This window comes from Micromonospora sp. CA-244673 (genome assembly GCF_050948395.1).
Lineage (GTDB): Bacteria > Actinomycetota > Actinomycetes > Mycobacteriales > Micromonosporaceae > Micromonospora.
In genome coordinates this window covers 3,625,014-3,739,504 of record NZ_CP192019.1, presented here as the reverse complement: position 1 = coordinate 3,739,504, position 114,491 = coordinate 3,625,014, and the positions used below count along the sequence as shown (strand labels likewise).

At 73.4% G+C, this 114,491-nt stretch carries 102 protein-coding genes (2 of these 102 cut by a window edge); 47 read left to right on the top strand and 55 right to left on the bottom strand.

Translation table 11 applies throughout. The features are described 5' to 3' along the window. Positions 1–86, top strand: partial view of a pyridoxamine 5'-phosphate oxidase family protein gene (locus tag ACQP12_RS17365; RefSeq protein WP_433280139.1) — the final stretch only. 505 nt of this gene lie to the left of the window's left edge; the window shows 86 of its 591 coding nt (coding positions 506–591); the start codon falls outside the window, past its left edge; it ends in the stop codon at positions 84–86. Positions 87–98: 12 nt separating this feature from the next. On the opposite strand, the gene ACQP12_RS17360 is transcribed toward ACQP12_RS17365, so the two are convergent. After that, positions 99–1,580, bottom strand: a complete 1,482-nt coding sequence (locus ACQP12_RS17360; RefSeq protein WP_433280137.1) for a peptide MFS transporter — start codon at positions 1,578–1,580, stop codon at positions 99–101. 220 nt (positions 1,581–1,800) lie between these two features. Between ACQP12_RS17360 and ACQP12_RS17355 the strand changes: the two genes are divergently transcribed. Further along, positions 1,801–2,142 (top strand): RNA polymerase-binding protein RbpA, encoded by a 342-nt coding sequence (locus ACQP12_RS17355; RefSeq protein ID WP_046564157.1) that lies wholly within the window; start codon positions 1,801–1,803, stop codon positions 2,140–2,142. 66 nt (positions 2,143–2,208) lie between these two features. Here ACQP12_RS17355 and ACQP12_RS17350 read toward each other — a convergent pair whose 3' ends face one another. From ACQP12_RS17350 to ACQP12_RS17320, 7 genes are all read right to left on the bottom strand, one after another. Beyond that, positions 2,209–2,724: an FxsA family protein gene (locus ACQP12_RS17350; protein WP_357946653.1), complete on the bottom strand. Its 516-nt coding sequence runs from the start codon at positions 2,722–2,724 to the stop codon at positions 2,209–2,211. Positions 2,725–2,778: 54 nt separating this feature from the next. Next, the gene (locus ACQP12_RS17345) at positions 2,779–3,543 is read right to left on the bottom strand and encodes a polyprenol monophosphomannose synthase (RefSeq protein WP_433289315.1); all 765 of its coding nucleotides are present in this window, start codon (positions 3,541–3,543) and stop codon (positions 2,779–2,781) included. A 48-nt stretch (positions 3,544–3,591) separates the two neighbouring features. Beyond that, positions 3,592–5,187, bottom strand: coding sequence for an apolipoprotein N-acyltransferase (gene lnt, locus ACQP12_RS17340; protein ID WP_433289313.1), 1,596 nt, complete (start codon positions 5,185–5,187; stop codon positions 3,592–3,594). Positions 5,188–5,265: 78 nt separating this feature from the next. Then, entirely contained in the window at positions 5,266–5,664 is a 399-nt protein-coding gene (locus ACQP12_RS17335; RefSeq protein WP_433280135.1) for a hypothetical protein, read from the bottom strand. After that, positions 5,661–5,969 carry a hypothetical protein gene (locus ACQP12_RS17330; protein WP_433280133.1) on the bottom strand — a complete coding sequence of 103 codons (309 nt, stop codon included), beginning with the start codon at positions 5,967–5,969 and terminating at the stop codon, positions 5,661–5,663. The genes ACQP12_RS17335 and ACQP12_RS17330 overlap by 4 nt, the downstream gene beginning before the upstream one ends. A 462-nt stretch (positions 5,970–6,431) precedes the next feature. After that, entirely contained in the window at positions 6,432–6,845 is a 414-nt protein-coding gene (locus ACQP12_RS17325; protein WP_433280131.1) for a (R)-mandelonitrile lyase, read from the bottom strand. A gap of 27 nt (positions 6,846–6,872) precedes the next feature. Further along, positions 6,873–7,895: a zinc-dependent alcohol dehydrogenase family protein gene (locus ACQP12_RS17320; protein ID WP_433280129.1), complete on the bottom strand. Its 1,023-nt coding sequence runs from the start codon at positions 7,893–7,895 to the stop codon at positions 6,873–6,875. 196 nt (positions 7,896–8,091) lie between these two features. On the opposite strand from ACQP12_RS17320, the gene ACQP12_RS17315 reads away from it, so the two are divergent. Then, entirely contained in the window at positions 8,092–8,985 is an 894-nt protein-coding gene (locus ACQP12_RS17315; RefSeq protein ID WP_433280127.1) for a helix-turn-helix domain-containing protein, read from the top strand. Positions 8,986–9,191: 206 nt separating this feature from the next. Here ACQP12_RS17315 and ACQP12_RS17310 read toward each other — a convergent pair whose 3' ends face one another. The 6 genes from ACQP12_RS17310 to ACQP12_RS17285 are packed head-to-tail and all read right to left on the bottom strand — an operon-like array spanning position 9,192 to position 15,965. After that, positions 9,192–10,526 (bottom strand): glutamate mutase L, encoded by a 1,335-nt coding sequence (locus ACQP12_RS17310; RefSeq protein WP_433280125.1) that lies wholly within the window; start codon positions 10,524–10,526, stop codon positions 9,192–9,194. Between the two features lie 58 nt (positions 10,527–10,584). Continuing rightward, positions 10,585–10,977: a hotdog domain-containing protein gene (locus ACQP12_RS17305; protein ID WP_357946665.1), complete on the bottom strand. Its 393-nt coding sequence runs from the start codon at positions 10,975–10,977 to the stop codon at positions 10,585–10,587. Then, positions 10,974–11,726: an OAM dimerization domain-containing protein gene (locus ACQP12_RS17300; RefSeq protein ID WP_357946798.1), complete on the bottom strand. Its 753-nt coding sequence runs from the start codon at positions 11,724–11,726 to the stop codon at positions 10,974–10,976. The genes ACQP12_RS17305 and ACQP12_RS17300 overlap by 4 nt, the downstream gene beginning before the upstream one ends. Before the next feature lie 53 nt (positions 11,727–11,779). Continuing rightward, positions 11,780–13,339: a lysine 5,6-aminomutase subunit alpha gene (locus ACQP12_RS17295; protein WP_433280123.1), complete on the bottom strand. Its 1,560-nt coding sequence runs from the start codon at positions 13,337–13,339 to the stop codon at positions 11,780–11,782. Further along, a complete protein-coding gene (locus tag ACQP12_RS17290; RefSeq protein WP_433280122.1) occupies positions 13,336–14,910 on the bottom strand; it encodes an amidohydrolase in 1,575 nt (524 codons plus the stop codon). Before ACQP12_RS17290 ends, ACQP12_RS17295 begins: the two co-directional genes overlap by 4 nt. Before the next feature lie 5 nt (positions 14,911–14,915). Further along, on the bottom strand, positions 14,916–15,965 hold the full coding sequence (locus tag ACQP12_RS17285; protein ID WP_433289311.1) for a zinc-binding alcohol dehydrogenase: 1,050 nt from the start codon (positions 15,963–15,965) through the stop codon (positions 14,916–14,918). Positions 15,966–16,120: 155 nt separating this feature from the next. On the opposite strand from ACQP12_RS17285, the gene ACQP12_RS17280 reads away from it, so the two are divergent. Next, positions 16,121–17,527 carry a KamA family radical SAM protein gene (locus ACQP12_RS17280; RefSeq protein WP_433280120.1) on the top strand — a complete coding sequence of 469 codons (1,407 nt, stop codon included), beginning with the start codon at positions 16,121–16,123 and terminating at the stop codon, positions 17,525–17,527. 54 nt (positions 17,528–17,581) lie between these two features. Here the strand turns inward: ACQP12_RS17280 and ACQP12_RS17275 are convergent, their stop codons facing one another. Continuing rightward, on the bottom strand, positions 17,582–18,355 hold the full coding sequence (locus ACQP12_RS17275) for a helix-turn-helix domain-containing protein (RefSeq protein ID WP_433280118.1): 774 nt from the start codon (positions 18,353–18,355) through the stop codon (positions 17,582–17,584). A gap of 230 nt (positions 18,356–18,585) precedes the next feature. On the opposite strand from ACQP12_RS17275, the gene ACQP12_RS17270 reads away from it, so the two are divergent. From ACQP12_RS17270 to ACQP12_RS17260, 3 genes are read left to right on the top strand one after another with little or no spacing between them, the layout of a single operon-like run. Then, positions 18,586–19,254: a DUF4097 family beta strand repeat-containing protein gene (locus tag ACQP12_RS17270; RefSeq protein ID WP_433280116.1), complete on the top strand. Its 669-nt coding sequence runs from the start codon at positions 18,586–18,588 to the stop codon at positions 19,252–19,254. A gap of 12 nt (positions 19,255–19,266) precedes the next feature. Then, the gene (locus ACQP12_RS17265; RefSeq protein WP_433280114.1) at positions 19,267–20,229 is read left to right on the top strand and encodes an ATP-binding cassette domain-containing protein; all 963 of its coding nucleotides are present in this window, start codon (positions 19,267–19,269) and stop codon (positions 20,227–20,229) included. Continuing rightward, positions 20,226–21,017, top strand: coding sequence for an ABC transporter permease (locus ACQP12_RS17260; protein ID WP_433280112.1), 792 nt, complete (start codon positions 20,226–20,228; stop codon positions 21,015–21,017). The genes ACQP12_RS17265 and ACQP12_RS17260 overlap by 4 nt, the downstream gene beginning before the upstream one ends. Before the next feature lie 57 nt (positions 21,018–21,074). Here the strand turns inward: ACQP12_RS17260 and ACQP12_RS17255 are convergent, their stop codons facing one another. Next, positions 21,075–21,269: a CsbD family protein gene (locus ACQP12_RS17255; protein ID WP_262284140.1), complete on the bottom strand. Its 195-nt coding sequence runs from the start codon at positions 21,267–21,269 to the stop codon at positions 21,075–21,077. A gap of 154 nt (positions 21,270–21,423) precedes the next feature. Between ACQP12_RS17255 and ACQP12_RS17250 the strand changes: the two genes are divergently transcribed. After that, complete coding sequence (locus ACQP12_RS17250) at positions 21,424–22,035, top strand: histidine phosphatase family protein (RefSeq protein ID WP_433280111.1); 612 nt, start codon at positions 21,424–21,426, stop codon at positions 22,033–22,035. A gap of 133 nt (positions 22,036–22,168) precedes the next feature. Here ACQP12_RS17250 and ACQP12_RS17245 read toward each other — a convergent pair whose 3' ends face one another. The 7 genes from ACQP12_RS17245 to ACQP12_RS17215 form a co-directional block, all read right to left on the bottom strand. Continuing rightward, the gene (locus ACQP12_RS17245; RefSeq protein ID WP_433280109.1) at positions 22,169–23,878 is read right to left on the bottom strand and encodes a CDP-glycerol glycerophosphotransferase family protein; all 1,710 of its coding nucleotides are present in this window, start codon (positions 23,876–23,878) and stop codon (positions 22,169–22,171) included. 272 nt (positions 23,879–24,150) lie between these two features. Beyond that, a complete protein-coding gene (locus ACQP12_RS17240; protein ID WP_357946692.1) occupies positions 24,151–24,660 on the bottom strand; it encodes an Lrp/AsnC family transcriptional regulator in 510 nt (169 codons plus the stop codon). Between the two features lie 90 nt (positions 24,661–24,750). After that, positions 24,751–25,893 carry an acyl-CoA dehydrogenase family protein gene (locus ACQP12_RS17235; protein ID WP_433280107.1) on the bottom strand — a complete coding sequence of 381 codons (1,143 nt, stop codon included), beginning with the start codon at positions 25,891–25,893 and terminating at the stop codon, positions 24,751–24,753. Continuing rightward, positions 25,890–27,005 (bottom strand): M24 family metallopeptidase, encoded by a 1,116-nt coding sequence (locus ACQP12_RS17230; RefSeq protein WP_433289309.1) that lies wholly within the window; start codon positions 27,003–27,005, stop codon positions 25,890–25,892. The genes ACQP12_RS17235 and ACQP12_RS17230 overlap by 4 nt, the downstream gene beginning before the upstream one ends. Positions 27,006–27,008: 3 nt before the next feature. Beyond that, on the bottom strand, positions 27,009–28,133 hold the full coding sequence (locus ACQP12_RS17225) for an FUSC family protein (RefSeq protein ID WP_357946698.1): 1,125 nt from the start codon (positions 28,131–28,133) through the stop codon (positions 27,009–27,011). A gap of 101 nt (positions 28,134–28,234) precedes the next feature. Next, entirely contained in the window at positions 28,235–29,071 is an 837-nt protein-coding gene (locus ACQP12_RS17220) for a siderophore-interacting protein (RefSeq protein ID WP_433280105.1), read from the bottom strand. After that, positions 29,068–30,105: an ABC transporter substrate-binding protein gene (locus ACQP12_RS17215; RefSeq protein WP_433280104.1), complete on the bottom strand. Its 1,038-nt coding sequence runs from the start codon at positions 30,103–30,105 to the stop codon at positions 29,068–29,070. Before ACQP12_RS17215 ends, ACQP12_RS17220 begins: the two co-directional genes overlap by 4 nt. Positions 30,106–30,300: 195 nt before the next feature. Here ACQP12_RS17215 and ACQP12_RS17210 point away from each other — a divergent pair, with 195 nt between their 5' ends. The 3 genes from ACQP12_RS17210 to ACQP12_RS17200 are packed head-to-tail and all read left to right on the top strand — an operon-like array spanning position 30,301 to position 33,154. Beyond that, positions 30,301–31,251, top strand: a complete 951-nt coding sequence (locus ACQP12_RS17210) for a FecCD family ABC transporter permease (protein WP_433280102.1) — start codon at positions 30,301–30,303, stop codon at positions 31,249–31,251. After that, the gene (locus ACQP12_RS17205; RefSeq protein ID WP_433280100.1) at positions 31,248–32,273 is read left to right on the top strand and encodes a FecCD family ABC transporter permease; all 1,026 of its coding nucleotides are present in this window, start codon (positions 31,248–31,250) and stop codon (positions 32,271–32,273) included. The genes ACQP12_RS17210 and ACQP12_RS17205 overlap by 4 nt, the downstream gene beginning before the upstream one ends. A 26-nt stretch (positions 32,274–32,299) precedes the next feature. Then, complete coding sequence (locus ACQP12_RS17200; protein ID WP_433289307.1) at positions 32,300–33,154, top strand: ABC transporter ATP-binding protein; 855 nt, start codon at positions 32,300–32,302, stop codon at positions 33,152–33,154. 60 nt (positions 33,155–33,214) lie between these two features. On the opposite strand, the gene qcrB is transcribed toward ACQP12_RS17200, so the two are convergent. Genes qcrB through ACQP12_RS17150 form a run of 10 tightly spaced genes read right to left on the bottom strand, consistent with a single transcriptional unit; the run spans position 33,215 to position 41,888 of the window. Then, positions 33,215–34,978 carry a cytochrome bc1 complex cytochrome b subunit gene (gene qcrB, locus ACQP12_RS17195; protein WP_433280098.1) on the bottom strand — a complete coding sequence of 588 codons (1,764 nt, stop codon included), beginning with the start codon at positions 34,976–34,978 and terminating at the stop codon, positions 33,215–33,217. Further along, positions 34,975–35,838, bottom strand: a complete 864-nt coding sequence (locus tag ACQP12_RS17190) for a Rieske 2Fe-2S domain-containing protein (protein WP_433280096.1) — start codon at positions 35,836–35,838, stop codon at positions 34,975–34,977. The genes qcrB and ACQP12_RS17190 overlap by 4 nt, the downstream gene beginning before the upstream one ends. Continuing rightward, positions 35,835–36,620, bottom strand: coding sequence for a cytochrome bc1 complex diheme cytochrome c subunit (gene qcrC / locus ACQP12_RS17185; RefSeq protein ID WP_433280094.1), 786 nt, complete (start codon positions 36,618–36,620; stop codon positions 35,835–35,837). The genes ACQP12_RS17190 and qcrC overlap by 4 nt, the downstream gene beginning before the upstream one ends. A gap of 3 nt (positions 36,621–36,623) precedes the next feature. Then, positions 36,624–37,010: a c-type cytochrome gene (locus ACQP12_RS17180; protein WP_433280092.1), complete on the bottom strand. Its 387-nt coding sequence runs from the start codon at positions 37,008–37,010 to the stop codon at positions 36,624–36,626. Then, positions 37,007–37,648 carry a cytochrome c oxidase assembly protein gene (locus ACQP12_RS17175; protein ID WP_433280090.1) on the bottom strand — a complete coding sequence of 214 codons (642 nt, stop codon included), beginning with the start codon at positions 37,646–37,648 and terminating at the stop codon, positions 37,007–37,009. Before ACQP12_RS17175 ends, ACQP12_RS17180 begins: the two co-directional genes overlap by 4 nt. Then, entirely contained in the window at positions 37,576–37,911 is a 336-nt protein-coding gene (locus ACQP12_RS17170; RefSeq protein ID WP_433280088.1) for a hypothetical protein, read from the bottom strand. The genes ACQP12_RS17175 and ACQP12_RS17170 overlap by 73 nt, the downstream gene beginning before the upstream one ends. Continuing rightward, positions 37,899–38,300: a hypothetical protein gene (locus tag ACQP12_RS17165; RefSeq protein ID WP_357946724.1), complete on the bottom strand. Its 402-nt coding sequence runs from the start codon at positions 38,298–38,300 to the stop codon at positions 37,899–37,901. The genes ACQP12_RS17170 and ACQP12_RS17165 overlap by 13 nt, the downstream gene beginning before the upstream one ends. After that, positions 38,300–38,926: a cytochrome c oxidase subunit 3 gene (locus ACQP12_RS17160; RefSeq protein ID WP_357946726.1), complete on the bottom strand. Its 627-nt coding sequence runs from the start codon at positions 38,924–38,926 to the stop codon at positions 38,300–38,302. Before ACQP12_RS17160 ends, ACQP12_RS17165 begins: the two co-directional genes overlap by 1 nt. Beyond that, positions 38,923–40,851, bottom strand: coding sequence for a cytochrome c oxidase subunit I (gene ctaD / locus ACQP12_RS17155; protein ID WP_433280086.1), 1,929 nt, complete (start codon positions 40,849–40,851; stop codon positions 38,923–38,925). Before ctaD ends, ACQP12_RS17160 begins: the two co-directional genes overlap by 4 nt. 8 nt (positions 40,852–40,859) lie before the next feature. Next, complete coding sequence (locus ACQP12_RS17150; RefSeq protein WP_433280085.1) at positions 40,860–41,888, bottom strand: cytochrome c oxidase subunit II; 1,029 nt, start codon at positions 41,886–41,888, stop codon at positions 40,860–40,862. A gap of 153 nt (positions 41,889–42,041) precedes the next feature. Between ACQP12_RS17150 and ccsA the strand changes: the two genes are divergently transcribed. The 5 genes from ccsA to ACQP12_RS17125 are packed head-to-tail and all read left to right on the top strand — an operon-like array spanning position 42,042 to position 46,563. Next, complete coding sequence (gene ccsA / locus ACQP12_RS17145; RefSeq protein ID WP_433280083.1) at positions 42,042–42,785, top strand: cytochrome c biogenesis protein CcsA; 744 nt, start codon at positions 42,042–42,044, stop codon at positions 42,783–42,785. Next, the gene (locus tag ACQP12_RS17140; protein WP_433280081.1) at positions 42,782–43,192 is read left to right on the top strand and encodes a cytochrome c maturation protein CcmE; all 411 of its coding nucleotides are present in this window, start codon (positions 42,782–42,784) and stop codon (positions 43,190–43,192) included. The genes ccsA and ACQP12_RS17140 overlap by 4 nt, the downstream gene beginning before the upstream one ends. After that, positions 43,182–45,119, top strand: coding sequence for a heme lyase CcmF/NrfE family subunit (locus ACQP12_RS17135; RefSeq protein ID WP_433280080.1), 1,938 nt, complete (start codon positions 43,182–43,184; stop codon positions 45,117–45,119). Before ACQP12_RS17140 ends, ACQP12_RS17135 begins: the two co-directional genes overlap by 11 nt. Beyond that, positions 45,116–45,664, top strand: a complete 549-nt coding sequence (locus ACQP12_RS17130) for a TlpA family protein disulfide reductase (RefSeq protein ID WP_433280078.1) — start codon at positions 45,116–45,118, stop codon at positions 45,662–45,664. The genes ACQP12_RS17135 and ACQP12_RS17130 overlap by 4 nt, the downstream gene beginning before the upstream one ends. Next, positions 45,661–46,563, top strand: coding sequence for a cytochrome c-type biogenesis protein CcmH (locus ACQP12_RS17125; protein ID WP_433280076.1), 903 nt, complete (start codon positions 45,661–45,663; stop codon positions 46,561–46,563). Before ACQP12_RS17130 ends, ACQP12_RS17125 begins: the two co-directional genes overlap by 4 nt. A gap of 33 nt (positions 46,564–46,596) precedes the next feature. On the opposite strand, the gene ACQP12_RS17120 is transcribed toward ACQP12_RS17125, so the two are convergent. After that, positions 46,597–48,255 (bottom strand): FAD-binding dehydrogenase, encoded by a 1,659-nt coding sequence (locus tag ACQP12_RS17120; protein ID WP_433280074.1) that lies wholly within the window; start codon positions 48,253–48,255, stop codon positions 46,597–46,599. A 96-nt stretch (positions 48,256–48,351) separates the two neighbouring features. Here ACQP12_RS17120 and ACQP12_RS17115 point away from each other — a divergent pair, with 96 nt between their 5' ends. The 16 genes from ACQP12_RS17115 to ACQP12_RS17040 all read left to right on the top strand — a co-directional run bounded on the left by ACQP12_RS17115 (position 48,352) and on the right by ACQP12_RS17040 (position 69,796). Next, on the top strand, positions 48,352–49,539 hold the full coding sequence (locus ACQP12_RS17115; RefSeq protein WP_433280072.1) for a PucR family transcriptional regulator: 1,188 nt from the start codon (positions 48,352–48,354) through the stop codon (positions 49,537–49,539). A gap of 146 nt (positions 49,540–49,685) precedes the next feature. Beyond that, on the top strand, positions 49,686–50,156 hold the full coding sequence (locus tag ACQP12_RS17110) for a hypothetical protein (RefSeq protein WP_357946811.1): 471 nt from the start codon (positions 49,686–49,688) through the stop codon (positions 50,154–50,156). Next, the gene (locus tag ACQP12_RS17105) at positions 50,156–51,553 is read left to right on the top strand and encodes a hypothetical protein (RefSeq protein ID WP_433280070.1); all 1,398 of its coding nucleotides are present in this window, start codon (positions 50,156–50,158) and stop codon (positions 51,551–51,553) included. The genes ACQP12_RS17110 and ACQP12_RS17105 overlap by 1 nt, the downstream gene beginning before the upstream one ends. Further along, on the top strand, positions 51,550–52,875 hold the full coding sequence (locus tag ACQP12_RS17100; protein WP_433280068.1) for a VWA domain-containing protein: 1,326 nt from the start codon (positions 51,550–51,552) through the stop codon (positions 52,873–52,875). The genes ACQP12_RS17105 and ACQP12_RS17100 overlap by 4 nt, the downstream gene beginning before the upstream one ends. Before the next feature lie 13 nt (positions 52,876–52,888). Beyond that, positions 52,889–54,001, top strand: coding sequence for an ATP-binding protein (locus ACQP12_RS17095; RefSeq protein WP_357946754.1), 1,113 nt, complete (start codon positions 52,889–52,891; stop codon positions 53,999–54,001). After that, positions 53,998–56,853 (top strand): DUF5682 family protein, encoded by a 2,856-nt coding sequence (locus ACQP12_RS17090; protein WP_433280066.1) that lies wholly within the window; start codon positions 53,998–54,000, stop codon positions 56,851–56,853. Before ACQP12_RS17095 ends, ACQP12_RS17090 begins: the two co-directional genes overlap by 4 nt. 261 nt (positions 56,854–57,114) lie before the next feature. Continuing rightward, positions 57,115–57,495, top strand: coding sequence for a YccF domain-containing protein (locus tag ACQP12_RS17085; protein WP_357946759.1), 381 nt, complete (start codon positions 57,115–57,117; stop codon positions 57,493–57,495). A gap of 482 nt (positions 57,496–57,977) precedes the next feature. After that, entirely contained in the window at positions 57,978–58,709 is a 732-nt protein-coding gene (locus ACQP12_RS17080; protein ID WP_433289305.1) for an FkbM family methyltransferase, read from the top strand. A 481-nt stretch (positions 58,710–59,190) separates the two neighbouring features. Then, positions 59,191–60,192, top strand: coding sequence for a LacI family DNA-binding transcriptional regulator (locus ACQP12_RS17075; RefSeq protein WP_433280064.1), 1,002 nt, complete (start codon positions 59,191–59,193; stop codon positions 60,190–60,192). Positions 60,193–60,313: 121 nt separating this feature from the next. After that, a complete protein-coding gene (locus ACQP12_RS17070) occupies positions 60,314–61,990 on the top strand; it encodes an ABC transporter substrate-binding protein (RefSeq protein ID WP_433280062.1) in 1,677 nt (558 codons plus the stop codon). A gap of 76 nt (positions 61,991–62,066) precedes the next feature. Beyond that, positions 62,067–63,227: an ABC transporter ATP-binding protein gene (locus ACQP12_RS17065; protein ID WP_357946767.1), complete on the top strand. Its 1,161-nt coding sequence runs from the start codon at positions 62,067–62,069 to the stop codon at positions 63,225–63,227. Next, positions 63,224–64,201 carry an ABC transporter permease gene (locus tag ACQP12_RS17060; protein ID WP_433280060.1) on the top strand — a complete coding sequence of 326 codons (978 nt, stop codon included), beginning with the start codon at positions 63,224–63,226 and terminating at the stop codon, positions 64,199–64,201. Before ACQP12_RS17065 ends, ACQP12_RS17060 begins: the two co-directional genes overlap by 4 nt. A gap of 3 nt (positions 64,202–64,204) precedes the next feature. Then, positions 64,205–65,242 (top strand): ABC transporter permease, encoded by a 1,038-nt coding sequence (locus ACQP12_RS17055; protein ID WP_433280058.1) that lies wholly within the window; start codon positions 64,205–64,207, stop codon positions 65,240–65,242. After that, positions 65,239–66,237 carry an ABC transporter ATP-binding protein gene (locus ACQP12_RS17050; protein WP_433280056.1) on the top strand — a complete coding sequence of 333 codons (999 nt, stop codon included), beginning with the start codon at positions 65,239–65,241 and terminating at the stop codon, positions 66,235–66,237. Before ACQP12_RS17055 ends, ACQP12_RS17050 begins: the two co-directional genes overlap by 4 nt. Before the next feature lie 46 nt (positions 66,238–66,283). Beyond that, complete coding sequence (locus tag ACQP12_RS17045; protein ID WP_433280054.1) at positions 66,284–67,747, top strand: GH1 family beta-glucosidase; 1,464 nt, start codon at positions 66,284–66,286, stop codon at positions 67,745–67,747. Positions 67,748–67,900: 153 nt separating this feature from the next. Then, a complete protein-coding gene (locus ACQP12_RS17040; RefSeq protein WP_433280052.1) occupies positions 67,901–69,796 on the top strand; it encodes a ricin-type beta-trefoil lectin domain protein in 1,896 nt (631 codons plus the stop codon). A 43-nt stretch (positions 69,797–69,839) separates the two neighbouring features. On the opposite strand, the gene ACQP12_RS17035 is transcribed toward ACQP12_RS17040, so the two are convergent. After that, positions 69,840–71,072, bottom strand: coding sequence for an ROK family transcriptional regulator (locus ACQP12_RS17035; protein WP_433280050.1), 1,233 nt, complete (start codon positions 71,070–71,072; stop codon positions 69,840–69,842). Between the two features lie 164 nt (positions 71,073–71,236). Here ACQP12_RS17035 and ACQP12_RS17030 point away from each other — a divergent pair, with 164 nt between their 5' ends. Together ACQP12_RS17030 and ACQP12_RS17025 are read left to right on the top strand one after the other, a co-directional pair. Then, entirely contained in the window at positions 71,237–72,595 is a 1,359-nt protein-coding gene (locus ACQP12_RS17030) for a glycosyl hydrolase family 18 protein (RefSeq protein WP_433280048.1), read from the top strand. 116 nt (positions 72,596–72,711) lie between these two features. Then, positions 72,712–73,212 (top strand): hypothetical protein, encoded by a 501-nt coding sequence (locus ACQP12_RS17025; RefSeq protein ID WP_433280046.1) that lies wholly within the window; start codon positions 72,712–72,714, stop codon positions 73,210–73,212. A 65-nt stretch (positions 73,213–73,277) separates the two neighbouring features. On the opposite strand, the gene ACQP12_RS17020 is transcribed toward ACQP12_RS17025, so the two are convergent. From ACQP12_RS17020 to ACQP12_RS17010, 3 genes are all read right to left on the bottom strand, one after another. Then, a complete protein-coding gene (locus tag ACQP12_RS17020) occupies positions 73,278–75,074 on the bottom strand; it encodes a glycoside hydrolase family 15 protein (protein WP_433280044.1) in 1,797 nt (598 codons plus the stop codon). A gap of 61 nt (positions 75,075–75,135) precedes the next feature. Beyond that, entirely contained in the window at positions 75,136–75,591 is a 456-nt protein-coding gene (locus ACQP12_RS17015) for a hypothetical protein (RefSeq protein ID WP_357950813.1), read from the bottom strand. A gap of 270 nt (positions 75,592–75,861) precedes the next feature. Continuing rightward, positions 75,862–76,614 (bottom strand): TioE family transcriptional regulator, encoded by a 753-nt coding sequence (locus ACQP12_RS17010; RefSeq protein WP_433280042.1) that lies wholly within the window; start codon positions 76,612–76,614, stop codon positions 75,862–75,864. 58 nt (positions 76,615–76,672) lie between these two features. Here ACQP12_RS17010 and ACQP12_RS17005 point away from each other — a divergent pair, with 58 nt between their 5' ends. Then, complete coding sequence (locus tag ACQP12_RS17005) at positions 76,673–77,902, top strand: erythromycin esterase family protein (protein WP_433280040.1); 1,230 nt, start codon at positions 76,673–76,675, stop codon at positions 77,900–77,902. Between the two features lie 78 nt (positions 77,903–77,980). Here ACQP12_RS17005 and ACQP12_RS17000 read toward each other — a convergent pair whose 3' ends face one another. The 4 genes from ACQP12_RS17000 to ACQP12_RS16985 form a co-directional block, all read right to left on the bottom strand. Further along, a complete protein-coding gene (locus ACQP12_RS17000) occupies positions 77,981–78,814 on the bottom strand; it encodes an ABC transporter permease (RefSeq protein WP_433280038.1) in 834 nt (277 codons plus the stop codon). Further along, entirely contained in the window at positions 78,814–79,770 is a 957-nt protein-coding gene (locus ACQP12_RS16995; RefSeq protein ID WP_433280036.1) for an ATP-binding cassette domain-containing protein, read from the bottom strand. Before ACQP12_RS16995 ends, ACQP12_RS17000 begins: the two co-directional genes overlap by 1 nt. A 28-nt stretch (positions 79,771–79,798) precedes the next feature. Then, the gene (locus ACQP12_RS16990; protein WP_433280034.1) at positions 79,799–80,644 is read right to left on the bottom strand and encodes a DUF4097 family beta strand repeat-containing protein; all 846 of its coding nucleotides are present in this window, start codon (positions 80,642–80,644) and stop codon (positions 79,799–79,801) included. A gap of 76 nt (positions 80,645–80,720) precedes the next feature. Beyond that, positions 80,721–81,254, bottom strand: coding sequence for a YlcI/YnfO family protein (locus tag ACQP12_RS16985; RefSeq protein WP_357950798.1), 534 nt, complete (start codon positions 81,252–81,254; stop codon positions 80,721–80,723). Between the two features lie 177 nt (positions 81,255–81,431). Here ACQP12_RS16985 and ACQP12_RS16980 point away from each other — a divergent pair, with 177 nt between their 5' ends. Then, positions 81,432–83,279 (top strand): glycoside hydrolase family 15 protein, encoded by a 1,848-nt coding sequence (locus ACQP12_RS16980; protein ID WP_433280032.1) that lies wholly within the window; start codon positions 81,432–81,434, stop codon positions 83,277–83,279. Positions 83,280–83,287: 8 nt separating this feature from the next. Here the strand turns inward: ACQP12_RS16980 and ACQP12_RS16975 are convergent, their stop codons facing one another. The 4 genes from ACQP12_RS16975 to ACQP12_RS16960 form a co-directional block, all read right to left on the bottom strand. Further along, positions 83,288–84,664, bottom strand: coding sequence for a pyridoxal phosphate-dependent decarboxylase family protein (locus ACQP12_RS16975; RefSeq protein ID WP_433280030.1), 1,377 nt, complete (start codon positions 84,662–84,664; stop codon positions 83,288–83,290). Between the two features lie 88 nt (positions 84,665–84,752). Next, entirely contained in the window at positions 84,753–85,754 is a 1,002-nt protein-coding gene (locus ACQP12_RS16970) for a glycoside hydrolase family 11 protein (protein ID WP_433280028.1), read from the bottom strand. Positions 85,755–86,029: 275 nt separating this feature from the next. Beyond that, a complete protein-coding gene (locus tag ACQP12_RS16965) occupies positions 86,030–86,995 on the bottom strand; it encodes an acetylxylan esterase (protein WP_433280026.1) in 966 nt (321 codons plus the stop codon). An 88-nt stretch (positions 86,996–87,083) separates the two neighbouring features. Continuing rightward, positions 87,084–88,118 carry an acetylxylan esterase gene (locus ACQP12_RS16960; RefSeq protein ID WP_433280024.1) on the bottom strand — a complete coding sequence of 345 codons (1,035 nt, stop codon included), beginning with the start codon at positions 88,116–88,118 and terminating at the stop codon, positions 87,084–87,086. 315 nt (positions 88,119–88,433) lie between these two features. Between ACQP12_RS16960 and ACQP12_RS16955 the strand changes: the two genes are divergently transcribed. From ACQP12_RS16955 to ACQP12_RS16925, 7 genes are read left to right on the top strand one after another with little or no spacing between them, the layout of a single operon-like run. Further along, complete coding sequence (locus ACQP12_RS16955) at positions 88,434–89,465, top strand: ABC transporter permease (RefSeq protein ID WP_433280022.1); 1,032 nt, start codon at positions 88,434–88,436, stop codon at positions 89,463–89,465. Further along, positions 89,462–90,391: a carbohydrate ABC transporter permease gene (locus ACQP12_RS16950; protein ID WP_433280020.1), complete on the top strand. Its 930-nt coding sequence runs from the start codon at positions 89,462–89,464 to the stop codon at positions 90,389–90,391. The genes ACQP12_RS16955 and ACQP12_RS16950 overlap by 4 nt, the downstream gene beginning before the upstream one ends. A 49-nt stretch (positions 90,392–90,440) precedes the next feature. Further along, entirely contained in the window at positions 90,441–92,078 is a 1,638-nt protein-coding gene (locus ACQP12_RS16945) for an ABC transporter substrate-binding protein (RefSeq protein ID WP_433280018.1), read from the top strand. 32 nt (positions 92,079–92,110) lie between these two features. Then, a complete protein-coding gene (locus tag ACQP12_RS16940; RefSeq protein WP_433280016.1) occupies positions 92,111–93,643 on the top strand; it encodes a GH39 family glycosyl hydrolase in 1,533 nt (510 codons plus the stop codon). Beyond that, on the top strand, positions 93,640–94,329 hold the full coding sequence (locus ACQP12_RS16935; RefSeq protein ID WP_433280014.1) for a DUF624 domain-containing protein: 690 nt from the start codon (positions 93,640–93,642) through the stop codon (positions 94,327–94,329). Before ACQP12_RS16940 ends, ACQP12_RS16935 begins: the two co-directional genes overlap by 4 nt. Further along, positions 94,326–96,359, top strand: coding sequence for a beta-galactosidase (locus ACQP12_RS16930; RefSeq protein WP_433280012.1), 2,034 nt, complete (start codon positions 94,326–94,328; stop codon positions 96,357–96,359). The genes ACQP12_RS16935 and ACQP12_RS16930 overlap by 4 nt, the downstream gene beginning before the upstream one ends. Continuing rightward, the gene (locus ACQP12_RS16925) at positions 96,346–98,481 is read left to right on the top strand and encodes an alpha-glucuronidase (RefSeq protein ID WP_433280010.1); all 2,136 of its coding nucleotides are present in this window, start codon (positions 96,346–96,348) and stop codon (positions 98,479–98,481) included. Before ACQP12_RS16930 ends, ACQP12_RS16925 begins: the two co-directional genes overlap by 14 nt. 50 nt (positions 98,482–98,531) lie before the next feature. Here ACQP12_RS16925 and ACQP12_RS16920 read toward each other — a convergent pair whose 3' ends face one another. Genes ACQP12_RS16920 through ACQP12_RS16905 form a run of 4 tightly spaced genes read right to left on the bottom strand, consistent with a single transcriptional unit; the run spans position 98,532 to position 104,022 of the window. Further along, entirely contained in the window at positions 98,532–100,856 is a 2,325-nt protein-coding gene (locus tag ACQP12_RS16920) for a beta-glucosidase family protein (protein ID WP_433280008.1), read from the bottom strand. A 39-nt stretch (positions 100,857–100,895) separates the two neighbouring features. Beyond that, complete coding sequence (locus ACQP12_RS16915; RefSeq protein WP_357950831.1) at positions 100,896–101,762, bottom strand: carbohydrate ABC transporter permease; 867 nt, start codon at positions 101,760–101,762, stop codon at positions 100,896–100,898. Next, positions 101,759–102,757, bottom strand: a complete 999-nt coding sequence (locus ACQP12_RS16910) for a carbohydrate ABC transporter permease (RefSeq protein WP_357950759.1) — start codon at positions 102,755–102,757, stop codon at positions 101,759–101,761. The genes ACQP12_RS16915 and ACQP12_RS16910 overlap by 4 nt, the downstream gene beginning before the upstream one ends. Further along, on the bottom strand, positions 102,754–104,022 hold the full coding sequence (locus ACQP12_RS16905; protein WP_433280006.1) for an extracellular solute-binding protein: 1,269 nt from the start codon (positions 104,020–104,022) through the stop codon (positions 102,754–102,756). Before ACQP12_RS16905 ends, ACQP12_RS16910 begins: the two co-directional genes overlap by 4 nt. 205 nt (positions 104,023–104,227) lie before the next feature. Between ACQP12_RS16905 and ACQP12_RS16900 the strand changes: the two genes are divergently transcribed. Further along, complete coding sequence (locus tag ACQP12_RS16900) at positions 104,228–105,208, top strand: LacI family DNA-binding transcriptional regulator (RefSeq protein ID WP_433289303.1); 981 nt, start codon at positions 104,228–104,230, stop codon at positions 105,206–105,208. A gap of 57 nt (positions 105,209–105,265) precedes the next feature. On the opposite strand, the gene ACQP12_RS16895 is transcribed toward ACQP12_RS16900, so the two are convergent. After that, positions 105,266–106,285, bottom strand: a complete 1,020-nt coding sequence (locus ACQP12_RS16895) for a LacI family DNA-binding transcriptional regulator (protein ID WP_433280004.1) — start codon at positions 106,283–106,285, stop codon at positions 105,266–105,268. A gap of 354 nt (positions 106,286–106,639) precedes the next feature. Here ACQP12_RS16895 and ACQP12_RS16890 point away from each other — a divergent pair, with 354 nt between their 5' ends. Then, positions 106,640–107,833 carry an endo-1,4-beta-xylanase gene (locus ACQP12_RS16890; protein ID WP_433280002.1) on the top strand — a complete coding sequence of 398 codons (1,194 nt, stop codon included), beginning with the start codon at positions 106,640–106,642 and terminating at the stop codon, positions 107,831–107,833. Between the two features lie 61 nt (positions 107,834–107,894). Here the strand turns inward: ACQP12_RS16890 and ACQP12_RS16885 are convergent, their stop codons facing one another. Next, the gene (locus ACQP12_RS16885) at positions 107,895–108,356 is read right to left on the bottom strand and encodes a YdeI/OmpD-associated family protein (RefSeq protein ID WP_433280000.1); all 462 of its coding nucleotides are present in this window, start codon (positions 108,354–108,356) and stop codon (positions 107,895–107,897) included. Between the two features lie 79 nt (positions 108,357–108,435). On the opposite strand from ACQP12_RS16885, the gene ACQP12_RS16880 reads away from it, so the two are divergent. Beyond that, a complete protein-coding gene (locus ACQP12_RS16880; protein ID WP_433279998.1) occupies positions 108,436–110,025 on the top strand; it encodes an FAD-binding oxidoreductase in 1,590 nt (529 codons plus the stop codon). A 263-nt stretch (positions 110,026–110,288) separates the two neighbouring features. Here ACQP12_RS16880 and ACQP12_RS16875 read toward each other — a convergent pair whose 3' ends face one another. Next, on the bottom strand, positions 110,289–111,209 hold the full coding sequence (locus tag ACQP12_RS16875) for an AraC family transcriptional regulator (RefSeq protein WP_433279996.1): 921 nt from the start codon (positions 111,207–111,209) through the stop codon (positions 110,289–110,291). An 84-nt stretch (positions 111,210–111,293) separates the two neighbouring features. Here ACQP12_RS16875 and ACQP12_RS16870 point away from each other — a divergent pair, with 84 nt between their 5' ends. Further along, positions 111,294–112,268: an SDR family NAD(P)-dependent oxidoreductase gene (locus ACQP12_RS16870; RefSeq protein WP_433279994.1), complete on the top strand. Its 975-nt coding sequence runs from the start codon at positions 111,294–111,296 to the stop codon at positions 112,266–112,268. 89 nt (positions 112,269–112,357) lie between these two features. Here the strand turns inward: ACQP12_RS16870 and araA are convergent, their stop codons facing one another. Both araA and yjfF read right to left on the bottom strand, forming a co-directional pair. Next, positions 112,358–113,860 carry an L-arabinose isomerase gene (gene araA, locus ACQP12_RS16865; RefSeq protein ID WP_433279992.1) on the bottom strand — a complete coding sequence of 501 codons (1,503 nt, stop codon included), beginning with the start codon at positions 113,858–113,860 and terminating at the stop codon, positions 112,358–112,360. A 26-nt stretch (positions 113,861–113,886) separates the two neighbouring features. Then, positions 113,887–114,491, bottom strand: the 3' portion of a protein-coding gene (yjfF, locus tag ACQP12_RS16860; RefSeq protein ID WP_433279990.1) for a galactofuranose ABC transporter, permease protein YjfF. 385 nt of this gene lie beyond the right edge of the window; 605 of the gene's 990 nt are visible here — the last part of the coding sequence; its start codon lies off the right edge, out of view; it ends in the stop codon at positions 113,887–113,889.

The following is a 114,491-nucleotide window of genomic DNA, read 5'->3' as shown; positions in this document are numbered from 1 at the left end:
ACTTCGCCGGCAAGGAGCACGTGGCGACAAGCATCGACGGGCTGCCGGGCCTGCCGCTGCCGCTGCCGCCGACCCCGGCCCAGTGACGTCCGGGCCCGTCAGTGGATGCCGGCCATCAGCTGCCGGATCTGCCGGGTGAACATCACGGCGGCGAGCCCGAGCACCACCGAGGCCAGGCCGAAGGTCAGGAAGTACGTCGGCTCGGACCAGCTCTCGGCGAGCCGGGCGACCTGACCGCCGATCGCGTCGCCCACGGCGGTGGCGAGGAACCACAGGCCCAGCATCTGGCTGGCGTACTTGACCGGGGCCAGCTTCGTGGTGGCCGACAGGCCCACCGGGCTCAGCGCCAGCTCGCCGGCGACCTGGATGGCGTACACCGCGACCAGCCACCACGGGGAGACCAGGTCGCCGCCGACGGCGGCCTGCGCGGCGGCGGCCATCAGCACGAACGACAGGCCGTTGAGCACCAGGCCGACGGCGAACTTCGTCGGCGTGGACACCCGGTGCCCGAGTTTCAGCCACAGCGCGGCGGCCAGCGGCGCCCCGATGATGATCAGGATCGGGTTCACCGACTGCAGCCAGGACGCCGGGAAGGTGAAGCCGCCCACGTTCCGGTCGGTCTGGTCCTCGGCGAAGATGTTCAGCACCGACCCGGCCTGGTCGTAGATCAGCCAGAACGCCGCGGCGAAGACGAACAGCCACACGTACGCCTTCATCCGGCTGCGCTCGGTGCCGCTGATCTCCCGGTCGGTCAGGATCCGGGCGAAGTAGGCGATGGTGACCAGCACGGTGACGAGGGTGAGCAGGTTGACCACCGTGTCGACGGTGAACAGCCCGATCAGGGCGAGCACGGCCAGCACCACGAGCACCACCACGGCGACGACGGCGATGCGGGTCAGCGCCCGCCGCCGGTCCGCGCCGAGCAGCGGGTCGGCGGGCCGGGCGCCGGCGTCACCGAGGTTGCGCCGGCCGAGCACGTACTGGATCACCCCGAAGGTCATGCCGATGGCGGCCGCGCCGAAGCCCAGATGCCAGTTGATCTTCTCGCCGAGGAAGCCGGTGATCAGCGGGGCGATGAACGCGCCCAGGTTGATGCCCATGTAGAAGATCGAGAAGCCGGCGTCGCGGCGCGGGGAGTCCCGGTCGTAGAGGTCGCCGACCATGGTGGAGATGTTGGGTTTGAGCAGGCCGGTGCCGAGCACGATCAGCGTCATGCCGGCGAACACGCTCCACCGCGCCGGGACGGCCATCACGTAGTGCCCGGCCGCGATCACGACGCCGCCCCAGAGCACGCTGCGCCGCGCGCCGATCAGCCGGTCGGCCACCCACCCGCCGGGCAGCGCCATGAGGTAGACCATGGCGTTGTAGGTGCCGTAGACGGCGTTGGCCGTGGACTCCCCGATGCCCAGCCCCTCGTCGGCGACCGATGCGGTCAGGTAGAGCACGAGGATGGCCCGCATGCCGTAGAAGCTGAACCGCTCCCACATCTCGGTGAGGAACAGCGTGGACAACGCCCGCGGGTGGCCGAAGAAGGTCTTCCCGCCGGGCGCCCGGGCCCCGGCCGGCGCGTCACCGGTCATCGTCACCTCCGCACGCGTGGAGGCGGCTAACATCCCCGTTGACAGTCGAAACACTCCACCGATTCGGCCCGGCCGGGGACGACCCCGCCGGGCAGCTGTCATGACCGGCTACTCTTGAGGATCCCGACCCCGCGCCGGGCCCTCGGCGTGCCGGGAATGGGGCGGCGGTGACGGGCCGTTACACCTGAAGACCAGCACCACGAACGAGGGGAAGTCGATCATGGGCGAGCGTATGCTGCGCGGTAGCCGACTGGGCGCAGTCAGCTACGAATCCGACCGCAACACGGAGCTCGCGCCGCGTCAGACCCGCGAGTACCTCTGCGCGAAGGGGCACCAGTTCGAGGTGCCGTTCGCCGTCGACGCCGAGGTCCCGACGACCTGGGAGTGCAAGTTCGACGGCAGCGTCGCCCGCCTGGTCGACGGCAGCGAGCCTGAGCAGAAGAAGGCCAAGCCGCCGCGCACCCACTGGGACATGCTGCTGGAGCGGCGTTCGATCGCCGAGCTGGAGGACATCCTCGCCGAGCGGCTGCAGGAGGTCCGCACCCGCCGCGGTCGCGCCTGAGCACCCGTAACGACGCAAGCGCCCCCGGGGATCACCCCGGGGGCGCTTCGTCATGTCTGTCCGGTTTCACCGGCCGGGTTCGACGATCTCCCCCTCGATGGCGCGGCCCGGCTCGGTCACCGGCGACGGTTGCGGCGCCGGGGTGGGCTGCGGCGCGCCCCGGCGCACCCGCACCCGGCGGGGCCCGAACAGGTCACCGGCGACCATCGACGACACCCGGCGCTCGGTGGCCCGGCGCACCCCGCCGCCGGCGAGCCGCCGTACCGGCGGCACCAGCAACAGCAGCCCGACCACGCCGCTGACCAGGCCGGGCAGCGCCAGCAGCAGCGCACCCAGCAGACCCACCAGACCGTCGGTGACCTGCTGGCCCGGCGGCTGGCCGGATTCCACGGCGGCCCGGAAGCCGCGCCAGGCCCGCATGCCCTCCCGGCGCAGCAGCACCAGGCCCAGCAGCGAGGCCGCGAACACCAGCAGCACCGCGAACCCGAACCCGACGCCCCGGCCGACCAGGACGAAAACGGTCAGCTCCAGCAACGCGAGCAGCAGCAGGGCCGGTGGTACGTACTTCAGTCCTCGGCGCATCTCACCTCATCCGCCCGGGGGTCATCACGCTCTTCCAGCATGACACGCCCGCGCTCACGGCCAGCGGGCCAACGCGTCGGGGCGGCGTGCCGCCGCCCGCCGGTCCCGCAATCCCCAGGTGGTGATCCGCCACAGCGCCTCGGCCACGATCAGCGGGCTCATCTTGCTGTCGCCGTGCTCCCGCTCGGCGAACGTGATCGGCACCTCGACCATGCGTACCCCGGCGAGGTGCGCCAGCCGGGACAGCTCCACCTGGAACGCGTACCCCTGGGAGCGCACCGAGGCCAGGTCGATGGCGTCCAGCGCGGCCGCCCGGTACACCCGGTAGCCGCCGGTGGCGTCGGAGACGGGCACGCCCAGCGCGAGGCGCGCGTACAGGTTGCCGGCGCGGGACAGCAGCAGCCGCCGCAGCGGCCAGTTCAGCACCCGCGCGCCGCGGGTCCACCGGGAGCCGATCACCACGTCGGCGTCGCGGGCGGCGTCCAGCAGCGCCGGCAGGTCCTCCGGGGCGTGGGAGCCGTCGGCGTCCATCTCCACCACGGCGTCGTAGCCGCGCTCCCGGGCCCAGGCGAAACCGGCCAGGTACGCGGCCCCGAGGCCTTCCTTGCCGGGGCGGTGCAGCACCTGCACGTGCGGGTCGGCGCCGGCCAGGCCGTCGGCGATCGCGCCGGTGCCGTCGGGGCTGTTGTCGTCGGCGACCAGGACGTCCACCGCCGGCGCCGCCTCGCGTACCCGGGCGACGATCCGGTCGACGTTGTCGGCCTCGTTGTAGGTGGGAATGACCACGAGGACCCGTCCCACCCCGGGATGGCCGACCATCCGCCTGTCGGCTGCCACGCCCACCGTGTACCGCCTCCCGCCCGTCGTCTACCCCGGGTCGACCTCCCGGCGGCGGCGCAGCACCGTCGCGCCGGCCAGGGCCGCGACGGCGAGCGCCGCGAGGGCCACCTCCGGCCACACCCCCGCCGTGGTGGCCGGGGTACGCCCGTCGCCGAGCCGCATCTGCCGCACCACCACCGCGGCGGTGTTGAACCCGGTCGCACCGTCTACCCGCCCGTCCGGGGAAACGAACCCGGACACCCCGACCGTGGAGGCCATCAGGGCGGCACGACCGTGCTCGACGGCACGCAGCCGGACCATGGCCAGCTGCTGGCGGGCCTCGGCCGCGTCGAACGTGGCGTTGTTGGTCTGCACCACCAGCAGCTGCGCGCCGCCGGTGACGGTGTCCCGGACGATGCCGTCGTAGGCGACCTCGAAGCAGATCACGTCGCCGAGGACGGCGGGGCCGGTGTCCAGCACGCCGGGGGTGCTGCCGGGGACGAAGTCGGAGCGGACCCGGTCGACCTCGGAGCTGACCATCCGGGCGATCTCGCGCAGCGGCACGTACTCGGCGAACGGCACGGGGTGCCGTTTGGTGTAGAGCTGCTCCAGGTCGGCGCCGCTGCCGGGGCGCCACAGCAGGCCGGCGTTGCGGACCTGGCCCTCGCCGGGGCCGAGGAGCACGGCGCCGACCAGGATCGGCGCGCCGATGGTGTCCGCGGCCTGGGAGATCCGGTCGCCGGCGCCGGGGTAGCGCAGCGGGTCGATGTCGCTGGAGTTCTCCGGCCACACCACGAGGTCGGGGTGGCGTTGTGTGCCCGCGGCGACCTGTTCGGCCAGTTTCAGGGTGGCGTCGACGTGGTTGTTCAGCACGGCCTGCCGTTGGGCGTTGAAGTCCAGCCCGAGGCGGGGCACGTTGCCCTGGACGATGGCCACGGTGACGGTGTCGCCGCCGCCGCGTACCCCGGCCGGCACGGCGGGGCCGGCGGCGAGCACCGCGGCCAGGGCGGCGGTGAGCCCGGCCACGGGGCGCCACAGCCCGACGGGCTGGCGCCAGTCGCGCCAGGCGAGGGCGAGCAGGATCCCGCCGGCGAGGGCGACGGCGAAGGTGACCAGCGGGGCGCCGCCGAGCGCGGCCAGCCGCAGCAGCGGGGAGGTGTCCTGGCTGAACGCCAGCCGCCCCCACGGGAACCCGCCGAACGGGGTGCGGTCGCGCAGCGCCTCCTGCCCCACCCACAGCACCCCGGTGACCAGCGGCCACGCCGCGCGGTGCCGGTCGACCAGCGGGGACATCCAGGCGGTGGCGGCGCCGAGCAGCGCCAGGTAGGCGGCCTGCAGCAGGGACAGCAGCAGCCACGGCACGTAGCCGGTGTGCAGGTTGGTCCATTCCAGCAGCGGCGCGAACAGCGCCACCCCGGCGAGGAAGCCCAGCCCGGCGCCGGCGCGCAGCCGCCGCCGGTGCGCCGCGGCGGCGAGCAGCGCCACACCCGCCGGGGCCAGGGGCCACAGCCCGTACGGGGGGAAGGCGGCGAGCAGCGCCAGACCGGCCAGCAGGGCCGCCGGGACGGCCAGTTTCAGGGGCAGGGGTCGCCCGCCGGCGCCCGGGCGTGCCCCGCCGGTGGCACGCGTCTCTTCCCGGTCCAGCGTCGTCACCGGCACCTCACCACGATCACGCGCCGAAGGCTACCCGGCGGACCGGCCCGTCGGCCCGTCCGGGCCGGCTCACTCCGGCAGCCGGATGACCGGCAGGTCGTCGTCGCCGTAGCGGGCCTCGCCGGTGAGGATCGGGGCGTCGTGGTCGAGGCAGGCCAGCACGGTGGCGGCCAGGTCGACCCGCCCGGTGAAGCCCCGCCAGTACGCCAGTTCCTGCCACGAACCACCCTCGGTGGCCAGCACGGCGCAGGCGTCCAGGGCGAGCAGCCGCCGCAGCGCCGCCCGGTCCTTCGGGTCGTTGACGGCCGCGTACGCCTCGGCGGCGGCGGGCACGGGCACCCCGAAGCGCACGCCGTCGGCGATCACCTCGTGCAGGGTCTCCCCCACGTGCACCGACCCGGCCAGGTACGCCAGCAGCGCCGACCGGTCGAGCACCAGCCGCACGGGCGGCGCGTCGGGGTCGCTCACGCGGCGCTGGCCCGGCCCGCGTGGTCCTCGTCGCCGGTTGCGGTGTGCCGCACCCGTTCCCGGATCGCCTGGTAGCGCTCGGCCGGCCAGGCGACGTCGACGGCGGCGCGCGCGGCGCGCGCCCGGGCGATTCCCTCCTCGGTGACCGCGATGCCCTGGTGGGCGAGCTCGGCGTCGAGGGCTTCCCGGCGCATCAGCGCCCGCGCGGCGTGCACCAGGAAGGCGCTGGCGTTGGGTTCGCGTTCGAGGCGTTCCGCGACGTCCGGCGGGACCGAGATCGACAGTTTCCGCACCGCTCCGGTCATACCGCGCAGCATAGCCGGTAGCACCGTGCTGGTGGAGGCGGGGAAACGAAAATCGGGGCGCGGCTGATGCCGCGCCCCGATGCTCCCAGGCCCTTCCCGGCCGGTGGGGCGAGGGCGATCGGCGCCGACCTTCGGACCGACCCGACGTGGACTGGCTGCCCCCGCCTGGCCGTTGTCTACTGGCCGTGCCTCTCACCCTGCCCGTACACCGGTAACCGCGGCCGGTTCGCGCCGCCCCGCCGACCCCCGCCCGCTGGACCTGGCCGCCGCAACCTTCCGGTCGCTCGGCCAGCGGACGAAGGGACGAAGCGAACAACAGCCGCTTCCCGTGGTAGGACTCAAAGACGGTACGGCGTGGACCCCCGCCGCTGTCAACCCACCCGGGCCTGTCGTGTGTTGCGACACGGCGTGTCGCGTCGGCGCGTCTCGATGTCGCCCATGCCCGGGCGGGGTGCCGGGCCGTCAGGTGTCGCGCTGGTTGGCGGACCGGTAGTGCTCGTCGGGGACGGGTTCGAGCCAGGTGGTGGGGTCCTGCCCGCCGGGCAGCGACTCCAGCATGGCGAGGTGGCTCATGAAGGTGTCGTCGGTGGCGCCGTGCCAGTGTTCCTCGCCGGGTGGGCAGATGACGGTGTCGCCCGCGCGTACGCGCAGCACGGTGCCGTCGCGGGTGCCGACCAGCCCGACGCCCTCGGTGACGTGCAGGGTCTGGCCGACCGCGTGGGAGTGCCAGTGGGTGCGGGCGCCGGGGGTGAAGCGGACGAGGGCGACGGTCATCCGGGACGGCTCGGTGCCGTTGTACACCGGGGTCAGGTAGACGTCGCCGGTGAAGTTCCGCGCGGGCGCCTTCACGGTCGGGTTGACGGGCCGCAGTTCCATGCGCGCTCCTCGGGTCGGGTGGGTTGGTCAGGGCCGCAGCAGCGTCTTGACGGCGCGGCGCTCATCCATCGCCGTGTAACCCTCGGCGGCCTGCTCGAGGGGAAGGTCGAGGTCGAAGACCCGGCCCGGGTCGATCGTGCCGGCACCGATCAGGCGCATCAGGTCCGGCAGGAACCGGCGCACGGGTGCGGGGCCGCCGTGCAGGTGCACCAGGGACCAGAACATCTCCATGCCGGGCACCGCCACGTCGTGGGTGACGCCGACGAACCCGACGTGCCCACCGGCCCGGGCGGAGTGGATCGCCTGCATCATCGACTCCTGCGTGCCGACCGCCTCCACCACCGAGTGCGCGCCGAGCCCGCCGGTCAGGTCCTTGATCCTGGCCACGCCCTCCTCGCCCCGTTCGGTGACGATGTCGGTGGCGCCGAACTCGCGGGCGAGCTTCTGCCGTGACTCGTGCCGACTCATCGCGATGACGCGCTCGGCGCCCAGCTGCCGGGCCGCCAGGACGGCGAGCAGGCCGACCGCGCCGTCGCCGACGACCGCGACGGTCCGGCCGGGGCCGGCCTGGGCGGCGACCGCGGCGAACCAGCCGGTGCCCAGCACGTCGGACGCCGCCAGGTAGCTGGGGATCAGGTCGGCGGGCGGCACCTCGGGCGTGGCCACGAGGGTGCCGTCCGCGAGCGGTACCCGCAGGTACTGCGCCTGCGACCCGAACATGCCCATCGGCACCCGGTGCACGCAGGCGGACTGGTAGCCGTCCCGGCAGATCTCGCAGGTGTTGTCGGAGGCCCAGAACGAGCCGACCACGAACTGCCCCGGCTTGACGGTCCTCACCTCCGCGCCGACCTCTTCGACGATGCCGACGTACTCGTGGCCCATCGGCGTCGGGCCGTCCACCTTCTGGACGCCCCGGTACGGCCACAGGTCCGAGCCGCACACACACGTCGCCGACACCCGGATGACGGCGTCGGTCGGTTGTTCGATCCGCGGATCCGGGCGGTCCTGCACCCGGATGTCGCCGGGCGCGTGCATGACGACGCCACGCATGATGTTCTCCCTTGCCGATCGCTTGACGTTCACGGTGGGGCCGGCGGTGCGCCGCCTCACGGATTGCCCCGACAGCGGGTGGCTAGTCCCGCCCGGGGTCCAGGTAACTCCGTTTCCGCGCCGGCAGGGAGTGCCTGCTGAGGGGTGTACCGGCAGTACATGGCTGCCGCCGCGCACGCCGCGTACGGTCGATCGCGTGGACAACCATGACCAGGTCCGCGACTTCCTCGTCTCGCGGCGCGCCAAGATCACCCCGGAGCGGGCGGGCCTGCCGGCCGGAACCCGGCGCCGCGTGAAGGGGCTGCGCCGCAGCGAGGTCGCCGCGCTCGCCGACGTCAGCGTCGAGTACTACGCCAAGCTCGAACGCGGCCACCTCGCGGGCGTCTCCCCCGGCGTCCTCGAGGCCGTGGCCCGCGCCCTGCAGCTCGACGACGCCGAACGCGCCCACCTGCTCCACCTGGCCCAGGCCGCCGAGGGCTCCGACACCCTCGCCCGACCACGCCGGCGCGCGGGCCGGCACACCCCGCTGCACCGCAGCCTGCAGTGGACCCTGGACGCGGTGACCGCCGGCCCCGCGTACGTGAGCAACGGCCGCCTGGACCTGCTGGCCACCAACCAGCTCGCCCGCGGCTTCTTCAGCGACATCTACCCCGCCTTCGGCTCCCCGCCGCCGAACCTGGCCCGCTACCAGTTCCTCGACCCGGCGGCCCGCCGCTTCTACCCCGACTGGGAACTCATGGCCGACGTCACCGTGGACGTGCTGCGCACCGAGGCGGGCCGCGACCCCCACGACAAGGACCTCCACGACCTGGTGGGCGAGCTGTCCACCCGCAGCGACGCCTTCCGCATCCGGTGGGGCGCCCACAACGTCCGCCGGCACGGCACCGGCACCAAACGCTTCCACCACCCGGCCGTCGGGGACCTCACCCTCGCCTTCGAGACCCTCGCGATGACCGCCGAACCCGGCCTCAGCCTCGTCGTCTACACCGCCGAGCCGGGCACCGCGGCCGAGGACAACCTCCGGTTGCTGGCCTCCTGGGCCGCCTCGCGGGAGGCGGACGCCCGCGGCGAGAAGCTCGCCGCCGAATAGCCCACACCGCGGCTGGTCCTCGCCGCGGCGGCACCGGGCCCGAGGCCGCCGCCCCGCCGTCCCGGCGATGCGACCGGCGCGCCTGATCGGCGAGCTGCCCGGCGCGCTCAGTCGGAGAGCTGCCCGGCGCGCTCAGTCGGCGATGTGCCCGGCGCGCTACCGGCGAGCTGCCTCGGCGCCGTCAGCCGGAGAGGCGCCCGGCGTGGTCAGCCGGAGAGGTGTCGGCGCAGCAGGGCGGCCGCCGCGCCCGGGTGGTCGGCGGCGAGCAGCCCGCCGGCGGCCAGGACGTAGTCGACGTCGACCACGGGGCGGGCGGCCCGGGGCAGCGGCCACCCGCCGGCGTGGTCGCCGAGGACGGCGGCGAGGACCCCGGCGGCGTCGGCGGGCGCCGCGTGCCGGAGCACCCCGCCGGAGCCGACCATCAGCTTGACGTCGCGCAGGTCCCGCCCGGCGCGCTCGCCGGTGGCGGCGCCGCGGGCGTGGCGGCGCAGCGCCACCGTCGCAGCGAGCGCGGCGATGCGCCGGTCGGCGGCCCGGTCGGTGTCGTCGGCGGGCAGGAAGCCGGGGTCGGCGGCCCGCACGGCCGCCGCGGCGGCCAGGTCGTCGTCCTCGCCGGGGGCGAGGAGTCGTTCCTCGGCGGCGGCGCGGACCACGCCGGGGGCGCTCCACCGCATGCCGAGGTCCCCCTCGACGGTGCGGGCCCGCCACAGCGCGCCGGCGACCTCCTGGCTGGGGCCGCTGTCGCGCTCGTCGGGGGTGAGCACCGAGTACACGTCGGTGGTTGCGCCGCCGACGTCGACGACGGCCAGGTCCCCGCCGAGGGCGTCGGCGAGGACCTCCACGCCAGTGAGCACCGCGTCGGGGGTGGCGGCCCGCACCAGGCGGGCGAACCGGCTGCCGCGGGACAGTTTCTTGCCGCCGATGACGTGCCGCAGGAACACCTCCCGGATCGCGGCGCGGGCCGGCGCGGGGGCGAGCACCCCGATGCGGGGCAGCACGTTGTCGGCGGCGGTGACCGGCACCTTCGCCGCGGCGAGCAGGTCGTGCAGGTCGTCGCGGACGTCGGCGTTGCCGGCGAGCACCACGGGCACCCGCCAGCGCGCCCGCGCCAGCCGGGTGGCGTTGTGGGTGAGGGTGTCGGCGTCGCCGCCGTCGGTGCCGCCGACGAGCAGCACCACGTCGGGGCGGGCGGCGCGCAGCGCGGTCAACTCGGCCGCGCCGAGGCGCCCGGCGGCCACGTGCACCACGTTCGCCCCGGCGGACAGCCCGACCCGCCGGCCGGCCTGCGCGGTGACGAGGGGCTCGTAGCCGATGACGGCCAGCCGCAGGCCGCCGCCGGCCGACGAGCACACGTACCAGGGCAGGTCCCGCGCGGCGAGCCCGGCGGTGGCGGCGCCGACGGCGGCGTCCAGGCCGTGCAGCACGTCGGTGCCGACGGTGGTCGGGGCGGCCGCCGCGGCGACGAGGCGGCCGCCGTCGAGGTCGACCACCGCGGCCTTGGTGTACGTCGACCCGACGTCGGCGCAGACGGCGAGGTTCACGCAGAGCCGTCCTTCGTTCGCGACTGCGGGGCTCGCAAACCCGGCTCACTCCTCGCGCTCACGCCGCTGGGGGTACGACCACCGTGCCGGTGGCGGTGACCGCCACGATCGGCTCGGCGAGGACCTCGGCGGCCGACTCGCCCTTGTCGGGGCGGCCCCGGCACACCACGTGCGCGGCGAAGTCGATGGTGCGGCTGCGGGTGCCGACCCGGGTGACCGTGGCGATCACCTCCAGCACGTCGCCGGCCTTCATGGGGGCCTTGAACTGCACGTCGGAGTAGGAGGCGAACAGCCCCTCGTCGCCGTCGGTGCGGATGCACACCTCGGTGGCGACGTCCCCGAACAGGCCCAGCGCGTACGCCCCGTCGACGAGGTTGCCCGCGTAGTGGGCGTGGGAGTACGGCACGTACCGGCGGTGGGTGACGGTCAGGCCGACCCGGGGATCACTCATGCTCTCGCCTTCTTGTCGCTGATCAGGGCGTGGACCAGGTAGCTGGCGACCTCGCCGGGGGTGGTGCCGCGGCCGAAGATCCGGTCGACGCCCAGCTCCCCGGTCATGGTCTCGTCGAAGCGGGGGCCGCCGACGATCAGCAGGGGTCGCTTGCCGGCGGGCAGGGCCTCCCGGAACGCGGCGGACATCTCCCGGGTGTTGTGCAGGTGCGCGTCGCGTTGGGTGACGACCTGGGAGACGAGCACGGCGTCGGCCTTCTCCCGGCGGGCCGCCTCGACCAGCTCGGGGACGCTGACCTGCGCGCCCAGGTTGGTGACCTTGAGTTCGCGGTAGTACTCCAGGCCCTTCTCCCCGGCGATGCCCTTGACGTTGAGGATGGCGTCGATGCCGACGGTGTGCGCGTCGGTGCCGATGCAGGCGCCCACGACGGACAGCTTGCGCCGCAGGCGCTGCTTCACCACCGTGTTGACCTCCTTGGCCGACAGCAGCGGGTAGTCCCGTTCCACCACCTGCACCTTGTCGAGGTCCACGAGGTGGTTCACCCGGCCGTAGACGACGAAGAAGGTGAACCCGTCGCCCATCTGCTTGGCGTGCACCAGCATCGCCGGGTCCATGCCCATCTTGTTGGCCAGCTGCACGGCGGCGCCCTCGGCGCGCTTGTCGTGCGGCACCGGCAGGGTGAACGACACCTGCACCATGCCGTCGCCGGTGGTGTCCCCGTACGGCCGGACGATCTTCTTCTCCGTCATGCCGTGCTGGCCGGGCATGCCCTCACGGCCCTCGCTTCGCTCGGTGCGTTCGCTCATGCCGCCTGCTCCAGGATGTCCGTGGCCGGGTTGTAGTAGTCGGCCTCGTGTTTCGCGACGCCGTCGAGGCCCTTGCCCCGGTCCGCGGGCCGCTTCATGATCCCGAAGGTGCCCTCGGCGATGGCGGTGAGCAGCGACTGGTCACCGATGCGGTCGAGCAGGTCGACGGCCTCGCCGAGCACCCGGTGGGCGCGCTGCTGGATGAACCCGCCCGGCGCGGGCACGAAGTCCTCGTGCAGCCCGCCGGCGGCGCCCAGCACGTAGCGGACGTTCTGCAAGGCGATGTCCCGGTCGGACAGCCACGGGGTGACCACCGCCTCGGTCATCATCCCGACCAGCAGGATGCCCTGCCCGGTCATGGTGCCGACCAGGTTGAAGAACCCGTCGAGCAGGTTGCCGCGGAACACGTCGCCGGTCATGTGCTTGGTCGGCGGCATCCACTTCAGCGGCGCGTCGGGGAACAGCTCCCGGGCCAGCAGCGCGTGCGCCAGCTCCAGGCGGAACGACTCCGGCACGTCCGGGTTGATCTCGAAGGCGTGGCCCAGGCCGAGCTGCCAGTCGGCCAGCCCCGCCTCGTGCGCGAAGTACTCGTTGAGCAGCTGCGACACGGTCACCGTGTGCGCCTCGTCGACCGCGTCGGCGGTGGTGAGGTAGTTGTCCTCGCCGGTGTTGATGATGATGCCGGCGCGGGCGTGCACCTGCCGGGAGAACCGCTGGTCGACGAACGTGCGGATCGGGTTGATGTCGCGGAACAGGATCCCGTACATCGAGTCGTTGAGCATCATGTCGAGCCGTTCCAGGCCGGCCAGGGCGGCCATCTCCGGCATGCACAGGCCCGACGCGTAGTTCGTCAGCCGCACGTACCGGCCCAGCTCCCGCGACGAGGAGTCCAGGGCGGCCCGCATGAGCCGGAAGTTCTCCTGGGTGGCGTACGTGCCGGCGAAGCCCTCCCGGGTGGCGCCCTCGGGCACGTAGTCCAGCAGCGACTGCCCGGTGGAGCGGATCACCGCGATGATGTCCGCGCCGGCGCGGGCGGCGGCCTGCGCCTGCGGGATGTCCTCGTAGATGTCGCCGGTGGCCACGATCAGGTAGATCCACGGCCGCTGCTTCGGGTCCCCGTACCGCTTCACGAGGCGGTCCCGCTCGGCGCGGCGCCGGTCGATCTGCCGCACGCCCGCGGCGACCGCCTTGCGGGCGGCCCGGCGGGCGGCCGTGGCGGCCTTGCCGGTCGGCTGGGTGAACCGCACCGACCCGGCGGCGGCCTTCTGCGCCAGCAGCGTCACGTCGGCGATCTGCTCCCGCTCGAGCGCGTCGAACACCGGGGCGGCGACACCGTGGCCGAGACCGACGTCGGCGACGACCGCGTCGACGAGGCGGTTCACCCACGGGATGCCGTCGGGGTCGGCGCCGGTCACCCCGGCCAGCCGCAGCACCGCCCGCTCCACCGACACGGTGGTGTGGCTGCGCGCCAGATCCACCACCGGCTGCCCGGCGCGGCGCGCCAAGTCCCGCGCCCGCGCCACCAGCGCCGGATCCAACCCAAGCTTGCCTGTCACCTGAGAGAGCCTTCCTGATAGATCACGTCACCGCGCAGGACCGTGGCCCGGCACACCGGCAGCGGCGTCGGGTCGTCCGCGCCGCGCGCCTCCGGGTCCTCGGCCTGCAGCACCGGCAGCCCCCGCTCCACCCCGGCCGGGGTGTCCCACACCGCGAACGTCGCCGGCGCGCCGAGCGCGAGGACCCCCTCGTTGTCCAGGTGCACGGCCCGCCACCCGCCGCGGGTGTGCGCGGCGAACGCCGCCCGCACGCTCATCCGCTGGGCCGGGTTGTGGTGCGCGGCCGCGGCCCGCACCGACCCCCACGGGTCCAGCGGCGTCACCGGCGAGTCCGAACCGAACGCCAACGCCACCCCGACCCCGTGCATGGCGCCCATCGGGTTGGACTCCATGGACCGGGACAGGCCCAGCCGCGACTCGTACATCCGGCCGGCGCCGCCCCACAGCCGGTCGAACGCCGGCTGCATCGACGCCACGATGCCGTACTCCACGAACCCGGCGATCAGCCGCTTGCTCATGATCTCGGCGTGCTCGACCCGGTGCCGGGCGGCCCGCAACCGGTCCACGCCCACCTTCTGCGCGGCCTGCGCGAACCCCTCCAGCACCGTGCCGATCGCCGCGTCCCCGATCGCGTGGAAGCCGCCCTGCAGCCCGTGGGCCGCGCAGTCCAGCAGGTGGTCGCGCACCTGCTCGACGGTCACGTACCCGTGCCCGCACGCCCCCGGCTCCCCGTCCAGATACGCCGCCGACACGTGCGCGGTGCGCGACCCGAGCGCCCCGTCGGCGAACAGGTCACCGCCGGCGCCGACCGCGCCCAGTTCCCGGGCCCGCGCCGCGCCCAGCAGCTCACCCCAGTACCCGTACACCTCCGGCACCCCGGCCCCGGAGATCGCCAGCAGCCCGGTGAAGTCCTCCTCGTCGGAGATGTCCGGACCGCCGCACTCGTGCACCGCGGCGATGCCCAGCGACGCCGCGTGCTCCAGGGCCCGCCGCTGCGCCGCCACCCGCTGCGCGCGCGTGACCGACGCGAACGCGGCGGCGCGCACCACGTGGTGCGCGTCGCGGCGCAGCCAGCCCGACGGGTCGTACCCGGCGGCGGCCGCCGCGTCCGGACAGGCCGCCAGCAGCGCCGCCGACACCAGCGCCGAGTGGATCGACGCCTGCGACAGGTACACCTTGCGGCCCCCGGCCGCCCGGTCCAGCGCCGCCGCGTCGGGCAGGGCCGGCTCCGCCCAGGACGACTCGTCCCAGCCGTGCCCCAGCACCACGGCGTCGGGCGGCAGCGCGGCGGCGAACGCCGCCACGGCCTCCAGCAGCCCGGCCGCCGACCGCACCGCCGACAGGTCCAGCCCCGACAGGGCCAGCCCCGTGTCCGTGGCGTGCACGTGCGCGTCCACGAACGCCGGCGTGACCAGCGCCCCGCCCAGCTCCACCACCCGGTCGGCGGCCGGCACGTCCGCGTCGGCGCCCAGCCAGGCGATCCGCCCGTCACGCACCAGCAGCGCGGTCGCGCTCGGGTCGGCCGGACAGTGCAGCACTCCGCCGCGGTACAAGGTCGAGGGGTTCGTCATGATGCTCAGTCTGCCGCCAGGCGGGCCTCGAACAGACGACGCACCCCCGGCTCGGCGCGCAGCAGGTCCAGCGCCAGCGCGGCGTGCCCCGGCACGTACCCGTTGCCGACCAGCATGGTCACGTCCGCGGCCAGGCCCTCCGCGCCCAGCGCGGCCGCCGCGAAGCTCGTCGCCATCGAGAAGAAGATCACCGTGCCGCCGTCGGAGGTGGCGAGGACCGCCCCGTGCTCGCAGCCCGGCACGTCCACGCAGACCACCGTGACGTCCGCGGGGGCGCCCAGCGCCGTGGTCACCGCCGTGGACAGGCCGACCGGGTCGCGGGCGTCGGCCAGCGCGACCACGTCGGCCAGGCCGGCCGCTTCGAGCGCGTCGCGCTCCGCCGCCACCGGCACCACCCCGACGGTACGTCCGGCGCCGGCCCGCCGCGCCGCGGCCAGGGACAGCGAACCGCTCTTGCCGGCGCCGCCGATCACCGCCACGGTCACCGGGCGCGGGTCCTCCTCGCGGCGGCGCCGCGCCACCTGCTCGGCCACCACCCGCGCGGTCAGCGCCGGCGCCCCGCACACGTCGAGTACCGCCAGGGACAGCTCCGGGTGCAGGTCGGCGGGCAGCACCGCGGCGATCGACCGGGCGAACAGGATGGCGTAGCCGTCGCAGGGCACCTGCTCGCTGCGCCCGTCCCAGCGGGCCAGCCCGTCGAGGATCGTCAGCGGGGTCAGCGTCAGCGACACCAGGGTCGCCACGCGGTCGCCCGGGCGCAGCCCGAGCGGGGACCGCTTCCCGGTCTCCTCCACCGTGCCGATCAGCATGCCGCCGGAGCCGGTGACCGGGTTCTGCATCTTCCCCCGGGTCGAGATGATCTCCAGCACCTCGGCGCGGACCTTCTCCCCGTCGCCGCCGTGCTTCTCCGACAGCTGCCGGAAGCTCGCCGCGTCCAGGTTCAGCCGCTCGACCCGGATCCGCACCTCGTTGGCGCCGATCCGCGGATCGGCGTCCAGCCGCCACGCCGCCTGCGGCAGCACCCCCGCCGGTTCCACGACTCGGTGCAGACCCACCGGTGACGTCACGCCGACCCCCTATGTCCAGCCGCCCGAAACCCCGGCCAGGGCTCGCGTCGCGGGAAAACTTACGGCAGACTAATTTCTTCACCGGATATTTTCCAGTAGCCTTCGGGATCGTTGATCACCCGCACCACATGTCAGGAGGGGCCGTGACCCAGACCCAACCGGTTGAGACCATCCCTCAACCCCGTCACGCCCCGGTCGCCGTTCCGACCGCCGGGCAGCCGTACGAATACCGCCGCAGCCCCCTGGTCGAACCCGACTGGACCCGCTTCCCCGGCTGGCGCCACGTCACCCGGGAGCAGTGGGAGAACGCCCAGTGGCAGCGGGTCAACTGCGTCAAGAACATCAAGCAGCTGCGCACCGTCCTGGGCGACCTCGTCGACGAGACCTTCTACGCCGACCTCGAGGCCGACCAGAAGGCCCTGGCCACCATGTCGATGCTGGTGCCCCCGCAGATGCTCAACACCATGGTGCCGTTCGAGCCCATGACCACCGAGGCGTTCCTCGCCGACCCGATCCGCCGCTACATGATCCCCGTCGCCTCCGACCGGCGCACCGACTGGCCCTCACACCCCTACGCCAGCCGCGACAGCCTCCACGAGCACGACATGTGGGTCGCCGAGGGCCTCACCCACCGCTACCCCACCAAGGTTCTCGCCGAGCTGCTCTCCACCTGCCCGCAGTACTGCGGGCACTGCACCCGGATGGACCTGGTCGGCAACTCCACCCCCGCCGTCGACAAGCTCAAGCTCAGCCTCAAGCCCGTCGACCGCTACGACGCCCACATCGCCTACCTCAAGGCCCACCCCGGCGTCCGCGACGTCGTCGTCTCCGGCGGCGACGTGGCCAACGTGCCGTGGAAGAACCTCGAGTCCTACCTCATGCGGCTGCTCGAGATCGAAACCATCCGCGACATCCGCCTCGCCACCAAGGCCCTCATGGGCCTGCCGCAGCACTGGCTGCAGGGCGACGTCGTCGAAGGCCTCGAACGGGTCGCCCGCACCGCGTCCCGGCGCGGCGTCAACCTCGCCATCCACACCCACGTCAACCACCGGCAGTCGATCACCCCGCTGGTCGCCCGGGCCGCCCAGACCGCCCTCGACGTGGGCGTCCGCGACGTCCGCAACCAGGGCGTGCTCATGCGCGGCGTCAACGCCACCAGCGCCGACCTGCTCGACCTCTGCTTCGCCCTCCAGGGCGAGGCCGGCATCCTGCCGTACTACTTCTACATGTGCGACATGATCCCCAACGCCGAGCACTGGCGGGTCCCCGTCTGGCACGCCCAGCAGCTCCAGCACGACATCATGGGCTACCTGCCCGGCTACGCCACCCCGCGCATCGTCTGCGACGTCCCCTTCGTCGGCAAGCGCTGGGTGCACATGCTCACCGAGTACGACCGCGAACGCGGCATCTCCTACTGGACCAAGAACTACCGCACCTCGATCGAGTCCGCCGACCTCGAAGCGCTCAACAAGCGCTACGCCTACTACGACCCGATCGACACCCTGCCCGAGACCGGCCAGGCCTGGTGGAGCGCCCACCGCGACGACTGACCCGCACCAACCCGCCGCCCCCGTGAGCCACCCGGCCGCGGGGGCGGCGGCCGTCTACCCGCGGCCCCCGCCCTCTCCACGATCGGAACCGGGGCCTGCGGCGCCGCCCGAGATCGCCTCCGGCTTCGTGTAGAGGATCTCCCGGGCCTGCTCCGCGGCGCGGCTGATGCTCTCGGCGATGAACTCGACGAACCGGGCGATGCTCTCGAGGCGAACGGCCGCCGGGGTCCCGGGGCCGAGGATGCTCACGCCCTGCCGTGCCGTCTCCGCGAGCTGCGCGTTGGCCCGGGCGCCGGCGATCGTGCCCTGGTAGAAGACGTCGTCGTCGACCACGTAGCGCTCCCGGCGGCGTTCGTCGCGTTCCCGGCGGATGAGGCCCTGACTCTCCAGAAACGTGACCGCCTTGGACACTGACGCCGGGCTGACCTGCAACCGCTGCACGAGCTCTGACGCGGTGAGGCTGCCCGCGTCTGCGGTGTAGAGGCAGGTCAGCACCCGGGACATCATCTTGGGCAGACCCTGCTGCATGAGCAGGGTCGTGAACATCTCCTCGTACTCGCGCACGGCCCCGGCGTCGCGGCCGGGCGTCTGCGACGGGGCCTGTGGCCCTCGCGCGGGCGCCGGCCTGCGCCGGTGGGAGCGGCGCTCGGTGGCACGGTGGGCCAGGTCGGCACGGTAGGCGGTCGGACCGCCGTTGCGCATCACCTCACGTGTGACCGTCGAGGTGGGGCGGTCGAGACGCCTGGCGATCTCCGCGTAGGCGAGCCCGTCGGCCAGCCCCAGCGCGATCTGCTGGCGTTCCTGCTGGGTGAGCCTGCCTCCCGGCATCGCGATGTCCCCTCCCACGGTCGCTCGATGCCCCCCAGCATAGCGTTCACCGCTCATCCAATGCAACGATCAACATCGTGGCCGTTGCGTTAGTTCTACATCCGTTGCAACGAAAAGCAGCCCTTCACCTGCACTGACTCTGCTTTGGCGCAACAAGCTCGTTGCCTGATCTGTGAACGCAACGTAGCGTTTCCGGTGTCAGAAACAGCAGGCGCAGGAGGAGAACAACCGTGCACACCTTCGACACCCCCACCCCGATCACCGCCACCCTCGACATCCCCGCCGGCCGCATCCAGCTCATCGCCGCCGACCGGGCCGACACCACCGTCGACGTCCGCCCCGCCGACCCCTCGAAGAGCCGCGACGTCAAGGTGGCCGAGCAGACCAAGATCCGATACGACGGCGGCGTCCTGCACATCGAGGCCTCCGCCAAGAACCAGATCCTCGGAAGCTCCGGGTCCATCGAGGTCACCGTCCAGCTGCCCGCCGGCTCCCGCGTCGAGGCGAAGGCGGCCAGCGCCGACCTCCGGGCCGTCGGCCGGTTCGGCGACGTCGCCTTCCAGGGCGCACACGGCGCCATCAAGCTCGACGAGGCCGCGAGCCTCCGCCTCACCACCGCCGCCGGTGACATCACGGTCGGCCGCCTCAACGGACCCGCCGAGATCAGCACCGCGAAGGGCGACATCCGCATCACCGAGGCCGTCCGCGGCGCCGTCGTGCTGCGCACCCAGGCCGGCGACATCGCCGTCGGCGCCGCCCACGGCGTCTCCGCCACCCTCGACGCCGGCACCACCTACGGCCGGATCCACAACTCCCTCACCAACACCGAAGGCGCCGCCGCCGGCCTGACCATCCACGCCACCACCGCCCTCGGCGACATCGTCGCCCGCAGCCTCTGAGGAGCACCCAGCATGACCAACCTGGCCATCGCGGCGAACGGACTGCGCAAGTCCTACGGCGACAAGGTCGTCCTCGACGGCGTCGACCTCACCGTCCCGCAAGGAACCATCTTCGCCCTGCTCGGCCCCAACGGCGCCGGCAAGACCACCGCCGTCAAGATCCTCTCCACCCTCATCTCCCCCGACCCCGCCTCCGGCCCCACCCACGTCGGCGGCCACGACCTCGCTACCGACCCCCAGGCCGTCCGCACCGCCATCGGCGTCACCGGCCAGTTCTCCGCCGTCGACGGCCTGATCACCGGCGAGGAGAACATGCTCCTCATGGCCGACCTGCACCACCTGTCCAAGCGCGACGGCCAGCGCACCGCCACCGAACTGCTGGAACGCTTCGACCTCACCGACGCCGCGAAGAAGCCCGCCTCCACTTACTCCGGCGGCATGAAGCGCCGCCTCGACCTCGCCATGACCCTGGTCGGCAACCCGCGGATCATCTTCCTCGACGAACCGACCACCGGCCTCGACCCCCGCAGCCGCCACAACATGTGGCAGATCATCCGCGAACTCGTCGCCGACGGCGTCACCGTCTTCCTCACCACCCAGTACCTCGAGGAGGCCGACCAGCTCGCCGACCGCATCGCCGTGCTGAACGACGGGAAGATCGCCGCCGAGGGCACCGCCGCGGAACTCAAGCGCCTCATCCCCGGCGGGCACGTCCAACTGCGCTTCGAGGACCCCACGGCGTACGAGCGGGCCGCCGGCGCGCTGCGCGACACCGTCCGCGACGACCAGGCCCTCACCCTGCAGATCCCCAGCGGCGGCACCCAACGCGAGCTGCGCGCCATCCTCGACCGGCTGGACGACGCCGACGTGCACGCCGACACCCTCACCGTCCACACCCCCGACCTCGACGACGTGTTCTTCGCCCTGACCGGCGGCGCCCGCATCCCCACCCAGCCCAAGGAGGCCCTCCGATGAGCTCCCTCTCCCTCGCCGTACGCGACTCGTCCACGATGCTGCGCCGCAACCTCCTGCACGCCCGGCGCTACCCGTCCCTCACCCTCAACCTGCTGCTCACCCCGATCATGCTGCTGCTGCTCTTCGTCTACGTCTTCGGTGACACGATGAGCGCGGGCATCGGCGGCGGCGGCCCGGACCGCTCCCGGTACATCGCGTACCTCGTCCCGGGCCTCCTGCTGATGACCATCGGCAGCACCGTGATCGGCACCGCGGTGTCCGTCTCCACCGACATGACCGAGGGCATCATCGCCCGCTTCCGCACGATGGCCATCCACCGCAGCTCGGTCCTCGTCGGACACGTCGTCGGCAGCGTGCTGCAGTCGATCCTGAGCGTGGTCCTCGTGGGCGCCGTCGCCGTGGCCATCGGCTTCCGGTCCACCGGCGCCGGCGTCCTGGAGTGGGTCGCGGCGCTCGGGCTGCTCGCCCTCTTCGCCACGGCGCTCACCTGGATCGCGGTCGGCATGGGCCTGGTCAGCCCGAACGCCGAGGCCGCCAGCAACAACGCCATGCCGCTGATCCTGCTGCCCCTGCTGTCCAGCGCCTTCGTCCCGGTCGAGGCCATGCCCGGCTGGCTCCGGCCGATCGCCGAGTACCAGCCGTTCACGCCCGCCATCGAGACGCTGCGCGGTCTGCTGCTCGGCAGCGGGATCGGCCACAACGGGTGGCTCGCGGTCGCCTGGTGCCTGGGACTCGCGGTGCTCGGCTACTTCTGGTCGACGTCGAAGTTCAACCGCGACCCGAGGTAATCCCCGTAGCGCACGGCGGCGGGCCCCCGGTTATCCGGGGGCCCGCCGCCGTGCGCGTCACTTGTCGAAGGCGTCGCGGACGTTGCGTCCGGCCTCCTTGACGTTCTGCCCGGCCTGCCGCGCCCGGGCGGCGCTCTGCTCGTTGGCGCCCTCGGCCCGCAACCGCTCGTTGTCGGTGGCGTCGCCGATCCGCTCCTTGGCCGCGCCGGCCATCTCCTGGGCCCGGCTCTTGGCCTTGTCGGTGAAGCTCATCCCGCCTCCTCGGCTCGTTCGGGCTTCCGCCGGTTGCGTCCCCGGTGCCGGTCCCCCCAAACTCGTGCGCGAGCGCACACCCCGTAAGGCATCCTAGGAAGATAGGTTCCAGCGCCGGCCGGTCCGGGCGGCGGGTCCGTGGTTGACTGGGCGGGTGAGCGAGATCCTGCTGATCCGGCACGGCGAAACCACCTGGAGCGCCAGCCGCCGGCACACCTCGTACACCGACCTGGAGCTGACCCCCGACGGCGAACGCCAGTCCCGGGCGCTCGCCGTGGCACTAGCCGGCCGGCGCTTCGTCCGCGTGCTGTCCAGCCCCCGGCAACGCGCGACCAGCACCGCGCACCTGGCCGGGCTCACCGTCGACGCCACCGACCCCGACCTGGCCGAATGGAACTACGGCGCCTACGAGGGGCGCACCACCGTGGACATCCACGAGGAGAACCCCCGCTGGAACATCTGGACCGACGGCTGCCCCGACGGGGAGTCACCGGCCGAAGTCGGCGCCCGGCTCGACCGGGTGCTCGACCGGGTGGCCCCGCTGCTGGAGCACGGCAGCGTCGCGCTGGTCGGCCACGCGCACAGCCTGCGGGTGCTCGGCGCGCGCTGGATCGGCCTCCCCCCGTCCGCCGGCGGGCTGCTGCGGCTGGACACCGCCACCCTCAGCGTCCTCGGCCACGAGCACGGGCGGCGCGTCATCCTGCGCTGGAACCAGCCCGTTCCGCAGACCGGCGAGGCCGGTACCGACCGGGTGGCACGGCACTGATCTCCGGCTCGGGTCGGGCGTGGACGGCCGTGCGGGCGTACCGGGCCTGCGGGAGCGGCCGCACAAACGACCGGCTCCGGTCCAGCGTCCATGCCGAACCGGAGCCGATCGTGGGCGGCCACGCCGCGCGCCGTCAGAGGTAGCGCGAGGCCTCGTCGAGGAAGCGCTGCGCGTACCGGTCCGCCGGGATGTCCCCGAGGTAGTACTTCTTGAGGTCGCGGCGGGCGGCGGCGAGCGGGTCGGCGCCGAGGAAGTCGTCGAGGACGGCGTCGAGCCCCTGCAACCGGTCGCCGTGGGCGTCGATCACGTAGGCCGCCCGCGCGAGCGGGAACGCCTCCGGGAACCGGGCCGCCGGCACCGAGACGGCGACCATCACGAACGGCTTTTCCGAGTACAGGTAGTCGGCCACCACGCTCGACACGTCCGACACCATCGCGTCCGACGCGTTGAAGCAGTCCGCGACCGACATGGTCACCTCCGCCTCGGCGCCGAAGACGTGCGGCCGTCCGTTCGTCCGGCGGTCGTCGGCCAGCAGCGTCCGGATCCGCTCGCACTCCCGGCTCAACGCCGCGGACCGCCGGCTGTACGGATGCGGCCGGAAGACGACGCTGCACCCGCGCGCGACGAGCGCCTTCACGATGTCGTAACCGACGAGCAGCGACGAATAGTTGGAGTCGGCGTAGAAGCCGGCCCACGTCGGGGCGTACAGGACCCGGGGGCTGGCGATCGAGGCGATCGGCTCGGTGGCGATGGCGACGTTCTCCACCTGCGGGCGCCCGACGATGGTGAACATCTCCGCGGGCATGCTCACGCCGTTGGCCGCGAACCGGTCGATCGCGGCCTGGCCGGCGACGAAGTTCTTGTCGTAGATCCGGAAGATCGGGTTGTAGCTCGGCACCTTGTCGCTGTCGCCGTGGTTGAGCTGGATGTGCTTCAGGTTCGTGTACCGCAGGACGTGGTTGTTCATCGTCGCGGTGTTGACGTAGAAGGCCGCCCGCAGCGACGGGGCGATGACGTCGTCGATCTGGTTCAGCCCCATCCGCAGCACCACCGGCGCCTTGGTGAGACCCACCACCTCGTTGAAGTTGGTCTGGTTGCGCACCAGCACGAAGAACTTGCGGCCGAGGCGTTCCAGATAGGGCAACCACATCGCGAGCTGGTAGGCGGTGCCGGCGGGCGCGTTCCAGTGCACGAGGAAGACCGGCTCGTAGGCGGTCAGCGCGGCGAGCAGCTTCGTCTCACGGCTGCGCCGTGCCCGCACCCGCTTCACCGCCTGCAACCCGGTGAACAGGGTCAACCCGAGCGCCGCGGCCGCCACCACCAGCGCGATCCACCCGGAGACGTCGGTGAACGCGCAGACCAGCGCCGCGAGGACCGCGACGCCGTTGCCCAGCGCCACCCGGCCCGTGTTGGGGCTGCGGTCCGGCCGCGAGCCGTTGCCGGGCAGGTTGGCGGAGACGGGGTAGACCGCCTCGGACACGGAGGCCAGCAGCGGCTCGCTGAGGATCGCCAGGCCGGCGACGGCGACACCGACGGCCAGGACCGGATCGAGGCTGCCGTGTACGGCGCCGAGCAGGTACGCGCAGGCGAGCAGGAGGACGCGCCCCACGACGGCCGTCCCGGCGGCCGCCGCACCGCCACGCCACGTCCAGGCCAGCAGCGCGAGCGCCAGAACGGCCGGGGGAAGCGCCCAGAGGCGGGAGTCCCCCACCGCCGCGAGCAGCAGGGCGGCCAGGGCCGCCACCTCGACCGCCGAGGCGGGCAGTCGCGTCCCGGCCGCCGACGTCCGGGCCTCCGCGAGCCATCCGCTGAACCGGGACCGGCCCGGCTTGGACGCCGTCATCGCCCGATCCCCGCCGACCGGGGGCTGATCCACTGCTGCCGCCTCGCCCGACCCCGGCAATCCGCCAGGTAGTTCTGTCGCAACGCCAACTCCTTCTCCAACTGACTCACCCGCTCATCGAGCCCCCACGGCCCGGTGAACGTTGGTTCAAAGCGTAGGCGGATGGTCGCGGATCGCCCCGATCCGCCCACCGGCACACGCGCGCCGCCGCCTGCCGTCGCCCGATGACAGGCGTGCGGCCGGCGGAGGTGATCATCGCTCCCGGAGCGGGGTCAACCCCCCTGCGGACCCGCCGAACCGGCCGAGACCCCACGGAGCCGGTGCTGGTCCACCGGATCCGGGCCGACCTTCGGCGGGCGATGCTCGTAAGGGGTGGAGAGCACGACGGTCGTCCGGGTGGTGACGTTCGCGGACGTCCGGATCTCCTGCAGCACCCGCTCCAGGTCCGCCGGGCTGGCCACCCGCACCAGCAGGAGGTAGAAGTCCTCCCCGGCCACCGAGTAGCACGAGTCGATCTCGGGAAGGTGGGCCAGCCGTTCCGGGGCGTCGTCCGGCTGCGAGGGGTCGAACGGCCGGATCGCCACGAACGCGGTCAGCGGCAGCTCCAGCGCCTCGAACGACACGCGGGCCGCGTACCCCTTGATGACGCCGCGCTGCTCCAGCCGGCGGACCCGCTGGTGCACGGCCGACACCGACAGCCCCACCTTCTCGGCCAGGTCCGTGTACGACAGCCGACCGTCTCCGGTCAGCGCGGCGACGATGGCGCGGTCGATCTCCTCCACGCGGTGCAACCTACCTGGAAAAGCGCTCCCACGGTGCACCCGGCCCGCCGCCGTGACGCTGCGCGTGCCGGGTGTCGCGCACCGGTGCGATCAGCCCTTCGCCAGGGCCCGCGAGATGACCAGCCGCTGGATCTGGTTGGTGCCCTCGACGATCTGCAACACCTTCGCCTCGCGCATGTACCGCTCGACCGGGTGGTCGGCGACGTAGCCGGCGCCACCGAGCACCTGCACCGCGTCGGTGGTCACCCGCATGGCCATGTCCGTGGCGAACAGCTTCGCCTTCGCCGCCTCGATCGAGTACGGCCGGCCGGCGTCGCGCAGCCGGGCGGCGGCCAGCGTCAGGGCGCGGGCGGCGGAGATCTGGGTGGCGTGGTCGGCCAGGGCGAAGCCGAGCCCCTGGAAGTCGATGATCGACCGGCCGAACTGCTGGCGCTCCCGGGCGTAGCCGACGGCGTAGTTTAGGGCGGCCTGGGCCAGGCCGACCGCGCAGGCGGCGATGCCGAGGCGGCCCGAGTCCAGCGCCGACATGGCGATGGTGAAGCCCGCCCCCTCCCCGCCGATGAGCCGCTCGGCCGGCACCCGGGCCTCGTCGAAGGCGATCTGGGCGACCGGGGAGGCGTGCAGGCCCATGGTCCGCTCGGCGGCCTGCGGGTGGATGCCGGGGGTGTTCCGGTCGGCCAGCAGGCAGGAGATGCCCTTCGGGCCGGGGCCGCCGGTGCGGCAGAAGATGTTGTAGAAGTCGGCGACCCGGGCATGGGTGATCCACGCCTTGGTGCCGGAGACCACGTAGTCGTCGCCGTCGCGGACCGCCTTCGTGGTGAGCGCCGCCGCGTCGGAGCCGCCCTGCGGCTCGGAGAGGCAGTAGGCCCCCAGCAGCTCGCCGCCGATCATGTCAGGCAGCAGCTTGCGCTGCGCGTCGGTGCCGAACTGGGCGAGCGGGTAGCAGGACAGCGTGTGCACGCTGACCGCCTCGGCGACCGCGAGCCAGCGGCTGGCCAGGATCTCCAGCACCTGGAGGTACACCTCGTACGGCTGGGCGGCGCCGCCGTGCTCCTCGGCGTACGGCAGGCCGAGCAGGCCGGCCCGGCCCAGGGTGCGCAGCACCTCGCGGGGGAACTCGGCGCGCTCCTCGAAGCCGGCGGCCCTGGGGGCGAGCTCCCGGTCGGCGAGTTCGGTGGCGAGGTCCAGCAGGTCGTGGGCCTCGTCGGTGGGGAGGATCCGGTCGACAGTCATAGCGCGATGAGCTCCGTGGGGGTGGTGTTGAGCCGCTGCCCGCCGTCCGTCGTGCAGACGACGATGTCCTCGATCCGGGCGCCGTGCCGCCCGGCGAGGTAGATCCCGGGTTCGACCGAGAACGCCATGCCGGCCTCGATGGGCCGGGGGTTGCCGGTCACGACGTACGGCTCCTCGTGGGTGTCGAGGCCGATGCCGTGGCCGGTGCGGTGCAGGAACGCGGCGCCGTGACCGGCGGCCGTGATGATGTCCCGGGCGACCGCGTCGAGCGCCTCGGCGGTGACCCCCGGGCGGACGGCCGCCACGGCGGCGCGCTGCGCCTCGTGCAGGACGGCGTAGTAGTCGGTGAACTCGGCCGGGGCGGGACCGCCGGCGACGTAGGTGCGGGTGCAGTCGGAGCGGTAGCCGGACGGCATGGTGCCGCCGATGTCGACCACCACCGGCTCGCCCGCGCCGATCGGCCGGTCGCCGGTCTGGTGGTGCGGGCTGGCGCCGTTCGGGCCGGCGGCCACGATGACGAAGTCGACCCGGACGTGCCCGGCGGCGCGGATGGCGGCGGCGATGTCGGCGGCCACCTCGGCCTCGGTCCGGCCGGGGCGCAGCCACTCCCCCATCCGCCGGTGCACCGCGTCGATCGCGGCGCCCGCCTCGGCCAGGGCGGCCACCTCGGCGGGCGACTTGCGGATCCGCAGCTCGCGCAGCACCTCGGAGGCGAGCCGCTGGGCCGCGTCGGGCAGCGCGGCGCGCAGGGCGAGCACCTGCTCGGCCCACATCCGGTCGGCCAGCCCGACGGCGGCGGCCGGACCGGGCAGCGCGGCCCGCACCAGCGGCCACGGGTCGGTGCCGTCGGCGTGGTCGACGATCCGGTAGCCGGCGCCGGGCGCGGCCTCGGCGCCGGGGCGTTCCAGCACCGGCACGATCAGGGTGGGCTCGCCGTCGGCGGGGAGCACCAGGCAGGTGAGCCGCTCCCCCTCGTGCGCGTCGTAGCCGGTCAGGTAGCGCAGGTCGGAGCCGGGCGTGAGCAGCAGCGCGTCCAGGCCGGCGGCGGCCGTGGCGCGCTGGGCGGCGGCCAGCCGCTCGGCCGGGTACAGCTCGTCGGTTCCCACCCCCAGAGCTTAACGGTCGTTTGGGCGGCTGCGGGACCCCGGTCGCCGCTCGAACCCGCTCATCCGGTCCGCCTCGGCCTTGGTCAGGCCCGACGCCTGGAGCAGCTCGCTGACCACGATGAAGACCTGCGAGGCGACGATGGTGCCGGAGAAGCCGAGCCCGGTGGCCCGGGCCCGGCGGGCCGCCTCGGCGGCGCGCAACGCCTGGGACCGGGCGATCTCGGGGGTCCGGCCGGCCAGGAAGTCGCGGTGCAGCAGCCGCAGGGCCTGCCCGAACGTCTCGATGGCGACCGGCAGGTCGGCCGGGACCGGCTCCCGCGCGTCGAGCAGCGACACCACCCGGCGGACCATGTTGCGGCTGTTGGTGAAGGCCAGCTCCAAGTGCGTGGCGGCGTGCCCGTAGCGGCGCAGCTGGGAGCGGCGCCGCCACCGCCACGGGGACAGCGACGCCACCTCGGCGGCCGCGGCGACGATCTCGGTGGTCTCCTTCCGCTCCGCCTCGGCGGTCTGGAGGCGCTGCAACGCCGCGTCGGCCCGCCCCGGGTCGCCGGCGGAGAGGGCCTCGGCGGTGACGGTCAGCTGGTGGGCGAAGATGTCGAAGCTGGCGCCGGCGGCGCGGTGCACCACCCGGACCGGGTTCAGCGGCAGCAGGAGCAGCGCCACCACCACGGCCACCCCGCCGCCGACCAGCGCGTTGGCGGTCCGCGGCACGGCGAGGTCCGGCGCGCTGGGCTCGACGGTGCCCAGCAGGACGGCCGTGCTGCCGGCCTGCACCATCACCGCCCCGCTGCTGCGGAACACCACCGCCGCCGAGATGGCCAGCGCGACGACCAGCCCGGTCTGCACGGGCCCGTTCCCGATCACCTGGATGATCAGGTCACCGACGAGCACCCCGAGGATCACCCCGCCGAGCAGCTCGGCGGTGCGGCGTACCCGGTTGCCGATCGCCGCCGCGATGGTGCCGACCGCGGCGGCGGGCGCGAACAGCGGCTGCGGGTTGTGCAGCAGGGTGTTGGCGACGTACCAGGACAGCCCGGCCGCCAGCCCGGCCTGGAGGGCGACGATGAAGTACCGGCGCAGCCGCTCGAACGCCTCCTGCGCGTGGCGCCGGGCGGCGGCCACCACCGCGGTCACGGCGCGTCCCGCGGGTCGGGGCGCCGCCGGCGGTGCGGCGCGGGCGCGATCACGCTCCCCTCTACCCCGACGGCGCTCCGGTAGTCCCGCCGCCGGGCCGCTCAGGCGCCGGCGGCCTCGGCCCGGAGGTCCTCCTCCGACGCGCCGCGCCGCCAGTAGCCGGCGAAGGTGACCCGGCGGCGGTCCAGGCCGCGCTCGCCGACCAGGTGCCGGCGGACCGCCCGGACCATGCCGGCCTCGCCGGCGATCCACGCGTACGGGGCGGCGCCGGGCAGCCGGGCGGCGCGCACCGTGTCGGCCAGCAGGCTGCCGGCCGGCGTGGTGGCCCCCCGGACCAGCCAGGTCACCTCGGCGCGGGCGGCGCTGGGCAGCGCCTGGATGTCGCCGGCCGCAGGGACCTCGACGAAGGCCCGGACCGGGGTGCCGGCGGGCAGCCAGTCGAGGATCCCGCCGACGGCCGGCAGGGCGGTCTCGTCGGCGACCAGCAGCACCGAGTCGGCGCCGGTGGGCGGCTGGAAGCGCACGGTGCGCTCGTCGGGCACGGCCGGACCGAGCAGCAGCACCCGGTCACCGGGGCGGGCCCGGCCGGCCCAGCGGGTGGCCGGGCCGGTGTCGCCGTGCCGGACGAAGTCGATGTCCAGCTCGCCGGTCTCGGGGCGCTGCGCGCGGATCGTGTAGGAGCGCATCACGGCCCGCACGTCCGGGTCCAGGGCCCGCCACGCCGCGTACCAGTCCTCGCCGGCCTCGACCGGGACGACCGGGGTGTCCTGGCCGGGGTGCGGCAGGAAGAGCGAGACGCTCTGGTCCCGGCCGCCGCCGGCGAACCCGCCGAGGTCCTCGCCGCCGAAGGTGACCCGGACCAGGCAGTCCCCCACCGCCCGGGTGACGAGCACCCGGGCGGTGTAGAACCGGTACCGCAGGGCGACGGCGGTGGTCACGCCGTGACCTTCTTCGCGCCCCGGATGGCGGTGGCCAGGTTCTCCAGCAGCGGGGCGGCGCCGGCGTACGAGAAGCGGGGCACCGCGTCCCACGGGGTGACCTGGTTGGCCTTGACCGCGGGCAGCTGCGCCCAGGTGGGCTTGGCGGCGAGGTCCTTCGGCTGCAGGGCGGTGGGGCGGTTGTCGAGCAGGATCAGGTCGGCCGGGAACTTGCCGGTGTTCTCCCAGCTCAGCGCCTCGAAGTAGTCACCCTGCTCGAGCTTGGTCGGCACCACGATGTCGACGCCGAGTTCGACGAAGTACATGAGGTCGGTGCTGATCTTCGGGTTGGAGACGTAGAACAGGTCGGGGCTGCCGGAGGCGGCCATCACCTTGATCCCCGGGTTCGCCTTGACGGCCTGGCGCACCGCGTCGGCGGCGGCGGTGAACCGGGCCTTCGCGTCGGTGACCTTCTTCGCGGTGAGGTCGGCGCCGAGGGAGGCGGCGAGTTCGGCGTACCGCTCGATCGGCTTGGTCATCGGCACGCGGGCCGTGGTGACGGCGACGCTCGGTGCGAGGGAAAGGATCTTCGCCTTGCTCTCGTCCGGGACGTACCAGAGGGCGCCCGGGTCGTACATGTGGGTGACCAGCAGGTCGGGGCGGAGCCCGGCGTACTTCTCCAGGTTGAACTCGCCCCAGGCGTTGCCCAGGATCTCGACCTGCTCGACGTTCAGGTCGCCGGCCTGCGGCTCCTTGCTGCCGTCGGCCTTCTTCGTCTCGCCGAACACGCCGACGATCTGCTTGTCGAGTCCGAAGTCGACCAGGGCGGCGGCCACCCCGGTGAAGGCGACGATCCGGGACGGTCGGGCGGCGGCGTCGACCTTCTGCTGCCGGTCGTCGGTGAACGACCAGGGGCCGCCGGTCGGGCCGGTGCTGGTGGCGGCGTCGCCGCCGTCCTTGCCGCAGCCGGCGAGGAGGGCGCCGAGGCCGGCGGCGCCGGCGGCGGCGAGGAGGCCGCGGCGGGAGAGCCGGCGGCGGGACAGGGCATCGGGCATGGCGAAGTCTTTCGGTACGGGTCTGCGAACGACCATGGACAGCGAGGTTAGGCTAACCTAACCCACGTTCCCGTCAAGGCCCTTCCTGCCCCCTCGGAGCCCACGCTGTCCGTCATCACCCCACCCCGAAGCGGCGCCGTCACCGCCCCGGCGCCCGGCCGCCACCGGCTCCGGGCCGGCGGGCTCGCCCTCGGCGTGCTGCTGCTCGCCGCGGTGGCCGTGCTCAGCCTCGCCCTCGGCGCGAAGCCGCTCTCCCTCGCCGACGTGTGGCACGGCCTCACCGACCCGGCCTCCCCCGAGTACGCCGTCGTGCACCAGGGACGGCTGCCCCGTACCCTGCTCGGCCTCGCCGCCGGCGCGGCGCTCGGCGTCGCCGGCGCGGCCATGCAGACGCTGACCCGCAACCCCCTCGCCGACCCCGGCCTGCTCGGCATCAACGCGGGCGCGTCGGCCGCGGTGGCCACCGCCACCGTGCTGCTCGGCGTCGGCGACCTCGACCACCAGGTCTGGTACGCGCTGCTCGGCGCCGCCGCGGTCACCGTCGCCGTGCACACGATCGCCGGCGGCCGGCAGGCCACCCCGGCCCGGCTGGCCCTGGCCGGGGCGGCGCTCAACGCGGCCCTCTACTCCTACGTCAGCGCCGTCATGCTGGTCGACAGCACGTCGCTGGAGCGGATGCGGTTCTGGACCGTCGGCTCCCTAGCCGGGGCGCGCACCGACACCGTGCCGAGCCTGCTGCCGTTCGTCCTGGCCGGACTGCTGATCGCCCTGCTGGTGACCCGCCCGCTGGCCGCCCTGGCTCTCGGCGACGACTCCGCCCGGGCACTCGGCGCCCGGCCCGGCCTGGTCCGGGGCGCGGTCATCGTCGCCGTCACGCTGCTCTGCGGGGCGGCCACCGCCGCCTGCGGGCCGATCGTCTTCGTGGGGCTGCTCGCCCCGCACCTGGTGCGCGCCCTCACCGGGCCCGACCCGCGCCGGCTGCTGCCCTGGTGCGCGGTGCTCGCGCCGGTGCTGCTGCTCACCGCCGACGTGGCCGGCCGGCTGCTGGGCCGCCCCGGCGAACTCCAGGTGGGCCTGGTCACCGCCGTGCTCGGCGGGCCGCTCTTCCTGCACCTGGTGCGGCGCGGGCGGGTGGGCCGGCTGTGATCGTGCTGCGCCTTCCCGGCGGGCTGTCGCTGCGCCTGCGCCCCCGCGCCCTCGTCGTCGGCCTGGCCGGCGCGATCCTCGCCCTCGCCCTCGCCGTGCTGGCCGTCGGCGCCGGCGACTATCCGATCGCACCGGCCGACGTGCTGCGGGTGCTGGCCGGTGGGGGCAGCCCCGCCGACCGGTTCATCGTCACCGAGCTGCGGCTGCCCCGGCTCGTCACCGCCCTCGCGGTCGGGGCCGCCCTCGGCCTGGCCGGCGCGGTGTTCCAGTCGCTGACCCGCAACCCGCTGGGCAGCCCGGACGTTCTCGGGGTCACCTCCGGCGCGGCCACCGGCGCGCTGACCGTGGTCGTGGTCGGCGGCGGCAGCGCCGCGCTGGCCGGGGCGGCCGCCGCCGGCGGACTGGCCACCGGCCTGCTGCTCTACGCCCTCGCCGGCCGGCACGGCGTCGGCGGGCACCGGCTCGTGCTGGTGGGCATCGGGCTCACCGCCGTCCTCACCGGCGTCAACGGCTGGCTGCTCACCCGCGCCCCGCTGATGGACGCCGCCCGCGCCGCCCTCTGGATCACCGGCAGCCTGGACGGGCGGGGCTGGGCGAACGCCCTGCCGGTGCTCGCCGCGCTGGCGGTGCTGCTGCCCGCCGTGCTGCTCGCCCGCGCCCCCGCGCTGCGGCTGCTGGAGATGGGCGACGACTCCGCCGCCGGGCTCGGCGTGCCGGTGCGCCGGGTCCGGGGCGCCGCGCTCGGCTCGGCCGTGCTGCTGGTCTCGGTCGCCGCGGCGGCCGCCGGGCCGGTGTCCTTCCTGGCGCTGACCGCCCCGCACCTGGCCCGCCGGCTCACCCGCGCGCCCGGGCCGAACCTGCTGCCGTCGGCGGTCGTCGGCGCGGCCCTGCTGCTCGCCGCCGACCAGCTCGCCCAGCACGCGGTCGCCGGCCGGCAACTGCCCGTCGGCGTGGTGACCGGCGTGCTCGGCGGCGGCTACCTCGCCTGGCTCCTCGCCGGCGAACGCGGGAGCCGGCGATGACCGGCTCCGACGAGAAGGGAACCCGGATGCGGCCCGACACCCCCCGGCTGGTCGGCGAGGCGCTGACCCTCGGCTACGACCGGCGCACCGTCGCCGAGGACCTCACGGTCGCCGTCCCCGACGGGTCCTTCACCGTGATCATCGGGCCGAACGCGTGCGGCAAGTCGACGCTGCTGCGCGCCCTGGCCCGACTGCTGCGCCCGGCCCGGGGCACGGTGCTGCTCGACGGCGCGGACATCCACCGCCGGCCGGCCCGCCAGGTGGCCCGTACCCTCGGGCTGCTCCCGCAGTCGGCGGTGGCCCCGGACGGGCTCACGGTGGCCGAGCTGGTGTCCCGGGGCCGCTACCCGCACCAGGGCCTGCTGCGGCAGTGGTCCCGCGAGGACGAGCGGGTGGTCGACCGGGCGATGGCCGACACCGGGGTCGCGGAGCTGGCCGACCGGCCGGTCGACGAGCTGTCCGGCGGGCAGCGGCAGCGGGTCTGGATCGCCATGGCGCTGGCCCAGCAGACGCCGCTGCTGCTGCTCGACGAGCCCACCACCTACCTGGACATCGCCCACCAGGTCGAGGTGCTGGACCTCTGCGCCCGGCTGCACGAGGAGCAGGGCCGCACGCTGGTGGCGGTGCTGCACGACCTGCACCAGGCCGCCCGGTACGCCACCCACCTGGTGGCCATGCGCGACGGGCGGGTGGTCGCCGCCGGGGACCCGCGCCGGATCGTCACCACCGAGCTGGTCGAGGAGGTGTTCGGCCTGCCCTGCCGGATCATCGAGGACCCGGAGACCGGCACCCCGCTGGTCCTCCCGGCGGCCCGTCGATCCGGTACCGCCGGCGCCGACGCCGGCAGGGCCCCGGCCGGCACCGGACCGGGCGGCGGTTGACCCCCTCCGGTGCGAGAGGGAATTGCGGGACGTGCCCAGATCCTGAGCGTCAGCCGCGCCTCACGTCGGCTCGCCACCGCGCGGCGCCGCGTCCGCCTTCTCCGCCGGACCGGCGTCGTCGCCGTCGCGCTGCCGGCGGCGGTCACGCCTGCGCTCGACCAGCGCCGCGGCGAGCAACGAACCGGCGGCCGCCGCCCGTCCCCAGCGGCGCAGGGCGGCCCGGACCGGTCCGGGCGGGGGCGGTGGGGGCGGCCCCGGCACCACGACCCGGTCCACGCCCGGGTACGCCAGCCGCGCGGCCTCGACCGCCTCCTCCTCCGACACCGCGACCCGGTTGGCGGTGAGCACCAGCCGCCGGATCTCGTCGCGGTAGCGCCACCGCCACACCTCCCCCTCCGGCCACAGCTCGATCCGCTCCCCCGGCCGGTCCGGCGCGGGCGTCTCGGGTTCGTCGTCGCGGGGGGCGGGTCGGCGGGAGGGACGGCCGGCACGCCGCAGGTCGGCCCGGGTGAGGTCCCCGAGCGAGGGCGCGTCGCCACGGCGCAGCGCCCGCGCGGTCAGGAACGCGACCGCGCCGGTCAGGATCGGCAGGGCGAGCACCAGGACCCGGAAGAGGTACAGCAGGTCGTAGACCGGCACCCCGAGCAGCCGGGCCAGGAGGTCGTCGCCCGCGGCCACCACGAGCACCGCGAAGAAGGTCAGGGCGGCCACCCCGACACCGATCCGCACGGGGTGGTCCCGGGGGCGGTCGAGCAGGTGGTGCGGGCGGCGGTCGCGCGTGCGCAGGCGCTCGGCGAACGGCCAGAGGTAGAGGGCCACGAACGTCAGCCCGCCGAGCACGACGCCGGGGAAGAACGGCGCCGGCACCAGGTAGCCGCCGACGCGGAACTCCCACGGCGGGAACAGGCGCAGCGCGCCGTCGCCCCAGGCGACGTACCAGTCCGGCTGCGCCGGCGAGGTGGACTGGGCCGGCTCGAACGGCCCGTAGAGCCACACCGGGTTGATCTGGGCCAGGCCGCCGAGGGCGAACAGGACCGCCAGGACCCAGGCGAAGAGGGCGAGCGAGCGCAGGGTGTAGCTCGGCCACAGCCGGGACCCGACCACGTTGTGCTCCGTCCGGCCCGGGCCCGGGAACTGGGTGTGCTTCTGCCGCACCAGGATGCCCAGGTGCAGGGAGATGAGGGCGACGAGGACGGCCGGCACGAGCAGCACGTGGGTGACGAACATGCGCGGGATCATCGCGTCGGAGGGGAACTCGCCGCCCAGGGCCAGGGCGGCCAGCCAGGTTCCGACCAGGGGAATCGACTCCACCACCGAGGTGATGATCCGCAGGCCCAGTCCGGAGAGGAGGTCGTCGGGCATGGAGTAGCCGGTGAAGCCGTTGGCCAGGGCGAGGGTCAGCATGGTGACGCCGATCAGCCAGTTGAGTTCGCGCGGCTTCCGGAACGCCCCGGTGAAGAAGATCCGGGCCAGGTGCAGGACGATCGCGGCGACGAAGACCAGGGAGGCCCAGTGGTGGGTCTGCCGGATGAGCAGACCGGCGCGCACGTCCCAGCTCAGCCGCACCACCGAGGCGTACGCGGCCGAGGTGGTGCTGCCGTCGAGGGGGGCGTACGACCCGTGGTAGACGCGGTCGGCGGAGCTGGCGTCGAAGAAGAAGGTGAGGTAGACGCCGGTGAGGATCAGCGCCACGAACGAGTAGAGCGCGAGCTCGCCGAGCATGAAGGACCAGTGGTCCGGGAAGACCTTCGCCAGCGCCCGGCGGGTGAGCGGGGAGAGCCGGAGCCGGTCGTCCAGCGCGCGGGCCAGCCGGTTCATGATCATGGCCGACTCCAGAAACCGGCGCCGGGCGGCGCGGTGAAGTCGCCGGTGGCCCGGAGGAAGCCGTCCGGGCCGACCTCGATCGGCAGTCCCGGCAGCGGCCGCGCCGCGGGACCGGCGACCGCCCGGGCCCCGGCCAGCAGGTCGAATGACGACTGGTGGCAGGGGCAGAGCACCCGGCCGGTGCCCTTGAGGTAGAGCCGCACCGGGCAGCCGGCGTGGGTGCAGAGCATCGACCAGACGACCAGGCCGCCCAGGTGGCCGCCGGCGGGCGGGTGGGCGAAGCGCTCGGGGTCGAGGCGGACCGCGAAGGCGGGGGCGTCGCCGGCGTCGGGGTCCCCCTCGGGGAAGACCGCCACCAGCGTCTCGGCGGGCACGTCGTCCGGCCGCAGGGGCCGTCCCGTGTCGTCGACCAGCCGTACGCCGGGCCCCCACGGGGTGTCCCTGAGGGCCCGGGGCGGGCGGGCCCGGTCCCCGGGGAGCAGGGAGCGGAGCGGGAACAGCACCGCGACGCCGAGGGCGGTCAGCGCGAACCCGAGTGCCGCGAGCAGGCCGTGCCGGCGCGTCGGGCTGTCCGGCGCGGCGAACTCCGCCGCGGTCATCGCCTGCTCGGCCGGGGGCGAGGTGAAGCCCTCGTGCTCCTCGACGTACCCGCCGACGGGGACCAGCCGCCGGGCCCAGACCGCGAGCCCCACCGCCAGGCCGGCGAACGCGACCGCCAGACTCACCCCCTCCCACCGGGTGTCGCCGCCCAGCCCGTAGGTCACCGCGAAGCCGACCGCCCCGGCGGCGCTCACCAGGAACGCGCCGACGATCCGGCGACTCGCGGACTCCTCGGCGGGCGACGGGGGCGGGCGCCTCACTCCGCCGCCCTCCGGCCCAGCCAGCGCACGCCGGCCACCAGGAGTACGAGCACCGCCAGCCAGGCGAGCAGCCCCTCGGCCAGCGGGCCGAGCCGGCCGAGCGGGTTGCCGCCCGGGTCCAGCCGCTCGGTGCGCAGCCGCCGCACGTAGCTGGTCAGGTCGTCGACCTGCTGATCGGTGAGCACCTGGCCGGGGAAGGCCGGCATCAGCCCGGGCCCGACCCGGACCGCCTCGGCGACCTGGGTGGCCGAGGCGTCGTACAGCGGTGGGGCGCTCCAGCCGTTCGTGAGCACGGCCCCCGAGCCGGTAGCCCCGTGGCAGGGCGCGCAGTTGGCGGCGAAGAGGTCCCGGCCGGAGACCACGTCGCCGGGGGCGACCCGGGGGATCCGCGGGCCGCCGCCGCCGAAGCTGGCGACGTGGTCGACCAGCGCGGAGATGTCGCCGGCGGAGAGGACGGGCTCGCGGCGCCGCGCCTGGGAGACCTCGCTCCACACGGGCATCCGGCCGGTGGAGAGCTGGAAGTCCACCGCCGCCGGCCCGACGCCGACCAGGGACGGCCCCTGCTGCGACCCCTGCCCGCGTACGCCGTGGCAGCTCGCGCACTGCTGCAGGTAGAGCTGGGTGCCGCGGTCGCCGGCGGGAGTGGTGGTGGCCGGGGTCGGCGTGGGGTCGGGTGCGGGCGCGAGGGCCACCGGGCCCGCGGCGAGCGCCAGCACGGACCCGACCACGAGGGCCCGGCGCGGGTGCGAAGTGGGCAGGGTCACCGCTCGTGGTCGCCGCATCCGTCAGTCCAACGTGTAGAGGTACGCGGCGATGTCCTGCGCGTCGATCGCGCTGACGCCGAGGTTCGGCATGGCGGTGCCCGGCTCGACGGCCTGCGGGTCGGTGATCCACCGCCGCAGGTTGTCCGCGTTGTTCGGCAGTTCACCGGCGATGTACGACCGGGCGCCGAAGCGGGTCAACGGCGGGCCGACCAGCCCACCGGCCCGGTCGACGCCGGGGACGGTGTGGCAGGAGCCGCACCCGTACCGGGCGATCAGCTTCGCGCCCCGGTCCGGCCGCCCGGCGTGGGACTCGGGCGGTGGTGGTGGCGACGTCGACGCGCAGCCGGACACGGCGACGACCGGGAGCGCCGCCAGCACGGTTGCCAGCATCCAGAGTCGACGGCTCATCGCACCATCCCTTCGGTTGCGGCGCCCGTCGCCGGCGGCGCGCCGGGCCGGGCCGTGGCCAGGCGGTCGGGCCGCTCCCGCTCAAGCCGCAGCAGCCAGCCGAGGAAGACCGCCAGCGCCGCCACCAGGACCACCAGGTCCATGGGCGCCCACATGAGCAGTCCGGCGAGCTGCTGGTCGGCGAGCGGGTCGGGGCCGAGGACACGCAGGGGGTAGACCGGCTCGGGGGCGAAGGTGAGGACCGCGCCGAGCGCGGAGGCGGGCAACATGGTGCCGACCAGCAGCAGCAGCGAGACCGGCGCGGGCGTCCGGTGCCGGGCCGGGCCGAGCACCGGCGCCCACAGCAGCCAGGCCGTCGCCACCAGGCTCAGGTGCTCGGCGGCGTGCAGGACCGGGCGGTCCACCGCGGCGACGTACGGGCCCGGCAGGTGCCACAGCCACAGGGCCAGGGTCTGCGCCGCCGCGGCCAGCAGGGCGTACCCGGCCGGGCGGCGCAGCCGGCGCACCGGCGCCGCGGCCCGGAGGCGGGCCAGCAGCCGGCGCAGCGGCCGGGGCGCGGCGATGGTCAGCGGCAGCCCCGCCGCACCGGCCGCGAGCAGCGGGCCCGCCACCAGCAGGAGCAGCATGTGCTGGGCCATGTGCCCGGCGTAGGAGGACTCCGCCAGCCGGTGCACCGGCCCCTGGTCGGCGCCAGCACCACCACCAGCCCTGCGCCGAACGCCGTCACCCGCCGGCCCGCCACCACCCGGCCGCGGCCGCGGCGCGCCCACAGCTCCTGCACACCCCGGCCGTAGCCGGCCGCGAGCAGGCAGACCACGACCACGGCCAGCATCGTCAGCAGCCCGTCGGCCACGTCGCCCGCGCCGGACCCGTGGGCCCGGTAGACGGTCAGCCCTGACATGGCGGGAACACCAGCACGGCGACCCCGCCGAGCACGATGATCGTCAGGAACAGCAGGTTCGCCCAGACCCCGACCACGGCGAGCATCCGGGAGCGGTCGACGGCCCGGTCCCCGGCGCCGGCCGACGACGCCCGGGCGGTGCGCCGCCACACCAGCGTGGCCACCAGCAGCGAGCCCACGGTGACCAGGCCCGGGATCACCACCGCGAGCCACACGGCCAGCCAGAGCGGCACGGCGGAGATGCGCTCGCGGCCCGCGGCGCAGGTCAGCTCGTCCAGCGGCCAGGCCACGAGCAGGTGCGCGGCCCAGGCCACGGCCCCGCCGAGCACGCCGTACCAGAGCAGCAGCCCGCCGGCCAGGCGGGTGTGCGGACCGGGCCCGGTGGTCATCACAGCCGCGGGGAGAGGTAGATGGTGAACAGGATGGCGACCCACACCGCGTCGACGAAGTGCCAGTAGATCGCGGCGTTGCGGACGCGTTCGTGGCGGTGGGACCCGAAGCTGCCACCGCGCAGGGAGGCGGCGAGCAGCCACCCGATCATCGTCAACCCGACCAGCACGTGCAGCCCGTGGAAGCCGGTGATCAGGTAGAACAGCGAGCCGTAGACGTCGGTGGTCATGGTGAAGTGTTTGAGGTCCTCGGCGTACTCGACGGCCAGCAGGGCCAGGAAGGTCAGCCCGAGCACCAGGGTGGCGGCCAGCCCGGCGCGCAGCCGCCCGCGCCGGCCGCGCCGGATGCCGTGCTCGGCCCAGACCACGGGCAGGCTGCTGGGCACCAGCACGGCGGTCATCAGCAGCGGGAGGAGCAGTTTCGGCTTGTCGCCGCCGGGTGGCCACTGCGGACCGAACTGGAAGCGGAGATAGAAGTAGCTGCCGAGCAGGCAGGCGAAGAGGGTGGCCTCGGTGGCGACGAACAGCACCATGCCCCACCAGCCGGTCGGCCGGCCGACCGGCTCCTCCGTGGTCAGCGCCGTGAGGCCGGTGGCCGCGGCCACGACCCCGCCCCGGTCCGTCATGACGCCACCCCGAGTTCCTCGTCGGGGCGGCGCGGCGGCCAGAGCCAGGCCGCGATCGTCGCCGCCACCACCAGCACGGCGACGGCCGCGACCGGGTACGCGGCCAGCAGCATGGCGGTGAAGAAGACCAGCAGCGCGCCGGCGAGGACGAGTGGCTTGAACGACGGCTCGGGCATCGCCACCGCCCGCTCGGTGCGCGCGTCCAGCTCGCTGGTGACCAGGGTGCGCCGGCCCTCGCTGAGGACGCGGTCCGCGCTCGCGCCGGTGGTGGTCGACTCGGCGGTCCGCGCGTCCCAGGCCGGGTGCAGGCTGTGCACCCGGGGAATGACCGGGAAGTTGTACGGCTCGGGCGGCGAGGCCGTCGACCATTCCAGGCTGTCGCCCTCCCACGGGTCCGGCGGCGCCGGCCGGCCCCGCCGCACCGCGTGCACCACGCCGACGAGCACCAGCAGCAGCCCGAGCGCCAGCAGGTACGAGCCGACAGTGCTGACCAGGTTCCACCCGTCCCAGCCCGGCTCGCTGCGGTAGGTGTAGACGCGCCGCGGCATGCCGAACAGGCCGGTGAGGTGCATGGGGAAGAAGGTGACGTGCATGCCGGTGAGGGTCAGCCCGAACGCCCACCGCCCGAGCCCCTCGTGGTACATCCGGCCGGTGATCTTGGGCAGCCAGTAGTAGATGCCGGCGAGCATCGGGAAGACCGCACCGCCGATCAGCACGTAGTGGAAGTGCGCCACCACGAAGTAGGAGTCGGTGACCTGCTGGTCGAACGCGGTCACCGCGAACATCGCGCCGGTGACGCCGCCGAGGACGAAGGTCACGATGAACCCGATCACGAACAGCAGCGGCACCCGCGGCACCAGCCGGCCGAGCAGCATGGTGGCCAGCCAGGCGAAGATCTGGATGCCGGACGGGATGGTGATGACGGTGCTGGCCGCGCTGAAGAAGCTGTACGACAGCTGCGGCAGCCCGGTGGCGAACATGTGGTGCACCCAGACCCCGAACGAGATGATCGCGATCGCCACGATGGAGAGCACGATCAGCGAATAGGCGACCACCCCGCGGCGGGTGAACGCGGGCAGCACCGCGGAGACGATGCCCAGCGCGGGCAGCACGATGATGTACACGTCGGGATGTCCGAAGATCCAGAACAGGTGCTGCCAGAGCAGCACGTTCCCGCCGCCGGACGGGTCGAAGAAGTGGGTGCCGAACCGGCGGTCGAAGAAGAGCATCGCGTTGTCCGCGTTCAGCGCCGGCAGGGCGAAGACCACCATGAACGCGGTGGCCACGATCGCCCAGACGAACAGCGGCACCCGGTTGAGCGACATCCCCGGCGCCCGCAGCTTGAGCGCGGTGACGATGAAGTTGATGGCGCCCGAGGTGGTGGAGATGCCGAGGAACAGCAGCCCGAGGGCGTAGACGTCCATGTGCGGGCCCGGGTTGTGCGGCACCTGGTTCAGCGGCGCGTACGCGAACCAGCCGTTGTTGGGGGCCGCCCCGAAGGGCAGGCTGGCCCACATGAACAGGCCGGCGAAGAGGAACACCCAGTAGCCGAAGGCGTTCAGCCGGGGAAATGCCATGTCCCGGGAACCGATCATCAACGGCACGAGGAAGTTGCCGAAGCCGAAGAGCATCGGGGTGGCGAACAGGAAGATCATCGCCGTGCCGTGCATGGTGAAGAGCTGGTTGTACTCCTGCGGCGACACCACGCCGGACTCGGGCCGGGCGAGCTGGGTGCGCAGCACCAGGGCGCTGAGCCCGGCGAGGACGAAGAAGAACGCGGCGGTGACCAGGTAGCGCCGGCCGATCCTCTTGTGGTCCACGGTGGTGAACCAGGCGCGCAGCGAGCGGGGCTCGGCCCAGTGCTCGGCCAGCCGGGCCAGGTCGTCCCGGCCCACGCCGGGCGCGGTGCTGGTGGTCGAGGACATGGCGGCCCCTACTCCAGCGACCGCAGGTAGGCGATGAGGTCGGGCAGTCGGTCGGCGTCGACCGGCTGCGGGGGCATGGCGTTGCCCGGCTTGACGGTCTGCGAGTTGACGATCCAACCGCCGAGGTGCCCGGCGTCGTTGGGCACCGCGCCGGCGCCGATGCTCCACCGCGGGCCGAGGTTCGACAGATCGGGCCCCACCCGCCCCTGCGCGCCGGTGCCGCGGACCGTGTGGCAGGCGGCGCAGGTGCCCTGGACGAAGGTCTGCTGGCCGCGCCGTTCGGCCTCGGTCCGCGGCGCCCGGGCGGGGGCGTCCAACCGGGCCAGCCAGGCGTCGAAGTCGGCGCGGGGTTCGGCCACCACGAGGAACGCCATGTGGGCGTGCTGGGTGCCGCAGTACTCGGCGCACTGGCCGCGGAAGCTGCCGCCGCGCCGGGCCTCCACCCAGGTCTCCCGGGTCTCGCCGGAGATCAGGTCCATCTTCGGCATCAGCTGCGGCACCCAGAAGCTGTGCAGCACGTCGTCGGTGCGCAGGCGGACCCGGACCCGCTCCCCCACCGGGATGTGGATCTCGTTGGCGGTCGCGCCGGAGGCGCCCGCGTAGCGCACCTCCCACCACCACGTGTGGCCGGTGACCTCCACGGTGGGCGCGTCGCGGCCCGGGCCGGCGCCGAGCGCGGCGAGGTCCCGCAGGCCGACGCCGTAGACCGCCACGAGGATGACGAACGGCAGCCCGGCCCCGGCGATCGTCACGAAGCGCAACGGCTGGCCGTGACGCACCCGGGCGGCGCCGCGCCGGAACACGAGCGCCCAGGCGAGCAGCACCATGACCTCGGCGAACACCGCCATGGAGAGCCAGAACAACAGCCACCACAGGCCGCTGACCCGCGCCGCCCCGGTCCCCGCCGGGTTCAGGGCCGACGGGCTGCCGCCGGAGCAGCCGGCGAGCAGCAGCGGGCCGTACAGCAGCGGCAGCACCGATCGCGGCCGGCGCTGCCGCCGCGCCGGGCGCGAGGTGGTCTGCGCTGTCGTCTTCACCGGCAAGGACCTTAGTACCGCTTGTCGGCGTTCATACCTTTTATCCTGAACGGCGGCAGATGGCACACGCCCCGCCCTATGGTGTGTCCAGTTCCCACCTTCTCGGTCAAGCGCCTCAGGGACGCGGACAGGGAGATGATGCAAGCCTCCACCGTGGACCTCCTCACGGACACCGCCGGAGCCGCCGCGGCGCGCCGGACGATGGCCTGGGTCACCGGCGGGCTCGCCACCGCGGCCACCGTGGCCGGCGGATGGCTCGCGCCCCCCGATGAACTCCAGGGCGACGCGCAGCGCCTCATGTACCTGCACGTCCCCGCCGCCTGGGTGGCGTACGCCGCGTTCGCGGTCGTCCTCGCCGCCAGCGGGGCGTACCTGATCGGCGGTGACCTGCGCTGGGACCGGTTCGCCCGGGCGGCGGCCGAGCTCGGGGTGGTGCTCACCGCCGCCGCCATCGGCACCGGGTCCGTCTGGGGGCACCTGGTCTGGGGCACCTGGTGGGCCTGGGATCCCCGGCTGGTCAGCACCGCCCTGCTGCTGCTCGCCTACGCCGGCTACCTCGCCCTGCGCCGGACGCTCGCCGAGCGCCGGGGAGCGCGCGACGGCGGCGACCACCGGGTGGCCCGGCCCGCCGCGATCGCCGGTGTCGCCGGCTTCCTCCTCGTGCCCGTGGTGCACTTCTCCGTGGTCTGGTGGCGCTCGCTGCACCAGCAGGCGACGGTGCTGGCCCCCCACCGGCCGCCCATCGACCCCCGGATGGCCACCGCGCTGCTCCTCGCCGTGGCCGCCGCGACCCTCGCCGCGTTCTGCCTCCTGCTGCACCGGGTCCGCCACCTGGAACGCCACGTGGCCCCCGAGCCCTCCCCCGCCGCCGCGCGCACGCCGGCCGGAGTCGGATGATGCGTCGCCGGGCGGGCCGGACGGCCCTCGTCGCGGTGCTGCTCGCCGCCGGCGGACTGCTGGTCACCGGCGCGCTCCGCGACACCGTCACGTACTACCGGACGCCGGGCGAGCTGCTCGAGGATCCGGGCCTCGCGGGCCACCGGGTCCGCCTCGGCGGCGACGTCGTGCCCGGCTCGCTGCGCCACGAGGGCGAGCTCGTCGTGTTCCGCCTCGCCGAGGCGGGCCACGAGATCACCGTCGAGCAGCGCGGCGTACCCCCGGAGACCTTCCGGGAGGGAACCGGGGCGGTCGTCGAGGGCACGCTCTCGTCCGACGGCGTGTTCCGCTCAGACCACGTGGTGGTCCGGCACGGCAACGAGTACCGGCCGTCGTCCTCCCCCGCGGTTCCGGTCGATGCTGGGTGACCTCGGCACCGCCGGCCTCGCCGCGGGGCTCGCCTGCGCGACCCTCACCGCCCTGCTCTGGCTGCGCGTTGCCCTGTTCGGCGCGGACGTCCGCACCGCCCGGCGCGGCACCGCCGCCACCCTGGCCGCCGCCGCCCTGGCCTGCGCCCTGCTGGAGACGGCGCTGCTGCGGCACGACTTCAGCGTCCGGTTCGTGGCCGAGAACGGCGGCCGGCACGTCCCGCTCTACTACACCTTGACCAGCCTCTGGTCCGCCCTGGACGGCTCGCTGCTGCTGTGGCTGCTGATCCTCGGCGGGTACGCGGCGCTGCTGGCCCGGCGCGCGTACCCGCCGCGGCTGCACGCGTACGCGATGGTGGTCGTCAGCGTGGTCATGCTGTTCTTCTTCGCGCTGTCCACCTTCGCGGCGAACCCGTTCCGCGCGGTGAGCCCGGTGCCGGCCGACGGCCCCGGACCGAATCCCCTGCTCCAGCAGCACCCGGCCATGGGCGTGCACCCGCCGCTGCTCTACGCCGGCTACCTCGGTCTGGTCGTACCCTTCGCGTTCGCGCTGGCGGCGCCGCTGGCGGGACGGGACGGGCCGGGCTGGGTGCGGTTGGCGCGCCCGTGGGCGCTGGTCGCCTGGGCGGCGCTGACCGGCGGCATCGGGCTGGGCGCCTGGTGGTCGTACGCGGTGCTGGGCTGGGGCGGCTACTGGGCGTGGGACCCGGTGGAGAACGCCTCCCTGCTGCCCTGGCTGACCGCCACCGCGTTCCTGCACACCACCCTGGTCCGCGGCCGGGCCGCCTGGCACGGCGCGCTTGCCTGCGCGAGCTTCCTGCTGGTGCTGCTCGGCACCTTCCTCACCCGATCCGGGGCGGTGTCCAGCGTGCACGCCTTCACCGACTCGCCGCTGGGCCCGATGCTGCTCGGCTTCGTGCTGCTGGCGGTGGTGGTGTCGGCCGTCCTGACCGGCCGTCGAGGCACCGAGCCGACCCGACCCGGGCGGCCGCGGGCGCTGTCCCGGGCCACCCTGGTGCTGGTCCACGGCGTGCTCCTGGTGACCATCGCCGCGGTGGTGCTGATCGGCACCATCCTGCCGCTGCTCACCGCCCCGCTGACCGGGACCCGCTCGTCGGTGGGCCCCGCCTACTACCAGCGCACCGCGGTGCCCCTGGCGGTCGTGGTGCTGCTGGTGATGGGCGTGACGCCGGCCCTGCGGGTCCGCGACCGGTCGGCGGCGCTGCGGCGGCTCGTCGTCCCCGCCGCCGCCGGCCTGGGCACCGTGGCCGTCGTCGGCCTGTTCAGCCGGCCCGGCCCGGCCGCGCTCACCGCGTTCGGCGCGGCGGGGTTCGTCCTCACCGGACTGGCCGGGGACCTGGCCCACCGGCTACGCCGGCCCGGCCCGCACCGGCGGCCCGGCCGGCTCGCCGGGCTGGTCGCGCACGCCGGGCTCGCCCTGGTCGCGGTGGGCGTGGCCGGCTCGTCGGCGTACGGCCGGGACGCCGAACGGACGCTGCGGGTCGGCGAGACCCTGCGGGTGGGCGACGTCGCGGTCCGGCTGGTCGGGGTGGACCGGACCGGCGGCAGCGCAAGCATGGCCGTACAGGCCCGGCTGGCGCTCACCGCGTCGGGCCGCGCCGCGCGGACGATCACGCCGGTGCTGCGCTACCAGGCCGCCCGGGACACGACCGTCACCGTGCCCGCGATCGGCGCCGGCCCGCTGCGCGACACGTACGTCACGCTGCTCGCCGTCAGCGAGGACAGCGGCACCGCCACCGTGCGGCTCGCCGTGAACCCGCTCGTGGGCCTGATCTGGGCCGGCGGCGCCCTGACCGCCGTCGGCGGGTTGCTCGCGGCCGCCGCGCGTCCGCGGACCCGCCCGGCCGCCCGCGCCGACCGGCGGCGGCCCGCCCCGGTGGCCGCCGGATCGGGAGCCGCGACGTGAGGCGGCGCCCCGGCTGGCTGCGCGTCGGGCCGGCGACGGTCCTCGCGCTCACCGTCGCCGTCGGCGCCCTGATCGCCGTCGGCCTGCGCGCACCCGCCACGCCGGACCCCGGGGCCGCGGCGGTGGCCGGCAGACCCGCCCCGGCGCTGTCCGGCGCCACCCTGGACGGTGGCCGCTTCGCGCTGTCCGACGCTCGGGGCCAGGTGGTGCTGGTCAACGTGTTCGCCTCCTGGTGCGGGCCGTGCCGGGATGAGCTGCCGGTGCTGGTGGACGCCGAGCGCAGCTGGTCCCCGCGCGGCGTCCGGCTGGTCGGGCTGAACATCCGCGACGGCGCCGACGCGGTCCGGGCGCTGCTCGACGAGACCGGTGCGACCGGGTTGACCGTGCTGCCCGACCCCGACGGCACGCGGGCGGTCGAGTGGGGCGTGCGGGGCGTGCCGGAGACCTTCGTGGTCGGCCGGGACGGCCGGCTCGTCGACCGGCGGCAGGGGGTGGTGACCCGGCAGTGGCTGGAGCAGCGGATCGCACCGCTGCTGGCCGGATGAGGTGGCGGCGCGCCCTGGTGGCGCTCGCGCTCGTCACGCTCGCCGCGGCGGCCGGCGCGGTGCTGGCCCGCTCGGCGGGCGACCCCGGCCGGCAGGACCCGGTACGCGCGGTGTCCGCCGGGCTGCGCTGCCCGGCCTGTCAGGGCGAGTCGGTGGCGGACTCCCGGTCACCGATCGCGGCGGCGATGCGGCAGGTGGTGGCGGACCAGCTCGCCCAGGGGCGGGACGCGCCGCAGATCCGGCGGTGGTTCGTCCAGCGGTACGGCGCCGACGTGCTGACCGACCCGCCGGACCGCGGGGTCCGGCTGCTGCTCTGGGGCGTACCCGTGCTGACGCTGCTGGCCGGCGGCTACGCTGCCCGGCGGACGCTGCGGCCCGGTGCCGCCCGGACCGGTCCCGCCGCACCCCGGACGCCGGACGCTCGGACCGCACGACGGGCGTGGCGGCTGGCGTCCGTGGGCGTGGTGGCGCTCGTGGCGTCCGTCGCGATCGCCGCCGACCGGCTCGACCCGCCCGCCCGGCCGGCACCGGCCGACCCGGTCGCGGTCGCCCTCCAACTCGCCCACGACCTGGAGACCCAGGACCGGTACGACGCCGCCGCGCAGATGTACCAGGAGGCGCTGCGGGACCGGCCCGACGACGCCGTCCGGGTGCGACTCGCGTTCGCGCTGCTCCGGGCCGGCGACGGCGCCGCCGCGCAACGAACCGCCCGGGACGTGCTCGCCCGCGAGCCGGATTCCCCCGACGGCCTGCTGGTGCTGGGGCTCGCGCAGCGGAACAGCCGGTCCGCCGAGGCGGGCGACACCCTGCGGCGCTTCCTGGCCGTCGCACCGGCGCACCCGGCCGCCGCGGAGATCAGGCGGCTGCTCGGCACCGGGCCGGCACCCGCCGGGCGCTGAGGTGGCCTTGTCGACGACCGGCCGGCGTGCGGGCTACCCGACCGCCGCCGCGGCGGCCCGGCCGGCGGTGCGGCCGGAGAAGAGGCAGCCGCCGAGGAAGGTGCCCTCCAGGGCGTTGTAGCCGTGCATGCCGCCGCCGCCGAAGCCGGCGACCTCGCCGGCGGCGTACACCCCGGCCAGGGGCTCGCCGTCGGGGCGCAGCACCCGGCCGGACAGGTCGGTGTGCAGGCCGCCGAGCGTCTTGCGGGTCAGCACGTGCAGCTGCACGGCGATCAGCGGGCCGGCGGCCGGGTCGAGCAGCCGGTGCGGGGTGGCGACCCGGATGAGCCGGTCACCCCGGTAGCGGCGGGCCCCGCGGATCGCGTGCAGCTGCGCGTCCTTGCCGAACGGGTGGGCGATCTCCCGGTCCCGGGCCTCGACGAGCCGGCGCAGCGCCACGGCGTCGAGCTGCGGCCCGCCACTCTCGGCGGCCAGCTTGTTCATCCCGCCGACCAGCTCCGGCAGGTCGCCGGCGACGACGAAGTCCGCGCCGTGCCGCTTGAACGCCTCCACCGGCCCCGGCGCGCCGGGACGGACCCGCTGGAGCACCTGCCGCACGCTGCGGTTGGTCAGGTCGGGGTTCTGCTCCGAACCGGAGAGCGCGAACTCCTTCTCCAGGATCTTCTGGGTGAGCACGAACCAGCTGTAGTCGTGGCCGGTGGCCCGCAGGTGGCGCAGCGTGGCGAGGGTGTCGAAGCCGGGGAACAGCGGCGCCGGCAGCCGCTCGCCGGTCGCGTCCAGCCAGAGCGACGACGGCCCGGGCAGGATGCGGATGCCGTGCCCCGGCCAGACCGGGTCCCAGTTGCGCAGCCCCTCGGTGTAGTGCCACATCCGGTCGGGGTTGATCACCTGACCGCCGGCCGTCTCGGTGACGGCGAGCATCCGGCCGTCGACGTACGCGGGCACGCCGGTGACCATCCGCGCCGGTGGGGTGCCGAGCCGCGCCGGCCAGGCCCGCCGGACCAGGTCGTGGTCGCCGCCGATGCCGCCCGAGGTGATGATCACGGCCTGCGCCGCGTACGCGAAGTCGCCCACCACGGTCCGGGAGGTGGGTCGCCCGCGCGGGGCGTCGTCGGGGGCCAGCACCGCACCGCGTACGCCGGTGACCGCGCCGCCGCTGGTGACCAGCTCGTCGACGCGGTGCCGGAACAGCAGCCGGATCCGGCCCTCCTCGGCGGCGGCGCGCACGCGCCGGGCGAACGGCTCCACCACGCCGGGGCCGGTGCCCCAGGTGACGTGGAACCGGGGCACCGAGTTGCCGTGCCCTTGCGCCGCCGCGCCGCCCCGCTCGGCCCAGCTCACCACCGGGAAGACCCGGTGGCCGAGGCCGCGCAGCCAGGCGCGCTTCTCCCCGGCCGCGAAGTGCACGTACGCCTCGGCCCACCGACGCGGCCAGTGGTCCTCCGGGCGGTCGAAGGCGGCGCTGCCGGTCCAGTCCTGCCAGGCCAGCTCGACGGAGTCCCGGATGCCCATCCGGCGCTGCTCCGGCGAGTCGACCAGGAACAACCCGCCGAACGACCACCACGCCTGCCCTCCGAGGTTCTGCTCCGGCTCCTGGTCCAGCAGCAGCACCCGGCGGCCCGCGTCGGCGGCCTCGGCGGCGGCGACCAGGCCGGCCAGCCCGGCGCCGATCACGATCACATCGGTATCCACGGCACCGACCGTACGTAGCCGGGTGCCAAAATCCTTGGTCGGGGCGTGCGTGATCCGCCACCGGGTTTGTCACCGCGATGACAAAAGGAGCCGACGATGGCGGACACGCTGCTCGACATCGAGCCCGGCCTGGCGTACCTCGCGCCGGCGGTCGGCGAGCAGTTGCGCGGCCTGCGCGCCCCGCTGCACGGGCGGATCCTGGAGACCGTCCGCGCCGCCATGCGGGCGCAGGGCCGCTCGCTCACCGGCGGGCAGGGGCGCGGCCTGGCCCTCGGCGTGCGGACCGCGGTGGACGCCTTCGTCGACGCGGTCGCCGACCCGGGCCGGGACCTGGCCGCCACCCGGGCCGTCTTCCACGCGCTGGGCCGCACCGAATACCGGGAGGGGCACCGCGTCGACGCGCTGCGCGCCGTGCTCACCGTCGGCGGCCGGGAGATCTGGGCCTTCCTGGTCGCGCACACGACGCCCGCCGGCCCCGCCCCGGCGGACCTGTACGTGGTCGCCGGCGCGCTCTTCGGCTACGTCGACGCCCTCGCCGGCGCCGCCGCCGAGGGGTACCTGGACGAGCAGCGGGACGCCGCGCAGGACTGGGCCACCACCCGGCGGCGGCTGATCACCCTGCTCGTGCAGCCGGAGCCGCCCGCCGAGGCCGCGCTGCGCGCCGCCGCCGACGCGGCCCGCTGGCCGCTGCCCCGGACGGTCGCCGTGCTCAGCGTCGACGGCGACGACGCCGAGCACCTGGGCCACACCATCGGCGGCGGCGCCATCGCCACGGTCATCGACGACGTGGTGCGGATCGTGCTGCCCGACCCGGCCACCCCGGGACGGCTGGACCGCGCCCGCCAGGCCCTCGCCGGTCGGCGGGCGGCGCTCGGCCCGAACGTGGCGCTGAGCCGGGCCCGGCTGTCGTACCGGATCTCCGGGCGGGCCCTGGCGCTGCGCCGCGACGGGGTGCTGCCCGCCGAGCCGGTCGCCGGGGAAGAGCACCTGCTCACCCTGCTGCTGCGCTGGGAGCCGGGGCTGGCCGACCATCTCGCCGACGCCTGCCTCGCCCCGCTGGCCGGCCTGCGCCCGGCCGCCCGCCGGGCGCTGGCCGAGACCCTGCACGGCTGGCTGCGCCGGCAGGGGCAGGTGGTCGCCGTGGCCGAGGACCTGCACACCCACCCGCAGACCGTGCGTTACCGGATGCGCCGGCTGCGCGAGCTGTTCGGCGCGGACCTCGACGACCCCGACCGGCGGCTGGTGCTCCACCTCGCGCTGCGGCACCGGCTGGGCGGCCGGTGATCTGTCGTACCGATGGTTCATGATCCTCGTCGTCACAGCGGCGCGGATGCGGGCCGGCGACGGCACCCCCGCGTGCCCGGCGCCGGCCCGGCGGCGGGAGGTCGGAGATGACGGAGGCGACGGACGCCTCGTGGCGGCGACGGAGCGTGCTGCGGGTGGTGCCACCGGCGCGGCCGCGCAAGCTGGCCAAGGTGCCCTTCGTGGAGCTGGCCGACGGGCGCCTGCAGGGCGTGGTGTCCAGCGGCTCCGACGTGGAGCGGGTGTACGTGTCGTCGGTGACCGCCGGCAGCCACACGGTCAACTGCAGCACGAACAACAACCGGCCCTGCGGCGGCCTGCGCGGCAGCCTGCTCTGCAAGCACCTGCACGCGCTCGCCGACGAGGCCCTGCTCCAGTACGGCGCCGACCAGGTCACCCGCTACCTGCGGGTCGACGTGGGCGACGGGGTCGACGGCGGCGCCGAGCTGTTCGCCCGGATGGACGCCCGCCACGAGCCCACCCCGGCGGCGGTGGTGTTCAGCCGCTTCCTGCGCCACCTGGCCTACCTGGAGGTGCCGGCCAGCACCGCGCCCGTGCCGGAGCTGCACTGGTTCCCGGCGACCGCGGGGGTGCGCTGATGCTGGCCGCGCAGCTCGCCCAGCTGCGCGACGCCGCCCCCACCGGGCTGGCCGAGGCGCTCGACGTGGTGACCGGGGTGGACGACGCGCTCACCCGCGGCCTGGCCCGGGTCGGCGAGGCCGACGCCGCCGCGCTGGCCGCGCTCGCCGGGGCGGTGGCGGGCACGCCGCTCGCCGGCCGGGTGGCCGAGGCGGTCGGCGCGGCGACCGCCGGCGCGCTCACCGAGGATCACCTGGCCGCCCTGGCCGGCGCCCGGTCGGCGCTGCTCGGCGCGGCCCACGACGCCCTGCTCGACGCGCTCGACGCCGCGCTCGGCCGGCGCCGGTCACCGTGGACCGGCCCGGACGCGGGTATCCCCGAGCCGGCGGCGGCCCTGGCCGGGGCCCGGGCCTGGCTGCACGAGATCGCCCTGGCGGGCTGGCGCGGCGTCGACCACGAGCTGGTCGCCGCCAGCGCCGCCCCGGTCGAGGCGGCGCTGGCGGCGCGGGAGCTGCGCCGGCTCGCCGTGCTGCTCGACGGCTTCGCCACCGAGCTGCGCGCCTGCCTGCCGGTGGCCACCCTGCCGCAGGTGCCGGCCCGCCGGTGGGCCGACCTGTGGGCGCGGGCCGTGCTGCTCGCGCGGGGCGCGGCGGCCGGCGGCGCCGAAGCGGAGCCGGTCTCCGGCCGGCTGCTGCCGCTGGGCGTGGACGTCCACGAACACGACACGGCCGTGCAGGTGCAGCTGCACGCGCTGCTCGAACCGACCGGCGGCGGGGCGCCCCGACCGGTCCGGGTCACGGTGGCCGCCGCGAAGGTGGCGACCATCGTCGGACCGGCGGTGTGGCGGCTGCTGGAGGCGTACCCCGTACTGCTCAAGGCCCTGGCGGAACGGCGGGCCGTGACCGTCACCGACCTGCCGTTGCACGGCGGCGACCTGCGCTGGGACGACACCCGCGCCGACCTCGGCGAGCCCGCCGACCCGTTCGCCACCGCCCGGGTCCTGCTCGCCACGGCGGCCGCCGCAGCGACCCCGCCGCTGGACCGGCACCCCGCCGCGATCGCCGAACCGGTGCTCGTCGAGGGCTACACCACCCGCGACGACGGCGGTGACCTCGTCCTCGACCTCGACGGGCACCCGGTTCCGGTGACCACCGAGCGGCTGCCGGCCGCCGGCCCGCTCACCCGCGCGCTGGTCGCCGCCTCGACCGCCTGCCTCGGCCTGCTGCGCTGGGACGACGGCCGGTGGCTGCTGCAACCCCTCGCCGTGCGCGCCACCGTCAAGCGGCAGACCGTCGAGGCCCACAACGGCGACTGGGCGTGCGGCGTCACCGACGCCAAGGTCACCAAGGCCGAGGCCAGGGCGGGCGACGCCGTGGCCGTGCTGCGCGAGCGCGCGGGACGGTTGCTGCGCCGATGACCGCCGACCGCAACGACGAGAACCGCCGGCAGGTGCTCTACTGGCGGCTGCTGGCCCGCCTCTTCCACCCCGACGAGCAGCCAGGGCTGGAGTCGGCCAGCGTGGCCGTCATCGACGACCTCGGCCTGCCCGCCGCGCTGCTGGACCCCACCGTCTCCGTGGACACCGTGGTGCAGCGCTTCCCGGCGCTCGCCGCGGAACTGCGCGGCCTGCTCGCCGGCGGCGACGACGCCCCGGGCGACGCCGGGCCGTTCGCGCCCGGCGACGCCGAGGTACGCCGCGCCGCGCTGGTGTCCAAGCTCCTGCTCAACGTGTTCGCCACCGGCAACGGCGAGGTCACCGCCGGCCAGCTCGCCCGCTGGCAGGCCGACGCCGGCTGGTTCGAGCAGGCGCTCGGCGCCGAGCCCGGCGAGCTGCGCCGGCAGGGCACCGGCCTCGGCGGCACCCTCGCCGGACTGGAGGGCGACCTGGTCCGCCGGATGCACCTGCGGGAGGTGCTGGCCGACCCGGCGCTGGCCAGCCGGCTGACCCCGAGCATGTCCCTGATCGAGCAGTTGCTGCGCGACAAGGCGAACCTGTCCGGCGTGGCGCTGGCCAACGCCAAGTCGCTGATCCGCCGCTACGTCGACGAGGTCGCCGAGGTGCTGCGCACCCAGGTCGAGCAGGCCAGCGTCGGGGCGATCGACCGGTCGGTGCCGCCGAAACGGGTGTTCCGCAACCTCGACCTCGACCGCACCATCTGGCAGAACCTGACCAACTGGAGCCCGGACGACGAGCGCCTCTACGTCGACCGGCTCTATTACCGGCAGACCGCCCGACGCACCACCCCGGCCCGGCTCATCGTGGTGGTGGACCAGTCCGGCTCGATGGTCGACTCGATGGTCAACTGCACGATCCTCGCCTCGATCTTCGCCGGGCTGCCCAAGGTGGACGTGCACCTCATCGCGTACGACACCCGGGCACTGGACCTCACCCCGTGGGTGCACGACCCGTTCGAGGTGCTGCTGCGCACCAACCTCGGCGGCGGCAACGACGGGCCCGTGGCCATGGCGCTGGCCCGGCCGAAGATCGTCGAGCCGCGCAACACCGTCCTGGTGTGGATCTCGGACTTCTACGAGTTCGACCGCTCGCAACCGCTGTTCGACGCCATCGAGGCCGTGCACCGCTCCGGGGTGAAGTTCATCCCGGTCGGCTCGGTGAACAGCTCCGGCGGCCAGAGCGTCAACCCCTGGTTCCGGCAGCGACTCAAGGACCTCGGCACCCCGGTCATCTCCGGCCACATCCGCAAACTCGTCTTCGAGCTCAAGAGCTTCCTCACCTAGGAGAGCACCCCTGATGTCCGACATGCTCCGCGCCCCCGCCGAGGTCAAGTACGCCGACGAGCTCGCCTACCTGGAGTCCGTCGACACCGGCCCGAAGCCGTTCTCCTGGCGGCTCAGCCCCCGGATGGTCCGGCTGTTCGTCCTCGGTTCCGAACGCGCCGACGGCCTGGACCGGGAGATCCCGCAGAAGTGGTTCGGCGACCGCGGCCTCGTCGAACGCAGCATCGTCACCCTGGCATCGGACCGGGGCCTGCTGCTCATCGGCGACCCGGGCACCGGCAAGAGCTGGCTGGCCGAGCTGCTCGCCGCCGCGATCTGCCGCAACTCCACCCTGGTCGTGCAGGGCACCGCCGGCACCACCGAGGACCACATCAAGTACTCGTGGAACGTGTCCATGGTCATCGCCCGCGGGCAGTCCCGCGAGTCGATGATCCCCTCCCCGATCATGACGGCCATGGAGCAGGGTGTCATCGGCCGCTTCGAGGAGCTGACCCGCTCCACCAGCGACGTGCAGGACGCGCTGATCTCCATCCTCTCCGAGAAGTACGTCTCGATCCCCGAGCTGAACGACGACAACATCGTCTTCGCCAGGCCCGGCTTCTCGATCATCGCCACCGCGAACAGCCGCGACCGCGGCGTCAACGACCTCTCCTCGGCGCTCAAGCGGCGCTTCAACTTCGTCCGCATCCCCGTGGTGACCAACAAGCGCAGCGAGGCGGAGATCGTCCGCTTCCGCACCGAGGAACTGCTCCGCCGGCACCGCATCGAGCTGGACGTCCCGCCCACCCTGCTGGACATCCTCCTGCAGAGCTTCGCCGACCTGCGGGCCGCCGCCGCGGCGGCCACCAGCGACGACGAGAAGCTGGAGTCGGCGCTGTCCACCGCCGAACAGATCGGCGTCCTCGAGGACGCCATCCTGCACAGCCAGTTCTTCGGCGACCGCACCCTGCGCCCGGAGACCCTCGCCGGGTCGCTGATGGGCTCGCTGGCCCGCCGCAGCCCGGAGGACCTGGCCATCCTCAACAAGTACCTGCACGGCGTCGTCGAGCCGCGCGCCAAGCAGGACGGTGGCGAGTGGACCGGCTTCCTCGACGGCGGCCGCCAGGCGATCGCGTCACTGTCGTGACCGCACCCACCGCCCCCGGCCTGTTCGGCGCGCTGCGCGAGCAGCTCACCGACGCGGCCGCCGCCTTCGCCGGCTCCCCCGACGCGCTCGCCGGGATCCTGGCCGGCATCGTCGACGACGTCGACCGGGCCCTCGGCGAACCGCTGGAGATCTTCCCGGTCTGCCACCACTCCCCCGCCAGCGCGCTGGCCATGGTGCGCCGGCTGCGGGCCAAGCAGCCCAAGGTGATCTACCTGGAGCTGTGCGAGGACCTGCGACCGCTCCTCGGCGAACTGCGCAACTGCCGGCTCCCGGTGGCCGTGCAGGCGTTCGCCACCGAACTCGACGGCTTCCCCGCCGAGTGGAGCCCGCTCAGCGTCGTCGCCCCCATCACCGAGGCGTCGGCCGAATACCAGGCCATCGCGTACGCGCTGGAGACCCCGGGCGTCGAGCTGGTGCTGGTGGACCGGTCCACCGACCACGTCTTCCAGTGGTCCCCCCGCACCGCCGACCAGCCCCCACAGGACGGCCCGGCCGCCGACCCCGAGTCGGGCGAGGAGGCGGCGCTGCACGGCGACGCGGTCGGCGTCGAGATCGGCGACCTGCGCCCCCGCTTCGCCGAACTGGAGGCGTACCTGCTGCACCACGGCAAGGTGCGGCACTGGTCGGAGTGGTGGGACCAGTACGTCGAACGGCCCCTCGCCGACGCCGACCACGACACCTACCGGCAGGTCATGGTGCTCATCGGCAGCCTGTTCCGGCGGCTGCGCCCCGCCGACCCCGACCGGCACGACCGCGACGAGGACCGCGAGCGCTACATGTGGACCCGGATCCGGCAGCACCTCGCCGCCTCCGGCGCCGACCCCGCCGACTGCCTCCACGTCTGCGGCGCCTTCCACGCCGCCAGCCACGTCGAACAGTTCGGCCTGGACTCGACCGCCCCCGACTTCCCGATCAGCCCCCGCACCGGCACCCGCTGGCGCTACGGCCTCATCCCGTCCAGCCACTCCGCCATCGAGGCACAGTTCGGCCTGGCCCGGGGCGCGGTCTCGATCGCCGCCGCGAGCTGGACGACGGCCGTGAGCCGCTCCGGCCTCGTCCCGTACCGGCTCGACGGCCAGCGCGGCCAGAAGAAGACCCGCCGGACCCGGGGCGCCGCCACGCCGGCACCGGCCGGGCCGGCCACCGACCGGCTCACCGGGTTCCTCGCCGCGCCGCCCGCCCTCGACGAGCTGGACGAGGCCGAGCTGCGCGGCTGGTGCGTCGACATCGTCCGGCTCGCCCGCCGCAACGGCTACCTGGCCAGCACCGCCGACGCCATCGCCGTCTTCGAGACCGCGATCCTGCTGGCGAACCTGCGCAACCGGGCCCGACCCACCCCGTACGACTTCGCCGACGCCGCGGTCACCTGCATCGAGAAGGACGTGGTGCCCGGCCGGCGCGACGTCCGCCGGCTCTGCGAGATCCTGCTCGGCGGCGACCGCGTCGGCCAGGTCGGCTACGACTCCCTGCCCCCGCTGGCCCGCGACGTCCTCGACCGGCTCCGCCCGCTCGGCCTGGACCTGGAGAAACGCACCGTGCAGCGGGCACTGCTCGACCTGCGAGCCGACCCGGCGCTGGCGCCCTGCTCCGACCTGCTGTGGATGCTGCGGCACCTGCTCCCACCGGACGCGGCCCGGCCCATCATGGGCGAACGGCGCCTCGGGCACCGCTCGCTCCAGGAGAGCTGGGACCTGGCCCTCGGCCGCAACCAGCGCGCCCTCATCGAGCTGGGTTACGAGGGCGTCACCGTCGAGCAGGTGCTGGAACAGCGGCTGCGCCGCGCCGTCCGCGGCCCCGACGCGACCGCCGCCCGCGCCCTCGCCGCCGTCGAGGACGCCATCCGCCTGCTCGACAGCCCTCGCCTGGTCGACGAACTCGGCGCGCGGGCCGTGGAACTGCTCGCCGCCGAACGCACCGTCGACGACGCCCCGGACGTGCTGCGCCGCATCCGCCGGCTGCTCGCCCACCACCGCACCACCGCGCCGGCCCTGCCGGCCTGGTGCCAGGCGTTCGTGACCACCGGGTACGCGCATTACTGCACCCTGCTGCCCACCGCCTTCGTCGACGAGGCCACCGGGGTCCGCCAGGTCGGCGCCATGCTCGGCTTCCTGTTCAGCATGGAGGGCCTGGCCCTGTCGCTGGGCTGCGACCGCTCCCAGCTCGAACTGGCCGTCGCCCAGTCCCACCCGGAGACCCCGGCCAAGGTGGCGCTGCTCTGGGCGGCCCGTCACCAGCTCGGCCTGCTCCCCCTGGTCGAGTTGCGCGCCCGCTGCGCCGACCTGCTGGCCAACCCGCTGGTCGTGCCGGCGTTCCCGCAGTACCTGTCCGGCTTCGTGCACGCCCTGGAGCCGGTTCCGGGGCTGGCGCCGTTCGTGGTCGAGACCATGTCCACGGCGTTCGCCCGGCTCCCCGACCCGGTGCTGCTGCCCTGGCTGCCCACGCTGATCAGCACGCTGCGGGAGCAGGGCCCGGAGCTGGTGCCGCTGCTGGTCCGGGAGGCGGAACGCACCTTCCCGGCCACCCTCCCCGCGCTCGACGCGTGGACACCACCGTGGACGGCGCCCGCAGCGCCGGCAGCACCGGCAGCACCGGCAGCGCCAGCCGTGGCAGCGGCCGGCGCCGGTCCGGTGCACGGCCTCCTGGTGGCGCACCCCGAGGCGGTGGACGCGGTGGCGGCGCTGCTGGGCTGCGCCGCCCCGTGGCAACCGGCCGCCGCCGCGGCCTGCGCCGGGCTGGCACACAGCGGCGCCCCGGGCGCCGAGGCCGCGGCGCTGCTGGCCACACACCCGGCAACCGCGACCGCCGTAGCAGCCCTCCTGCGCCCGACGTAAACGCACCGCCCCGTCCCGCCCCCGACGGCCAGGCCGGCCGGCCCGGCCGCCCTTGTCGATCAGCCGGCCCGGCCCGGCCCGGCCACCCCCGTTGATCATGAAGTTATTGCGCGGGAACGCGTTTTCCGTAGGCAATAACTTCATGATCGACGGGCCCGAGGGGCGGGTGTCGACGATCGTCGACAGGGGTCGGGCAGGGGCGCGGGGCCCTGGGTGGTGGGTCGGGGCGGTGGTCTTGCGGGGGGTGGCCACGATGGGAGTGTGCTTCGCTTTCTGCTGAACCTGTTGTGGCTCGTCTTCGGTGGCGGTTTCGTCCTGGCCCTGGGCTACGGCGTGGCCGCCCTCATCTGCTTCGCCCTGGTGATCACCATTCCGTTCGGGGTGGCCTCGCTCCGCCTCGCCTCGTACGCGCTGTGGCCCTTCGGCCGCACCCTCGTGCCGAAACCGGGCGCCGGCGTCGCCTCGGGCCTGGCGAACGTGCTCTGGGTGCTGCTGGCCGGCTGGTGGCTGGCCCTGTCGCACATCCTCGCCGGCGTCGCGCTCTGCGTGACGATCATCGGCATCCCGTTCGGGGTCGCGAACTTCAAGCTCGTCCCCGCGGCGCTCTGGCCCCTCGGCCAGGAGGTCGTCGAGACGCCGTAACGCGGACCGGCCGCCACGCGAACGCTCCAACCCGGATGGTGGTCAGTGGAACCTCATGGGTGTCTCCCCAGGCCTGAGGCACCCATGGCGTTCCACTGACGCCCAGGGCGCCGGGGGGCCCGCGCGGACGAAGCGCCGCGGAGGCGACTTCTCGCTCGCCGCCGGCCGGCGGCAACTGGTCGACCCGGACTCGCGGACCTCCTCCAGCGGCCCGGTTGGCGGCACCCTCGGCCCAACCCAGGCCGGGACATCACTCCAGCGGCAGCTGTCAACGGTTCCTCGCCTCCGGGTCGCGGATCGCCCGCCGGCACCAGGTCGGGCCCGGGACCGGGCCCACTCTCCCTAGAGCGTCCTAGGAGGCTGGGTAGTGGGGGGCGGGGGCGGGTCATCCGAAAGGGGCTCATGAACGGGTTTCCGCAGCTAGCGTCGGCAGGGTGGGCGGTCATATCGGGGTGATCGAGGCACTCAAGGCAGACCCCACCATGTCGGGCCTGCGCCGGTCCCTGGAGGCGTACTACGGCGACCCGGCCCGCGAGGCGGCGATGGACGCGTTCTACGCCCCGCTGGTCCGCCCCGGGGACCTGGTCTTCGACGTCGGCGCGCACGTGGGCGACCGCCTCGGCAGCTTCCGCCGGCTCGGCGCCCGGGTGGTGGCCGTCGAGCCGCAACCGCTGTGCACCCGCGCCCTGCGCGCCCTGTACGCGAAGGACGACCGGGTGACCGTGGTCGAGGCAGCGTGCGGGGCGCGTACCGCGCCGGTGCGGCTGCACGTGAACTCGGCCAACCCGACGATCTCCACGGCGTCGGCGGGGTTCCTGCGGGCCGCGAACGGGGCCGGCGGCTGGGCGCACGAGGTCTGGGACGCCGAGATCGAGGTGGCCGGCACGACCCTGGACACCCTTGTCGCGGCGCACGGCGTACCCGCCTTCGTGAAGATCGACGTGGAGGGCTTCGAGGACGCCGTGCTGGCCGGACTGAGCCATCCCCTGCCGGCGCTGTCCTTCGAGTTCACCACCATCGAACGCGACCTCGCCGTGCGCTGCCTGGACCGGCTCACCGGCCTGGGCTTCACCTCGTTCACCGTGGCGCTCGGCGACCAGATGTCGTTCGCCCTGCCCGGCTGGCGATCGGCGGACGAGGTCGCGGCGTACCTGCGCGCCCTGCCGCACGAGGCCAACTCGGGCGACGTCTACGCCCGCGCCCGCCCGTCCTGACCGGCCCGCCACCCCGGCCGCCCATCCCGACCGGCCCGCCATCCCGGCCGCCCGCCATCCCGGCCGCCCGTCCCTGACCGGCCCGCCATCCCGGCCGCCCGTCCTGACCGGCCCGCCACCCCCGCCGCCCATCCCGACCGGCCCGCACCCCGGCCGCCCGCCCCTGACCGCCCGCCACCCCGGCCGCCCGTCCTGGCCGGTCCGCCGAGCCTCGGCCGCCCGCCCCTGACCGGCCCGCCAACCCCGCCACCGGGCCGCGGCCCGCAACCTTCACAGGCGGCAGACTCATCGCATCGACGCTGCTCACACCCTCGATGGGCCACGTTGTCCAGGCCCACTTTTTTCAGGTTTCGAACTTAGCCATGTTTCGTTACCCGGCCGTTATTGACGTGACCGCCGCCACTTCGGTTGACTGCGACGGAACCGCTTCCGCAACCGGTTCCGAAACATCCGCCTCACCCCTGCGACCCGGGAGCGTCACGTGCCGATCACCATCGCCGACGTCGCCACCCGCGCCGGGGTGAGCAAGACGACGGTGTCGCGGGTGCTGAACGGCAAGGGCGAGGTGCACGTGCGCACGGCCGACCGGGTCCGCGCCGTCATCAACGCCCTCGGGTACGTGCCGAGCGCCCGCGCGGTCGGCCTGGCCCGCGGGCGTACCCGGGTGGTGGGCATGCTGGTCCCCGCCCTGACCTGGCCCTGGATGGGCGAGGTGCTCCAGGGCGCGGCCGACGTGGTCGAGGCCGAGGGCTACGGGATGCTGCTGTTCACCTGCACCCACGGCGACGAGTCGATGCGGCGGTTCGCCTCCCAGGTCTCCGCGAAGTCCTTCGACGGCCTGCTCGTGGTCGAGCCGGAGGGCACCCTCGACTACATCACCGAGCTGCACGAGCGTGGCCTGCCGGTGATCCTCATCGACGACCGCGGGCACCAGCCCGGCTTCCCGTCGGTGCGGACCACCAACGAGGCCGGCGCGCGGGCGGCGGCGGCGCACCTGCTGGCGCACGGGCGGAAGCGGCCGCTGGTCGTCACCGGCCTGAGCCGCTTCGGCTGCACCCGGGAGCGGCTCGCCGGGTTCGCGGCCGGGTACGCCGACGCCGGCCTGCCCATCGATCCCACCCTCGTCGTGGAGGGTGACTTCACCTTCGAGTGCGGGCGGGTCGCGGTGGAAGGCCTGCTCGCCGACGGCGTGCCGTTCGACGCCGTCTTCGCCCACAACGACCTCTCCGCCGCCGGGGCGCTCCAGGCGCTGCGGGACGCCGGCCGGCGGGTCCCGGAGGACGTGGCGGTGGTCGGCTTCGACGACCTGCCGCTGGCCGGGCACACCCATCCACCGCTGAGCTCCGTGCGCCAGCCGCTGCGGGAGATGGGGGCGGTGGCCGCCCGTACCCTCATCGCCCACCTCGGCGGGACGCCGCTGCCCGGCACCCCGACCGTGATCCCGACCAGCTTCACCGTCCGCGCGTCGACCGGCGCCACCTGACCTCGCCACCGCTGTAGCACCACCCGCACCGGCGGGCGCCCCGCCCGCCGGTGGTAACACCGCACACCCTTCATCCACCACATCCCGCTCCAGGACCGCGGGAGCACCGAGGGAGACCTCCATGAGAAGAAGGCAACTCCTCGCCGTCGCGCTGGCCGGCGCGATGGCCACCGGCGTCGCCGCCTGCGGCGACAGCCCGAACGCCAACAAGAAGAACGGCCAGGCGGCCACGGTGCTGAACGTCGGCATGCCGAACGGCCCGCAGGCCGAGAACAACAACCCGTTCCTCACCACGTCCGCCGCGGCCTCGCTGGGCTACCGCTGGCAGATCTACGAGCCGCTGATGATGTGGAACCCGGTGAAGCCGGCCGACCCGTTCAAGCCGTGGCTGGCCACCAAGGCCGAGTGGTCGCAGGACTACACCTCGGTGAAGGTCACCATCCGGACGGACGCCACCTGGTCGGACGGTCAGAAGGTCACCGCCGAGGACGTCGCCTTCACCTACAACCTGGTGAAGAAGTACCCCGCGCTGAACGACCAGGGCGTGCCCTACACGGAGGCGACCGCCAGCGGCAACGACGTCACCATCAAGATGGAGAGCCCGCAGTTCGTCAACCAGCAGAAGGTGCTGTGGCGGGTGCCGATCGTGCCCAAGCACATCTGGGAGAAGATCAGCGACCCGACGACCGACACCGTCAAGCAGCCGGTCGGCAGCGGCCCGTACACCCTGAAGTCGTTCACCCCGGCCAGCATGACCCTGTCGGTGCGCGACAAGGGCTACTGGCAGGACCTGCCGAAGGTCAAGGAGCTGCGCTACACCTCCTACACGGACAACAGCGCGCAGACCACCGCCCTGGCCAACGGTGAGTCGGAGTGGAGCTTCGTCTTCATCCCCAACTACCAGGCCGTCTTCGTGGCTAAGGACCAGGAGCACCACAAGGTGTGGGCGCCGGCGATCCTCGGCATCCACGGCCTCTACCTCAACACCACGAAGAAGCCGTTCGACGACCCGGCGCTGCGCCGGGCCATGAACATGGTCATCGACCGTGCCGACATCTTCACCACGGCCGAGGCCGGCTACTTCCACCCCCAGGTGAAGAGCGTGACCGGCCTGCCCAGCCCGGCCGGTGACTCGTTCGTCGCGCCCGAGTTCAAGGGCCAGGAGCACAAGGTCGACGTCGAGGGCGCCAAGACGCTGCTGACCGGCGCCGGCTACAAGCTGGAGGGCAACACCCTCAAGGACAAGACCGGCAAGGCCGTCACCATCAAGCTGACCGACCCGGCCGGCTGGTCCGACTACCAGACCAGCCTGGAGATCGTGAAGGACAACCTGTCGAAGATCGGCATCGCGGCCACGGTCGACAAGGCCAACCAGGACGCCTGGTTCCGCAACGTCGAGCAGGGCAACTTCGAGGCGACCTTCCGGTGGACCGAGGGCGGCGCCACGCCGTACGACATCTACCGGACGATCATGGACGGCCGGCAGCTGAAGCCGATCGGCACCGCCTCCCCCGCCGGCAACTTCGGCCGCTTCAACAACAAGGAGGCGACCGACGCTCTGGTCGCCTACGCGAACGCGACCGACGAGGCCGCGCGCACCACCGCCATGAACGCACTGCAGAAGATCTTCGTCGACCAGATGCCGATGATCCCGGTCGGCGCGGACAACATCGGCGGCGCGTACAGCACGAAGAACTGGACCGGCTGGCCGGACGACTCGAACCCGTACGGCGCCATGCAGCCCACCCAGCCCAACGCGCTGGACGTGGTCCTGCACCTCAAGCCCGCCAACGGCTGACCCCGCCAACCGCCTCCCCGGCCGGCTCCCCAGCCGGCCGGGGAGGCGCACCCCCACGCTCAGACAGGAACTCGGCATGACGTTGACCGAGAGCGCGGCGGCGCCGGTCGACGAGGTGGTGCTGGAGGCCGTCGGCCTGACCAAGCACTTCCCCGTCCGCAGGCGGCTGCGTGACCTCTTCTCCCGGACGCCGGCCGTCGTGCACGCCGTCGACGACGTATCGTTCGCGCTACGTCGCGGCCGGGTGACCGCGCTGGTCGGGGAGTCCGGCTCCGGCAAGTCCACGGTGGCGCGGCTGCTGGCCCAGATCTATCCCCGCACCGCCGGCGACATCCGCCTGCACGGCACCTCGACGCGGGTCCGCGGCGGCCGGCCGTTCCGGTCGTACGTGCGGCGGGTCCAACTGATCCTGCAGGACCCGTTCGCCTCGTTGAACCCGGTGCACACCGTCCGCTACCACCTGACCCGGTCGCTGCGGATCCACGGCAACGCCGGGCGCGGCGCCGAGGAGCTGGAGGCGGCCCTCGCCAAGCTGCTCACCCGGGTGAGCCTCACCCCGCCCGAGCGCTACCTGGACGCGTTCCCGCACGAGCTCTCCGGCGGCCAGCGGCAGCGCGTCGCCATCGCCCGGGCGCTCGGCGCCGACCCGGAGGTGCTCCTCGCCGACGAGCCGGTCTCCATGCTCGACGTCTCGATCCGCCTCGGCGTGCTCAACCTGCTGCAGGACCTCAAGCAGCGGCTCAACATCGCGATCCTCTACATCACGCACGACATCGCCTCGGCCCGCTACTTCGCCGACGAGACGATCGTGATGTACGCCGGGCGGATGGTCGAGGGCGGCGACAGCGAGACGGTCACCCAGAACCCGGCCCACCCGTACACCCGGTTGCTGACCGATTCGGCGCCGGACCCCGAACGGATCACCGGCGACGGCGCCGACGCGGCCGCCGGCGCGGACCGCGGCCGGGGCGAGCCGCCGAGCCTGATCGCCCCGCCCGCCGGCTGCCGGTTCCACCCCCGCTGCCCGCACGCCATGCGGCGCTGCACCGTCGACCTGCCGCCGCGGCTGACCATCGGCGACCGGCCCGACCACTGGGCGGCGTGCTGGCTCTACGACCCGGACACCGTCGCGGCCGACACCCCCGGCTCGGCCGCGCCCGACGCCGACCCGACCGTGCCACCGCCCGCGCCGGCGGTCGAGCGGAACGACACCGCCACCCTGGGGGAGGCACGATGAGGTTCCTCCTGCAGCGCACGGCCTTCTACCTGTTCACGGCGTGGGCGGCCATCACGCTCAACTTCTTCATCCCGCGGCTGGTGCCGGGCGATCCGGTGCAGTCCCTCATCTCGCGCAACCAGGGCCGGATCAGCGCCGACGCCATCCAGTCGCTGCGCGTGCTGTTCGGGCTGGACGCGCACGAGAACATGTGGCAGCAGTACCTCGACTACTGGGGGCAGCTGCTCCACGGCGACCTGGGCCTGTCGTTCACCTTCTTCCCCACGCCGGTGTCGACGGTGATCGGCGACAGCCTGCCGTGGACGGTCGGCCTGGTCGGCATCACCACGATCATCAGCTTCCTCCTCGGCACCGCGCTCGGCGTCGGCGCCGGCTGGCGGCGCGGCTCCTGGGTCGACGGGCTGCTGCCGGCCACGACGTTCCTGTCCTCGATCCCGTACTTCTGGCTGGGTCTCGTCGCCATCGCCGTGTTCACCGGGCCGGGGAGCTTCTTCCCCTCCTCGGGCGGCTACGAGGCGGGCCTCGTGCCGGCGCTCGACGGGTACTTCATCCCGAGCGCGATCAAGCACAGCGTCCTGCCCGCCGCCACCATCCTGGTCTCCTCGATGAGCGGGTGGATCCTCAGCATGCGCAACATGATGGTGACGGTCTCGTCGGAGGACTACATCACCGTCGCCCACGCGAAGGGCCTGTCGGAGCGCCGGGTCGCCCTGAGCTACGCCGCCCGCAACGCGCTGCTGCCGAACGTCTCGGGCTTCGCGCTGTCGCTCGGGTTCATCGTCGGCGGCACGCTGCTCGTGGAGATCGTGTTCTCCTATCCGGGCCTCGGTTACCAGCTCTTCCAGGCGGTCGGCTACAAGGACTATCCGCTCATGCAGGGGATCTTCCTGATCATCACGATCTCCGTGCTGGTGGCGAATCTGCTCGCCGACGTCGCGTACCTCCTTCTCGACCCGCGGACCCGAAAGAGCTGAGCGATGACCATCTCACCGTCGAGCATCGAGCAGGTCATCCCCGGTCAGGGGGCCATGGCCCAGCCGTCGGCCGCGCCGGGCCGGGCGAAGCGGCGCCGGTTCCGGTTCGTCGCCAACGCCAAGGCCGCCACCGGCCTGGTCATCCTGGGCATCTACTGCCTCTTCGCGGTGATCGGGCCCTGGGTGGCGCCGTACGACCCGGACGCGCGCAGCGCCGACGTGCTCCAGGCGCCGTCGATCCGGCACTGGTTCGGCACCACCCACCTCGGTCAGGACATCTTCAGCCAGATCCTGGTGGGCGCGCGCAGCGTCATGGTGGTGGGCCTGCTCGCCGGCGTGCTGGCGACGATCCTGTCCATCCTCATCGGCGTGACGGCCGGCTACATCGGCGGGGTGCCCGACGAGGGACTGTCGGCGCTGTCCAACGTGTTCCTGGTCATCCCCGCCCTGCCGCTGATCATCATCGTGACGTCGATCGTCGAGCAGGCCAGCGACACGTTGGTCGCGCTCATCATCGGCCTCACCTCGTGGGCGTGGGGCGCCCGCGTGCTGCGCGCCCAGACGCTGTCGCTACGCCGCCGCGACTACGTCGAGGCGGCCCGGGCCACCGGCGAGCGGACCTGGCGGATCATCCTGTTCGAGATCCTGCCCAACCTCACCGCGATCATCGCCTCCGGCTTCGTCGGCACCGTCATCTTCGCGGTCATGTCGGAGATCACCCTGGCGTTCATCGGCATCTCGTCGATCTCGTCGTGGAACTGGGGCACCATCCTGTTCTGGGCGCAGGGCCAGCAGGCCCTCGCGCAGGGCGCCTGGTGGTGGTTCGTGCCTGCCGGGCTGGCCATCGCGGTGCTCGGCACCGCCCTCGCCCTGATCAACTTCGGCATCGACGAGTTCGTGAGCCCCCGGCTGCGCAGCGCCGGCAAGACCCGGATCCGCACCGCCGACGGCCGCACCGTGCGCATGCGGGTCGGCTTCACCCCCGTGCTGGCCCCGGTCTCCCGTCCGATTCCGGTCCCCCGAGAGGACGTCACGCCATGAGCGATCCGGTGCTGGAGATCCGCGGGCTGCGGGTCGACTACGGTCTCGGTGACGCGGCGGTGCACGCCGTACGGGACGTGGACCTCACCCTGCACCGCGGCGAGGTGCTGGGCCTGGCCGGGGAGAGCGGCAGCGGCAAGTCCACCCTGGCGTACGGGCTGACCCGGCTGCTGCCGCCGCCGGGCGTGGTCAGCGGCGGCCAGGTGATCTACCACCCGGCCGACGGCCCGCCGGTCGACGTGCTGACCCTCAGCCCGGCGCAGCTGCGGAAGTTCCGCTGGGCGGAGACCTCGATCGTCTTCCAGGGCGCCATGAACTCGCTGAACCCGGTGCACAAGGTCTCCACCCAGCTGCTCGACGTCATCAAGGCGCACGAGCCGACGAGCACACCGGCGGGCCGGCAGGCCCGGGCCCGGGACCTGCTCCGCCTGGTGGGCATCGCCGCGGACCGGCTGGACAGCTACCCGCACCAGCTCAGCGGCGGCATGCGGCAGCGCGTGATGATCGCCATGGCGCTGGCGTTGGAGCCGCAGGTGGTCATCATGGACGAGCCGACCACCGCGCTGGACGTGGTGATGCAGCGGCAGATCCTCGGCCAGCTCGCCGAGCTGCGGGAGCGCCTCGGCTTCGCGGTGCTGTTCATCACCCACGACCTGTCGCTGCTGGTCGAGTTCTCCGACCGGATCGCGATCATGTACGGCGGCCGGATCGTCGAGGAGGCGCCCGCCGCCCAGCTCTACCGGCGGGCGCTGCACCCGTACACCGAGGGTCTGCTGCATTCCTTCCCGGCGCTGCGCGGTCCGCGCCGGGAGCTGACCGGCATCCCCGGCTCGCCGCCGGACCTGCGGGCCATGCCGAAGGGCTGCGCGTTTCACCCGCGCTGTCCGAAGGCGTTCGACCCGTGCGACAAGGAGGTGCCGGTGCTGGGCGCCGCCGACCCGGACCGGGACGTCGCCTGCTGGCTGCACCCGGTCGCCGCCCCGGTCCCCCGCTGACCCCGCTCTCCGTCCGACCGAACGACCCGCTACCGCGAGGAGAACCATGGACACCGACCTCACCCGCCCGAACACCGACGGCTCCAGGTCGTCGCGCGGCGACAGACGCGCCGAGCTGGAGTCGTCGCACGGGCAGGCCGACCCGATCGACACCCTCCCGCCGACCTTCCGGTGGGGGGTGGCGACCTCGTCGTACCAGATCGAGGGCGCGGTGGCCGAGGACGGCCGGACGCCGTCGATCTGGGACACCTTCTGCCGGGTGCCCGGCGCGGTGGCCAACGGCGACCACGGCGACGTGGCCTGCGACCACTACCACCGGATGCCGCAGGACGTCGCGCTCATCGCCGACCTGGGTCTGGACACCTACCGGTTCTCGGTGGCGTGGCCGCGGGTGCAGCCGGGCGGGCGCGGGCCGGCGAACCCGGCCGGGCTGGCCTTCTACGACCGGCTCGTGGACGAGCTGCTGGGCCGCGGGGTCGACCCGTGGGTGACCCTCTACCACTGGGACCTGCCGCAGGAGCTGGAGGACGCGGGCGGCTGGCCCAACCGGGACACCGCCTACCGGTTCGCCGACTACGCGGAGCTGGTCTTCGGCGCGCTCGGCGACCGGGTGAAGACGTGGACCACGCTGAACGAGCCGTGGTGCTCGGCGATGCTCGGGTACGCGTACGGCAACCACGCCCCGGGCCGGCGGGACCTGGGTGACGGGATCGCCGCGGCGCACCACCTGCTGCTGGGGCACGGGCTGGCGGTGCAGCGGCTGCGCGCCGCGGCGGCCACCCCGATCGAGCTTGGCCTGACCGTCAACCTGTCCACCGCCGACCCGGCCTCCGACAGCGCGGCCGACCGGGACGCGGCGCGGGCCGCCGACGGGCTGGGCAACCGGCTCTACCTGGACCCGGTGTTCCGTGGCTCCTACCCGGAGGACGTGGTGGCGGACCTGGCCGGCGAGGGGGTGCGCATCCCGGTCGAGGAGGGCGACCTGGAGGTCATCTCCTCCCCCATCGACGTGCTCGGGGTGAACTTCTACTTCGGGCAGGTGCACTCCGGGACCGACGAGCAGGGCCGGGAGCGGGACGACGACGGCCGGCCGGTGCGCCGGGTGATCCGCCGGGACCTGCCGCGCACCGCCATGGACTGGGAGATCGTGCCGGAGTCCTTCACCGAGCTGCTGGTCCGGCTGCACCGGGACTACCCGGGCGTGCCCCTGGTGATCACCGAGAACGGGGCGGCCTTCGACGACGAGCCGGACGCCGACGGGTTCGTGGCCGACGACGACCGGGTGGCGTACCTGACCGAGCACCTGCGGGCGGTGGCCCGGGCCCGGCAGGCCGGCGCGGACGTCCGCGGCTACTTCGCCTGGTCGCTGCTGGACAACTTCGAGTGGGCGTACGGCTACGACAAGCGGTTCGGCATCGTGCGGGTGGACTACGACACCCAGCGGCGCACGCCGAAGCGCAGCGCGCACTGGTACCGCGACACCATCCGGCGGGTGCGCGGGGAGCGCTGACCCGGCCGTTCGGGGCGGCCGGGCGGGATCCTCCCGGGCGGCCGCCCCGCCGCGCCCCGGACACCCCGTCCGGGGCTTTTTTCATGGCTTGACATAAGCACGTGTGAGGGGTTTTCTCATTCGCGGATGTCGATTGATCCGGAAGGAGCATCCGTGTCCCCCACCACCGTTCCCCGCATCGCCGGCCGCGCCGCCCTGGCGCTCTGCCTCGCCGCCGGCGCCCTCGCCCTCGCCCCGCCACCGGCCGCCCGGGCCGCCGGCGAGACCGTCAACCTCTGGCTCACCACCACCTCCGACTCCGGCGGGCGGACCGTCACGCGGGGGCTGCAACAGCAGAACCCCCTGACGTTCGCCGCCACCAGCCCCGCCGCCACGCACACGATCACCGTCGACGAGAACACCCGCTACCAGCCGTTCGACGGCGCCGGGGCGTCCATCACCGACACCACGGCGCACCTGCTGCGCGGCGGGCCGGTCAGCGCGGCCACCCGGGACGAGGTGATGCGCAAGCTGTTCAGCCCCACCGACGGCATCGGCCTGTCCTTCGTGCGCAACCCGATCGGCGCCTCCGACCTGTCCCGGCCCGGCAACGTCTCCCTCGACGACACCTGCTGCGACCTGAACGACTTCGGCGCCAACGGGTACGACACCAACGTGGAACTGCTCACCGCCCAGGCCCGGCAGCTCAACCCGGCGCTGCGGGTGATGGTAGTGCCGTGGAGCGCGCCCGGCTGGATGAAGGACAACGGCCGGATGGACCAGATGGGCTGGCTCAGGTGGGAGTACTCCGCCACCTACGCCCAGTACTTCGTGAAGACCATCCAGGCGTACGCAGCCCGGGGCGTGAAGGTCGACTACCTCTCGGTGCAGAACGAGCCGAACTGCTGCCAGTCCGGCAACCCCACCGCCATGGACTACCCGGGAATGAGCTGGAACTCCTCCGGCCTGGTGGAGCTGACCAAGAACTTCGTCTACCCGGCGTTCCGCGCCGCCGGCATCACCACGAAGGTGCTGGTGCACGACTGGAACTACGGCGACTACGGCACCATCGGCGCCGGGCTGCTCGCCGACAACGCGGTACGCACCGATCCGCTCTTCGGCGGCATCGCCTGGCACGGCTACTGGGGTGACCCGGCGGTCGGCAGCCAGGTGCACGGCCAGTACCCGGCCGTGCCGCAGTTCAGCACCGAGCACTCCGGCGGCACCTGGATCGGCAACCAGCACAACGAGGACATGGCCGACATCGTGAACTACGCCCGGAACTGGAGCCGGAGCGTCGTGAAGTGGAGCCTCGCGGTCAACCAGTTCATGGGGCCGCACAACGGCGGCTGCGGCACCTGCACCGGCCTCATCACCGTGCAGGAGGGCGGCGCCCGCGCCGGCCAGGTCGACTACACCATCGAGTACTACACGACCGGGCACCTCACGAAGTTCGTCCGGCCCGGCGCGCTCCGGATCGACTCCACCGCCAACGGCACGGTGCAGAACGTCGCGTACCGCAACCCGGACGGCACCAAGGCGCTGCTCGCGCACAACGGCGGCGGCTCCGCCCAGTCGGTGAAGGTGGTCTGGGGCGGGCAGTCCTTCACCTACACCCTGCCGGCCCGCACCACCGCCACCTTCACCTGGGCCGGCACCCCGTCCGGCGGCGGTGGGGGCGGCACGCCGACCGGCCCGGTCACGGGCATCGGCGGCAAGTGCCTCGACGCCACCGACAACAGCAGCGCGGACGGCACGCCGGCGCAGATCTGGAGCTGCACCGGCGGCGCGAACCAGCAGTGGACCCGGGCCGCCGACGGCACCATCCGTGTGCTGGGCAAGTGCCTCGACGTGGCCGGCGGTGGCACCGCCGACGGCACGAAGGTGCAGCTGTGGACGTGCAACGGCAGCGCCGCCCAGCGGTGGACCTGGACGGCCGCGCGGGACCTGGTGAACCCGCAGGCCAACAAGTGCCTGGACGTCACCGGCAACACCTCCGCCGACGGCACGAAGACGCAGATCTGGGGCTGCACCGGCGCCGCCAACCAGAAGTGGACGCTCCCGTCCTGAGCCGGGGCCGGGCCGGTGGCGCTCCCGCCGCCGGCCCGGTGGCTCAGCGGGCCCGCGAGCGGGGCCGCCGCGCCGGCCGCGCCGGCGCCGGCACCAGCCGGACGGCCGGGTCGCGCGGCACGCCGCCGTCACGCAGCAGCCGGGCCATCGGCAGGGTGGCCGCGCCCATCGCGACCGCGTCCGGTCCGAGCCGGCACAGCTCGATCGAGGTCTGGGTGTACGGCTGGCGCAGCGCGTGCCGCGCGGTGACCTCGCGGATCTGCGGCAGGTAGCGCTCGCCCAGGGCCAGGCCGGCCCAGCCGCCCAGCACCACCCGCTCGGGGTTGAACAGGTTCACCAGGTTCGCCACCCCGGCGCCCAGGTAGCCGACCGTCTCGTCGAGCACCTTCGCGGCGGTGCGGCTGCTGGCGCGCAGCAGCTCGCCGAACGCGCTCTCCTCGTCGCCGCCGGCCGCCGGGCGGCCCCGGTTGGCCAGCCGGAACCGGTCGAGCACCCCTTCCGCCCCGACGTACGCCTCCAGGCAGCCGAGGTTGCCGCAGCGGCAGCGGCGGCCGCCGTACACGATCGTGGTGTGCCCCCACTCGCCGGCGCTGCTGTGCGCGCCGCGGTAGCCCACGCCGTCGGCGACCACGCAGGCCCCGACGCCCGACCCGACCAGGGCCACGACCGCGTGCCGGACGCCGCGGCCGGCGCCGAACCACATCTCGGCCTGGCCGAGGGTCTTCGCGCCGTTGTCGATGTGCACGGGGATGTCGGTGCCGGCGCGGAGCATGGCGCCCAGCGGCACGCCGTCCCAGCCGAGGGTCTGCGCGTGCACGACGGCGTCGGCGGCGCGCTCGACCGTGCCGGAGACGGCGACGCCGAAGCCGAGCACCGCGGCCGGGTCGACGCCGGCCTGCTCGATCACCGCGGCGAGGCCGTGCAGCAGGTGGTCGGTGACCTGCCGGGGGTCGGGCTCGGCGGCGGCGATCGGGTACTCCGCCTTGGCCAGGGCGGTCATGGCCAGGTCGAAGAGTTCGACCTGCACGCGGGTCTCGCCGACGTCGGCGCCGACCAGGTAGCCGTAGGCGGGGGCGACGCGGAGCAGGACCCGGGGGCGGCCGCCGTCGGACTCGACCGAGCCGGCCTCCTCGACCAGGCCCTCGGCGATCATCTCGCCGACCAGGTTGCTCACGCTGGCCAGGCTGAGCGCGGTGGACTGCCCCAGCTCGTGCCGGCTCAGCGGGCCGTCCAGCCAGATCCGGGTGAGCAGGACCGACCGGTTGGCACGACGCATGTCGCGCACGGTGGTGCGTCTGGCGTCCACGTCCGCCGCCGTCCTCTCCCGGCCGCTCCCGGCGGCCTGCTTCACGCCGTGAACCAAGTGCTGACAGAGTACTGCGCATTTACATTTAACAAAGTTAACTGCTAGCCTCCGGCGCATCGATGAGGAGGTATGTCATGCGACTCAGACGAGGGTTGACCGCCCTGCTCGGCGGCGTCGCGCTGCTCGCCGCCACCGCCGCCCTGCCGGTCGCCACCGGGCTCGCCGCCGCGCGGACCGCCCTGGTGGCCTGCTCCGCGCCGGCCTGGGCCGAGGGGGTCACCTGGACCGCCGGCAGCCGGGCCACCTACGCCGGCCGCCTCTACCAGGCACTGGTGACCCACACCCCGCCGGCCGGCGCCGGCTGGAACCCGCCCGCCACCCCGGCGCTCTGGTCCGACCTGGGCGCGTGTGACGGTGGCACCCCGTCACCCACCCCCACCACCCGGCCGCCCTCGCCCACCCCCACGCCCACCTCGTCCCCCTCCCCCACCGCGACGCCCACCCCCACCCCGACCGCGACGCAGCCGCCCGGCGGCACGACCTGCGCCCTGAAATCACGGCCGGGCGGCAAGGTGCTCCAGGGCTACTGGGAGAACTGGGACGGCGCGGCCAACGGAGTGCACCCCGGCATGGGCTGGATCCCGGTCACCGACTCCCGGATCACCGCCCACGGCTACAACGTGGTCACCCTGGCGTTCCCGGTGATCCGCGCCGACGGCACCGTGCTCTGGGAGAACGGCATGGACGCCGGCGTGAAGGTGCCCACCCCCGCCGAGGTGTGCCAGGCCAAGGCCGCCGGCCTGACCGTCCTGCTGTCGATCGGCGGCGCCACCGCCGGCATCGACCTCGGCTCCAGCGCCGTCGCCGACCGGTTCGTCGCCACCGTGGTGCCGATCCTCAAGCGGTACAACTTCGACGGCATCGACATCGACATCGAGACCGGGCTGACCGGCAGCGGCAACATCAACCAGCTCTCCACCTCGCAGGCCAACCTCGTGCGGATCATCGACGGCGTCCTGGCCCAGATGCCCGCCGGCTTCGGCCTCACCATGGCGCCGGAGACCGCGTACGTCACGGGCGGCAGCGTCACCTACGGCTCGATCTGGGGCGCGTACCTGCCGATCGTCAAGAAGTACGCGGACAACGGCCGGCTCTGGTGGCTGAACATGCAGTACTACAACGGCTCGATGTACGGCTGCGCCGGCGACTCGTACCCGGCCGGCACCGTGCAGGGCTTCACCGTGCAGACCGACTGCCTCAACACCGGCCTGGTCGTGCAGGGCACCACCATCCGCGTCCCGTACGACAAGCAGGTGCCCGGGCTGCCCGCCCAGACCGGCGCCGGCGGCGGGTACATGAGTCCGGCGCTGGTGGCGCAGGCGTGGAACACCTACCGGGGCGGCCTCAAGGGGCTGATGACCTGGTCGGTCAACTGGGACGGCTCGAAGGGCTGGACCTTCGGCGACAACGTCAAGGCTCTCCAGGGCCGCTGAGGCCGCGGCGGGGCCCCGCAGGCGCGCGGGGTCCCGCCGGTCCCGCTCCGGAAGCAATGCAGAAAGCCGCGGGGTCCGCCGCACGGCCGCGCGACGCCGATCTCTAGCCTTGCCCCGTGACGGGATTCGACTGGTCCGCGCTGTCGGCGGCGAGGGGCGCGAGGCCGGACGCGGTGCCGGAGATGATCAACCACGCCCTCCGCGTCCTGGAGGACCTCCTGGAGGAGGTCGACCACGCCTGCACGTTCACGCTCACGGGCGGCCCGCTGGTCGACGACGACGTCGTCGCGGCGATCGACGCGCTGCTCCCGGAGAGCTGCCGGACCGCGCGGTTGGAGCCGGTGACGTCCTGGTCGACGCTGGTCCGTGAGGCACTGCCCGATCTGTTCGTGCCGACCCGGCAACCCGACGCCTGGGCGCCGGAGTCCGCCGCGCGGCGGCTGGCCGACGGCCTCACCGACTGGGTCCTGGCGCTGATGGGACGGCTCTGGCCGGAGCGCGCCGAGGCCTGGACGCTGACCGTGGACACCGGCGACTGGTACGAGGCGGCCTACGTCGACCTCGTGGTCCGCGTGCCCGACCGGGTGTGGCTGCTGCACCTCGGCGTCAGCGACTGACCCGGCACAAGCCACGGTTCGGTAGGGACGGTGCCGAGGCGCGTCGTCCGGCGGCGGCAACCACGTCAACGAGGGCTGTCCCGGATCGCGAGTACCGCCTGGATGAGCGCGGCGTGGGTCAGCGTCTGCGGATAGTTCCCGAGGTGGGCACCGGTCGCGGGGTCGAGCTCCTCGGCGTAGAGGCCCAGCGGGCTGGCGTGGTCGAGCAGCGTACGGAACAGCTCCTCCGCCTCGCGGCGCCGCCCGGTGCTGGCGAGGGCCTGGACGAGCCAGAACGAGCAGGGCAGGAAGGCGCCTTCGGTGCCGGGGAGGCCGTCGCGTCCCGGCGGGTAGCGGTGCAGCAGCGGGCCGCCGGCGGAGAGCCGTTCGCGGATGGCGTCGATCGTGCCACGCACGCGGGCGGACTCGACGCCGTCGATGCCGAGCAGGGGAAGGACGAGCAGAGCCGAGTCCAGGTCCGGGCTGCCGTAGCTGCGGACGTAGCTGCCCTGGGTCGGGTCGAAGCCGCGCGTGCGCACGTCGGCGGCGATGGCGTCCCGGGCCTCCTGCCAGCGCCGGCGTTGCCGGGCGGGAAGCCGGTGGGTTTCGGCGATGCGCAGGGCCCGGTCGAGGGCGAGCCAGCCCATGAGCTTGGAATGCACGTGCTGGCCGGCCTCGCGGACCTCCCAGATGCCGGCATCGGGATCCCCCCACCGGCCGGCGACGACGTCGGCGAAGCCGCGCACGGCCCGCCACGTCTCGGAGTAGAGACGGTGCCCGGCCTGGACGAACACCCAGGCGGCGTCGACCACCCAACCGTAGCCGTCGAGCTGGTGCTGGTCGGCGGCGCCGTTGCCGAACCGCACCGGCACGCTGTCGAGGTAGCCGGGCCAGCCGGCCAGCTCCCGCTCCCGTGGCACGCGGCGGCCGGTCAGGGTTAACAGCGCCGGCAGGCGCGGCCGGTCCAGCCGGCTGGCGTGGAGCAGCCACGCGAGGAAGCCGTGGGCCTCGTCGAGCTTGCCGACGCCGAGGAACGCGTTGACCCCGATGCTGGCGTCCCGGGGCCAGACATAGCGGTAGTCCCAGTTCCGCACCCCTCCGGGATCCTCGGGCAGCGAGGTCGTCGGCGCGGCGACCGGAGCCTGCGACGGGGAGTAGGTCAGCAACCGCAACGTGAGCAGGCTGCGCACGACGTCCTCGCGGAACGGCAGCGAGCCGTCGATCCCGGCCGTCCAGGCCCGCCAGCGGGCCTCGTCTCCCAGGAGGAGGTCCCAGGCCGCCTGGGGCTCGACGTGGATCAGCGGTTCGCGGTTGGCCACGGCGAGGACGAGGGTGACCGGACTGCCCGGCGCCACCTCGACGGGGATGACCCGGCCCGGTTCGACCGCGAGCTCGGGCGCGCAGCTCAGGGACACGGCCAGCGCCCCCCACTCACACACGAGGACTCCGCCGCGGCGGCGGACCCGGGGCCGGCGGTGCCGTACGCCGAGACGCGGATCGAACTCGACCACGGCGTCCACCGCTCCGCCCTCGGCCGAGAGACGCCGCACGAGCAGCGTCGAGGGCAACAGCCGTCCCGTGACCTCGGCCACCATGGACTCGGTGAGGGTGAGCCGGCGGTCGCCCAGCGCCCAGGTCGTCTCGATCGTCGCGGTGTCCTGCCGGTAGCGCCGCGCGACGACCGTGGCGGATGCGGCCGGGCCGACCCGGAACGTGCCCGCCGCCGGGCCGCCCACGAGGCGTCCGAACAACGGCTCACCGTCGAAGCGGGGTACGCAGAGCCAGTCGATCGCCCCGTCACCGCTGACGAGGGCCGCGGTGCGCGTGTCGCCCAGCAACCCGTAGTCGCTGATCGGCGCCGGGGGCTGCGGTGGCCCGGTCACGGCCGGCCAGCCGATCGCCGGGCTCCCGCGGGCAGCAGCCGACGCCGAGCGCCGGTGGTGCTCAACCGGCCCGCAGGAGCAGCCCGAGGACGACCCCGTAGATGACGTGGACGACAACCGCGACGGTGGGCGTCTGGACGCCGTAGTTGAGGGCGAACAGGCCGGGCGGCTCCAACACGGCCGTGCTGGACGGGCCGGCCCGCTGCGAGGCCATCCGCGGGTGGACGCCTGGGAGCAACGGGAGGAGCACCGTCAGCGCGATCGCGACGTGGAGCCCGCCGAACAGCGCACCGATCCACCAGGTGGCGCGGTGCAGCAGGGCGAACGCGGCCGCGTACCCCAGAGCGAAGCCCTGGCCGGCGACGAGGTGGATGAAGAAGCCGACGACCCGGGCCCGGTCGGGATCCTCGGTGACGAGGGTCCCGAGCACCAGGGGAAGGTCGAGGCGGCTGAGCCCCGCCATCTGCGCCGTGATCATCGCCGCGGTGAGCGCGGCGGTGGCGACCAACCCGAACACTGCCCATCCGGCCCAGTCCATCTCAGCGGTGGCCGCCGGGGCACGCCCCGGCGTTCCGTACGCGGTCCGGCGCGGTTGTCTCGGCCATCGATGCCTTCCGGCTGTACCCACGAGGTGATGTGCGGCCCGGGACCGGGGCCCACCTCGCAACGGTCTCCACCGTAGGCCCATCAGGCGTCGACGCCGGGTGGCTTGCCGGAACGCACCGCGCAAGTAGACCGACCGGGTGAGCCACGGCGCGGGCGGGTGGCGGCCGACGATCGGCGGGCGCTACCTGGTGGAGAGGTCCGTCGTCGCCCCGTCTCGGGGCGGGGCCGGCCAACCGGTGAGGTAGGCGTCCAGTGCGGCGGCGCCGGCGAGCATGGCGCGGCTCCTGGCCGAGAGGCGGGCGTGCCAGTCCTTCAGCATCGACTCGAGCGGCGCGACGCCTCCCGCGGAGCGGACCTGGGCGATCAGCGGGGCGATCTGCTCCAGCCGGTAGCCACCCCGCCTGAGCTGGTGAGCCAGCAGGGCGTCACGCACGTCGGCCGCGCGGTAGACCCGGTAGCCCGTCCGCGCGTCGCGGCGCGGCTGGACCACGCCGGCGCGTTCCCACTTGCGCAGGGTGGCCGGGCGGAGGCCGAGCCTTCTCGCCAGCGGACCGACGAACGTGTCGGCGCGTTCCGGCGGCACCGGCTCCAGGTCGCGAAGAGCGACCTCGACGGCCCGGAGGGTCCGTCGGTCGGCGAGAAGCTGGGCGTGGCTTTCGTCGATGAGTCGGAGGGCGTCCTCGATCGCGCCCCGGTTGACCGCCTGCATGATCGACGTGGCCGTCTGATGGCCGTGCGCGGGCACGAGGGCGAGGAAAGCGCGCAGGGCCTGCGCGTGCCGGGGCGTGTAGGTGCGGTAGCCGTGCGGTGTGCGGTCGGCGCCCGGAAGGATGCCGGCCGCCTCGTAGTTCCGGACCGCCTGCGCGGACAGACCGTGCGCGCGCGCCAGGTCAACCGGCCGCAGCCGACCACCGTGTTGAAGGTTTTGCCTCATCGCCCCGCTCAGATCGCGCGAAAGTCTCCACCGGCGGTTCAACGATAGCGTTGAGAGTATGACTGCTGGAATCGAAGCCACCGCCCATCCCGTTGACGCTGCTGCCGCCCTGCGCCTGCTTCCGGCCAGGCCGCGGCTGCTCGCGCTCGGCGAGCCCACCCACGGCGAGGAGGCTCTGCTCGGCCTGCGCAACGATCTCTTCCGGCAACTCGTCGAGCGGGACGGCTACCGGACCATCGCGATCGAGAGCGACTGCCTGATGGGCCTGCTCGTGGACGACCACGTCACCTCGGGCGCCGGCACCCTCGACGAGGTCATGGAGCGCGGCTTCAGCCACGAGTGGGGCGCCTTCCCCGGCAACCGCGAGCTGGTGCGGTGGATGCGTGCGTACAACGAGGGTCGGCCCGCGGCACAGCAGGTCCGCTTCGCCGGGTTCGACGGGCCGCTGGAGATCACCGGCGCCGCGAGCCCCCGGCAGGCCCTGACCACCCTCCACGCCTACCTCACCGCCTGGGTGGACCCCGACCTGCTCCCCTGCGACGCCGCCACGCTCGACCGCCTGCTCGGCGCCGACGACCGCTGGACGAACCCCGCCGCCATGATGGACCCGTCCCGGTCCGTGGGGCAGACGCCCGAGGCCGCGCGGCTGCGCCTGCTCGCCGACGACCTGGTGGCCCTGCTCGACGCGCAGACACCACACCTGGTCGCGGCGTCCCCGCGGGAGGACTGGGACCGGGCGCGCCTGTACGCGCGTACCGCCACAGGGCTGCTGCGCTACCACTTCTGGATGGCCGACACGTCACCGAGCCGCATGGCGTGGCTGCTCGGCGTGCGGGACTCGATGATGGCCGCCAACCTGCTCGCCCTCGCCGAACGCGGGCCAACGCTGGTGAACGCCCACAACGGCCACCTCCAGCGGAACAGGAGCACGATGCGGATGGGCGGCCGGCCGGCGCAATGGTGGAGCGCCGGCGCGATCGTCGGCGCCCACCTGGGCGACGGGTACGCCTTCCTCGCCACGGCCCTCGGCACGATCCGCCACCAGGGCGTCGACACCCCGCCCCCGGACACCCTCGAAGGGCTGCTGTACGCGCTGCCCGAGGACCGCTGCCTCGTCGACGCCCGCCGCCTGGCCACCGCCCTCGCCGACCTGACGCCCACGGCCCGGGTGTCCCCCTGGTTCGGTTACGCCCCGCTCGATCCGTCCCACGTGGCCAGCACCGACGGGATCGTGTTCGTCAAGGACTCCTGGACGAGCGGGGCTCGCCCGCCGCTCGGCACCGACTGACCTGCGCCCATCGGGCGCCGTCGGCTGCTCGCCGACGGCGCCCGGGCCACGCGGTCCTCGTCGCCCCACCGAGCGGGGTCAGGACTCGCGGTTGAACAGTCGCTTCGACCAGAGGTAACCGCCCAGCGCGATGACGGCGCACCAGGCGAGCGCGATCCACCCGTTGTTGCCGATCGGCTCGTCCATCAGCAGGCCGCGCAGGGTTTCGATGACCGGCGTGAACGGCTGGTACTCGGCGAACCAGCGCAGGCCGGCCGGCATGGAGTCGGTGGGGACGAACCCGCTGCCGAGGAAGGGCAGCAGGATGAGGGGCATGGGCAGGTTGCTCGCGGTCTCGACGCTCTTGCTCACCTGGCCGAGGGCGACGGACAGCCACACGAGCGCGAAGGTCACCGCCAGCAGGAAAGCGGCCGTGGCCAGCCAGGCGCCGAGCCCGGCGGTGGGACGGAAGCCGACCAGCACCGCCACGCCGATCACGATCGCCAGGCTCAACGCTGCCTGGATCATGCTGCCCAGGACGTGCCCGGTGAGCACCGAGACGCGGGCGATGTGCATGGTGCGAAACCGGGTGATGATGCCTTCGGTCATGTCCATGGCGATCGAGATCGCGGTTCCCTGGACCGTGGCCGCCACGGTCATCAGGATGATCGCCGGGGCGACGTAGTTGGCGTACGCGGCGCGCCCGCCGGCCGCGCCGCCGTCCACCGTCCCGCCGAGCCCGGCGCCCAGCGTGCCGCCGAGCACGTAGACGAACAGCAGCAGGAAGACGACGGGCATGCCGACGAGCATCAAGGTCATCGACGGGTACCGCAGCATGCGCCTGAGGTTGCGGCGCAGCATCGTCACCGAGTCGCGCAGCGGGTGGAAGCGGAGGTCGACCGGGCGCGGCCCGGCGAGGGCGGTGGTGCTCATCAGCTGGTCACCTTCTCCTTGGCGGAGTCGCCGGTGAGGGCGAGGAAGACGTCGTCGAGGTCGGGGGTGTGCACGGACAGCTCGTCGACCTCGATGGCCTGGTCGTCGAGCCGGCCGATGAGGGTCCTCAGCGAGCCCAGGCTGCCGTCGCTGGGCACCCGCAGGGCCAGCGCGTCGTTGTCGCGGGAGGCCTGGTTCAGGACCCGCATGGCCGCGTCGAGGCACTGCGGGTCGGCGAACCGCAGTCGGACGTGTCCGCCGGGGATGCGCCGCTTCAGTTCCTCCGCGGTTCCCTCGGCGACCACCCGGCCGCGGTCGAGGACCGCGATGCGGTCGGCCAGCTCGTCGGCCTCCTCCAGATACTGCGTCGTCAGGAAGATGGTGACGCCGCCGGCCACCAGGTCCCGGACGATCTGCCACATGGCCCGGCGGCTGCGCGGGTCCAGTCCGGTGGTCGGCTCATCGAGGAAGATCACCTGCGGGCTGCCGACCAGGGTCATCGCCAGGTCGAGCCGCCGCAGCATCCCCCCGGAGTAGGTGGACGCCGGCCTCCTGGCCGCCTCGGCCAGGTCGAACTGCTCCAGCAGCTGGGCGGTCCGCCGCCGGCCCTCGCCCCGGGTGAGCTGGTGGAGGTCCGCCATGAGCCGCAGGTTCTCCTCGCCGGTGAGCAGCTTGTCCACGGCGGAGAACTGACCGGTGACACCGATCGCGGCGCGCACCGCGTCCGGTTCGCGGGCGAGGTCGTGCCCCGCGACCTGGACGTCGCCGGCGTCGGCGCGGAGCAGCGTGGACAGGATCTTGACCGTGGTGGTCTTCCCGGCTCCGTTCGCGCCGAGCAGCGAGAAGACCGTTCCCCGTGGCACGTGCAGATCGAGGCCGTCGAGCACGACGTGGTCACCGAAGGAGCGGCGTAGCCCGGCCGCGGCGATCGCCGGCGGGGGTGGCGTGATGGTCATGGTTTCCCTTCCCAGGGCCGGAAGCGGATCAGGAGCGGTGGACGACGACGTCGCCGCACGAGGTGCGGCCGCGGATCTCGACGGTCTCGTCGGCCCGGTCGGGTCCGGTGGTGTCCTCCAACTGGTTGCGCACCTGTCCGAATCCGGTGTTCACCTCCAGCCAGGCGGCGGTGCCGGCGGCGATGCCGATGTCCAGGTCGCCCATGGCGGTGCCGAGGACGACCGTGCCACGGACCACCTCGCCGAGGCTGATGCTGCCGTTGGAGGTCTTCGCGTCGACGCCGGCGCCGGCCCGTCGGATCTGGATGTCGCCGTTGGCCGCGCGCACCCGCACGTCGCCGGTGACCGTGTCGACCGTGGTGTCGCCGTTGGAGTTCTTCACGACCGCGGTGCCCTGGACCTCGCCGATCCGGACCTTGCCGGAGCCGGTGGAGATCTCGGCGTCGCCGGCGACGGTGTCGGCGGTGACGTGGCCGGCGGACGTGCTCACGCGCAGCGGGCCGGTCCGTTCGAGCCAGATCTTGCCGACGGAGGTCTTGAGGCGGCACTGACCGAGCCGGCCGGCGCAGCGGTAGTCGCCCACCTGCATCTCGGCGGACACGTGGGAACCGCTGGGCAGTTCGATAGACACGTCGACCGACCTGGTCTTGCGGGAGAAGTCGAAGGCACGCGACTTCGGGCCGGTGATCCGCAGGGTGCCGTTGGCGTAGTCGACGCGGACCTGCTGAGCGGCCTTCACGTCGGACTCGTCGGCTTCGTCGCTCGGGCGGACCTCGACGACGGTGTCGGTCCGGTCGCTCGCGGAGATCCGCAGGTCGCCGACGCCGAGTTCGAGCGTGACGGAGATCGGTTCGGGAGTCTCGAAATTGGGCATGGTTGTCCCCGCATCATGGGTAGGTGAGGCGTCCCCGCAGGTCGGGGACGTGAAGTGAGGAGAGCGTGCGGCGCGGCTAGCGCACCCAGCCGGTGAAGTGCTGCCTGGCCCGTTTGCCACCGGCGGATGGCGCGGGACGCTGATCGCGGTCGGAGCGCTGCAGGCCGGCGGCGGCCGCCCGGACCAGCCAGGCGTTGACCGAGCGCCCCTCCCTGGCCGCGGCCTCCTCGACCGCGGCCTTGAGCTGCTCGGGCAGGCGTACGTTGATCCGCGCGGCCGGGCCCTCCTCGGCGATCAGCAGCTCGCCGGCCGGCGGGCCGCCAGCCGTCGTGGCAGCGTCCTCGCGCACGGGCTCGAGCGGCTCGGCGGGTGGCGCCGTCACGACGAACTGCGGGTCGCGTCCCCGCAGGCGCAGCTCCACCGAGCCCGGAGCCAGGTCCCGGGTGATCTCGTCGGCGGCGGCCGACAGCGCGTCCAGCAGCGTCATCCGGATCGCCGACTCGAGCGAGCCGGTCAGGCGCTCGACCAGCGCACGCGCCTCCTCGCCGCCGGCTTCGGCGAGGGTGGCGAACTCCCGTCCGAGGTTGTTCACATACGAGGTCAGGTCCATGGTGCCAGTCTGGCACACGTTTGGCACACAGACAAGCCATGTTGGCTCAGGTTCTGTGCCAGCTTGGCGTCAGACCATTGGCCCTGACGCTCACCGGCGGGAGGACACGGGCGCGCCCCTCACGGTGTCCCCCGACCATGCCCGGCGTACCGGTGGGCCGCGGGGGTAGTCCGCCTCATGGCGTGCGGACGGATCGCGGACCACGGGTTCCTGGCCGATGGCCGTAGCGCCGTGCTGGTGGACAGGTCCGGGTCGGTCAACTGGTGGTGTCCCGCGCGGTTCGACGCTCCGTCGGCGTTCGCCCGTCTGCTCGACGACGACGCCGGGCACTGGGTGATCCGTCCCGAGGGTGGGTTCAGCACGAGCCGTGCCTACCTGACCGACACTCTCGTGCTCCGTACCGTCTTCACCACCGCGACCGGCAGCGTGGCCCTCATCGACGCGCTGGCCCTCGAGCCGGGAGCGCGGGGCCACGAGGTCGGCCTGCACTCGCCCAGGCTGCTGGCCCGGGTGGTGCGAGGGCTCTCCGGCGAGGTCCCGCTGCGACTGCACTACCGGCCGCGGTTCGAGTACGGCCGGATGGTTCCCCTGCTCGAGCGGCGGGACGGCGCGCTGGTCGCCAGCGCCGCGTCGGCCCGGCTGGACCTGCGGTCGACCGTCCCCCTGGCCTGCGAGGTCGGAGAGGCGTCCGCGTCGTTCACGGTACGGGCCGGCGAAAAATGTCACTTCACCCTGGGGTACGCGCCCGCCTACGACGCCGGCCCGCCGGCGGTGCTCGACGCCCAACAGGTGATCGACGACGCCGCCGCGGGCTGGCGTTCCTGGATGGGCCTGCACGACTACCGTGGCCGCTACCGGGAGCAGGTGCGACGCAGCGCGCTGGTCATGCAGGGCATGACCTACCGGCCCAGTGGCGCGGTGGTGGCCGCACCGACGATGTCGCTGCCCGAGGAACTGGGCGGCGAACGCAACTACGACTACCGCTACGCCTGGGTCCGCGACTTCAGCTTCAGCCTGGAGGCGCTCTGGCGCGTGGCCTGCACCGACGAGCTCAACCTGCACGTCGGCTGGTTGACGCGGTCGATGGGCATGAACGACGGCATCGTTCCGATCATGTACGGGGTCGAGGGTGAACGGGACCTCACCGAGCACCACCTCGAGCACCTTGCCGGCTTCGCCGGCAGCCGCCCGGTGCTGGTGGGCAACGACGCGTGGCGACAACGGCAGAACGATGTGCACGGTGAGCCGCTCAGCGCCGCCTGGCTCATGCGGGAGTACCTCGACCCGATGCCGCCGGACCTCCGCCAGCTGCTGCGCGCGATGACGGAGCGGGCCGCGCGGGACTGGCCCCTGCCGGACGCCGGGATGTGGGAGGCGCGCGACGCCGAACGCCACTACGTGTCCTCGAAGGTGCAGTGCTGGACGGCGTTGGACCGAGCCGTCCGCTTCGGATCACACCTGGGCTCCGAGGCGGACGTCGCCAGGTGGGCGGCGGCACGGGACGCGGTCCGACGAGCCGTGTTGACCCAGGGCTGGAGCGACCGGCTGACGGCCTACACCGGAGCGTTCGACAGCGATGAACTGGATGCGTCCGTGCTGCTGATGCCGTTGGTCGGGTTCCTGCCCGCCGGCGACCCGAGAATGCGCTCCACGATCCGGGTGATCGAGGAGAGACTGTCCCACGACGGCTTGCTGCGCCGCTGGGCCGGCGACCCCGCCGGCTTCCTCATCTGCTCCTTCTGGCTGGTCAGCTGCCTGGCGCTGGCCGGTGAGCGCGCGCGTGCCGGGCAGCTCTTCGAGCGGCTCGCCGCCCGGGCCAACGACCTGGGCCTGTTCTCCGAGCAGATCGACCCGTACAGCGGGGAAGCCCTGGGCAACTTCCCTCAGGCGTTCTCACACATCGGTCTCATCAACGCCGCCGGTGACCTCACCGACCTGGATGCCGGGCGCCACGACGTCCCGCCCGCGCCCGATCGGCTCATCCCCGCCGGCCAGGACGGCCCGCGGCCCACCACCGCACGCTGACGCCGCACTCAACCCGTACCGGCACCAAGGCGGATGATCGCGGCGAGCGAGCGGTCCACGTCCGCCTCGGTGGTGGTGGCGTTCGACACCGACAGGCGCATGAGGCGCCGCCCCCGCCACGTCGTGCCGCCCGCCCAGCAGGTGCCGTCCGCCTGCACCGCCGCCACCACCCGGTCGGTGCGCGCGTCGTCGCCGAAGCCGACCAGCACCTGGTTGAGAACCACGTCGTTCGCCACCTCGAACCCGGCCGCGGTCAGTCCCTCGGCGAACCGGCGGGCCAGCGCGCAGCAGCGGTCCACCAGCGCGGCGACGCCGTCGCGGCCCAGCTCCCGCAGGCCGGCCCAGACGGCGAACCCCCGCGCCCGGCGCGAGGACTCGGCGGTAAGGTCCGCGCCCACCGGCGCGCCGCCGGAACCGACCAGGTACGCGGCGGCGTACGACATCGCCGCGGCGTGCACGTCGGGACGGGCGCAGAACGCGAAGGCCGAGTCGTACGGCAGGTTCAGCCACTTGTGGCCGTCGCAGGCCCACGAGTCGGCCAGTTCCAGCCCGTCCACCAGATGCCGCGTGGCCGGGCTCGCCGCGGCCCACAATCCGAATGCCCCGTCCACATGCGCCCACCCGCCGTGCCGCTGGACCAGCTCGCACGCCTCGCGCAGCTCGTCGCAGGCGCCGGTGTTCACGTTGCCGGCCTGCAGGCACACGATGGTGGGTCCCGGGGCGCCGGCCCGCAGCACGGCCCGCAGCGATGCGAGGTCGATGGCGCCGTTCGGCCCGGTGGGCACCGGCTCCACCGCATCCGTCCCGAGACCGAGCAGACGCAGCGCCCGGTCGATGGTGCCGTGCCGCTCGTCGCCCGCGATCATCCGGATCGGTGGCGCCCCGAGCAGCCCACGCCGCTCCACGTCCCAGCCCGCGTCGGCGAGCACCTGGTGCCGGGCGGCGGCGAGCCCGGCCGTGTTCGCCGCCTGGGCGCCGGTGACGAAGCCCGCCGACGCCGATGCCGGGATGCCCAGCAGCTCCTTCAGCCAGCCGCCGGCCGCAGCCTCGGCGGCGATGGCGGCCGGCGACGTGACCGCGTTGAACGCGAGCTGGTCCCAACCGGCGGCGAGGATGTCGGCCGCGGTCGCCGCCGGCAACGCGCCGCCGACCACGAACCCGAAGTAGCGCGGGCCGGCGGAGGCGACGAGACCGGGCTCGGCCGCGGCGAGCAGCTCGGCCAGCACCTGCTCGGGCGGGCAGGGGCCGGAGGGCAGCGGGCCGGCGAAGCCCTCGGTCACCGCGGCCCGGTCGACCGGCACGCCGACCGGGCGATCCGGCAACGACCGCCGGTAGTCCGCCGCGTGGTCGGCGGCCAGCCGGAACAGGTGACTCAGTTCCTCCACCGCCGCACCCTATCGCCCGGGCCGACGGGCGGTCGGGCGGGCGGGTGGGGCGCGCCGGCAGGTCGGCGGTACCCCACCCGCACGCCGGTCAGCCGGTCGCGCAGCTCGCGGTGGGCGTGGTGTTGTTGCCGTTCTTGTAGAGCGTGATGCCGAAGTTGTTGCCGTTGCCGTTCGGCCGGGCCGTGAGGGTGCCGCTGGTGCCGCTGATCGAGGCGTTCCAGCTGTTCTGCAGGGTCTGCCCGCCGTTCGTGCGGATGGTGACGACCCAGTTGCTGCTGCCGCTGACCGAGAGGTTCACGTTGAACCGGTCGCTCCACTCGTCGGCGCGGCTGACGCTGACCGTGCAACCGCCGCCGCCGCCGGGCGGCGGGGTCGTCGTGCCGGGCGCGCCGCCGCCGACCGTGATGTTGGAGCTGCCGCTGCTCTGGTAACCCTCGGTGGCCAGGATCTGGTAGTCGTGGCTGCCCAGGTTCATCCCGTACCGGGCCCAGGCGTCGAAGTGGTTGCCGGCGGAGATGGTGCCGCCCACCCGCTTCGACTGCCGGACGCTCCAGTACTGGTAGAAGGTCCTGGTGCCCTCGATGGAGGGCGCGTTGACCCGCTGCGTCCGGTAGATGTCGTACGTGCCGCCGTCGCTGGTGACCGTGCCCATGAACCCCTGGCCACCCGGGGGCCGGTAGGTGCCCCAGCTGTCGACGATGTAGTACTCGACGAGCGGGTTCCTCGTCCACCCGTAGAGGGTCAGGTAGGCGTTGCCGGACGGGTTGAACGTGCCGGAGTAGGTCACCGTCCGCCGTGCGCCGGGATTCCAGCCCTTGCCGGCGACGAAGTTGTTGACGTTGCTCCACTGGGTGCTGTACTGGCCGCCGCTACCCATGTTCATGGAGACGTTGCCACTGTCCTTCCAGAAGGAATAGAAGTAGCCGTTGTTCGTCCCGGTCGAGTTCGACGTCACGGTCTCGGCCTGCGCGGGGCTGGACAGCAGGGCCGTGGCGCCGGCGGTGACCAGGACGGCGGCGCAGGCGCCGCCGATGAGCATTCGGAGGCGTCCGGGTCTGCGGGTTCTCGAGCGGACGGGGGCGTCGGTCATCTGCGTTCTTCCTCTCTCGACGGCTCAGGTCGCGGGTGGTCCGCATCGGCGGTGATGGATGGGCATCGATGCCGAAAGCATCGGCCGCCCGTCATCGCGCTGTCAACAACTTCCGGAAATGTTGCGGAGTCTCGCGGCGCCACAAGGGATCGTGGTCGGGAGACGTATCCCCTGACCAGGTGAGGTGAGCAGTCGACGGCGGCCGGAGGATGACGGCGCAGAGCCGGGCCGTGAGGCCCACGAACCGCTTGACGGTTCCGGAATCTTCCGGGTGATCAGCCGTCGAGGGCGGTACGGAGGAACTCCAGCGCCGCCGCGTCGTCGTCGATCCCGCCCGCCTCGTGGCCGTTGTACCGCCACACCGCCAGCTCGACCGGCCCCCGGTAGGCGTTGACCGCGGCGAAGACGGTCGACGGGGGCACGATCTCGTCCATCAGCGCCACGGAGAAGCGGGCCGGCACGGTGGCGCGGCGGGCGAAGGCGACCCCGTCGACGTAGCCGAGGGTGCGCAGCACCTGCTCCTCGCGGTCCCGGTGCACCGCCAGGTAGTCCCGGATCTCCCGGTAGGGCGCGGAGTCGGTGATCGTCACGGCGCGCGGCATGTCGCACAGGAACGGCACGTACGCGACCGCCGCGCGCAGGTCCGGCACGAGAGCGGCGGCGGCGAGCGCCGCACCGCCGCCCTGGCTGTGGCCGAGCACGGCGACCCGGCCGGCGTCGACGGCCGGCAGGCGGCGTGCCGCGTCGACGGCCCGGACCGCGTCGGTGAGGAAGCGGCGGTAGTAGTACCGGCGCGGGTCCTCGACACCCCGGGTGGTCATCCCCGGGGCCTGCGGGCCGGCGCCGGCGATGTCCGGGGTGTCGCCCCGGCTCCAGCCGGACCCCTGGCCGCGGGTGTCCATCTGCAGGTGGGCGAACCCGGCGGCGGCCCAGAGCAGGTTCTCCAGCGGATGGCCCCGTCCGCCGCCGTAGCCGACGTACTGCACGATCGCCGGCAGCGGCCCCGGCGCGTCCCGGGGCACCCGCAGCCACGCCTTCACCGGCTGCCCGGCGAAGCCCGGGAAGGTCACGTCGAAGACGTCCAGCCCGACCAGCGGGGTGGCCACCGCGGTCACCTCGACCGGGTCGCCGCAGGACCGGGCCTCGGCGAGGGTGTCGGCCCAGAACGCGTCGAAGTCCGGCGGCTCCCGCAGGTCGCTGCGGTGGGCGCGCAGCTGCGCCTCGGGCAGGTCGGTGTACACGGCCGCCTCTCCGCTCGTGGGGTGCGCGGACCAGCCGGCCGGAAAGGGCCGGAAGGTTTCCGGAACAGTGCCGCGATCTCCCGGCACGCTAGGACCACCCGGCGCGGCCGTCAACCTCGGCCGGTGCGGCCGCGACCGGCGTGCCGAGCACCCGGGCCAGCCAGCGCAGCTGCCGCCGCACCTGCACGGCCTCACCGCCCTCGTGCTGGTTGAACGGGTAGACGTGGATCTCCCGGTCCACCGGCTCCGGCCGGCCGTTGGCGGCGCCGTACTGGTTGTAGGCCGCGAACCCGGTGCTCGGTGGACAGACCCGGTCGCGCAGGCCGATCCCGAAGTGCGCGGGCGCGGCCGCCCGGCGGGCGAACGCGACCCCGTCCACGTAGGACAGCGTGCGCCGGACCCGCTCCTCCGCCTCCCGGTCGACCGCCAGGTACTCCGCGATCTCGCCGTACGGCCCGACGTCGGTGATCTCGACGGCGCGCTGGAGGTGGCACAGGAACGGGGCCGTGCTGAGCAGCGCCGCGAGATCGGGGACGAGCCCCGCGACGGCGAGGGCGAGGCCGCCGCCCTGGCTGTTGCCGGCGGCGACGACCCGGGCGGGGTCGACCCCGGCCAGCGCCCGGGCCGCCTGGACGGCGCGCACCGCGTCGGTGATGAGCCGCCGGTAGTGGTAGCCCTGGGGGTCCAGGATGCCCCAGGTCGCCGGCGAGGGTCCGCCGGCCGCGCCGGCGTGCGGATCGGGGGTGTCCCCGCTGCCGTACCGGCCGGACTGGCCCCGGGCGTCCATGAGCAGGTGCGCGTAGCCGGCCACCGGCCAGGTCAGCCGCTCGTGCGGCAGGCCCCGCCCCCGCCCGTAGCCGACGTACTCCACGACCACGGGCAGCGGTGCGTCCACTCCGGCCGGGCGGGTGTACCAGGCCCGGACCGGGTCGCCGCCGAAGCCGGCGAACGTCACGTCCCAGGAGTCGACCAGGCGCAGCTCGGTCGGTTCCGGGCGGACGTCGAGGAGCACGGGACGGGTGGCCTCGGCCGCCAGCGTCGATTGCCAGAAGGCGTCGAAGTCGGCCGGCTCGCGCACCGCGGGCGCGTACCGCCTCAGCTCGTCGAGGGGAAGGTCGAACATGGCCACGACTCCTCGCGCCGGGACGGGCGGCGGTAGCGGTACGGGACGGTGCCCGTCGCCGAAACTTTCGGCGCACGCTAGCACAGAACTCCATGGCTCCCGGCGGCACCGCGACGGCGTCCGTCCATCGCCGGGGGCATCACCGTCGATGCCCCGGAGCGCTCGGCGGTCGGGAAAGCGCTTGTCCCACGCCTCTTGACACATCGACGGGAGGCACTAAAGTTCCCGCAACAAGTATCGCGGCAGTACCGAAAGTTTCGACGCGGAGCGTGCGCCCCGGGCGGGACGGTTGCTGGCCGGAAGCAGGGGGTGCGCATGACCGACCCGGTGCCCGTGGACGGTCCGGTGGTGGCCGTGGACGCCGACGAGAGGCGGGATCGGACCCGCTCGCCGGCCCGACGTACCCCGGCCGCCGCCACCGCGCCGCCGCCCACACCGGTCCGCCGCCGCACCTGGCGCCACGCGGTACGCCGGGACTGGCAGCTCTACTCGCTGGCGATCCTGCCGCTGCTGTTCTTCCTGGTCTTCCGCTACCTGCCGATGCTCGGCAACGTGATCGCGCTCCGGCGGTTCCAGCCGGGCGGCAGCGTCTTCGGCGAGTACTGGGTGGGCCTCCGGTACGTCAGGATGTTCCTCACCGACCCGACGTTCTGGGACGTCTTTGTCAACACCCTGGCGCTGGGTGCGCTGACCCTGCTGTTCTGCTTCCCCCTGCCGATCGTGCTGGCCCTGCTCCTCAACGAGCTGCGCAGCCGCCGGCTCAAGCGGTTCGTCCAGTCGGTGTCCTACCTGCCGCACTTCCTGTCCATCGTGATCGTCGCGGCGATGGTCATGCAGCTGGTCTCCGTCGACGGGACGGTGAACCAGCTCATCCGAGCCGTCGGTGGCGAGGCGGTGCCGTTCCTGCAGCGTGCCGGGTGGTTCCGCAGCATCTACGTCTCCTCGGAGATCTGGCAGACCGTCGGCTGGGGCACCATCCTCTACCTGGCCGCGCTGACCACCATCGACGAGGACCTGTACGAGGCGGCCCGGATCGACGGGGCCAGCCGGTGGCGGCAGACCTGGCACGTGACGATGCCCGGGATCCGGCCCACCATGATGACCCTGCTGATCCTCAACGTCGGCACGTTCATGGCGGTCGGGTTCGAGAAGATCCTGCTGCTGTACAACCCGTTGACCTACCCGACGGCCGACGTGATCTCGACCTACCTGTTCCGGGTCGGCATCGTCTCCAACAACTTCAGCTACGCGGCGGCGATCGGCCTGTTCGAGTCCGTGATCGGGCTGACGCTGGTGCTGTCGGCGAACGCCATCTCCCGACGAGCGGTGGGGACGAGCCTGTGGTGAACGTCGACACGACCGGGCCCACCCCCGCGACCGGCCGCCGCCGCGGTCCCGACACCGGCCGGGGCTACCGGGTCTTCCGGGTGGTCAACGCCATCGTCCTGACCGTGGTCGTGGTGGTGACGCTGTACCCGTTCGTCACCATCGTGGCGCGCTCGCTCAGCGACAACGCGTACATCGTGTCGGGCGAGGTGAACCTGGTCCCGCGCGGGTTCAACGTCGCCGCGTACAAGGCCGTGATGTCCGATCCGACGTTCTGGACGAGCTATCGCAACACGGTGGTGTACACGGCTGTCGCCACGGCCGTCTCACTCGTGCTGACCACCTGCTACGCGTACGTGCTGTCCAAGACGCACCTCAAGGGCCGCAGCGTGCTGGTCGGGATCGCCGTGTTCACCATGTTCTTCAGCGGCGGGCTGATCCCCAACTATGTCCTGGTCACCAGCCTCGGGTTGAAGAACAGCGTGTGGGCCATCGCGCTGCCCAACGCCATCAGCGTGTTCAACCTGCTCGTCATGAAGGCGTTCTTCGAGAGCCTGCCGGTCGAGCTGGAGGAGGCCGCCGCGGTCGACGGGCTGAACACGTACGGCATCCTGCTGCGGATCGTGCTGCCGCTGTCCAAGGCGATGGTCGCCACGATGTTCCTCTTCTACGCCGTCGCCTTCTGGAACTCCTGGTTCGCCGCGTTCCTGTACATGGACCGCATGGACCTGTTCCCGGTGACGGTGTACCTGCGCAACCTCATCGCCGGCGCGACCGACGCGACCTCGACCGCCGGCGGCCTCGGCAGCGCCAGCGACGTCGTGCAGTCCGCCGCCACCATCCAGTCCGTGACCATCGTGCTCACGGTCCTGCCCATCCTGGCGGTCTACCCCTTCATCCAGCGGTACTTCGTCTCCGGAGTCATGCTCGGCGCCGTCAAGGGATAGCCACCGGCACCACCACCCGCACCGCTCCCCCACCCGAAAGGAACTCCCCATGGTCCAGCTATCCCGGCGCCAGTTGCTGGCCGCCGCCGGCGCGGCCGCCGTCGTCTCGATGGCCGGCTGCGGCGACGACCAGGCCGACGAGAAGGACCTCGGCGACAACCGGGCCGGCGCGATGGACGAGTACGGCGTCGGCGACCAGTTCAAGGCCACCGTGCCGGTGTCCTTCTCGATGCTCTACAACAACCACCCGAACTACCCGCTGAAGGACGACTGGCTGTTCTGGTCGGAGCTGTCCAAGCGCACCGGCGTCAAGATCGATCCGGTGGCCGTGCCGCTGAGCGACTACGAGCAGAAGCGCAGCGTCCTGGTCGGCGCCGGTGACGCCCCGTTCATCATTCCCAAGACCTATCACCCGCAGGAGGAGGCGTACGTCTCCTCGGGCGCGATCCTCCCGGTCAGCGACTACCTCGACCTGATGCCGAACTTCAAGGACCGCATCGAGAAGTGGAGCCTCCAGCCGGAGATCGACACGCTGCGGCAGGAGGACGGCAAGTTCTATCTGCTGCCCGGCCTGCACGAGAAGCCCTGGCAGGACTACACCCTCGCGGTCCGGATGGACATCCTGGAGGAGCTCAGGATCCCGGTCCCGCAGACCTGGGACGACGTCTACACCATGCTCAAGGCGATGAAGGCCAGGTACCCGAACGTCTACCCGTTCTCCGACCGGTTCGGCAAGCCCAACCCCGCCGGCAACCTGCTGAACATGCTCGCCCTCGCCTACGGCCTGGAAGGTGCCGGCTGGAACTTCCAGCACACCAGCTGGGACGCGAGCGCCAAGAAGTTCGTCTACACCGGTGCGTCGGAGAAGTACAAGGCGCTCCTGGAGTACCTGCACAAGCTGGTCGCCGAAGGGCTGCTCGACCCGGAGACCTTCACCCAGACCGACGACCAGGCCCGCCAGAAGCTGGCCAGCGGCAAGTCATTCGTGATCAGCAGCAACGCCCAGACCCTGGTCAACGACTACCGGAAGGACATGGCCACGACGCTGCCGGACGCGCGGATGGCCAAGATCCCGTTCCCGATCGGGCCGGCCGGACCGATGAACCCGGCGCCCCGGCTCGAAAACGGCATCATGATCTCCAAGAAGGCCCGGGACAGCAAGAACTTCGTGGCGATGATGCAGTTCATCGACTGGCTCTGGTATTCGGACGCCGGCCAGGAGTTCGCCAAGTGGGGTGTCGAGGGCACCACCTACACCAAGGACTCGTCCGGCAAGCGCACCCTCGCCGCCGATGTCGACGTCATCGGGCTCAACCCCAAGGGAACGAAGCACCTGCAGAAGGACTTCGGCTTCTACAACGGCATCTTCGCCTACGGCGGCCCCCTCGAGCTGGTCCAGTCCTTCTTCTCGCCCGAGGAGATGGAGTTCCAGAAGGTGCTCAACGCGCGCCCGAACCACGCGGTCGCGCCGCCGCACCCGCTCAGCGACGCCGAACGCGAGCAGGTGACCCTCTGGGAGACGCCGCTGAAGGACTACGTCTACGCGAACACGCTGAAGTTCATCCTGGGCCAGCGCGCCCTCGGCGAGTGGGACGCGTACGTCAACGAGCTCAACGGCAAGAACATGGGCTCCTACGTGGACGTCGTCAACAAGGCGTACGACCGCTACCAGAAGAACCACGGCTGACCACCGCCGGCCGCAGGGCGGAGGAGACGGGCATGCGGATCGTCGTGCCGGATCAGGCCACGGGCCGGCTGGGCGATGCCTGGCGCGCCTGCGTCGGCACCGGCCGGTTCGACCTCGCCCTGCGGCGGGACCACCAGGACTCGCTGGCGCTGATCCAGCGCGCGATCGGCTTCCGGCACATCCGCGGCCACGGGCTGCTGAGCGACGGCACGGGTGTCCACCGGCCTTACGAGTACCGCCGGGCACGGCACGTGCGCCACGCGTTCACGTACGTCGACCAGGTGGTCGACACCTACCTCGAACTCGGCATCCGCCCCTTCCTGGAGCTGGGTTTCATGCCCTCCGGCCTCGCCTCCGGTGACCAGACGGTGTTCTGGTGGCGCGGCAACGTCACCCCGCCACGGTCCTGGAGCGAGTGGGTGGACCTGGTCCGGGCCACGATCACCCACCTCGTCGACCGCTACGGGCTCGACGAGGTCCGCGGCTGGCCGATCGAGGTGTGGAACGAACCCAATCTCACCCACTTCTGGCAGGGCGCGGACGAGGCCGCCTACCACCGGCTGTACGAGGTGACCGCGCACGCCGTGAAGGAGGTCGACGCCGACCTCCAGGTCGGTGGCCCGGCACTCTCCCCCGGCGCCGACGAATGGCTGCCCCGCTTCGCCGACTTCGTCGCCGCCCGGTCGGTGCCGATCGACTTCGTCAGCAAGCACGCCTACACCTCCGGGCCGGCCCAGCACGTGCCGTTCGGGGTGCATCAGACGCTGACCCCCGCCTCCCGGCTGCTGGAGCAGTTCGCCACCCCGCGCGAACTGCTGCGCGACACCGCCCTGGCGGGGCTGCCCGTGCACATCACCGAGTTCAACTCCTCCTACCGGCCGGACAACCCGATCCACGACACCGCATTCCACGCCGCGTACCTCGCCCCGGTGGTGACCGCCGGCGGGGACCTGGTCGACTCCTTCTCCTACTGGACCTTCAGCGACATGTTCGAGGAGGAGGGGGTGCCGACCTCGCTGTTCCACGGCGGCTTCGGCCTGCTCACCCACCGCCAGGTCAAGAAGCCGACCTACCACCTGTACGCCTTCCTGGCCCGGATGGGTGACCAGGTCCTCGCGCGCGGCCCGGATCACCTGGCCACCCGCGACTCCACCGGCCGGATCACGGTGCTGGCCTGGGCGCCCGTGGACGTCACCGGCCGCGAGCCGGTCCCCGAGGTCCACACGGTGCGGCTGTCCCTGCCGCTGCCGTCGCCCGGGGCGACCTCCGCCTTCCTGCTGCGCTCGTCGGTCAGCGAGGAGGCGGGCAACGCCTGGCGGGCGTGGTGCGAGATGGGGCGGCCGCGCTCCCCGCACGCTCGCCAGCTGAACGCCCTGCGGGAGGCGGCCGAGCCCGCGCGGCGGCACGCGAACCTGCCGATCGTGGCCGGCCGCGTCGCGCTCGACCTGCACCTCTCCCGGCACGAGGTGACCCTGGCCGAGATCACCGCCGTCACTGACGAGACCCCGCCGTGGTGGGCGGACGAGCGGCTGCTCGGCCAGGCCGCCGGAGAGGAGTCGGCATGAGTGAGGTCGTGCGGGCCCGGCGCCAGTTCGGCGACGGTCCGCTGTCCCGCGCCGCGGCGCTGATCTACATCCTGCTGGTGGTGGAACTGCTGCTGCTGGTCACCACCGCGCCCGGCCTGGTCGCGCTCGCGCTGCTGGATCGGGACGTCAGCAACCTTCCGCTGGTCGCGGCCTGCGCGGTCCCGCTCGGACCCGCTCTCTCCGCCGCGTTCTACACGCTGCACCACCAGCGCCCGGACCTGACCGACCTGCGCCCCGCGCGGGTCTTCTGGCGCGGCTATCGGACCAACCTCCGGGACGCCCTGCTGATCTGGATTCCGCTGCTGCTGTGGCTGACCGTCATCGCCGTCAACCTCGCCCACCTGTCGGCCGCGGCCCTGCCCCGCTGGTGGGCGGTGCCGCTGGTGCTGGTCGGGGCGGGCGCGGCCCTGGTCGGCCTCAACGCGCTGGTGATCACCTCGTTGTTCGCCTTCCGGGTGCGGGACGTCATCCGGCTGGCCCGGTTCTTCGTCCTGCGTGCCCCCGTCGGCACGCTGGGCGTCGCCGGCCTGCTGGCCGCGGCGGCCGCCCTGGTGCTGGTCACCTCGGAGGCGCTGCTGGTGGCGCTGGGCGCGGTGCTGGTGCTGGCCCTGCTGCGTGGCAGCGACCCGATGATCGCCATGATCCGGAACGAGTTCACCGCGTGAGCCTCCCGGTCACCGCCAAGGTGCCCTTCGGTGGGGACTACAACCCCGAGCAGTGGCCCGAGCCGGTGTGGGACCAGGACTACCAGCTCTTCGACCTGGCCCGGATCGATCTCGTCACCCTGGGCGTCTTCGACTGGGCGCTGACCCAGCCCGCCCCGGACGTCTGCGACTTCACGCTGCTCGACCGCATCGTGGCGCGCGCGACCGCCGAGGGCCGGAGGATCTGCCTGGCGACCGGAACGGGCGCCCACCCGGCGTGGCTGGCCCGCGCCCATCCCGAGGTGACGCGCACGGACTTCGAGGGACGGCGGCACGGGTTCGGCCAGCGGCACAACTCGTGCCCCAGTTCCCCGGTGTTCCGCCGGCTCTCCGCCGAGCTGGCCCAGCGGGTCGCCCGGCGCTACGCCGCGAACCCGTCGATCGTCGCGTGGCACGTCGGCAACGAGTACGGCGGCGCCTGCTACTGCCCCCAGTGCGCCGCGGGCTTCCGGGACTGGCTGCGCCGGGGGTACGGCACGCTGGAGGCGCTCAACGCGGCCTGGTACACCACCTTCTGGTCGCACACCTTCACCGACTGGGACCAGATCGAGCCGCCGTCGGCCCTCACCGAGCACTGGCGGGGGCCGGACCACACGGCCTTCCCGGGGATCACCCTGGACTACCGCAGGTTCATGTCCGACGCCATGCTGGCCAACTACCTCCACGAGAAGGCGGCGATCCGGGAGGCCAGCCCGAGCGTTCCGGTCACCACCAACTTCATGGGCATGTACCGGCCGATCGACTACCACCGCTGGGCGCCCCACCTCGACTTCGCCTCGTGGGACAACTATCCCCCGGACGACAGCTCACCGTCCTGGATGGCCCTGACCCACGACCTGATGCGCGGGCTCAAGGACGGCCAGCCGTTCTGGCTGATGGAGCAGACCCCGAGCCACACCGCCTGCCGGGACGTGAACCCGCTGAAACGGCCGGGCGTGCTGCGGCTGTGGAGCTGGCAGGCGGTGGCACACGGCGCGGACGCGGTGCTGTTCTTCCAGCTGCGCGCCTCGCGGGGGGCCAGCGAGAAGTACCACGGCGCGGTCATCGGCCACTCGGGCCGGTCGGACACCCGGGTGTTCCGGGAGGTCGCACAGCTCGGCGCCGAGTTCGACCGGCTCGGCGCGGCGACGCTGGGCGCGCGGACCCCGGCCCGGGTCGCGCTGCTGTTCGACTGGGACAGCTGGTGGGCGCTGGAGATCTCCGACGGCCCTTCCCGGCTGGTCCGCTACCAGCAGATGGTGCTGGCCTACCACCGGGCGCTCTGGGACGCGGGGGTCGACATCGACGTGGTCGCGGTGACGGCGGACCTGTCCCGCTACGACGTGGTCGTCGCGCCGGCGCTGCACATGGTCAAGGGCGACCTCCCGCAGCGGCTCGCGGAGGTGGCCGAGCGGGGCGGCTCGGTGCTGACGACGTTCCTGTCGGGGCGGGTGGACGAGAACGACAACGCCTTCCTGATGGATGTGCCCGGCCCGCTCGGGCGGCTCATGGGCGTGCGCGTCGACGAGTGGGACGCCCGCGCACCGGGATTCGTCAACCCAGTGCTCCTGCGGGCCGACGCCGACCGGGTCGAGGTGGCCGCACGGCTGCTGTTCGAGCTGGTGATCCCCGAGGGGGCCGAGGTCCTGGGCACCTACCAGGACGACTTCTACGCCGGCACCCCGGCCGTCACCAGGAACGCCTTCGGCGCCGGTGACGGCTGGTACGTGGGGGCCGGGCTGGATCAGGAGGGGGTGTCCTGGGTGGTCCGGCGGGTACTCGACCGGCACGGCCTGGCCGGACCGTACGCGGACGTGCCGGATCTGGAGTCCGCCGTGCGGGTCACCCCGGGCGGGGCGCGACTTCGTTTCCTGCTCAACCACCGGGCCGAGCCCGTCGAGGTGGCCGCCTGCGGCGGTGGTGTCGACCTGCTCAGCGGCGACCGGATCGAGGGCGGGCAGGCGGTCCGGCTCGGCCCGCGGGAGGTCCTGGTGGTCCGTGCGGACGCATGAGGCCGCCGCCATCGGCCCGCTCGACCCGGTAGGTGCGGTGAACACGGCCAGGTCGGACGGTGTGCACGCCGCCTGGCTGCCGCCGGAGGCGTTCGGCGCCATCGGTGCGAGGCACAGTCTGGTCTGCGGCGACGGCGTGCTCGTCGACACGGTCCGCGACGAGATCTCCCGAGCCTGCGCCCGGTACGGCGGCAGCACCGACCGGCCCCCGCCGCGGCCGGCGTCCCCCGACCGGCCGGCCGCGGGCACCCCGTACGACCTGGTGCTCGCGCTGGTCCCGGCCGCCCTCCTGCCGGTCACCGCGGCCGCGGTCCAGGTCGGGTACCAGCGGCGCCACGGGGCCGGCGCGCTCGGCGAGGAGGGTTTCCTGCTGGCCCGGCACGCCGAGGTCACGGTGGTGCTGGCCGAGGCGCCCGCCGGCCTGCTCTACGGCCTGTTCCACCTGGTCCGGCTCGGCGAGTCGGCGTTCGGCCTGACTCGCCCGACGGAACTGCACCGCCCGGCCGTGCGGCTGCGCATGCTCGACCACTGGGACAACGTCGACGTGCACCCGGTGACGGGGCAGGTCGAGCGCGGCTACGCCGGCGGATCCATCTTCTGGCGGGACGGCGCCCGGCGCGACGACCTGACCCGGGTCGGCGCCTATGGGCGACTGCTGGCCGCCTGCGGCGTCAACGCGGTCTCGGTGAACAACGTGAACGTCCATGCCACCGAGGCGCGCCTGCTGACCGACGGGCTCGGCGACGTCGCCGCGATCGCGGACGTCCTGCGGCCGTACGGGATCCGCGTGCACCTGTCGGTCAGCTTCGCCGCACCCGTCGCCCTCGGCGGCCTACCGACCGCGGATCCTCTGGTCGACGGCGTGCGGACGTGGTGGGCCGACACCACCCGGGACGTGTACGAGAGCATCCCCGACTTCGGCGGCTACGTGGTGAAGGCGGACTCCGAGGGGCAGCCGGGCCCGTTCGCGTACGGGCGCAGCCACGCCGACGGCGCGAATCTCCTCGCCGACGCGCTGGCGCCGTTCGGGGGCGTGGTGCACTGGCGGGCCTTCATCTACGACCACCGCCAGGACTGGCGCGACCGGTCGACCGACCGGGCCCGCGCCGCCCACGACCACTTCACGCCCCTCGACGGGCGGTTCCGCGACAACGTGATCCTGCAGGTGAAGCACGGGCCCATGGACTTCCAGCCGAGGGAGCCGGTGTCCCCGGTGCTCGCGGCCATGCCGAACACCCGGCTGGCGGTGGAGTTCCAGGCGACCCAGGAGTACACCGGCCAGCAGCGGCACGTCTGTTACCTGGCTCCCTGGTGGAGCGAGGTGCTCGGGTTCGCGCCGTGGGGCGACGGCGGGCCGACGGTCGCCGACGTGGCGGCCGGCGGCGGGTTGGTGGGGGTTTCCAACGTGGGCGACGACCCGTTCTGGACCGGGCACCCGCTCGCGCAGGCGAACCTGTACGCGTTCGGCCGGCTGGCCTGGGATCCCCGCCTGGATCCGGTGGCGGTGCTCGACGAGTGGATCGACCTCACCTTCGTGCGGCCGGCGCCGGGCTGTCCCGGGCCGGTGCGCCGGGCGCTGCACGCGATCATGGACGACTCGTGGCGGACCTACGAGCGCTACACCGCGCCGCTGGGCGTCGGCTTCATGGTCCGCCCCGGTCACCACTACGGCCCCGACGTGGACGGCTACGAGTACACCCCCTGGGGCACCTACCACTTCGCCGATCGGGACGGCGTGGGCGTCGACCGCACTCGGACCTCGGGCACCGGATTCACGGGGCAGTTTCCGCCGCCGTGGCGCGACGTGTACGAGTCACCCGACCGGTGCCCCGACGAGCTGCTGCTCTTCTTCCACCACGTGCCGTACGGGCACCTGCTGCACGACGGGTCCACCGTCATCCAGCACATCTACGACACCCACTTCGCCGGGTACGAGCAAGTGGTCACCATGCGGCGGCGGTGGGAGGGGCTCGCCGGGCGGCTCGACCCGGGGGTGTACGACCGGGTGCGCGAACGCCTCGACGAACAGCTGCGCTGCGCGCAGGAGTGGCGGGACCAGGTCAACGCCTACTTCTTCCGCAAGTCCGGGGTGCCGGACGCCCGAGGACGGCCCATCCACTGAGCGTGTGCCGGTCCGCCGGGCGTCTACGGGGGACGCCCGGCGGACCGACCTCACCTGATCTCGGTCGTCGTCCAGCGCGGAGCGTCGGTGGTGACCGGCACGGTGTCACCGACCAGGGTGGTCAGCGCCTCCGTGTCCCGGCGGGCGCTCGTGCCGATCCAGAGTTCGACGTCGCCGGGCTCCACGACCCGGGTGAGCGTGCGGTCGGAGAAGGCCAGGCGAGTGGTGGGGACCGTCAGCTCGACGGTGACCGACTGGCCCGGGGCCAGGTGGACCCGCCGGTAGCCGAGCAGTTGCGCCACCGGCCGGGTCACCGAGGCCACCAGGTCACGGCCGTAGAGCTGGACCACGTCGTCGCCGGCCACCGCGCCGGTGTTCGTCACGCGCACCGTCACGTGCACCGCCCCGTCGGTCGGTGCCGTCGCCGGCGCGCCGAGGCCGGTGTGCGCGAACGTCGTGTACGACAGGCCGTGGCCGAACTCCGCCGCGGGGGTCGCCGGCAGGTTGGTCACCTCGCTGCCCTCGCCGAGCGCGGGGTGCAGGTAGGAGTACGGCTGCGCCCCCGCCGAGCCGGGCAGGCTGACCGGCAGCTTGCCCGACGGGTTGACCCGCCCGGACAGCACGCCCGCGATCGCTCCGGCTCCCTCCTCGCCGGGGAAGAACGCCTGCGCCACCGCAGCGCAGCGCGACAGCGCCCAGCCGATCGCGTACGGCCGGCCGGTGAGCAGCACGAGGACGACGGGGGTGCCCGTGGCCAGCACGGCCTCCACGAGCTCGCGCTGGACTCCGGGCAGCTCCAGGTCCTCCCGGTCGCAGCCTTCGCCGACCGTGCCACGCCCGAAGAGGCCGGCGTGATCCCCGACGACCAGGACGGCGACGTCCGCGGCGGACGCGACGGCGACCGCCTCGTCGAAACCGGACCGGTCGTCGCTGTCCACGTCGCAGCCGCTCGACCAGGTGACGAGATCGGCGCCGACCTCGGCACGCAGTGCGTCGAGGACCGTCGGCACCTCGATGCCGGTCTCGACGCCGGGGTGCTGGACGAGCACGTGGTTGAGGAAGGAGTAGCACCCGAAGAGCGCGGCCTGCCGGTCCGCGTTGGGACCGATGACCGCCACGCGCCGGCCCGCGGGCAGCGGAAGGACGCCCTGGTTGGCGACCAGGACGACCGACTCCTCGGCGAGGCGGCGGGCGATCGCCCGGTGCTCCGGCGAGTCGAGGTCGACCGCCCGGGGCGGCTCGTCGCTGAACGTGGCGTCGAGCAGCCCGAGTTCCAGCTTCTCGCGCAGGACCCGCAGCACCGCCCGGTCGATGAGCGCTTCGTCGAGCTTGCCGGCCCGCACCTGCTCGCGCAGGGTCAGATAGGCGTCGCCCGTCGGGAGTTCGACGTCGACTCCCGCGGCCAGCGCCTGCGCGGCCGCCCCCGCGTGGTCGGCCGCGACGTGGTGCAGCAGGTTCAGGAAGGCGACACCGTAGTAGTCGGACACCACCGTGCCGTCGAAGCCCCAGCTGTCCCGCAGCACGCCGGTCAGCATCGTCGGATCGGCGGCCACGGGCACGCCGTCGATCTCGGTGTAGGAGTGCATGACGCTGCGCGCGTTCCCGTCGAGGATCGCCATCTCGAACGGCGGGAACAGCACGTCGGCGAGCTCCCGAGGGCCGGCGTGCACCGGGGCGAAGTTGCGCCCGGCGCGCGACGCGGAGTAGCCGGCGAAGTGCTTCAGCGTGGCGTGGACGCCCTGCGACTGGAGGCCGCGCACGTACGACGTGCCGATGGTGCCGACCAGGTAGGGGTCCTCGGCGATGCACTCGTCGACCCGGCCCCAGCGCGGGTCCCGGATCACGTCGAGCACCGGGGCGAGGCCCTGGTGGATGCCCAGCGCCCGCATCGAGGCCCCGATCGCCGCGGCCATCTCGGTGACGAGCTCGGGGTCGAACGCGGCGCCCCAGCCCAGCGGGGTGGGGAAGGTGGCCGCCTTCCACGCCGAGAGCCCGGTGAGGCACTCCTCGTGGACGATCGCCGGGATGCCCAGCCTGGTGCCCGTCACCAGGTCCCGCTGGAATCTCCACAGCCAGGCCGCGCGGGCCGCGGCGTCGACCGGGCGGGTGCCGTAGACCCGGGTGAGATGGCCGAGTCCGTGCCGGGCGAAGTCCTCGAGCTTGACGTCGTCGCCGAACTCGCCCTGCAGGGGTGCGACCGCCTCGCCGTCCTCCTTCTCCCAGAAGCCGACGAGCTGCGCGACCTTCTCCTCGATCGTCATCCGGCCGAGCAGGTCACGGACGCGCGCCTCGCCGGTGTGTCCGTCCGGCCGATCGTGGTCGGGAGTTGCCTGGGCCGGCGCCGGCCCGCCCACCACCGCGTGGACCTCAGTCATGCTGTGCCTTTCCTTTGATTGTGCTGGTACCGCTGTCGCTCAGCCCTTGACCGCGCCCTGCAGGCCACCGACGATCTGCTTCTCCGCGAGGGTGAAGAAGAACAGCGCCGGCAGCATCGCCAGGGACGTGAAGGCGAGGACGCCCGCGGTGTCGGTGGAGAACTGGCTCGAGAAGTTCTGCACCCCCAGCGGCAGGGTGTGCAGGCTGACATCGCCGAGGACGAGCAGCGGCAGCAGGAACGCGTTCCAGCTCGCCACGAACGCGAGGACGCCGACGGTGACGAGCGCGGGCCGCGACAGCGGCAGCGCGATGCGCCAGAGGAAGCCGAGCCGGCTCGCGCCGTCGATCGCCGCGGCGTCCTCCAACTCGCGGGGGATGGCGGACAGGAAGGGTCGCAGGATCACGATCGTCAGCGGCAGCTGGAAGGCGACCTGCGGGAGGATCACGGCGTAGTAGGAATTGATCAGGTTCAGGTCTCGCAGCATCAGGTAGAGCGGCAGGATCGCCGCCCCGGCCGGGAAGAGCAGGCCGAGCGTGAAGAAGGTGTAGAGCCCCTCCCGCCCCCGGAAGGTGTACCGGGCCAGCACGAATGCGGCGGCCATGCCGAGCACCACGACGCCGAGCGTGGTGCCGAGGGCGATCACCCCGCTGTTGAACGCCTGCTGCCAGAACTTGCCCTGCGTCAGCACCCGGGTGTAGTTGTCGAGGACCCACGGGTCGGGCAGGCCGGCCGGGTCGTCGACGATCTGCGGGGTGGTGCGGAAACCGCCGACGATCACGTAGAGGATCGGGGTGATCGACACGGCCGCGACCGCGAGTGCCAGCGCGTACGTGAGCGGGGTGCCCCACGACATCGGCCGGCGTTCGGCGGACGGGGAATGAACGAGGTTCGTGGCCACGGTCAGTTCGCCCTTCTGGTGATGGCGCCCTCGATGTCCCGGCGGAGGATGAAGCGCTGGAACAGCAGCGCCGCGACGAACGAGATGACGAAGAGGATCACGGCGACCGCGTTGCCGTAGCCCCACAGTCGGGCGAAGAACCCGTTGTCCACCATGTACGTCGCCATGGTTCCGGAGGCCCCGAGCGACCGCACCGCGGGCACCGAGGTCACCCAGATCACGTCGAAGACCTGCAGCGAACCGATCATCGACAGGAACATCCAGATCCGGATCGTCGGCCCCAGCAGCGGGAGGGTGACGTGGCGCTGGGTCTGCCACCAGCTCGCGCCGTCGATCGCGGCGGCCTCGGTCAGCTCGTGCGGCACGTTCGACAGGCCGGCGAGCAGGAGGATGATGGCGAAGCCGACGTACTTCCAGGTGAGGACGAACAGCAGCGTCCAGATGACGACGTCGAGGTCGGCGAGCCAGGCCTGCACGAGGCTGCCCAGTCCCAGGGACCGCAGCAGCGCGTCGACCGTGCCACCCTCGGCCAGGATCAGCTTCCACATGATGCCGACGGTGACCTCGGCGAGCACGTAGGGCACGAACACCAGCAGGCGGAACACCGAGCGCCCGCGGAAGCGGCGGTTGAGCAGCAGGGCGATGCCCAGGGCGACGGGGCCCTGGATCAGCAGCGACCCGAACACGATGATCGCGTTGTTGCGCAACGCGTCGAGGAAGATCGGGTCCTGGAAGGCGAGCGTGTAGTTCTTGAAGCCGATGTACTCGGTGGGGGGCCCGACCCCACGCCACCGGTAGAGGCTGTAGTAGACCGCGAAGCCCATCGGCACCAGCACGAACATCACGTAGACGACGAGCGCCGGCGTCGTGAGCCCGATGATCTCGTACCACTTACGGCGGGTCTCGGCCCGGCGGGAGGACGAGCCCCCGGCGGGCCGGTGACCCGCCGGCGGCGCGGACACGCCGCCGGCGGGGAACCGGGTTTGGTCGGTGGAGGTCACTTGCTTGCGGCTGCCTTCATCCCCGCGACGACCTTCTCCGGCGTCCCCTTGCCCGAGAAGATGCCGACGATCCCGTCGTTCATCGCGGTGCCGACGGTGCTGCCGTAGGCCGTGTCGAGCCAGAGCTGGACGTAGCTCGCCTCGGACGTGGCCTGCAGGATGGACTTCAGGGCCGGGTCCTGGATGCCGGCCTCCGCGCCCTTGACGACGGGGAGCCCGGTGCCGGTCTCGGCGTAGCCCTTCTGCACCTCGGGGCTGGCGATGTACTTGAGGAACTCGACGCACTCGGCCGGGGCCTTCTTCGAGCAGGCGAACCCGTCGCCGCCGCCGAGGGCCGCCTTGGGGTCACCGGCGGAACCGGAGATCGCCGGAACGGGGAACCAGCCGAGGAACTTGGCGAGCTTGGCCTTGTCCGTGGCGACGTTGTCCAGGGTGCCCCGGTTCCAGTCGCCCATCAGCTCCATCGCGGCCTTGCCGTTGGCGAGCAGGCCGTTGGCGCTGGTCGGGTCGTTCTGGCCGGGCGTGGCGATGAAGTTGTTCTGGAACGGCTTGGTGTCGATGAAGGCCTTCAGGTCCTGGCCGGCCTTCACGAAGCACGGGTCGTCGAAGACCTTCTCCTTGGACGCCTTCTTCAGGGTGTCGATCGAGCAGTCGCGCAGCGCGAAGTTGTACCACCAGTGGGCGGCGGGCCACTTGTCGCCGGCGCCCACGGCGATCGGGGTGACGTTGATGGCCTTGAGCTTCGTGACCGCGGCGTTGAGTTCTTCGAACGTGGTCGGCGGCGCGCTGATGCCCGCCTGGGCGAACATGTCCTTGTTGTACCAGATGCCCTCGATGCCCATGCGGAACGGCAGGCCGTACTGCTTGCCGTTCACCTGCCAGATCTCGGCCGCGCTGCCGATGTTGGCGACCTCGGTCTTGACCTGGTCGGTGAGGTCCTTGAGGTAGTCGGCCTCGACCTGCTCGACCATCTCGCCGCCACCCCACGTCATGAAGACGTCCGGCGGGTCGTTGCTCAGCAGCGCGGCGGGGATCCGGGTGCGCTGCAGCTGGTTGGTCTCGATCGCCTCGATCTCGATCTTGACGGTCGGGTGGAGCGCGGAGAAGTCCTTGGCGACCTTCTCCCAGTAGGTCTTGCCCGGCCCGTCCTGGGGGGCGTTGTGCCACCAGGTCAGGGTCACGGGGTTCTTGTACAGCTCACCCTCGCTGGACGTCCCCTCGTCGCCGCCGCTGTTGCAACCAGCGACGACGAGAGCGCTTGCCATAAGTAGTGCCAGGGCGGCACCTGCACGCCGCTTCGTCGCCATCGATTTTCTCCTCTGTCAGGCAGTCGCGGTACTCGGCCTGCGGGGAGTTTTACAGCCGTGAAAGGGGGTGTCAATCGGTATCGATAACGTTTTCGAGTCACTGCTGACCGCACCCACGCGGCGGCTCTATCATCGTCGGGTGGTCTTCCCCGAGCGCGTCAAGATGTCGGACGTGGCACGTACCGCCGGCGTCTCGGTGGCAACGGTATCGAAGGTTGTGAATGGTCGCTACGGCGTGGCCCAGGCGACGGTGGAGCGCGTCCAGCAGGTCATCCACGAGCTGGGCTACGAGGCCAGCCTGGGGGCGCAGAGCCTGCGCAGCCACCGCACGAACGTGCTGGGCATCCTGGTCGCCGAGTTCGAGCCGTTCTCGACCGAACTGCTCAAGGGGGCGTCCCGGGAGGTCGCCGGCAGCGGGTACCAGCTGTTGGCCTACTCGAGCGGCGACGGCGAGGGTGCCGCCATAGGCTGGGAACGGCGCTCGCTGGCCCGCCTGTCCGGAACCCTCATCGACGGCGCCGTGATCGTCACGCCGACCGTGATCGAGACCAAGCACGGCTTCCATGTCGTGGCCGTCGACCCCCATACCGGCCCATCCGGCCTGCCCACCGTCGACTCGGACAACTTCGCCGGCGCCGTGCTCGCCACCAACTACCTGCTCTCGCTCCGCCACCGCCGCATCGGGCACATCAGCGGGCGCCCCGACCTCGAGTCGGCGCGCCTGCGCGAGGCGGGCTTCCGCAAGGCCATGGCCGACGCCGACGTGGCGGTCGACGAGAGGATCGTGCGCGTCGGCGGGTTCCGGACCGAGACCGCCGCCGGTACGGCCGCGGAGCTGCTCTCGCTCCCGGACCGGCCGACGGCGATCTTCGCGGGCAACGACCTCTCGGCGATCTCCACGATGGACGTCGCCCGCGGCATGGGCCTCGCGGTGCCCGACGACCTGTCCGTCATCGGCTTCGACAACGTCCCGGAGTCGGCGCTGGTGAACCCCCCGCTGACGACGATCATGCAACCGCTGCAGCGCATGGGCGCCGAGGCGTTGCGCCTGCTCATCGACCTGATCGCCGGCGTCGAGCGCGACACGCACATCCGGCTCCCCACCGAGCTGGTCGTCCGGGCCTCCTGCCGCCCCTACCGCTGACGCCGCGGCCCGAGGTCCACCCGAGGGAAGTCGCACCGGATCGGCGGTCGGTGGGAGTCAGGGGACCAGCGGGGCGGCGCTGTCGCGGACGACGAGCTGGGTGGCCAGCTCGACCCGGGGGCTCTCGATCCGCTCCCCCTGGGCCAGGCGCAGCACCGTGCGCGCGGCGAGCAGGCCCATCTTCGCCAGGGGCTGCCGGACGGTTGTCAGCGGTGGGGAGCACCACCGGACCTCCGGCAGGTCGTCGAAGCCGACGACGCTGACGTCGTCGGGCACCCGCAGGCCGCGTCGCCGGACGGCCTCGTAGACCCCGAGGGCCATCTGGTCACTGGCGGCGAAGATCGCGGTGGGCGGGTCGGGCAGGCGCAGCAGGTGGGTGCCGGCGGCGAAGCCGGCCTCGTGGTAGAAGTTGCCCGGCTGGATCAGCTCCTCGTCCACGGTGAGGCCGGCGGTCTCCAGCGCCGCCCGGTAGCCGTCCAGACGCACCCGGCTGCACATCAGCTGCGGCGGCCCGGCGATGAAGCCGATCCGCCGGTGACCGAGACCGAGCAGGTACTCGGTCGCGCGCAGGCTGCCCACCCAGTTGGTCGCCCCGATGGTGTGCGCCTCCTGCGGGGGCACACCGGCGGGGTCGACGATGACGACGGGGATGTTGAGGCGGCGCAGCTCGGCCTGCAGCGGCGGCTCCAGGGTGGAGGTCACGAAGATGACCCCCTCGGTGGAGCGGGTGCGCAGGTTGTCCAGCCACTGCCGGGCCGACGAGCTGCGCCGGTGGATCGCGGAGACCACGGTGCCGATGCCGGCCGCGTGCGCGACGTCCTCGACCCCGCGGATGATCTCGACCGCCCAGGGGCTGTCCAGGTCGTTGAAGACCAGGTCGATCAGACCGGAGCTGGGCCGCATGCTCGGCCGGCGGCGGCGGTAGCCGTGCCGGGTCAGCAGCTCCTCGACCCGTTCCCGGGTCCGCGGCGCGACGTCGGAGCGACCGTTGACCACCCGCGACACCGTGGGCACCGAGACGCCCGCCAGCCGCGCGATCGCCGCGATGGTGACTTTCCGGGAGCCTTCCGAGGCCACCGGTCGCCCTTTCGTCCAGGGACTTTCGGTCTGATGCCGGTACTTTCGATCGGTTGAGGGCACGTTATGACCTGCCACGATCCGGGTCAAGGCCCTGCCGTGCCCGGTCGTCCCCCACCGGGACCCCGTGAACGGACCGGCCGGCGCCGCCCTCCGATGGTTGACGAGGGGGATCGACGCTCGTATTGTTCCGGCTCAGTTACCGGAAGTTTGCGCGAAAGTATCGGACCGGCCGCGCACCTACCACGGTTTCCCGCACCGTCCCTCTGATCGGCGTCCGGCGCGCCACCCGCGTGCGTCCGCGCCCCCTGGATCGACGTCCCGGTCGACCCGTTCCCCACCGGAGGAAAACCCATGAAACTGCGACGATGGATAGCCGCCGGCGCGGTCGCCCTGGCCACCGCCGCCACCCTCAGCAGTGCGCCGGCCACGGCGGGCCGCCCGTACGACCCGGCCGACCAGAGCCTGCGCAACCTCGCGCTGCGCCACGGCCTGGCCGTCGGCACGGCCGTCGACATGGCCGCCCTCGACGACCCCGCCGACCCGAGGTACCGCCAGCTCGCGGCGTCGGAGTTCTCGACGGTCACCGCCGAGAACGTGATGAAGTGGGAAAGCCTGGAGCCGACCCGCGGCACCTACAACTGGGAGCCGGCCGACCGGCTCCTCGCGTTCGCCAAGCAGAACAACCAGCGCGTACGCGGGCACGTCCTCGTCTGGCACAACCAGCTGCCCGGCTGGCTGACCGCCGGCGTGGCCGACGGCTCCATCAGCGACACCGAGCTGCGCGACATCCTGCGCCGGCACATCACCGCCGTGGTCACCCATTTCAAGGGCCGGATCTGGCAGTGGGACGTGGTCAACGAGGCGGTCAGTGACCCCTGGGACACCCCGTCGACCCTGCACTACAAGGGGTTCTGGGCCCAGCACCTGGGGCCCGGCTACATCGCCGACGCCTTCCGCTGGGCCCGCGCGGCCGACCCGCACGCCCTGCTGTTCTACAACGACTACAACATCGAGGCGTTCGGCTCACGCGACCCGGCCAACGACAAGACCCAGTTCGTGTACGACATGGCCAAGAGCCTGCTCGCCCAGCGCGTGCCGATCGACGGCATCGGCAGCCAGGGCCACCTCGGCACCCAGTACGGCAACTTCGACACCCTCCAGGTCGCCGAGGCGCTGCGGAAGTTCGCCGGGCTCGGGCTGGCCACCGCGTTCACCGAGGTCGACGTGCGCAGCCAGCTCACCGAGGGAGTTCAGGCGGGCGACTCGAACGAGATCAACCCGCGCTTGCAGGCCTCGGCCGCGAACTTCAGCGTGCTGCTGCAGGCCTGCCTGGCCGAGCGGCACTGCCTGTCGTTCACCGTCTGGGGATTCACCGACAAGCACTCCTGGGTGCCCGGCTGGTTCACCGACCCGCCGGAGGGCCTGGCCACCATCTACGACGAGAACTACCAGCCCAAGCGGGCGTACCAGGAGATGAGGGCCGACCTGATCTACAGCGGGCCACCGTACGTCCTGCCGCGCCTCCCGCAGCGGCCGCGCCGCTAGGCGCAGCGTCCGGGCGGGGCCGGTCGGTCGACCGGCCCCGCCCCGCGCCGTTCCGGGTCGCTCAGCGGTGCTGGCCGGCGCGGAGCATCTCGATGGTCTTCGTGACGCGCTGCGCCCGGGTGGCCTCCCGCTTGGCCTCGGTGACCCAGCGGACGAACTCCTTGCGGTGCGAGGGGGCCAGCGCCCCGAACGCCGTCTGCGCCTGGGGATCACCGGCGAGGGCGGCGGCCAGGTCGTCGGGCACCTCGACGCCACGGGCCTCCGCGTCGAGGGCGATGGCGACCTCGTACGTCGCCCCGATGCTCACGCCCGCCTGCGCCCGCGCCGCACGTGACAACCCGATCAGGTTCTCCCCGCCCATCCGGGCCAGCCGCAGCGGGAGCGTCACCCCGTTGACATCCACGCGCACGGGGAACGTCCGCCGCCCCTCCCCCACGACCGACACCTGCTCGTCGGACAGCACGAACGCTCCGGCCGGACCGCGCTGCTCCAACGTCAACGTCAACGCGAGGGTCCCGGTCATGACGTCATCGTAGTCGGCAGCACGCCGGCCGGCGATCAACGGACGGCAATCCCGGCGATCGATGGCTACCGTCATGGCCATGGCCGACGCCGTGACCGCCCGCCCCACCGCCCGTGCCCGCTCCTGGTGGGGCTGGGGCTGGGCGGACGAACACCCCGACGACGCCGAATGCGTGGCGATGGGAGCCCTCCTCCCCGGTACGCTCCCGCGCCCACTGCCCGTCCCTCGGGTCGCCGACCTGCGGATCGACCGGCCCGCCGTCGAGCCGCCGCCGAGCCTCGCGCAGCTGGTCACCGCCGACCCCGGGGCGCGCGCCGCGCACGCCATGGGCAAGGCGTACCGGGATGTCATCCGCGCCCTGCGCGGCCGGCCGGCGCGGATACCGGACCTGGTCGCCCGGCCGGGCAACGACCAGGACGTGGCCGACCTCCTGGAGTGGGCCGGCGACCGCGGCGTTGCCGTGATCCCCTACGGCGGGGGCTCCTCGGTGACCGGCGGCGTGGAGTACCGCGGCGACGCGCACCGGGCGGTGGTGTCCCTCGACCTGACCGCGCTGGACCGGGTGCTGGAGGTCGACACCGTCAGCCGGGCCGCCCGCATCCAGGCCGGCGTTCTCGGCCCGGCACTGGAGGACCAGCTCAGGCCGCACGGCTTGACGCTGCGGCACTTCCCGCAGAGCTTCGAGTTCTCCACCCTCGGCGGCTGGCTCGCCACCCGGGCCGGCGGTCACTACGCCACGGTCCACACGCACATCGACGACTTCGTACAGTCCCTGCGACTGGTCACCCCGGCCGGCGCCGGCACGTCGTGGCAGGTGCCCGCCTCCGGCGCCGGACCGTCCCCCGACCGGCTGTTCCTCGGTTCGGAAGGCACCCTGGGCGTCATCACCGAGGCGTGGATGCGCCTGCAGGACCGCCCCCGCCACCGGGCCTCCGCGTCGGTGCGTTTCGCCGACTTCGCCGCCGCGCTGCGGGCGGTTCGTACGATCGCCCAGTCCGGCCTCACCCCCGCCAACTGCCGCCTGCTCGATGCCGGCGAGGCCGCCCTGTCCGGCGCTGCCCGGGACGGCTCGTCCGTCCTCGTCCTCGGCTTCGAGTCGGCCGCCGTGCCGGTGGACGCCGCTCTCGCCCAGGCGCTGGACCTGGCTCGCGCGCACGGCGGCACGCCCTCCTCGGGCGGTCGGGGCGACGACGCGGTCGGCGCCTGGCGCTCGGCGTTCCTCCGGATGCCGTACCTGCGCGACGGCCTCGCCCGGATGGGGGCCGTCGTCGAGACCTTCGAGACGGCCGCCACCTGGAAACGGCTTCCCGCGCTGATCGACGCCGTCCGCGACGAGGTGGGCGCCGCCGCGCGCGAGGCCACCGGGCATCCCGCCGCCGTCAACTGCCGCCTCACCCACGTCTATCCCGACGGAGCCGCGCCCTACTTCACGGTTCTGGCCGGCGGCCGGGCGGGCGACGAGGTCGCCGTGTGGGACCACCTCAAGGACGTGGCGACCGACGTCCTCCACCGCCATCACGCCACCATCACCCACCACCACGCCGTCGGCCGCGACCACCGCCCCGGCTACGACCGGCAGCGCCCCGAACCGTTCGCCCTGGCCCTGCGCGCCGCGAAGGCCGCGCTCGACCCGCACGGGATCCTCAACCCCGGCGTGCTCGTGGACTGACCCGCGGTACCTGGCGACGGTACCCGGAGCCCGGCCGCACCTACCCGTCGACCGGCACGCACCCCTGGCCGAGTTCGCGGCCATCGCGGCGCGGTACCCCGCGTTCCGCGTCGAGGCGGCGGGCGAGAAGTCGGACCACCGCGGCTGAACGGCCACGGTGGCCATGGTGGTTGCGGCCGTACCGCCAGACCGGTCTCGGCGACCAGGCGGGCCAGCCGGGCCCGCGGCGCGCGGGACTCCGGGACGAACCGCGCGTCTCGGCCTCAGTGCTCCGCGCGCGCGCCGGCGGCGCGGTAGGCGCGCGGCGAGAGACCGATGGCGCGTTTGAAGGCGACGCTGAAGGCGCTCTCGGAGCCGTACCCCACGTCGCGGGCGATCGTGGCGACGGTGTCGTCGCCGCGGCGGATGCGGTCGGCGGCAAGCTCGACCCGCCACGCGGTGAGGTACTCCAGCGGCCCTTGGCCGACCACCTGCTTGAACCGGGCCGCCAGGGTGGAGCGGGAGACCGCCGCGCTGCGGGCCAACTCGGCGACCGTCCAGGGGTGTGCGGGCCGGGCGTGCATCCGCCGCAGGACGGTCGCCACGGTGGGATCGGTCAGGCCGGCCAACCAGCCGGAGGTGTGGCCGGCGTCCCGCGTGAGGTACAGGCGAAGGATCCGCACCAGCATGACGACGGCCAGGTGCTCGGCGACGAGCCTCGCCCCCGCCGCGTCCTGCTGCAGCTCCGCGTCGATCTCGGCGACCGCGCGTCGCACGGTGGCGGCCTCCGGCGTCCCGGCCGCCACCCGGATGACCGGCGGCAGGCCGTCGAGCAGCAGGGCCTGGGCGCGGTCGGTGAAGGAGAACGCTCCGCCGATGAGGAACACCTCGTCGCCCTGGCCGGCGCGGGCCACGCCGTCGACGGCCGCGGTGAACAGGGGCCCCGCCGGCTCGGTCGGCAGGCTCAGGTCGCTGGCCAGGGTGAACGCGACCGGCCGGGTCAGCAGGAAGCAGTCGCCCTCGTGCAGCCGGAGGGGATCGGGCACCCCGTCCACGCGAAGCCAGCAGGCACCGCGGCGTACGACGTTGAACTTCACGCCGGCGGGCGGCTCGAACCGGACGGCCCACGCTCCGCCGGCCGACATACCGGCGGAAAGGTGACTCGTGGCGCCGGTCAGGGAGAGAACGTCCTCCAACGGGTCCACGCACACCCCCTTCGGACGCTGGCGAAACTTTCTCGGACGGCAAACTATAGTTCGTCCAGAACCGTCGGTCGTAGCGTTGCTGTCATGACAGAGAGCACACGCCTGACCACCGAGTTCACCGCCCGCGCCACCGCCGAGGAGGTCATCGACGGCGTCGACCTCACCGGGCGCCGCATGATCGTCACCGGCGGCGCCTCGGGCATCGGTCTGGAGACGGTCCGCGCCCTCGCCCGCGCCGGCGCGGAGGTCACCGTGGCGACCCGTGACCCCGCCCGCGCGGACGACCTGGTGGCCGAGTTCGCCGGACCCGGTCCGGGCACGGTCCGGGCCGCCGCGCTCGACCTGGCCGACCTCGACTCCGTCGACGCCTTCGTCGCCGGGTGGACCGGGCCGTTGCACGCGTTGATCGCGAACGCCGGGATCATGGCGCTACCGGACCGCCAGCTGAGCACGGAAGGCTGGGAACTGCAGCTGGCCACCAACTACCTCGGGCACTTCGCGCTGGCCCGGGGCCTGCACGACAACCTCCGCTCCGCGGGCTCCGCGCGGGTCGTCGTGGTCAGTTCGGGCGCACAGCTGCGCGCCGGTGTCGACTTCGAGGACCCGCACTTCGCCCGCCGCCCGTACGACCCGTGGACCGCGTACAGCCAGTCCAAGACCGCCGACGTCCTGCTGGCCGTCGGTATCGCCCGGCGTTGGGCCGCCGACGGGATCACCGCCAACGCCCTGGCCCCCGGCGTCATCATCACCAACCTGCAACGTCACCTCGGCGCGGACACCCTGCGCACCTTCGGGGTGACGACCGACGAGGCGGGCAACCTGTCGGTGCCGGAGCACTACAAGACCCCGGCCCAGGGCGCCGCCACCACCGTCCTGCCGGCCGCGTCGCCGCTGGTCGAGGGGGTCACCGGCCGCTACTTCGAGGACAACCAGGAGTCGGCGGTGGTCCCCGGCGGTCCGGAACCGATGACCGGGGTGGCCGAGCACGCCGTGGACGTCGCCGCCGCCGACCGGCTCTGGGCGTACGCCGAGCAAGCCCTCGCCTCCCGCCGAGCCTGAGCGCCGCTGCACTGCCGACCCCGGCACACCGGGACCGGCCGGCGGGTGACCGCCGGCCGGTCTTCGTCGCGAGACCCGGGACCGCCGGCTCAGAACCCCCGGGCGAGCCGGTAGTACGCCTGGTTCCAGCGGATCTGCTCGGCGAAGCGGCGCGGGTCCGTGTCGGCGTCGATGACGACCAGCTCGGTGCGGCTCATCTCGGCCAGGTCGTGCAGTTCCTCCACGCCCACCGCCTGCGAGAGCACGGTGTGGTGCGGGGCGCCCGCGGTGATCCACGCCTCGGCGGAGCCGGCCAGGTGCGGGCGGGGGCGCCAGACGGCCCGGGCGACCGGCAGCCGGCGCAGCGGATGGGGCGGCGCCACCACATCCACCTCGTTGGCGACGAGCCGGAACCGCTCCCCCATGTCGGCCAGGCCCAGCACGACCGCGGGACCGTGGGCGGCGTCGAAGACCAGCCGGACCGGGTCCTCCCGCCCACCGATGCTGAGCGGGTGGATCTCGACGGAAGGGGTGCCCGCGGCGATGCTGGGGCAGACCTCGAGCATGTGCGCGCCGAGGACCAGTTCCCGGCCCGGGGTGAGGTCGTAGGTGTAGTCCTCCATGAACGAGGTGCCGCCGTCGACCCCGACCGCCATGGCCTTGAGGGTGTGCACCAGGACCGACGACTTCCAGTCGCCCTCGCCGCCGAAGCCGTAGCCGTCGGCCATCAGGCGTTGCACCGCGATGCCGGGGAGCTGGCGCAGCCCGCCCAGGTCCTCGAAGTTGGTGGTGAAGGCGCGGAAGCCACCGGCGTCGAGGAAGGTCCGCAGGCCGAGTTCCAGCCGGGCGGCGTAGCGCAGCGACTCGTGCCGGTCGCCGCCGGTGCGCAGCTCGGGGACCAGCCGGTAGCTGTCGTCGTACTCCTTGACCAGGTCGTCCACCCGCGCGTCGGTGACCTCGCCGACCACCTGGACGAGGTCGTTGACCCCGTAGGTGTTCACGGAGACCCCGAAGCGCAGCTCCGCCTCCACCTTGTCGCCCTCGGTCACCGCCACGTCGCGCATGTTGTCGCCGAAGCGGGCCAGCCGCAGCGAGCGCATGGCCGACCAGCCGATGGCCGCCCGCGCCCAGGCGCCCACCCGGGACACCACGCGCGGGTCGCTGACGTGCCCGGCGACGGTCTTGCGGGCCACACCGAGGCGGGTCTGGATGAACCCGAACTCCCGGTCGCCGTGCGCGGCCTGGTTGAGGTTCATGAAGTCCATGTCGATCTCGTCCCACGGCAGCAGGACGTTGGCCTGGGTGTGCAGGTGCAGCAGCGGCGTCCGCAGCGCGTCCAGGCCCGCGATCCACATCTTCGCCGGTGAGAAGGTGTGCATCCAGGCGATCACGCCGACGGCCCCGTGGGCGGCGGCGTCCCGGCAGACCCGCAGGATGTCGCCGCTGGTGGTCAGGACCGGCTTCCACACGACCCGGGCGGGGATGCGCGCCGAGCCGTCGAGCGCCGCCGCGATCTGCCGCGACTGGTCGGCCACCTGGCGGAGGGTGTCCTCGCCGTACATGGCCTGGCTGCCGGTCAGGAACCAGATCTCAGGCTCAGCGTGCGATGCCATGGGGTCGCCTCCCGCGAGTTGGTCGGTCACTTGTAGCGGATTCCGATCAGGCGTTGGAGCAGGATGAACGCGAAGAGGAGGCCGCCGATCACGATCTTGGTCCACCACGAGTTGAGGCTGCCGTCGAAGGTGATCAGGGTCTGGATGACCCCGAGGACCAGCACCCCGAGCACGGTGCCGAAGACGTAGCCGGCGCCGCCGGTCAGCACGGTCCCGCCGATGACGACGGCGGCGATGACGTCGAGTTCCATGCCGACGCCGATGAGCGGGGCGCCGGAGAGCGTGTAGAAGGACAGCAGGATCCCGCCGATCGCCGCGCAGAGACCGCTGATGGTGTAGACGGCGATCCGGGTCCGCCCCACGGGCAGCCCCATGAGCAGCGCCGACTGCGAGTTGCCGCCGATGGCGTACACGTTGCGGCCCAGCCGGGTGTAGGCCAGCGTGTACGCGGCGACGGCGACCACGGCGAAGGCGATGAGCACGCTGATCGAGACGAAGTTGCCGCTGGGGTTGCCGATGCGTTGCTGGGACATCCTGGTCCAGAACCCGTCGGTGATCGGGATGGACGAGCCGCTGATGAAGGTGCACATGCCGCGGGCGAAGAACATCCCGGCGAGGGTGACGATGAACG

Bases quoted from the DNA above. Each gene is read 5' to 3' on its own strand.
- ACQP12_RS17360 (WP_433280137.1), bottom strand. From the start codon at position 1,580: ATGACCGGTGACGCGCCGGCCGGGGCCCGGGCGCCCGGCGGGAAGACC.
- ACQP12_RS17355 (WP_046564157.1), top strand. From the start codon at position 1,801: ATGGGCGAGCGTATGCTGCGCGGTAGCCGACTGGGCGCAGTCAGCTAC.
- ACQP12_RS17350 (WP_357946653.1), bottom strand. From the start codon at position 2,724: ATGCGCCGAGGACTGAAGTACGTACCACCGGCCCTGCTGCTGCTCGCG.
- ACQP12_RS17345 (WP_433289315.1), bottom strand. From the start codon at position 3,543: ATGGTCGGCCATCCCGGGGTGGGACGGGTCCTCGTGGTCATTCCCACC.
- ACQP12_RS17330 (WP_433280133.1), bottom strand. From the start codon at position 5,969: ATGACCGGAGCGGTGCGGAAACTGTCGATCTCGGTCCCGCCGGACGTC.
- ACQP12_RS17325 (WP_433280131.1), bottom strand. From the start codon at position 6,845: ATGGAACTGCGGCCCGTCAACCCGACCGTGAAGGCGCCCGCGCGGAAC.
- ACQP12_RS17320 (WP_433280129.1), bottom strand. From the start codon at position 7,895: ATGCGTGGCGTCGTCATGCACGCGCCCGGCGACATCCGGGTGCAGGAC.
- ACQP12_RS17305 (WP_357946665.1), bottom strand. From the start codon at position 10,977: ATGAGTGATCCCCGGGTCGGCCTGACCGTCACCCACCGCCGGTACGTG.
- ACQP12_RS17300 (WP_357946798.1), bottom strand. From the start codon at position 11,726: ATGACGGAGAAGAAGATCGTCCGGCCGTACGGGGACACCACCGGCGAC.
- ACQP12_RS17290 (WP_433280122.1), bottom strand. From the start codon at position 14,910: ATGACGAACCCCTCGACCTTGTACCGCGGCGGAGTGCTGCACTGTCCG.
- ACQP12_RS17275 (WP_433280118.1), bottom strand. From the start codon at position 18,355: ATGCCGGGAGGCAGGCTCACCCAGCAGGAACGCCAGCAGATCGCGCTG.
- ACQP12_RS17265 (WP_433280114.1), top strand. From the start codon at position 19,267: ATGACCAACCTGGCCATCGCGGCGAACGGACTGCGCAAGTCCTACGGC.
- ACQP12_RS17260 (WP_433280112.1), top strand. From the start codon at position 20,226: ATGAGCTCCCTCTCCCTCGCCGTACGCGACTCGTCCACGATGCTGCGC.
- ACQP12_RS17255 (WP_262284140.1), bottom strand. From the start codon at position 21,269: ATGAGCTTCACCGACAAGGCCAAGAGCCGGGCCCAGGAGATGGCCGGC.
- ACQP12_RS17245 (WP_433280109.1), bottom strand. From the start codon at position 23,878: ATGACGGCGTCCAAGCCGGGCCGGTCCCGGTTCAGCGGATGGCTCGCG.
- ACQP12_RS17235 (WP_433280107.1), bottom strand. From the start codon at position 25,893: ATGACTGTCGACCGGATCCTCCCCACCGACGAGGCCCACGACCTGCTG.
- ACQP12_RS17215 (WP_433280104.1), bottom strand. From the start codon at position 30,105: ATGCCCGATGCCCTGTCCCGCCGCCGGCTCTCCCGCCGCGGCCTCCTC.
- ACQP12_RS17200 (WP_433289307.1), top strand. From the start codon at position 32,300: ATGCGGCCCGACACCCCCCGGCTGGTCGGCGAGGCGCTGACCCTCGGC.
- qcrB (WP_433280098.1), bottom strand. From the start codon at position 34,978: ATGATCATGAACCGGCTGGCCCGCGCGCTGGACGACCGGCTCCGGCTC.
- qcrC (WP_433280094.1), bottom strand. From the start codon at position 36,620: ATGCGGCGACCACGAGCGGTGACCCTGCCCACTTCGCACCCGCGCCGG.
- ACQP12_RS17180 (WP_433280092.1), bottom strand. From the start codon at position 37,010: ATGAGCCGTCGACTCTGGATGCTGGCAACCGTGCTGGCGGCGCTCCCG.
- ACQP12_RS17175 (WP_433280090.1), bottom strand. From the start codon at position 37,648: ATGGCCCAGCACATGCTGCTCCTGCTGGTGGCGGGCCCGCTGCTCGCG.
- ACQP12_RS17170 (WP_433280088.1), bottom strand. From the start codon at position 37,911: ATGTCAGGGCTGACCGTCTACCGGGCCCACGGGTCCGGCGCGGGCGAC.
- ACQP12_RS17165 (WP_357946724.1), bottom strand. From the start codon at position 38,300: ATGACCACCGGGCCCGGTCCGCACACCCGCCTGGCCGGCGGGCTGCTG.
- ACQP12_RS17160 (WP_357946726.1), bottom strand. From the start codon at position 38,926: ATGACGGACCGGGGCGGGGTCGTGGCCGCGGCCACCGGCCTCACGGCG.
- ctaD (WP_433280086.1), bottom strand. From the start codon at position 40,851: ATGTCCTCGACCACCAGCACCGCGCCCGGCGTGGGCCGGGACGACCTG.
- ACQP12_RS17140 (WP_433280081.1), top strand. From the start codon at position 42,782: ATGATGCGTCGCCGGGCGGGCCGGACGGCCCTCGTCGCGGTGCTGCTC.
- ACQP12_RS17135 (WP_433280080.1), top strand. From the start codon at position 43,182: ATGCTGGGTGACCTCGGCACCGCCGGCCTCGCCGCGGGGCTCGCCTGC.
- ACQP12_RS17125 (WP_433280076.1), top strand. From the start codon at position 45,661: ATGAGGTGGCGGCGCGCCCTGGTGGCGCTCGCGCTCGTCACGCTCGCC.
- ACQP12_RS17115 (WP_433280072.1), top strand. From the start codon at position 48,352: ATGGCGGACACGCTGCTCGACATCGAGCCCGGCCTGGCGTACCTCGCG.
- ACQP12_RS17105 (WP_433280070.1), top strand. From the start codon at position 50,156: ATGCTGGCCGCGCAGCTCGCCCAGCTGCGCGACGCCGCCCCCACCGGG.
- ACQP12_RS17100 (WP_433280068.1), top strand. From the start codon at position 51,550: ATGACCGCCGACCGCAACGACGAGAACCGCCGGCAGGTGCTCTACTGG.
- ACQP12_RS17095 (WP_357946754.1), top strand. From the start codon at position 52,889: ATGTCCGACATGCTCCGCGCCCCCGCCGAGGTCAAGTACGCCGACGAG.
- ACQP12_RS17080 (WP_433289305.1), top strand. From the start codon at position 57,978: ATGTCGGGCCTGCGCCGGTCCCTGGAGGCGTACTACGGCGACCCGGCC.
- ACQP12_RS17070 (WP_433280062.1), top strand. From the start codon at position 60,314: ATGAGAAGAAGGCAACTCCTCGCCGTCGCGCTGGCCGGCGCGATGGCC.
- ACQP12_RS17065 (WP_357946767.1), top strand. From the start codon at position 62,067: ATGACGTTGACCGAGAGCGCGGCGGCGCCGGTCGACGAGGTGGTGCTG.
- ACQP12_RS17060 (WP_433280060.1), top strand. From the start codon at position 63,224: ATGAGGTTCCTCCTGCAGCGCACGGCCTTCTACCTGTTCACGGCGTGG.
- ACQP12_RS17055 (WP_433280058.1), top strand. From the start codon at position 64,205: ATGACCATCTCACCGTCGAGCATCGAGCAGGTCATCCCCGGTCAGGGG.
- ACQP12_RS17050 (WP_433280056.1), top strand. From the start codon at position 65,239: ATGAGCGATCCGGTGCTGGAGATCCGCGGGCTGCGGGTCGACTACGGT.
- ACQP12_RS17045 (WP_433280054.1), top strand. From the start codon at position 66,284: ATGGACACCGACCTCACCCGCCCGAACACCGACGGCTCCAGGTCGTCG.
- ACQP12_RS17035 (WP_433280050.1), bottom strand. From the start codon at position 71,072: ATGCGTCGTGCCAACCGGTCGGTCCTGCTCACCCGGATCTGGCTGGAC.
- ACQP12_RS17030 (WP_433280048.1), top strand. From the start codon at position 71,237: ATGCGACTCAGACGAGGGTTGACCGCCCTGCTCGGCGGCGTCGCGCTG.
- ACQP12_RS17010 (WP_433280042.1), bottom strand. From the start codon at position 76,614: ATGAGGCAAAACCTTCAACACGGTGGTCGGCTGCGGCCGGTTGACCTG.
- ACQP12_RS17005 (WP_433280040.1), top strand. From the start codon at position 76,673: ATGACTGCTGGAATCGAAGCCACCGCCCATCCCGTTGACGCTGCTGCC.
- ACQP12_RS17000 (WP_433280038.1), bottom strand. From the start codon at position 78,814: ATGAGCACCACCGCCCTCGCCGGGCCGCGCCCGGTCGACCTCCGCTTC.
- ACQP12_RS16995 (WP_433280036.1), bottom strand. From the start codon at position 79,770: ATGACCATCACGCCACCCCCGCCGGCGATCGCCGCGGCCGGGCTACGC.
- ACQP12_RS16990 (WP_433280034.1), bottom strand. From the start codon at position 80,644: ATGCCCAATTTCGAGACTCCCGAACCGATCTCCGTCACGCTCGAACTC.
- ACQP12_RS16985 (WP_357950798.1), bottom strand. From the start codon at position 81,254: ATGGACCTGACCTCGTATGTGAACAACCTCGGACGGGAGTTCGCCACC.
- ACQP12_RS16980 (WP_433280032.1), top strand. From the start codon at position 81,432: ATGGCGTGCGGACGGATCGCGGACCACGGGTTCCTGGCCGATGGCCGT.
- ACQP12_RS16970 (WP_433280028.1), bottom strand. From the start codon at position 85,754: ATGACCGACGCCCCCGTCCGCTCGAGAACCCGCAGACCCGGACGCCTC.
- ACQP12_RS16960 (WP_433280024.1), bottom strand. From the start codon at position 88,118: ATGTTCGACCTTCCCCTCGACGAGCTGAGGCGGTACGCGCCCGCGGTG.
- ACQP12_RS16955 (WP_433280022.1), top strand. From the start codon at position 88,434: ATGACCGACCCGGTGCCCGTGGACGGTCCGGTGGTGGCCGTGGACGCC.
- ACQP12_RS16945 (WP_433280018.1), top strand. From the start codon at position 90,441: ATGGTCCAGCTATCCCGGCGCCAGTTGCTGGCCGCCGCCGGCGCGGCC.
- ACQP12_RS16940 (WP_433280016.1), top strand. From the start codon at position 92,111: ATGCGGATCGTCGTGCCGGATCAGGCCACGGGCCGGCTGGGCGATGCC.
- ACQP12_RS16935 (WP_433280014.1), top strand. From the start codon at position 93,640: ATGAGTGAGGTCGTGCGGGCCCGGCGCCAGTTCGGCGACGGTCCGCTG.
- ACQP12_RS16920 (WP_433280008.1), bottom strand. From the start codon at position 100,856: ATGACTGAGGTCCACGCGGTGGTGGGCGGGCCGGCGCCGGCCCAGGCA.
- ACQP12_RS16905 (WP_433280006.1), bottom strand. From the start codon at position 104,022: ATGGCAAGCGCTCTCGTCGTCGCTGGTTGCAACAGCGGCGGCGACGAG.
- ACQP12_RS16900 (WP_433289303.1), top strand. From the start codon at position 104,228: ATGTCGGACGTGGCACGTACCGCCGGCGTCTCGGTGGCAACGGTATCG.
- ACQP12_RS16890 (WP_433280002.1), top strand. From the start codon at position 106,640: ATGAAACTGCGACGATGGATAGCCGCCGGCGCGGTCGCCCTGGCCACC.
- ACQP12_RS16885 (WP_433280000.1), bottom strand. From the start codon at position 108,356: ATGACCGGGACCCTCGCGTTGACGTTGACGTTGGAGCAGCGCGGTCCG.
- ACQP12_RS16880 (WP_433279998.1), top strand. From the start codon at position 108,436: ATGGCCGACGCCGTGACCGCCCGCCCCACCGCCCGTGCCCGCTCCTGG.
- ACQP12_RS16870 (WP_433279994.1), top strand. From the start codon at position 111,294: ATGACAGAGAGCACACGCCTGACCACCGAGTTCACCGCCCGCGCCACC.
- araA (WP_433279992.1), bottom strand. From the start codon at position 113,860: ATGGCATCGCACGCTGAGCCTGAGATCTGGTTCCTGACCGGCAGCCAG.